Origin of the sequence: Streptomyces sp. NBC_01445, assembly GCF_035918235.1 — a bacterium.
Taxonomy (GTDB): Bacteria; Actinomycetota; Actinomycetes; order Streptomycetales; family Streptomycetaceae; genus Streptomyces.
Window position 1 is genome coordinate 5847331 of record NZ_CP109485.1, and the last position, 115343, is coordinate 5962673.

General features: G+C 70.7%; 101 protein-coding genes and 2 tRNA genes (2 of these 103 only partly in view). 54 read left to right on the forward strand and 49 right to left on the reverse strand.

Annotation, left to right across the window (positions count from 1 at the left end):
- Positions 1-459, forward strand: the end of a protein-coding gene (locus OG574_RS26750; RefSeq protein ID WP_326775268.1) for a FadD3 family acyl-CoA ligase. 1125 nt of this gene lie to the left of the window's left edge; 459 of the gene's 1584 nt are visible here — the last part of the coding sequence; its start codon lies beyond the left edge, outside the window; it ends in the stop codon at positions 457-459.
- A 149-nt stretch (positions 460-608) separates the two neighbouring features.
- On the opposite strand, the gene OG574_RS26755 is transcribed toward OG574_RS26750, so the two are convergent.
- The 3 genes from OG574_RS26755 to OG574_RS26765 all read right to left on the reverse strand — a co-directional run bounded on the left by OG574_RS26755 (position 609) and on the right by OG574_RS26765 (position 2273).
- Positions 609-1082, reverse strand: coding sequence for a GNAT family N-acetyltransferase (locus OG574_RS26755; RefSeq protein WP_326775269.1), 474 nt, complete (start codon positions 1080-1082; stop codon positions 609-611).
- 152 nt (positions 1083-1234) lie between these two features.
- Positions 1235-1441 (reverse strand): DUF397 domain-containing protein, encoded by a 207-nt coding sequence (locus tag OG574_RS26760; RefSeq protein WP_326775270.1) that lies wholly within the window; start codon positions 1439-1441, stop codon positions 1235-1237.
- Entirely contained in the window at positions 1428-2273 is an 846-nt protein-coding gene (locus OG574_RS26765) for a helix-turn-helix domain-containing protein (RefSeq protein ID WP_326775271.1), read from the reverse strand. Before OG574_RS26765 ends, OG574_RS26760 begins: the two co-directional genes overlap by 14 nt.
- Before the next feature lie 119 nt (positions 2274-2392).
- On the opposite strand from OG574_RS26765, the gene OG574_RS26770 reads away from it, so the two are divergent.
- From OG574_RS26770 to OG574_RS26780, 3 genes are all read left to right on the forward strand, one after another.
- The gene (locus tag OG574_RS26770; protein ID WP_326775272.1) at positions 2393-2812 is read left to right on the forward strand and encodes an ATP-binding protein; all 420 of its coding nucleotides are present in this window, start codon (positions 2393-2395) and stop codon (positions 2810-2812) included.
- A gap of 86 nt (positions 2813-2898) precedes the next feature.
- Positions 2899-3051 (forward strand): hypothetical protein, encoded by a 153-nt coding sequence (locus OG574_RS26775; protein WP_326775273.1) that lies wholly within the window; start codon positions 2899-2901, stop codon positions 3049-3051.
- Between the two features lie 23 nt (positions 3052-3074).
- Positions 3075-3965: a DUF3626 domain-containing protein gene (locus tag OG574_RS26780; protein ID WP_326775274.1), complete on the forward strand. Its 891-nt coding sequence runs from the start codon at positions 3075-3077 to the stop codon at positions 3963-3965.
- A gap of 80 nt (positions 3966-4045) precedes the next feature.
- On the opposite strand, the gene OG574_RS26785 is transcribed toward OG574_RS26780, so the two are convergent.
- Positions 4046-4219, reverse strand: coding sequence for a sigma-like protein (locus tag OG574_RS26785; RefSeq protein ID WP_227295343.1), 174 nt, complete (start codon positions 4217-4219; stop codon positions 4046-4048).
- 204 nt (positions 4220-4423) lie between these two features.
- The gene (locus tag OG574_RS26790) at positions 4424-7423 is read right to left on the reverse strand and encodes an AfsR/SARP family transcriptional regulator (protein ID WP_326775275.1); all 3000 of its coding nucleotides are present in this window, start codon (positions 7421-7423) and stop codon (positions 4424-4426) included.
- A 165-nt stretch (positions 7424-7588) separates the two neighbouring features.
- On the opposite strand from OG574_RS26790, the gene OG574_RS26795 reads away from it, so the two are divergent.
- From OG574_RS26795 to OG574_RS26825, 7 genes are all read left to right on the forward strand, one after another.
- The gene (locus OG574_RS26795) at positions 7589-8857 is read left to right on the forward strand and encodes an amidohydrolase family protein (protein WP_326775276.1); all 1269 of its coding nucleotides are present in this window, start codon (positions 7589-7591) and stop codon (positions 8855-8857) included.
- Between the two features lie 4 nt (positions 8858-8861).
- The gene (locus OG574_RS26800; RefSeq protein WP_326775277.1) at positions 8862-9803 is read left to right on the forward strand and encodes an LLM class F420-dependent oxidoreductase; all 942 of its coding nucleotides are present in this window, start codon (positions 8862-8864) and stop codon (positions 9801-9803) included.
- Positions 9804-9856: 53 nt separating this feature from the next.
- Complete coding sequence (locus tag OG574_RS26805; RefSeq protein WP_100596062.1) at positions 9857-10636, forward strand: SDR family NAD(P)-dependent oxidoreductase; 780 nt, start codon at positions 9857-9859, stop codon at positions 10634-10636.
- Positions 10637-10782: 146 nt separating this feature from the next.
- The gene (locus OG574_RS26810) at positions 10783-11901 is read left to right on the forward strand and encodes an LLM class flavin-dependent oxidoreductase (protein ID WP_100596063.1); all 1119 of its coding nucleotides are present in this window, start codon (positions 10783-10785) and stop codon (positions 11899-11901) included.
- Between the two features lie 244 nt (positions 11902-12145).
- Positions 12146-13885 (forward strand): N-acyl-D-amino-acid deacylase family protein, encoded by a 1740-nt coding sequence (locus tag OG574_RS26815; RefSeq protein ID WP_326775278.1) that lies wholly within the window; start codon positions 12146-12148, stop codon positions 13883-13885.
- Positions 13882-15360, forward strand: a complete 1479-nt coding sequence (locus OG574_RS26820; RefSeq protein WP_326775279.1) for an aldehyde dehydrogenase family protein — start codon at positions 13882-13884, stop codon at positions 15358-15360. The genes OG574_RS26815 and OG574_RS26820 overlap by 4 nt, the downstream gene beginning before the upstream one ends.
- Before the next feature lie 222 nt (positions 15361-15582).
- Positions 15583-17148: an APC family permease gene (locus tag OG574_RS26825; RefSeq protein ID WP_326775280.1), complete on the forward strand. Its 1566-nt coding sequence runs from the start codon at positions 15583-15585 to the stop codon at positions 17146-17148.
- Between the two features lie 18 nt (positions 17149-17166).
- Here OG574_RS26825 and OG574_RS26830 read toward each other — a convergent pair whose 3' ends face one another.
- Entirely contained in the window at positions 17167-18696 is a 1530-nt protein-coding gene (locus OG574_RS26830; protein ID WP_326775281.1) for a CehA/McbA family metallohydrolase, read from the reverse strand.
- Between the two features lie 169 nt (positions 18697-18865).
- Between OG574_RS26830 and OG574_RS26835 the strand changes: the two genes are divergently transcribed.
- Positions 18866-19696, forward strand: coding sequence for an LLM class F420-dependent oxidoreductase (locus tag OG574_RS26835; protein ID WP_326775282.1), 831 nt, complete (start codon positions 18866-18868; stop codon positions 19694-19696).
- Between the two features lie 148 nt (positions 19697-19844).
- Positions 19845-22427, forward strand: a complete 2583-nt coding sequence (locus OG574_RS26840) for a bifunctional FO biosynthesis protein CofGH (protein WP_326775283.1) — start codon at positions 19845-19847, stop codon at positions 22425-22427.
- A gap of 82 nt (positions 22428-22509) precedes the next feature.
- Here OG574_RS26840 and OG574_RS26845 read toward each other — a convergent pair whose 3' ends face one another.
- Together OG574_RS26845 and OG574_RS26850 are read right to left on the reverse strand one after the other, a co-directional pair.
- The gene (locus tag OG574_RS26845) at positions 22510-23949 is read right to left on the reverse strand and encodes an FG-GAP-like repeat-containing protein (RefSeq protein WP_326775284.1); all 1440 of its coding nucleotides are present in this window, start codon (positions 23947-23949) and stop codon (positions 22510-22512) included.
- 175 nt (positions 23950-24124) lie between these two features.
- A complete protein-coding gene (locus OG574_RS26850; RefSeq protein WP_326775285.1) occupies positions 24125-25207 on the reverse strand; it encodes a tyrosine-protein phosphatase in 1083 nt (360 codons plus the stop codon).
- A gap of 263 nt (positions 25208-25470) precedes the next feature.
- Here OG574_RS26850 and OG574_RS26855 point away from each other — a divergent pair, with 263 nt between their 5' ends.
- Positions 25471-26610 carry an ADP-ribosylglycohydrolase family protein gene (locus OG574_RS26855; RefSeq protein ID WP_326775286.1) on the forward strand — a complete coding sequence of 380 codons (1140 nt, stop codon included), beginning with the start codon at positions 25471-25473 and terminating at the stop codon, positions 26608-26610.
- 59 nt (positions 26611-26669) lie between these two features.
- Here OG574_RS26855 and OG574_RS26860 read toward each other — a convergent pair whose 3' ends face one another.
- Together OG574_RS26860 and OG574_RS26865 are read right to left on the reverse strand one after the other, a co-directional pair.
- Positions 26670-28256 carry a sodium:solute symporter family protein gene (locus tag OG574_RS26860; RefSeq protein ID WP_326775287.1) on the reverse strand — a complete coding sequence of 529 codons (1587 nt, stop codon included), beginning with the start codon at positions 28254-28256 and terminating at the stop codon, positions 26670-26672.
- A gap of 233 nt (positions 28257-28489) precedes the next feature.
- Positions 28490-29272 (reverse strand): SDR family oxidoreductase, encoded by a 783-nt coding sequence (locus tag OG574_RS26865; protein ID WP_326775288.1) that lies wholly within the window; start codon positions 29270-29272, stop codon positions 28490-28492.
- Positions 29273-29353: 81 nt separating this feature from the next.
- Between OG574_RS26865 and OG574_RS26870 the strand changes: the two genes are divergently transcribed.
- Positions 29354-30196 carry a hypothetical protein gene (locus OG574_RS26870; RefSeq protein WP_326775289.1) on the forward strand — a complete coding sequence of 281 codons (843 nt, stop codon included), beginning with the start codon at positions 29354-29356 and terminating at the stop codon, positions 30194-30196.
- A gap of 166 nt (positions 30197-30362) precedes the next feature.
- On the opposite strand, the gene OG574_RS26875 is transcribed toward OG574_RS26870, so the two are convergent.
- The 3 genes from OG574_RS26875 to OG574_RS26885 form a co-directional block, all read right to left on the reverse strand.
- Positions 30363-30572 (reverse strand): DUF397 domain-containing protein, encoded by a 210-nt coding sequence (locus OG574_RS26875; RefSeq protein ID WP_100596076.1) that lies wholly within the window; start codon positions 30570-30572, stop codon positions 30363-30365.
- Between the two features lie 245 nt (positions 30573-30817).
- Positions 30818-31687, reverse strand: coding sequence for a helix-turn-helix domain-containing protein (locus tag OG574_RS26880; RefSeq protein WP_326775290.1), 870 nt, complete (start codon positions 31685-31687; stop codon positions 30818-30820).
- A gap of 325 nt (positions 31688-32012) precedes the next feature.
- Entirely contained in the window at positions 32013-32744 is a 732-nt protein-coding gene (locus OG574_RS26885; protein ID WP_326775291.1) for a GOLPH3/VPS74 family protein, read from the reverse strand.
- Between the two features lie 195 nt (positions 32745-32939).
- Between OG574_RS26885 and OG574_RS26890 the strand changes: the two genes are divergently transcribed.
- Entirely contained in the window at positions 32940-35426 is a 2487-nt protein-coding gene (locus OG574_RS26890) for a D-alanyl-D-alanine carboxypeptidase (RefSeq protein ID WP_326775292.1), read from the forward strand.
- An 87-nt stretch (positions 35427-35513) separates the two neighbouring features.
- Here the strand turns inward: OG574_RS26890 and OG574_RS26895 are convergent, their stop codons facing one another.
- The 4 genes from OG574_RS26895 to OG574_RS26910 all read right to left on the reverse strand — a co-directional run bounded on the left by OG574_RS26895 (position 35514) and on the right by OG574_RS26910 (position 42181).
- The gene (locus OG574_RS26895; protein WP_398376689.1) at positions 35514-37220 is read right to left on the reverse strand and encodes a hypothetical protein; all 1707 of its coding nucleotides are present in this window, start codon (positions 37218-37220) and stop codon (positions 35514-35516) included.
- A 127-nt stretch (positions 37221-37347) separates the two neighbouring features.
- Positions 37348-38652 (reverse strand): alpha-glucoside ABC transporter substrate-binding protein, encoded by a 1305-nt coding sequence (locus OG574_RS26900; protein ID WP_326775293.1) that lies wholly within the window; start codon positions 38650-38652, stop codon positions 37348-37350.
- The gene (locus tag OG574_RS26905; protein ID WP_326775294.1) at positions 38649-39908 is read right to left on the reverse strand and encodes a hypothetical protein; all 1260 of its coding nucleotides are present in this window, start codon (positions 39906-39908) and stop codon (positions 38649-38651) included. Before OG574_RS26905 ends, OG574_RS26900 begins: the two co-directional genes overlap by 4 nt.
- The gene (locus OG574_RS26910; protein WP_326775295.1) at positions 39905-42181 is read right to left on the reverse strand and encodes a serine/threonine protein kinase; all 2277 of its coding nucleotides are present in this window, start codon (positions 42179-42181) and stop codon (positions 39905-39907) included. Before OG574_RS26910 ends, OG574_RS26905 begins: the two co-directional genes overlap by 4 nt.
- A gap of 127 nt (positions 42182-42308) precedes the next feature.
- On the opposite strand from OG574_RS26910, the gene OG574_RS26915 reads away from it, so the two are divergent.
- Positions 42309-43556 (forward strand): globin domain-containing protein, encoded by a 1248-nt coding sequence (locus tag OG574_RS26915; protein WP_326775296.1) that lies wholly within the window; start codon positions 42309-42311, stop codon positions 43554-43556.
- A gap of 57 nt (positions 43557-43613) precedes the next feature.
- Here OG574_RS26915 and OG574_RS26920 read toward each other — a convergent pair whose 3' ends face one another.
- On the reverse strand, positions 43614-44747 hold the full coding sequence (locus OG574_RS26920; protein ID WP_326775297.1) for a sulfite oxidase: 1134 nt from the start codon (positions 44745-44747) through the stop codon (positions 43614-43616).
- Positions 44748-45050: 303 nt separating this feature from the next.
- On the opposite strand from OG574_RS26920, the gene OG574_RS26925 reads away from it, so the two are divergent.
- Positions 45051-46418, forward strand: a complete 1368-nt coding sequence (locus OG574_RS26925) for an FAD-binding oxidoreductase (RefSeq protein ID WP_326778630.1) — start codon at positions 45051-45053, stop codon at positions 46416-46418.
- On the opposite strand, the gene OG574_RS26930 is transcribed toward OG574_RS26925, so the two are convergent.
- Positions 46322-46975 (reverse strand): AfsR/SARP family transcriptional regulator, encoded by a 654-nt coding sequence (locus tag OG574_RS26930; protein WP_326775298.1) that lies wholly within the window; start codon positions 46973-46975, stop codon positions 46322-46324. The genes OG574_RS26925 and OG574_RS26930 overlap by 97 nt on opposite strands.
- Before the next feature lie 241 nt (positions 46976-47216).
- Here OG574_RS26930 and OG574_RS26935 point away from each other — a divergent pair, with 241 nt between their 5' ends.
- Entirely contained in the window at positions 47217-47522 is a 306-nt protein-coding gene (locus tag OG574_RS26935; RefSeq protein ID WP_326775299.1) for a hypothetical protein, read from the forward strand.
- Here the strand turns inward: OG574_RS26935 and OG574_RS26940 are convergent.
- The gene (locus OG574_RS26940) at positions 47512-47724 is read right to left on the reverse strand and encodes a GNAT family N-acetyltransferase (protein WP_326775300.1); all 213 of its coding nucleotides are present in this window, start codon (positions 47722-47724) and stop codon (positions 47512-47514) included. The two genes, OG574_RS26935 and OG574_RS26940, sit on opposite strands and share 11 nt — an antisense overlap.
- A 290-nt stretch (positions 47725-48014) precedes the next feature.
- Positions 48015-48140, reverse strand: coding sequence for a hypothetical protein (locus tag OG574_RS26945; protein WP_326775301.1), 126 nt, complete (start codon positions 48138-48140; stop codon positions 48015-48017).
- A 3-nt stretch (positions 48141-48143) separates the two neighbouring features.
- Between OG574_RS26945 and OG574_RS26950 the strand changes: the two genes are divergently transcribed.
- Together OG574_RS26950 and OG574_RS26955 are read left to right on the forward strand one after the other, a co-directional pair.
- The gene (locus tag OG574_RS26950) at positions 48144-48302 is read left to right on the forward strand and encodes a hypothetical protein (RefSeq protein WP_326775302.1); all 159 of its coding nucleotides are present in this window, start codon (positions 48144-48146) and stop codon (positions 48300-48302) included.
- 162 nt (positions 48303-48464) lie between these two features.
- Complete coding sequence (locus OG574_RS26955) at positions 48465-49484, forward strand: DUF1259 domain-containing protein (RefSeq protein WP_326775303.1); 1020 nt, start codon at positions 48465-48467, stop codon at positions 49482-49484.
- 136 nt (positions 49485-49620) lie between these two features.
- On the opposite strand, the gene OG574_RS26960 is transcribed toward OG574_RS26955, so the two are convergent.
- The gene (locus OG574_RS26960) at positions 49621-50193 is read right to left on the reverse strand and encodes a TetR/AcrR family transcriptional regulator (protein ID WP_326775304.1); all 573 of its coding nucleotides are present in this window, start codon (positions 50191-50193) and stop codon (positions 49621-49623) included.
- Positions 50194-50319: 126 nt separating this feature from the next.
- On the opposite strand from OG574_RS26960, the gene OG574_RS26965 reads away from it, so the two are divergent.
- Positions 50320-51339, forward strand: coding sequence for a hypothetical protein (locus OG574_RS26965; protein ID WP_326775305.1), 1020 nt, complete (start codon positions 50320-50322; stop codon positions 51337-51339).
- A gap of 510 nt (positions 51340-51849) precedes the next feature.
- Here the strand turns inward: OG574_RS26965 and OG574_RS26970 are convergent.
- The 4 genes from OG574_RS26970 to OG574_RS26985 form a co-directional block, all read right to left on the reverse strand.
- Positions 51850-51922, reverse strand: a tRNA-Arg gene (locus tag OG574_RS26970).
- 364 nt (positions 51923-52286) lie between these two features.
- Positions 52287-54515, reverse strand: a complete 2229-nt coding sequence (locus OG574_RS26975; RefSeq protein ID WP_326775306.1) for a xanthine dehydrogenase family protein molybdopterin-binding subunit — start codon at positions 54513-54515, stop codon at positions 52287-52289.
- Positions 54516-54524: 9 nt separating this feature from the next.
- Complete coding sequence (locus tag OG574_RS26980; RefSeq protein WP_326775307.1) at positions 54525-55508, reverse strand: FAD binding domain-containing protein; 984 nt, start codon at positions 55506-55508, stop codon at positions 54525-54527.
- Positions 55505-56074 carry a 2Fe-2S iron-sulfur cluster-binding protein gene (locus tag OG574_RS26985; protein WP_326775308.1) on the reverse strand — a complete coding sequence of 190 codons (570 nt, stop codon included), beginning with the start codon at positions 56072-56074 and terminating at the stop codon, positions 55505-55507. The genes OG574_RS26980 and OG574_RS26985 overlap by 4 nt, the downstream gene beginning before the upstream one ends.
- Positions 56075-56438: 364 nt before the next feature.
- Between OG574_RS26985 and OG574_RS26990 the strand changes: the two genes are divergently transcribed.
- Positions 56439-58157: a class I adenylate-forming enzyme family protein gene (locus OG574_RS26990; RefSeq protein ID WP_326775309.1), complete on the forward strand. Its 1719-nt coding sequence runs from the start codon at positions 56439-56441 to the stop codon at positions 58155-58157.
- A 6-nt stretch (positions 58158-58163) separates the two neighbouring features.
- Here OG574_RS26990 and OG574_RS26995 read toward each other — a convergent pair whose 3' ends face one another.
- Positions 58164-59441 (reverse strand): M6 family metalloprotease domain-containing protein, encoded by a 1278-nt coding sequence (locus tag OG574_RS26995; RefSeq protein ID WP_326775310.1) that lies wholly within the window; start codon positions 59439-59441, stop codon positions 58164-58166.
- Positions 59442-59705: 264 nt separating this feature from the next.
- Between OG574_RS26995 and OG574_RS27000 the strand changes: the two genes are divergently transcribed.
- The gene (locus OG574_RS27000) at positions 59706-60377 is read left to right on the forward strand and encodes a TetR/AcrR family transcriptional regulator (protein WP_326775311.1); all 672 of its coding nucleotides are present in this window, start codon (positions 59706-59708) and stop codon (positions 60375-60377) included.
- Between the two features lie 153 nt (positions 60378-60530).
- The gene (locus OG574_RS27005) at positions 60531-62015 is read left to right on the forward strand and encodes an MFS transporter (protein WP_326778631.1); all 1485 of its coding nucleotides are present in this window, start codon (positions 60531-60533) and stop codon (positions 62013-62015) included.
- A 31-nt stretch (positions 62016-62046) separates the two neighbouring features.
- Here OG574_RS27005 and OG574_RS27010 read toward each other — a convergent pair whose 3' ends face one another.
- A complete protein-coding gene (locus OG574_RS27010) occupies positions 62047-62559 on the reverse strand; it encodes a MarR family winged helix-turn-helix transcriptional regulator (protein WP_326775312.1) in 513 nt (170 codons plus the stop codon).
- 113 nt (positions 62560-62672) lie between these two features.
- Between OG574_RS27010 and OG574_RS27015 the strand changes: the two genes are divergently transcribed.
- On the forward strand, positions 62673-63434 hold the full coding sequence (locus OG574_RS27015; protein ID WP_326778632.1) for a dioxygenase family protein: 762 nt from the start codon (positions 62673-62675) through the stop codon (positions 63432-63434).
- Between the two features lie 11 nt (positions 63435-63445).
- On the opposite strand, the gene OG574_RS27020 is transcribed toward OG574_RS27015, so the two are convergent.
- Positions 63446-64021 carry a GNAT family N-acetyltransferase gene (locus tag OG574_RS27020; RefSeq protein ID WP_398376682.1) on the reverse strand — a complete coding sequence of 192 codons (576 nt, stop codon included), beginning with the start codon at positions 64019-64021 and terminating at the stop codon, positions 63446-63448.
- Between the two features lie 154 nt (positions 64022-64175).
- Here OG574_RS27020 and OG574_RS27025 point away from each other — a divergent pair, with 154 nt between their 5' ends.
- Entirely contained in the window at positions 64176-65180 is a 1005-nt protein-coding gene (locus tag OG574_RS27025; RefSeq protein ID WP_100596094.1) for a sigma-70 family RNA polymerase sigma factor, read from the forward strand.
- A 41-nt stretch (positions 65181-65221) separates the two neighbouring features.
- Here OG574_RS27025 and OG574_RS27030 read toward each other — a convergent pair whose 3' ends face one another.
- On the reverse strand, positions 65222-66217 hold the full coding sequence (locus OG574_RS27030; protein ID WP_326775313.1) for a helix-turn-helix transcriptional regulator: 996 nt from the start codon (positions 66215-66217) through the stop codon (positions 65222-65224).
- Positions 66218-66370: 153 nt separating this feature from the next.
- Between OG574_RS27030 and OG574_RS27035 the strand changes: the two genes are divergently transcribed.
- The gene (locus OG574_RS27035; RefSeq protein ID WP_326775314.1) at positions 66371-67873 is read left to right on the forward strand and encodes an MFS transporter; all 1503 of its coding nucleotides are present in this window, start codon (positions 66371-66373) and stop codon (positions 67871-67873) included.
- 64 nt (positions 67874-67937) lie between these two features.
- Here OG574_RS27035 and OG574_RS27040 read toward each other — a convergent pair whose 3' ends face one another.
- Complete coding sequence (locus OG574_RS27040) at positions 67938-69197, reverse strand: ABC transporter substrate-binding protein (RefSeq protein WP_326775315.1); 1260 nt, start codon at positions 69195-69197, stop codon at positions 67938-67940.
- A gap of 72 nt (positions 69198-69269) precedes the next feature.
- Between OG574_RS27040 and OG574_RS27045 the strand changes: the two genes are divergently transcribed.
- The 3 genes from OG574_RS27045 (at position 69270) to OG574_RS27055 (ending at position 72007) form a co-directional block, all read left to right on the forward strand.
- Positions 69270-70013 carry a TetR family transcriptional regulator gene (locus OG574_RS27045; RefSeq protein ID WP_326775316.1) on the forward strand — a complete coding sequence of 248 codons (744 nt, stop codon included), beginning with the start codon at positions 69270-69272 and terminating at the stop codon, positions 70011-70013.
- A gap of 65 nt (positions 70014-70078) precedes the next feature.
- Entirely contained in the window at positions 70079-70843 is a 765-nt protein-coding gene (locus OG574_RS27050) for a glucose 1-dehydrogenase (protein ID WP_326775317.1), read from the forward strand.
- A gap of 930 nt (positions 70844-71773) precedes the next feature.
- Complete coding sequence (locus OG574_RS27055) at positions 71774-72007, forward strand: hypothetical protein (RefSeq protein WP_326775318.1); 234 nt, start codon at positions 71774-71776, stop codon at positions 72005-72007.
- A gap of 24 nt (positions 72008-72031) precedes the next feature.
- Here OG574_RS27055 and OG574_RS27060 read toward each other — a convergent pair whose 3' ends face one another.
- From OG574_RS27060 to OG574_RS27070, 3 genes are all read right to left on the reverse strand, one after another.
- Positions 72032-72802 carry a DUF6227 family protein gene (locus OG574_RS27060; RefSeq protein ID WP_326775319.1) on the reverse strand — a complete coding sequence of 257 codons (771 nt, stop codon included), beginning with the start codon at positions 72800-72802 and terminating at the stop codon, positions 72032-72034.
- A gap of 199 nt (positions 72803-73001) precedes the next feature.
- Positions 73002-74285, reverse strand: coding sequence for a L,D-transpeptidase (locus OG574_RS27065; protein WP_326775320.1), 1284 nt, complete (start codon positions 74283-74285; stop codon positions 73002-73004).
- A 174-nt stretch (positions 74286-74459) separates the two neighbouring features.
- Positions 74460-75563 carry a P1 family peptidase gene (locus tag OG574_RS27070; RefSeq protein WP_326775321.1) on the reverse strand — a complete coding sequence of 368 codons (1104 nt, stop codon included), beginning with the start codon at positions 75561-75563 and terminating at the stop codon, positions 74460-74462.
- 181 nt (positions 75564-75744) lie between these two features.
- On the opposite strand from OG574_RS27070, the gene OG574_RS27075 reads away from it, so the two are divergent.
- Positions 75745-76140 carry a radical SAM protein gene (locus OG574_RS27075; protein ID WP_398376677.1) on the forward strand — a complete coding sequence of 132 codons (396 nt, stop codon included), beginning with the start codon at positions 75745-75747 and terminating at the stop codon, positions 76138-76140.
- 50 nt (positions 76141-76190) lie between these two features.
- Positions 76191-76373, forward strand: coding sequence for a hypothetical protein (locus OG574_RS27080; protein WP_100596104.1), 183 nt, complete (start codon positions 76191-76193; stop codon positions 76371-76373).
- A gap of 7 nt (positions 76374-76380) precedes the next feature.
- Here the strand turns inward: OG574_RS27080 and mscL are convergent, their stop codons facing one another.
- The 6 genes from mscL to OG574_RS27110 all read right to left on the reverse strand — a co-directional run bounded on the left by mscL (position 76381) and on the right by OG574_RS27110 (position 82266).
- Positions 76381-76842 (reverse strand): large conductance mechanosensitive channel protein MscL, encoded by a 462-nt coding sequence (gene mscL, locus OG574_RS27085; protein ID WP_326778634.1) that lies wholly within the window; start codon positions 76840-76842, stop codon positions 76381-76383.
- A 147-nt stretch (positions 76843-76989) separates the two neighbouring features.
- Complete coding sequence (locus OG574_RS27090) at positions 76990-77568, reverse strand: RcpC/CpaB family pilus assembly protein (protein WP_326775322.1); 579 nt, start codon at positions 77566-77568, stop codon at positions 76990-76992.
- A 181-nt stretch (positions 77569-77749) separates the two neighbouring features.
- On the reverse strand, positions 77750-78625 hold the full coding sequence (locus tag OG574_RS27095; RefSeq protein WP_100596107.1) for an S-methyl-5'-thioadenosine phosphorylase: 876 nt from the start codon (positions 78623-78625) through the stop codon (positions 77750-77752).
- A 93-nt stretch (positions 78626-78718) separates the two neighbouring features.
- On the reverse strand, positions 78719-79054 hold the full coding sequence (locus tag OG574_RS27100; RefSeq protein ID WP_326775323.1) for an FmdB family zinc ribbon protein: 336 nt from the start codon (positions 79052-79054) through the stop codon (positions 78719-78721).
- 67 nt (positions 79055-79121) lie between these two features.
- Positions 79122-80408 carry an MFS transporter gene (locus OG574_RS27105; protein ID WP_326775324.1) on the reverse strand — a complete coding sequence of 429 codons (1287 nt, stop codon included), beginning with the start codon at positions 80406-80408 and terminating at the stop codon, positions 79122-79124.
- A 337-nt stretch (positions 80409-80745) separates the two neighbouring features.
- Entirely contained in the window at positions 80746-82266 is a 1521-nt protein-coding gene (locus tag OG574_RS27110) for a potassium/proton antiporter (protein WP_326778635.1), read from the reverse strand.
- Positions 82267-82534: 268 nt separating this feature from the next.
- Here OG574_RS27110 and OG574_RS27115 point away from each other — a divergent pair, with 268 nt between their 5' ends.
- Positions 82535-85357: a penicillin acylase family protein gene (locus OG574_RS27115; RefSeq protein WP_326775325.1), complete on the forward strand. Its 2823-nt coding sequence runs from the start codon at positions 82535-82537 to the stop codon at positions 85355-85357.
- Positions 85358-85455: 98 nt separating this feature from the next.
- Here the strand turns inward: OG574_RS27115 and OG574_RS27120 are convergent, their stop codons facing one another.
- Complete coding sequence (locus OG574_RS27120; protein WP_326775326.1) at positions 85456-86058, reverse strand: 5-formyltetrahydrofolate cyclo-ligase; 603 nt, start codon at positions 86056-86058, stop codon at positions 85456-85458.
- A gap of 84 nt (positions 86059-86142) precedes the next feature.
- On the opposite strand from OG574_RS27120, the gene galU reads away from it, so the two are divergent.
- The 7 genes from galU to OG574_RS27155 all read left to right on the forward strand — a co-directional run bounded on the left by galU (position 86143) and on the right by OG574_RS27155 (position 91889).
- A complete protein-coding gene (gene galU, locus OG574_RS27125; protein ID WP_326775327.1) occupies positions 86143-87045 on the forward strand; it encodes a UTP--glucose-1-phosphate uridylyltransferase GalU in 903 nt (300 codons plus the stop codon).
- Between the two features lie 4 nt (positions 87046-87049).
- Positions 87050-88399, forward strand: a complete 1350-nt coding sequence (gene glp, locus OG574_RS27130) for a molybdotransferase-like divisome protein Glp (protein ID WP_326775328.1) — start codon at positions 87050-87052, stop codon at positions 88397-88399.
- 83 nt (positions 88400-88482) lie between these two features.
- Positions 88483-88977, forward strand: coding sequence for a cyclic pyranopterin monophosphate synthase MoaC (gene moaC / locus OG574_RS27135; protein WP_326775329.1), 495 nt, complete (start codon positions 88483-88485; stop codon positions 88975-88977).
- Complete coding sequence (locus OG574_RS27140; protein WP_100596116.1) at positions 88974-89474, forward strand: MogA/MoaB family molybdenum cofactor biosynthesis protein; 501 nt, start codon at positions 88974-88976, stop codon at positions 89472-89474. The genes moaC and OG574_RS27140 overlap by 4 nt, the downstream gene beginning before the upstream one ends.
- Positions 89471-90142, forward strand: a complete 672-nt coding sequence (locus OG574_RS27145; RefSeq protein ID WP_326778636.1) for a GNAT family N-acetyltransferase — start codon at positions 89471-89473, stop codon at positions 90140-90142. The genes OG574_RS27140 and OG574_RS27145 overlap by 4 nt, the downstream gene beginning before the upstream one ends.
- 171 nt (positions 90143-90313) lie before the next feature.
- Positions 90314-91729: a divisome protein SepX/GlpR gene (sepX, locus tag OG574_RS27150; RefSeq protein WP_326775330.1), complete on the forward strand. Its 1416-nt coding sequence runs from the start codon at positions 90314-90316 to the stop codon at positions 91727-91729.
- Between the two features lie 86 nt (positions 91730-91815).
- Positions 91816-91889 (forward strand) — tRNA-Ala (locus OG574_RS27155).
- Positions 91890-91984: 95 nt separating this feature from the next.
- Here the strand turns inward: OG574_RS27155 and OG574_RS27160 are convergent.
- Positions 91985-92482: a GNAT family N-acetyltransferase gene (locus tag OG574_RS27160; protein WP_326775331.1), complete on the reverse strand. Its 498-nt coding sequence runs from the start codon at positions 92480-92482 to the stop codon at positions 91985-91987.
- Positions 92483-92529: 47 nt separating this feature from the next.
- Between OG574_RS27160 and OG574_RS27165 the strand changes: the two genes are divergently transcribed.
- Both OG574_RS27165 and OG574_RS27170 read left to right on the forward strand, forming a co-directional pair.
- Complete coding sequence (locus tag OG574_RS27165; RefSeq protein ID WP_326775332.1) at positions 92530-93351, forward strand: exodeoxyribonuclease III; 822 nt, start codon at positions 92530-92532, stop codon at positions 93349-93351.
- A 164-nt stretch (positions 93352-93515) separates the two neighbouring features.
- Positions 93516-94526 (forward strand): DUF6528 family protein, encoded by a 1011-nt coding sequence (locus OG574_RS27170; RefSeq protein WP_326775333.1) that lies wholly within the window; start codon positions 93516-93518, stop codon positions 94524-94526.
- A gap of 12 nt (positions 94527-94538) precedes the next feature.
- On the opposite strand, the gene OG574_RS27175 is transcribed toward OG574_RS27170, so the two are convergent.
- Entirely contained in the window at positions 94539-95165 is a 627-nt protein-coding gene (locus OG574_RS27175) for a MerR family transcriptional regulator (RefSeq protein ID WP_326778637.1), read from the reverse strand.
- Positions 95166-95374: 209 nt separating this feature from the next.
- Here OG574_RS27175 and OG574_RS27180 point away from each other — a divergent pair, with 209 nt between their 5' ends.
- The 4 genes from OG574_RS27180 (at position 95375) to OG574_RS27195 (ending at position 99090) form a co-directional block, all read left to right on the forward strand.
- Positions 95375-96928: a flavin-containing monooxygenase gene (locus tag OG574_RS27180; RefSeq protein ID WP_326775334.1), complete on the forward strand. Its 1554-nt coding sequence runs from the start codon at positions 95375-95377 to the stop codon at positions 96926-96928.
- Positions 96925-97878, forward strand: a complete 954-nt coding sequence (locus OG574_RS27185; RefSeq protein WP_326775335.1) for an alpha/beta fold hydrolase — start codon at positions 96925-96927, stop codon at positions 97876-97878. The genes OG574_RS27180 and OG574_RS27185 overlap by 4 nt, the downstream gene beginning before the upstream one ends.
- Positions 97875-98750 carry an SDR family oxidoreductase gene (locus OG574_RS27190; protein ID WP_100596124.1) on the forward strand — a complete coding sequence of 292 codons (876 nt, stop codon included), beginning with the start codon at positions 97875-97877 and terminating at the stop codon, positions 98748-98750. Before OG574_RS27185 ends, OG574_RS27190 begins: the two co-directional genes overlap by 4 nt.
- Before the next feature lie 133 nt (positions 98751-98883).
- Positions 98884-99090 carry a hypothetical protein gene (locus OG574_RS27195; RefSeq protein ID WP_326775336.1) on the forward strand — a complete coding sequence of 69 codons (207 nt, stop codon included), beginning with the start codon at positions 98884-98886 and terminating at the stop codon, positions 99088-99090.
- 137 nt (positions 99091-99227) lie between these two features.
- Here OG574_RS27195 and OG574_RS27200 read toward each other — a convergent pair whose 3' ends face one another.
- On the reverse strand, positions 99228-102497 hold the full coding sequence (locus OG574_RS27200; RefSeq protein WP_326775337.1) for a S41 family peptidase: 3270 nt from the start codon (positions 102495-102497) through the stop codon (positions 99228-99230).
- Positions 102498-102672: 175 nt separating this feature from the next.
- On the opposite strand from OG574_RS27200, the gene OG574_RS27205 reads away from it, so the two are divergent.
- On the forward strand, positions 102673-103257 hold the full coding sequence (locus OG574_RS27205; RefSeq protein ID WP_326775338.1) for a TetR/AcrR family transcriptional regulator: 585 nt from the start codon (positions 102673-102675) through the stop codon (positions 103255-103257).
- 105 nt (positions 103258-103362) lie between these two features.
- The gene (locus OG574_RS27210) at positions 103363-105570 is read left to right on the forward strand and encodes an MMPL family transporter (protein WP_326775339.1); all 2208 of its coding nucleotides are present in this window, start codon (positions 103363-103365) and stop codon (positions 105568-105570) included.
- 36 nt (positions 105571-105606) lie between these two features.
- Here OG574_RS27210 and OG574_RS27215 read toward each other — a convergent pair whose 3' ends face one another.
- Positions 105607-105936 (reverse strand): SsgA family sporulation/cell division regulator, encoded by a 330-nt coding sequence (locus tag OG574_RS27215; RefSeq protein WP_326775340.1) that lies wholly within the window; start codon positions 105934-105936, stop codon positions 105607-105609.
- Between the two features lie 193 nt (positions 105937-106129).
- Between OG574_RS27215 and OG574_RS27220 the strand changes: the two genes are divergently transcribed.
- From OG574_RS27220 to OG574_RS27240, 5 genes are read left to right on the forward strand one after another with little or no spacing between them, the layout of a single operon-like run.
- Positions 106130-107179: an energy-coupling factor ABC transporter permease gene (locus tag OG574_RS27220; RefSeq protein ID WP_326775341.1), complete on the forward strand. Its 1050-nt coding sequence runs from the start codon at positions 106130-106132 to the stop codon at positions 107177-107179.
- A 1-nt stretch (position 107180) separates the two neighbouring features.
- A complete protein-coding gene (gene cbiQ, locus OG574_RS27225; protein WP_100596131.1) occupies positions 107181-107942 on the forward strand; it encodes a cobalt ECF transporter T component CbiQ in 762 nt (253 codons plus the stop codon).
- Positions 107930-108721, forward strand: coding sequence for an energy-coupling factor ABC transporter ATP-binding protein (locus tag OG574_RS27230; RefSeq protein WP_326775342.1), 792 nt, complete (start codon positions 107930-107932; stop codon positions 108719-108721). The genes cbiQ and OG574_RS27230 overlap by 13 nt, the downstream gene beginning before the upstream one ends.
- Before the next feature lie 51 nt (positions 108722-108772).
- Positions 108773-109933 carry a serine hydrolase domain-containing protein gene (locus tag OG574_RS27235; RefSeq protein WP_326775343.1) on the forward strand — a complete coding sequence of 387 codons (1161 nt, stop codon included), beginning with the start codon at positions 108773-108775 and terminating at the stop codon, positions 109931-109933.
- A gap of 40 nt (positions 109934-109973) precedes the next feature.
- Positions 109974-110747 carry an SDR family NAD(P)-dependent oxidoreductase gene (locus OG574_RS27240; protein WP_326775344.1) on the forward strand — a complete coding sequence of 258 codons (774 nt, stop codon included), beginning with the start codon at positions 109974-109976 and terminating at the stop codon, positions 110745-110747.
- Positions 110748-110755: 8 nt separating this feature from the next.
- Here the strand turns inward: OG574_RS27240 and OG574_RS27245 are convergent, their stop codons facing one another.
- The 4 genes from OG574_RS27245 to OG574_RS27260 form a co-directional block, all read right to left on the reverse strand.
- Positions 110756-111610, reverse strand: coding sequence for a DMT family transporter (locus tag OG574_RS27245; protein ID WP_326775345.1), 855 nt, complete (start codon positions 111608-111610; stop codon positions 110756-110758).
- Positions 111607-112113 carry a YbaK/EbsC family protein gene (locus OG574_RS27250; RefSeq protein WP_326775346.1) on the reverse strand — a complete coding sequence of 169 codons (507 nt, stop codon included), beginning with the start codon at positions 112111-112113 and terminating at the stop codon, positions 111607-111609. The genes OG574_RS27245 and OG574_RS27250 overlap by 4 nt, the downstream gene beginning before the upstream one ends.
- 69 nt (positions 112114-112182) lie before the next feature.
- Positions 112183-113847, reverse strand: a complete 1665-nt coding sequence (locus OG574_RS27255; RefSeq protein ID WP_326775347.1) for a penicillin-binding transpeptidase domain-containing protein — start codon at positions 113845-113847, stop codon at positions 112183-112185.
- A 92-nt stretch (positions 113848-113939) separates the two neighbouring features.
- Positions 113940-115343: the 3' portion of a penicillin-binding transpeptidase domain-containing protein gene (locus tag OG574_RS27260; RefSeq protein ID WP_326775348.1), read on the reverse strand. Its footprint extends 234 nt past the window's final position; the window shows 1404 of its 1638 coding nt (coding positions 235-1638); its start codon lies beyond the right edge, outside the window — the gene reads right to left on this strand; its stop codon occupies positions 113940-113942.

The following is a 115343-nucleotide window of genomic DNA, read 5'->3' on the forward strand; positions in this document are numbered from 1 at the left end:
GAACCCGGCGAGGTCCTGGTCCGCGGCTTCAACGTCATGAGCGGCTACTTCGAGGACGAGGACTCGACGCGCGAGGCGTTCACGGAGGACGGCTGGCTCCGGACGGGCGACGTGGGCGTGCTGTCCGACTCGGGAAACCTCCGTATCACCGACCGCATCAAGGACATGTTCATCGTCGGCGGCTTCAACGCCTACCCGGCCGAGATAGAGCAGCTCCTCGGTCTCCACCCGCACGTGGCCGACGTCGCCGTGATCGGCGTCCCGGACGGACGGCTCGGCGAGGTCGGCAAGGCGTACGTCGTACGGCGCCCGGGCTCCGTCCTCACGGCCGACGACCTGATCGCCTGGTCCCGCCGCGAGATGGCGAACTACAAGGTGCCGCGAGAAGTGGACTTCGTGCCCGAACTCCCGCGCAACGCGAGCGGGAAGGTGGTGAAGGGGGAGTTGCGGGGCCGGTGAGGCCGTGTGCTGCCGCAGCCGCTCGATCCGGCGGGCAGCGGCAGGGTCCCGGTGATGGAGAACTGGCGCATCCTGCACTGGGCAGCGAACAACAAGGCGGACCCGGGTAACGCCGCCTGAGCCTTCGGCCCCCTGAGCGGCACGGCCGGCTACCGCGCGCTGTCCGGTGTCCAGCGAAGCGTCATGTCGGGCAGGTTCTCCATATTGCGATCACCATCGCTGGTGTCGAGGACGGTGAAACCGTGGCGCTTGTAGAAGGCCCGGGCATCGGTGTTCTGCTGAAAGACGTGCAGGGACACCCCCTCAGGACTGTGCCGCCTCACCTCATCGAGCAGTAGCGTGCCGATTCCCTGCCGACGGACGTCCGGACGCAGATAGAGGTGTTCGAGCACGTCGCCGTCGAGAGCCGCATAGCCGGCGATCTCCGCATCACGCTCCGCGACCCAGGTACGACATTGCTTGAGCAGGGTGTCCCGGATCCATCGGGTCACCTGCTCGTGATCCCGCTTCTGCGGGGGCAGATAGGGCATGGTCGCCGACCGAGAGGCCAAGTGGATGCGGGCGATCACGCCTGCATCCGCCTCCGCCGCGCATCGGATACGAGTCTTGCCGTCATCGCTCACGTCGGGAACCTACAAGGCCGGCCAGGACTCGATCCAGCGGTTAACCCGCTGAAGCGGGACGGGCGGGGATCGGCGGATATGGGTCAGGGAGGGGGCGCTGTGGCAAGGGCTGGGTGGCCGGGATCTGCCGATCACTGCTCTCTCGCTGAGCGTCAGCGCTTCAGATCGGCTACGAAGGCTGCCCAGGCGGGGGTACGGAAGAGGAGGACGGGGCCTCCGGAGGGGGCGGTTTTGGAGTCCCGGACGGGCACGAGGGCGGGGTGGCCTTGGGCTACCTCGACGCATTCGCCCCCCGTTCCGTTGCTGTAGCTGCTCTTACGCCAGTGGGCGGCGCTCAAGTCGATCTCAGTGCTTGCCATTTCGATAGTCCTCTGCCGCTGCCTGGATCAGGGCCAGGGTCGCCTCTGGCGGCAGTGCGGCGGCCCTGAGCAGATCGTACGACTCCCGGTACTGCTTCACGAGGGCCGGATAATCGATGAGTTGGCCACTGTGCAGGCTCTCCGCGTACACCACTGGTGGCGCATCCGAGAAGGTCATGATCCGGGTCATGCCCATCATGAACGGATGGGCTGCGGCGGTTTCCGGAACGATCTGCAAAATGGAGCGGCTTGCGTGGACCACTTCCGCGATGTGATCCAGTAGTTCGGCCATCTCCTCGCGCGGGAGGACGCGGCGACGGATCAGCGATTCGTCGAGGATTGCCCAGAACGAAGGGGGGTTCTCGGAGTCGAAGAGCCCTGCCCGCGCCATGCGGGCCGCCACCTTCTCCTCGACCTCTTCGCCCCTGGCCCGGGGCATGGCCGCCTGCACGATTGCGCGCGCGTACGCCGCCGTCTGAAGCAACCCAGGCACGATCATCGGCGCCCAGTCCTCGATGGTCTCCGCGTGCTGTTCCATCTCGGCGACGTCCGCGAAGTACTCCGCGTGCCCCGACTGCCGCGCCTTGCGCGCATCTTCACAACGCCGTTGGAAAAAGCCGTCGGTACCGAGCTTCTCGTCCACGTGCCTGGCCAGGTCCAGGGGCATACGGCGCTCGCCGCGCTCGATCTGGCTGAGGAACGGAACCCCACGGAAGCTTCCTTCTGCCAGTTGTTCGAGGGTGAGCTCCGCCAGTTCCCTCTTGAAGCGCAACTCGGCGCCGTAGAAAGAGGGGACGTTCGCCGACGCGTCGGGATCCTTGCGGGAGGACACAACTCACCACCACCGTTTGCCAGTTGCTCTGCGTAACCCAAACCCCTTTCACGCTACGCCGTCCACCGCCACTGTGTGACTGATTCGTCACGGAGTGCACTCGACGGGAAGGCGTACGCATGCACCACCAAACCCCCACCGCTGCCGGCGCGGAGGTAGTGAGCCCGCCTGAACTGGCCGTCGAGCTGCTCGCCGTTCCGAAGGCCGTGCCTGAGCTGCGCAGAGCGGTGCGCGGGCACTTGGGTGCGGCCTGCTCCGAAGTGCAGCTCTGCGTGAGCGAGTTGCTGGGCAATGTGATCCGGCATGTGGGAGAGGGGACGCCGGTTCGGGTGCGGGTGGCCCGCGTGGAGGGTGCCGGGGTCCGGGTCGAGGTCACGGATCCCGACCCGCGCGTCCTCCCCGTGCTCCTGTGCGCGACGGGGGAGGGCGAGTCGGGGCGGGGCCTCGTACTGCTGGACGCGGTGGCGCTGAGGTGGGGCGTGGAACAGGGCGCGGCGTCGAAGACGGTGTGGTGTGAGGTCGAAGCGGGGGAGGAGTAGTGCTGCTCGCGCTGCTGGGGCGGGTGCTTGCGTGGCTGTTGCCGGGCGGGGGCACCAGGCGCCGGGCCGTCTCGGCGGCGAGGCCGGTGCCGGTAGCGCCGCCGCCCCCACGTGCGCGGCCCCGCAGCCCCTACGCCCGCGAGGCGGCGGCGGACCACCGAGTCGACGTGTCCGACGAGCCGCTGACCCGCCCCTACTACCGCTACTACCGCCCGACGGAATCCATGTGCGCCGGTTGACCGGCTTGGGGAACACTGCCCGGATGAGCACCGAAGCCTCCCGGACACCGCAGGAACGGGCCCTTCGTCATGTCGCCTCCGTGGCGTCGGGCCCGCCGGTGGACCCGTCGCTGCGGGTGACGCTCAACTTCCACCCGGACCGCCTGCTGCACGGCAAGCCGATCCTGGACGCTCTGGCCGACGACGGCCTCTACCGCTCGCAGTTCGTCACGGGGACGAGTAATGGTGGGCTGACCGCGTATCCCGGCGGGGACCGGTGGCGCTGGGAGAGCCGGATCTTCGACGCTTCGTACGACGAGGCGCCTGCTCAAGAGCGGCCGGTCTACGGGGCGTTGAACTTCCGTCGTAAGCCGGTCGGCGGGGCGCCGAGGTTCGGTTCGGCGCACTTCAGGCTGACTGCCGAGGCGGTGTCGCGGACGACGTTCTGCTACCCGGACAGTTTCCTTGAGCCCTCGGACTTCGGTGTCGCCGATCGCATGGGGCTCATCGACCTCGCCCTGGCCGACAATAAGGACGACCTCGACGACTACATCGAGGCACAGGTGCACGGGGCGGTGCGGCCGGACTGCCATGTGGAGGCGCTGGTTCTGGACCCGTGCTACCGGGGAACGCCCGTCGAGGCGGCGGTGTTGCGCCTCGACTGCCCGGTGGAGTGGCACGGCGGCTTCCGCCTCGGGGTCGAGGAACTCCGCCGTCACCCGGACTACCGAGGCCAGGAATACGTCGACCTGGGCACGCGGATTGCCGTCGACGGCGTACTCGATCCCGGCATCATCGGAGACGCGGCGCGCGCCGACCGCTATGACCCGCAGTCGGTCAAGAAGGTGTGGCACTACTTGGCCCGATTCGGGGCGGGCACGACGACCGGGCCGAGCCGGGCGGGCTCACGGGCCGCCAGAATGCGGCCTGAGTGATCCACCGCGGCCGGACATGACTCGGCCGCGACGGCTCCCCCTCCGCGCCGCCGCGGCCGATCCCCGTCGGGAAGAAAGTCTTAGGCGTCCTTGGGCGGAGCCGGCATGTGGCTGTCCAGGGTGACTATCGCGTCGTCGCTCGGCGGCGCGGGCATGTGGCTGTCCTGAGTGGTCACCTTGCCGTCGCTCGGCGGCGCGGGCATGTGGCTGTCCTGAGTAGTGATCTCTTCGCTCTTCTTCTTGGCGTCGCTCATACTCGCGAACTCCCATGGATTGACGGTGTGCTGGGTGGGAAACGCCCGTTCGGCAACTCCCCCGTGGGTCGCCGAACGGGCGTTCCGGGGCCGCTCACCCTATCTGTGAGGCCCGTGACAATCCGTCTGCCCCCCGACGCGACGGATCGATGAATCGAGAGTCGCAGCTGCCCATAAACGTTCGATGAACGCCAGCCCAGTGCGTCAGGCGGCGGCGACCGGAGTGAGAAGCTGACGCAGCTCTACGACCTCGGGAGCGTCCGACAGTTCATGGATGGCCAAAGCCTCTCGCCAGCAGGCTCGCGCTCGGTCGACCTGGGCAAGGGCGTCGAGAGAACGTCCAAGAAGCGTCAGCACGTTGGCGCGCATCCACTCGCCGCCTATGCAGCCGGTAGAGAGGGCCTGTTCCGCGTGCTGTGCGGCTTGCGCGGGTCGATGGGCCGAGAGATGTACCTGGGCGAGGCGGTAATGCGTCGTGCCTTCCCACAGCCGCTGTCGGTTCTCCACGAAGACCTTCAGTGCCTCGGTGAGTTCTTCCAGCGCCTCGGCTTGCTCCCCCTTGTTGCTCAGCGCGATTCCCAGGGCGTACCGGGCGTTGGCGAGGCGAAAAGTCAGGCCCAGCTCGTCGTAGATCGTCACACCTTGGCGGGCCAGTTCGATGGCCGCTGTTGTGCGGCCCATGGAGACAAGGACCCGAGAGAGGTTGCAGACGGCGCTGGCCTCACCGGGACGATTCCCATCTGCCCGGAACGACTCGATTGCCGTGAGCAAATGGGATTCGCTCAGTGCCGGCTCGTTTCGGAGAGCAGCGATGATCCCCTGTTCGTTGGGGGCGTTGCCGCTGGTCCATGGGTCGCCGGACCTGTGCCCAAGAGCTATGGCCTGGTCGGCCTCCGCGCCGGCTTCGTCGAACCTTCCGGCCCTGCTGAGAACTTGTGCAAGAGTCGTACGAGCTCGGCCCTCGGCGTGCGCTTCGCTGACGCCGGCCGCCGCGTCTCGCGCAGCCATGGCAACGACTTCGTAGCGCAATGCGCTGACTCCGGATTCGGCCAGGTCTTTCGAAGCCAGCAGGAGATCGACTGCCCGCCGCAGTGTGCCGGCCCCCAGCGACTGCTGAACGCAAGCCAGAATGCAAGCCGCCTCGGCGTGAAGCCAGTCCAGCGCCTTGCCGTCGTCCGTGAATTCCTGGCCCGGGTGGCGGGTCGCTTCCAAGTGATCCACCGTCCGATCCCCCGGCCGCTCTATCGCATAAACCCTGGCCGCCGTAGCCAAGTAGAAGTCCAGCAGCCGAGACATGGCCGCCTCCCGCTCCTCCGGCGGCAGTTCATCCCGTTCCGCGCACGCACGCGCGTAGAGCCGGACCAAGTCGTGGTAGCGGTAGCGGCCGGGTGCGGCGGATTCCAGCAATGACGTGTCGACCAGTGACTCCAGGAGGTCCTCGGTCGACTCGACCGGCAGGTCCAGCACCGCCGCTGCCGCCGCCAGGGAGATGTCCGGGCCGTCCGCGAGCCCCAGCAACCGGAACGCTCGGGCCTGGGCCGGCTCCAACTGGCCGTAGCCCAGTTCGAACGTCGCCTTGACCGCCAGGTCGCCCGCCTGGAGTTCGTCCAGGCGGCGGCGCTCGTCCGCGAGTTTCGCCGCCAGGACCGAGACCGTCCATGTGCGGCGGGCCGCCAGGCGCGACGCCGCGATGCGGATCGCCAAGGGGAGGAAGCCGCAGGCGGCGACCACGTCCAGGGCCGCTTCCCGTTCCGAGGCCACCCTCTCCGCGCCCACGATCTTCGTGAAGAGCTGGAGCGCCTCCTCCGGCGACATCACGTCCAGGTCCACGAGATGCGCGCCGACCAGGTCGACCATCCGCACCCGGCCCGTGATGAGCGCGGCGCAGCCCTCCGTGCCGGGGAGCAGGGGGCGGACCTGGGCGGCGTCGCGGGCGTTGTCCAGGAGGACCAGGACGCGGCGGCCGTCGAGCGTGGAGCGGTAGAGCGCGGAGCGCTCCTCCAGGGAGTCCGGGATCGCCGAGTCCGCCGTGCCGAGCGCGCGCAGGAACGAGCCGAGGACCGTCTCCGGCTCCGCCGCGCGCGAGCCCGCGCCCTGGAGGTCGACGTACAGCTGGCCGTCGGGGAACGAGGGGCGGGCGGCGTGGGCCACGTGGACGGCGAGCGTGGTCTTTCCCACGCCGCCGATGCCGGCCACCGCCGACACCGCCATGACCTGGCCCTCCCCGTCGGGGGAGGAGGCCGAGGACAGGATGTCGCGCAGCTCGGTCACGAATGAGGCGCGGCCCGTGAAGTCCGGGACCGTTGCCGGGAGCTGGGCGGGCCGGAGGGGGGCCGCCGAAGGTTCCGTCGTCGGGGTGGAGGGTTCCGCGAGCGCCGGGTCGGCCTGGAGGATGCGCTGCTGGAGTTCGGCGAGGCCGGGGCGCGGGTCGACGCCGAGTTCGTCGGCGAGGAGGCGGCGCGTGTCGGCGTAGACGGCGAGGGCCTCGGCCTGGCGGCCGGAGCGGTAGAGGGCCAGCATGAGCAGTTCGCGCAGGCGCTCGCGCAGGGGGTGCGCCGCGGTGAGGGCGGTGAGTTCGGAGACCGCGTCCGCGTGGCAGCCCTGCTCCAGGTCCATGTCGAGGCGGGATTCGAGCAGGCCGAGGCGCCATTCCTCGAGGCGGGCGCGCTGGGTCTCGGCGTACGGGCCGGGGATGTTGGCGAGAGGCTCGCCGTCCCACAGGGCCAGCGCCCGGTTGACCAGCTCGCGCGCCTTGCACAGGTCCCCGGCGCCCCGGGCCTTCTCGGCGTCGGAGCGCAGCGCCTCCGCCGCGGCCAGGTCGAGCGCGTCGCCGCTGACGGAGCGGATCGCGTAGCCGCCGGACTCGCTGACGAGGACGCCGGGGTCGAGGATCTTGCGCAGGCGGGAGGCGTACGTACGGACCGCGGCGAGGGCCTGCGAGGGGGGCTCGTCGCCCCACAGGGCGTCGATCAGCTCGGCGGCCGTCGCCGTGCGGCCCTCGCGCAGCAGGAGCGCCGCGAGCAGGGCGCGCTGCTGTGGGGAGCCCGTGGTCAGGGGCTCATCGCCGCGCCAGGCGCGCACCGGGCCGAGCACACTGAAGCGCAGGCCCGCCGGGACCTCCGTGGCCTCGGGCAGCTCGGCGCTCCCGGTGCCCTCGGAGGTCCCGGCGCACCGCTGCTCCGGTACCCGCGGTACACCGTCCATCGCTGCCCCCTGCCGCATGCGTCAGATCCAAAGACGACGAGGCCAGTTTGCCTTGTTCATGGCGGATACGTCAGCCGCGCGAGACAGCCATCACAGACACCTCACCTCATGTCCCCGCCGTCCAGAGAGCTGACGGGTCGTCAGATCGGCGCTACCGTGGTCGACATGGAGACCACGGAGACCAAGAAGGAGACCGGGGAGAGCCCGCGTGCCTTTCCCCGGATCATTTCGGTGGATGACCACACTGTGGAACCGCCCGGCGTCTGGCAGGACCGCCTCCCGGCCAAGTACCGGGACGAAGGCCCGCGCATCGTGCGCGCCCCCCTGAAGGAAATGACGTTCCTGGGCGGCAAGTTCGCGCCCGTCATGGGCGCGCCCGGGGAGGAGGGGCCGATAGGTGACTGGTGGGTCTACGAAGACCTGCACCGGCCCCTCACCCGACTCGACACCGCCGTCGGATACGACCGCGACGAGATCAAGCTCGAGGTCATCACGTACGAGCAGATGCGCAAGGGCTCGTACGACGTGCCCGCCCGGCTCGCCGACATGGACGTCAACCACGTCCAGTCCGCGCTCTGTTTCCCCACCTTCCCGCGTTTTTGCGGGCAGACGTTCACCGAGGCCAAGAACCGCGAGCTCGGGCTGCTCGGTGTGCGCGCGTACAACGACTGGATGGTGGAGGAGTGGTGCGGGCCGCAGGCCCAGGGGCGGCTGATACCGCTCACCCTCGTCCCGCTGTGGGATGCCGAGCTCGCCGCGGCGGAGGTGCGACGCAACGCCGCCCGGGGCGTGCGTGCCGTCGCCTTCTCCGAGATACCGCCCCACCTGGGCCTGCCCTCCGTCCACACGGACGAGTGGGACCCCTTCCTGCGGGCCTGTGACGAGACCGGCACCGTCATCGCCATGCACATCGGGTCGTCCAGCAAGATGCCGTCGACCTCGCCCGACGCGCCGCCCGCCGTCGGCTCGACCATCACCTTCGCCAACTGCTGCTTCTCGATGGTCGACTGGCTGATGAGCGGCAAGTTCGAGCGCTTCCCGAACCTCAGGATCATGTATGCCGAGGGCCAGATCGGCTGGATCCCGTACATCCTGGAGCGCGCGGATGTGGTCTGGGAGGAGAACCGCGGCTGGGGCGGCGTCGCCGACAAGGTCCGCAAGCGGCCCTCCGAGTACTTCGCCGACCACGTATACGGCTGCTTCTTCGACGACGCGTTCGGGCTCAGGAACCTCGACGCGATCGGCGTGGCGAACGTGCTCTACGAGACCGACTACCCGCACTCCGACTCCACCTGGCCGAAGTCCAAGGAGGTCGGCGAGGCGCAGATGGGGCACCTGGACGCGGACGTCGTCGAGCGCATCGTGCGCGGCAACGCCATCGACCTGCTGGGGCTGACCGACGACGGGCTCTGGGCGGGGCAGGGTGGTGAGTGACCCCATGACGTCCGGGACGTCGCACCTCGCCTACGGCATCCAGCTCCCCGTCCAGTCCCAGTCCACGATGTACGCCGAGGGCTGGGAGGCCGGGGCCGGCGCCGCCGACCTCGCCGAGATCGCCCGCACCGCCGACCGCACAGGCTTCGACTACATCGCCTGCTGCGACCACGTCGCCATCCCGCGCCGCCTCGCCGACGCGATGAGCACCGTCTGGTACGACCCGGTGGCCACGCTCGCCTACCTCGCGGGCATCACCGAGAACGTGCGCCTCATGAGCCACGTCGCGATCGTCGGCCTGCGCCATCCGCTGGCCACCGCCAAGCAGTACGCCACCCTCGACCATCTCTCCGGGGGCCGCCTGATCCTCGGGGTCGGGGCAGGGCACGTACAGGAGGAGTTCGAGGCGCTCGGGGTCGACTTCACGCGGCGCGGGGCCGTGCTCGACGAGGCCCTGGACGCGCTGAAGGCGGCGCTCGGGCCCGAGGAGTATCCGTCGTTCAAGGGGGAGCGGTACGCGTTCGAGGGGCTCGGGCAGCGGCCGCGTCCCGCGCAGAGCCGCGTCCCCGTGTGGGTGGGCGGCTCCTCGGCTCCCGCTGTGCGCCGCGCCGCCGTGAAGGGGGACGGGTGGCTGCCGCAGGGGGACACGCGCGAGCAACTGCCTGGACAGATCGCGAAGTTGAAGCGGCTGCGGGAGGAGGCGGGCATCGAGCCTCCCGTCACCGTGGGAGCGATCGCCGAGCCCCTGTACGTGGGCGAGCCCGCGTGGCATGTCGGCCGACGCACCCTGTCCGGCGCCCCGCAGGCCCTCGCCGAGTCGCTGCGCGCGTACGGCGCGATGGGCGTGAACCAGATCCAGGTCCGGTTCCGCTCCCGGAGCCTGGGTGAACTCACCGACCAGATGGCGGCGTTCGGCGCCGACGTCGCTCCGCACCTGAACGACTGAGCACCTGAACGACCAGGCAACGACCAGGCACCTCACCGATTGGGAGTACCGGCATGGGCAAGCTGGACGGGCGCGTCGTCGTCATCACGGGCGCGGCGCGCGGGCAGGGCGAGCAGGAGGCGCGGCTGTTCGCCGCGGAGGGCGCCAAGGTGGTGCTCGGGGATGTCCTCGACGACCAGGGCGAGGCGCTCGCCAAGGAGATCGGCGGGCTCTACGTCCATCTGGACGTGAGCCGCGAGGACGACTGGGCGGCCGCCGTCGTCGCCGCGAAGAAGGCGTACGGGAAGATCGACGGGCTCGTGAACAACGCGGGGATCCTGCGGTTCAACGAGCTGGTGAGCACGCCCCTGGACGAGTTCCAGCAGATCATCCAGGTCAACCAGGTGGGTGCCTTCCTCGGGATCAAGACCGTCGCGCCCGAGATCGAGGCCGCCGGCGGCGGTTCGATAGTGAACACGGCCTCCTACACAGGGGTGACGGGCATGGCGTACGTCGGCGCGTACACCGCGACCAAGCACGCCATCGTGGGGCTGACGAAGGTGGCGGCCCTCGAGCTGGCCGCGAAGAAGATCCGCGTGAATGCCGTCTGTCCCGGCGCCATCGACACCGCCATGAGCAATCCCTCGCAGCTGGACCCGGGCGCGGACACCGAGGAGGCCTCGCAGGCCCTCGACGAGCTGTACCGCAAGCTCGTGCCGCTGGGGCGGGTCGGGCAGCCCGAGGAGGTGGCGCGGCTCGCGCTGTTCCTCACCGCACAGGAGGACTCCGCGTACATCACGGGCCAGCCGTTCGTCATCGACGGCGGGTGGCTGGCGGGCGTCAGCGTGCTGTGATCCTTTCCGGATGTGACGCTGCATCAGGTATTGACGCTGTACGGGCACGGTGGAACAGTCGGCACATCGAATCTGACGGTACGTCAGAAAGAGCGCAGAAGCTTCTGACGCAGCCGCCGGTCACAGACAGGGGACGGTGAACCTCCTTGGAATTCGGGCTCTTTGTACAGGGATATGTGGGCAAGCGGGCCGAGACCGACCCGCTCGCCGAGCACAAGGCGCTGATGGAGGAGACCGAGTACGTCATCCAGGCGGACAAGTCGGGCTTCAAGTACGCCTGGGCGTCCGAGCACCACTTCCTGGAGGAGTACTCGCACCTCTCCGCCAACGACGTCTTCCTCGGCTACCTCGCCCACGCCACCGAACGCATCCACCTCGGCTCCGGCATCTTCAACCCGCTCGCCCAGGTCAACCACCCGGTGAAGGTGGCCGAGAAGGTCGCCATGCTCGACCATCTCAGCGAAGGCCGGCACGAGTTCGGCAGCGGGCGCGGCGCGGGCAGCCACGAGATCCTCGGCTTCATCCCCGGCGTCACCGACATGAACTACACGAAGGAGATCTGGGAAGAGACCATCGCCGAGTTCCCGAAGATGTGGCTCCAGGAGGAGTACGTCGGGTTCAAGGGCAAGCACTGGCAGCTGCCGCCGCGCAAGATCTTCCCCAAGCCGTACGGGAAGGCGCACCCCGCCATGTGGTACGCGGCCGGCTCCCCGCCCTCGTACGCGATGGCCGCCAGGAAGGGCCTCGGCGTCCTGGGTTTCAGCGTCCAGAAGGTCTCCGACATGGAGTGGGTGCTCGACCAGTACAAGTCGAACATCGGCAAGGCGGAGCCCGTCGGGGCGTTCGTCAACGACAACGTCATGGTGACCTCGACCGCGATCTGCGCGCCGACGCACGCGGAGGCCGTACGGATCGCCGCGAACGGCGGGCTGCACTACCTCCAGTCGCTCGTCTTCCGCTACCACGACACGTTCCCGCGGCCCGAGGGCTTCCCCGTGTGGCCCGAGACGCTGCCCGAGTTCAACGAGGAGATCATCGAACTCCTCATCGCCGAGGAGCTGCTGATCTGCGGCGACCCGGACGAGGTGCTCACGCAGTGCAAGCGGTGGGAGCAGGCGGGCGCCGACCAGCTCTCGTTCGGCATGCCGATCGGCATCTCCAAGGAGGACACGCTCCAGTCGATCAAGCTCATCGGCGAGCACGTCATTCCGAAGATCGATACGGATCCGGTGCACCGGACCACGCGCTTCCGTGAGGCCGTCTGATCCGGCCGGTCACCCATGGACCGCCCCGGCCCCTCCCTTCCCGGACGGGGGCCGGGGCCCCCTGGGGTCACGGGTTGCATGGGTGACCGACGCAGGGCTGTGCCCCGGACCCCCTGTCGCCCTTCGGGCTCGTCATCGAACGCCGGACGGGCTGGATCGGCGCCCTAATCCTCAGACGTGCGGACGGGCTGGAGCGGCGCCCGCGAACCCGCCACCACTCACCCTTCAGGAGGGGGACGACCTCGTGCTCGATCATCTGATCAAGGGAGCGACCGTAGTCGACGGGACGGGAGCCCCCGCCTACGTCGCCGACGTGGGGATACGCGACGGGCGTATCGCCGTCATCGCCGAGCCGGGGGCCGTGACCGAGCCCGCGGGCAGCAGTGAGGACGCGCGGGGACGGATTCTCGCGCCCGGCTTCGTCGACCCGCACACCCACTACGACGCCCAGCTGTTCTGGGACCCGTACGCGACACCCTCCCTGAACCACGGCGTGACGACCGTCGCGGGCGGCAACTGCGGCTTCACGCTCGCGCCACTGCACCCGGAGCGGCCCGAGGACGCCGACTACACGCGGCGGATGATGTCCAAGGTCGAGGGCATGTCGCTGGTCGCGCTGGAGGAGGGCGCGCCCTGGAGCTGGAACTCGTTCGGTGAGTATCTCGACGCCCTCGACGGCCGGATCGCCGTCAACGCCGGTTTCATGGTGGGGCACTGCGCGTTGCGCCGGTACGTGATGGGCGCGGACGCGGTCGGCGGGCAGCCGACGCCCGAGCAGCTGGAGCAGATGCTCGCCCTGTTCCACGAGGCGATGGACGCGGGCGCGTGGGGTTTCTCGACCACCCAGTCCTCGACGCACTCGGACGGTGACGGGCAGCCGGTCGCTTCGCGGCACGCGCGGCCCGAGGAGCTGCTCGCGCTGAGCCGGGCCGTCGCCGAGCACGAGGGCACGCAGATCGAGGCGATCGTGGCCGGGTGCCTCGACCAGTTCAGCGACGACGAGATCGACCTGTTCGTGGAGATGAGTGCCGCCGCCGGGCGGCCCCTGAACTGGAACGTCCTCACCATCGACGCGGCCGTCCCCGAGCGGGTGCCGCGCCAGCTGATCCCCAGCGAGCGGGCCCGCAAGGCCGGCGGCCGGATCGTCGCGCTGACCATGCCGATCCTGACGCCCATGAACATGTCGCTCGGCACGTTCTGCGCCCTGAATCTCATCCCCGGCTGGGGCGAGGTCCTCGCCCTGCCCGTCGACGAGCGGATCGCGAAGCTGCGTGACCCGGACGTGCGGTCCGAGATGCTGCGGCGCGCGGACAGCAAGGAGGCCGGTGTCTTCCGGCGGCTCGCCCACTTCGGGCGGTACGTCATCGGGGACACGTACTCGGAGGCGAACGAGGGCCTGACCGGGCGCGTGGTGAACGACATCGCGGCCGAGCGCGGCCAGGAACCCTTCGAGTGCCTCGTCGAGATCTGCGCCAACGACCGTCTGCGAACGGTCCTCTGGCCCATGCCCAGCGACAACGACCCGGACTCGTGGGCGCTGCGCGCCGAGACCTGGAGCCACGAGGACGTGCTGCTCGGCGGGTCCGACGCGGGGGCGCACCTGGACCGCATGTGCGGGGCGCCGTACACGACGCGCTTCCTCGGGGACTGTCTGCGCGGGCGGAAGCTGGCCGGGATCGAGGAGGCGGTGAAGATGCTCACCGACGATCCGGCGCGGCTCTTCGGGCTGCGTGAACGCGGCCGGATCGAGGAGGGCTGGCACGCGGACCTCGTCCTGTTCGACCCGGAGCGGATCGACGCGGGCAAGGCCACCCTCGTCCACGACCTGCCCGGCGACAGCCCGCGCCTCGACTCGAAGGCGATCGGCATCAACGCCGTGTGGGTCAACGGCGTCGAGGTCATCCGCGAGGACGTCGTGACCGGGGCCGTGCCCGGGACGGTGCTGCGGTCGGGCCGCGACACGAGGACGGTGTCCACCAAGTGACGCGTCAAGTGGACGATTCCCAGCGGCTGTTCATCGGCGGCGAGTGGACCGAGCCGGACGGCGGGCACTACGAGGTCGTCGACCCGGCGTCGGAGGAGGTCGTGGGGCTCGCCCCCGAGGCGTCCCGCGCGCAGGTCCACGACGCGGCGTCGGCGGCCCGCGAGGCCTTCGGCCCGTGGTCGCGTACGAAGCCGGAGGAGCGCGCCGCGATCCTGGACCGGGCCGCCGACGTGATGCAGCGCGACTTCGCGGCGAACGCGGAGCTCGCGCAGGCGGAGAGCGGCGCGACGAGCGGGACCGCGCGCGGCATGCAGGTCGCGGTGGGCGTGGCGCGGTTCCGCCGCTATGCGAAGGGCGCGCTCGAACCGGTCGAGCAGGCGCTGCCTCCGCAGATCAGCGAGGCCGGACCCATGGGGAAGGCGGGCCTCCTCGGGGCGCTCGCCGTACGGCAGCCCGTCGGTGTCGTCACCTGCATCACCTCGTACAACAACCCGTGGGCGAATCCGGCGGGCAAGGTCGCCCCGGCACTCGCCATGGGAAACACGGTCGTCGTGAAGCCGGCCCCGCAGGACCCGCTGTCGGTGTACCGGATGGCGGCCGCTCTGGAGGAGGCGGGGGTGCCGCCCGGTGTGGTGAACGTGGTCAGCGGGACGGCTGTGGACGTGGGTGAGGCGGCCGTCGACTCGCCGGACGTCGACATGGTCAGCTTCACCGGCTCCACCGCGGTCGGCCGGCGCATCGGCGAGGTGTGCGGGCGCGGCATGAAGCGGCAGTTGATGGAGCTGGGCGGGAAGGGCGCGGCGCTCGTCTTCGACGACCTGGACGAGGCGGGCCTCGCCTCGGCGGTCGCGGGGATCGGCACGACGTACGCCTTCTACAGCGGGCAGATCTGCACGGCGCCGACGCGGGTGATCGCGCAGCGCGGGGTGTACGACGCGCTCGTCTCGAAGCTCACCGAGTACATCGGCTTCATGAAGGTCGGGGATCCGAGGGCGCGGGGGACGGTCGTCGGGCCGGTGATCTCTGCGGCGCACCGCGACCGCGTCGAGTCGTACGTCGAGCTGGGCCGCAAGGAGGGTGCGCGGGTCGTCGCGGGCGGCGAGCGGCCCGCCCTCGACAAGGGCTTCTACGTCGCTCCGGCGCTCCTCGCGGACTGCACGAACGACATGCGGGTCGTGCGGGAGGAGATCTTCGGCCCGGTCGTGGTGGTGGTGCCCTTCGACGAGGAGGAGGAGGGGGTGGCCCTCGCCAACGACAGCGAGTACGGGCTCATCGACTACGTGTGGTCGGGGGACGTGGCGCGGGCGTTCCGAGTGGCGCGGCGGCTGCGGGCCGGCGGGGTCGGCGTGAACACGGTCGGCCGGAACATGGAGGCGCCTTTCGGTGGCTTCAAGCAGAGCGGGGTGGGCCGGGACGTGGGCTCGTACGCGCTGCACGCCTACAGCGAGCTCCAGTCGATCGTCTGGCAGGGGTAACCGGCAGAAACATCACACGGAAAATTTTGAACCCGGCAAAACGGGCACAGCTGCGATTACCGAATATCGGACGCCGACGGTAATTCCTTCCGATGAATGGGGTTAACCTGAAGATGCCTTGAGGGCATGGGATGGTTACGTGAATCGGCCATCGATTCAAAGGTGGCCGATTTCAGGCCTTGTCCCCCTTATGCGGAAACCGCAGCATTTAACGTCCTGTTCATGACTGAGCTGGACGCGCGGCCGACACGGGCTGCCCACGACACGGCAGGCGGCGCCCCCGACGGGGGCGTCCGCAGCAAGGGCCTCGGCGGGAACTCCGTCGGGCTGGTCGGCAGCGCGGTCATCGGCATCTCGACCGTGGCGCCCGTCTACTGCCTGACCTCCACGCTCGGCTCCACGGCCGGTGAGGTCGGCCTCCAGATGCCCGCCGTCTTCCTGGCCGGGTTCCTGCCGATGCTGCTCGTCGCCTTCGCGTACCGCGAGCTGAACAAGGCCATGCCCGACTGCGGCACGTCCTTCACCTGGACCGTGAAGGCCTTCGGCCCGCGCGTGGGGTGGATGTGCGGCTGGGGCCTGGTCATCGCGACGATCATCGTCCTGTCCAACCTGGCGGGCGTCGCCACGTCGTACTTCTGGCTCCTCGCGGGCGAGATCACCGGCAATGCGTCCATCGGCTCCCTGGACGACAACAAGGCCGTCCACATCGTCACCTGCCTCGCCCTCATCGCCGCCGCGACGGCGATCAGCTACCGCGGCATGACCGCGACGAAGGGCGTCCAGTTCACGCTGGTCGGCCTGCAGCTCGTCGTGCTCGCCGTGTTCGTCGTGATGGCCGTCGTGAAGGCGGGATCGGCGGACTTCCCCACGTCCGTGCCGTTCTCCTGGACGTGGCTCGACCCGTTCTCGGTGAAGTCGTTCGGCGCGTTCACCGCGGGCCTGTCCCTGTCGATCTTCATGTACTGGGGCTGGGACACCTGCCTCACCGCGAACGAGGAGACCATCGGCAGCGAGAAGACGCCCGGCCGCGCCGCCCTCATCGCGATGGTCGTCCTCGTCGGCTCCTACCTCGCCACCGGCGTCGCCGCCCAGATGGTCGTCGGCTCCGGCGGCAAGGGCCTCGGCCTCGCCAACCCCGCGACGTCCGACAACGTCTTCGCCGCCCTCGCGGGCCCCGTCATGGGCCCCACTCTCGGCATCCTGCTCTTCGTCGCCGTCCTCGCCTCGGCCGCGGCCAGCCTGCAGACCACGTTCATCCCGGTCGCCCGCACTGTCCTCGCCATGGCGACGTACGAGGCGCTGCCCGCCTCCTACGCCCGCGTCCACCCGCGCTTCAAGACCCCGGGCCGCGCCACGGTCACCGCGGGCGTCGCCACCGGCGTGTTCTACACCGTCATGACGCTGGTCTCCGAGCACGTACTCGTCGACACGATCTACGCGCTCGGCCTCATGATCTGCTTCTACTACGCGCTCACGGCGTTCGCCTGCGCCTGGTACTTCCGCTCCGAGCTGCTGCGCTCGCCGAGGGACTTCTTCTTCAAGGCGTTCTTCCCGGTCCTCGGCGGCGTCCTGCTGTCCGCCGTGTTCGTGAAGACCCTCGTCGACATGTGGAACCCGGCCTACGGCAGTGGCTCCTCCGTCCTCGGCGTCGGCTCCGTCTTCGTGATCGGCGTGGGCCTGCTGCTCGTCGGCTTCGTGATCATGCTGGTGATGGGACGGCGCAGCCCGGCGTTCTTCCGCGGCGAGGTATTGACGCGGGAGACGCCGGTGCTGGTCGTCGAGGACTAGGCGTTGTCGGCCCAGGGCCTACTTGCCGAGGAACACCGGGTTCGTGAACGCGGTGAGCGCCCCCGGCAGGCCCGGGACCGTCGCCGGGTGCCGGACCTCGGCCCGTACGTAGGCCGCGTACGACGCCGTCGTGCGCCACTCGGCCGTGCCCGACCCGGACTCGGGGAGCGCCGGTGCGGTGAACAGGGTGCCCTGGTCCGTGACCAGGTGGAGCGTGCAGCCCGGGGCGCCCTTGACCTCCAGGCGGACGGTGACCGGCGCGTCGGGGTCCACGTGGAGGCGCTCGCCGATGCCGGCGTGCTCGCCGCGCGAGCCGGACGCCGTGAACGTCAGCTCCACGGACTTCGACTCGGCGACGTAACTGCGGCCCGCCTTGATGCCCGCCTGGATGGCCTCGCGGGTCAGGTCGTCGGCGAGAACCACCGTCTGCGGGCCGCCGATGCGGTCCGGGTCGCGGTGGGCATCGCTGTTTCCCATCGCCGGGATCCACTGACGCGAACCCCGAACGGACGCCACCAGCGTGTTGTCCCAGTCGGCGAGGGAGATCTCGTCGTCCGCGGTGTACGCGCCGTTCCACACCTCGACGGCGTCCGCCTCGCCGAAGCCGAACTTCCAGTTGCAGCCGATGCAGGTGGCGTGCGGATGCGCCGGCACGACCAGGCCGCCGGCCCGGCGGACCTCGCGCGCGTACTTGCCGAAGCGGTTGTCGCGGGCACGGTAGCGCCAGTCGACGAAGGTGCCCGGCTCGGTGCCGAGCGCCACCACGTGCCCGTTACGGGTCGTGATCTCCTCGCCGACCATGATGAGCAGGTCGTCGCCCGCCTGGTCGGCCCAGTGGGCGTGCGACGAGTGCGTGTTGTGGTCGGACGAGTTGATGAAGTCCAGGCCCGCCTCGCGCGCGAGCGCCGCGATCTCGGCGGGGGTGCGCCTGCCGTCCGAGTACCACGTGTGCAGATGACAGTCCCCGCGGTACCAGGCGCGGCCCCGGCCCTTGGCGCGCGTGGGCGGGTACACCGGTCGCGGGGTCTCGCCCTGCTCGCCGTACGTGAGCGTGACGGTCAGCTCGTACGGGAGGCCCTCGGGCGCCACCGTGTACGGGCCGAGCGCGATGTGCCAGGTGCCCGCGCGGACCGGCCCCGGGATGTAGCCCGGCGTCGCGTCGTCGGCCCGTACGAAGAACTCGGTGCGCGCGCCGCCCGACCAGCCGCGGAAGCCCTCCCCGCCGAGCGCGGTGCCCCGCTCGTCGAACACCCCGATGTCCAGGGCGTTGTTCTGCGTGCCGGCCGGGACGGTCGCCTTCGTGTAGGTGTACGCGACGTGGATCTCGCGGACCCCGCGCGGCACCTCGACCGGTACGTACACGAAGTCGGGCGCGCCGGGCGGCAGCGTCCCCTTCACCGTCCTCGTAGTTTTTGTACCGTCCGCCGGTGTGCGGCCGTCGGCCGCGCTCGCGAAGTTCACACTGCTCAACGTAAGAGCGGTGGCCGCTCCCGTCACGAACAGCGCTCGTCTTCCCATGCCGGTCGTGGTGTGGTCGTCCTCGCACATGCTGCGGCTCCCAGGTGTCTCGTGACCCTCTGTCTGTGACGTGGGTGGTGCAGGCAACTCTGGTATTGAGCCGTGAACTCTCCCGTAAGGGAAGGGGATCGGAGTCTTACGACTGTCCCTGCCGGGGAGTCCATGGACTCCTGGGGGAGGGCCGGGTAGTAATGCCCCCATGCGGATCTCGACCACGATTTTCCTGACCGACGAGACCATCACGCCTGTGCGGCTCGCACGTGAGCTGGAGCAACGCGGGTTCGCCGGGCTGTATCTGCCCGAGCACACCCATATCCCGGTGGAGCGGGCGACGCAGTGGCCGGCCGGGGGCGAACTGCCCGCCGAGTACGGCCGCACCCTCGACCCGTTCGTCGCGCTCGGGCAGGCCGCCGCCGTCACCGAGCGGCTCGGGCTCGGCACCGGCATCACGCTGATCGCCCAGCACGACCCCATCGACCTGGCGAAGCAGATCGCCACCCTCGACCATCTCTCCGGCGGCCGTTTCACGCTGGGCCTCGGCTTCGGCTGGAACGTCGAGGAGGCGGCCGACCACGGCGTCGAATGGCGCACGCGGCGCGAGCTCGGCCGGGAGCGCATGGCCCTCATGCGGGCCCTGTGGGCGCAGGAACCGACCGCGTACGACGGTGAGTTCGGGGTGTCGGTGCGGGCCAGCCACGCCTACCCGAAGCCGGTGGGCGGCGCGCCCCGCACGCTGATCGGGGGAGCGGCGGGCCCGAAGCTGTTCGCTCACATCATCGAGTACGCGGACGGCTGGCTGCCGATCGGCGGGCGCGGCCTGACCGAGTCGATGCCCGTGCTGCGGGCCGGCTGGGAGGAGGCGGGCCGCGATCCGGCGGACCTGCACGTCGTCCCGTACGCGGTGCTGCCGAGCCCGGGCAAGCTCGCGCACTACGCGGAGCTCGGCATCGACGAGGTCGTCCTCCAACTGCCCCCGGCGGACGAGACTTCGGTCCTCAAGATCCTCGACGAGTACGAGCAGTACTTGTAGGCAGTGCCTGTGGGCAGTGTCTGTGGGCAGTGCCTACAGGATCTGTCCAGGACGGGCGGCGGGCGCGGGTGAAACGTGTACGTCGCGTGATCCCGCGCACGTCAGCGCGGCGCAGACGTTGTCGGCGGGCGCTCGTATCCTCGGGAGCATGAGTGATCCGGAGGCTGTACGACCCACTGCCAACGCGATGCGCCGCGCGTTGAAGCGGTCCCGCGACGGCGTTGCCCTCGACATGGCCGAGGCGGCGGTCCTGCTCCAGGCCCGCGGCGACGACCTGCGGGACCTGACGGCGTCCGCCGCGCGCGTGCGCGACGCGGGCCTGAAGGCCGCGGGCCGTCCGGGCGTCATCACGTATTCGAAGAAGGTCTTCATCCCGCTGACCCGGCTGTGCCGGGACAAGTGCCACTACTGCACGTTCGTGACCGTCCCCGGGAAGCTGCGCCGGGACGGTCACGGGATGTACCTGTCGCCGGACGAGGTCCTCGACATCGCCCGCCGCGGCGCCGAGATGGGCTGCAAGGAAGCCCTGTTCACGCTCGGCGACCGGCCCGAGGACCGCTGGCCCGAGGCCCGCGAGTGGCTGGACGCGCACGGGTACGACGACACGCTCGCCTATGTGCGCGCCATGGCGATCCGCGTCCTTGAGGAGACGGGCCTGCTCCCGCACCTCAACCCCGGCGTCATGACGTGGACCGACCTCCAGCGCCTCAAGCCGGTCGCGCCGTCCATGGGGATGATGCTGGAGACGACGGCGACGCGCCTGTGGTCCGAGCCGGGCGGCCCGCACCACGGCTCGCCCGACAAGGAACCCGCCGTCCGGCTGCGGGTCCTGGAGGACGCGGGCCGGTCGAACGTCCCGTTCACCACCGGCGTCCTCATCGGCATCGGCGAGTCGTACGAGGAGCGGGCCGACTCGCTCTTCCAGCTGCGCCGTATCCAGCGCAGCTACCACGGCATCCAGGAAGTCATCGTCCAGAACTTCCGCGCCAAGCCGGACACGGCGATGCGCGGCATGCCGGACGCCGAGCTGGAGGAGCTGGCCGCGTGCATCGCGGTCGCCCGCCACATCCTCGGCCCCTCCGCCCGCATCCAGGCCCCGCCGAACCTGGTCGACGAGGAGTACGCGCTCCTGATCGGCGCCGGAATCGACGACTGGGGCGGGGTGTCCCCGCTGACCCCGGACCATGTGAACCCCGAGCGCCCCTGGCCGCACATCGACGAACTCGCCGCGAAGACCGGCGAGGCGGGCTTCGAGCTGCGCGAACGCCTCACGATCTACCCGGAGTTCATCGAGCGCGGCGAACCGTGGCTCGACCCGCGCCTCCTTCCGCACGTACGGGCCCTCGCCTGTGCCGACACGGGCCTCGCCGACGAGGGCGCGCGCCCCGAGGGCCTGCCCTGGCAGGAGCCCGACGAGGGCTTCACCGCCACCGGCCGCACGGACCTGCACCGCACCATCGACACGACGGGCCGCACGTCCGACCGGCGCGACGATTTCGACGACGTGTACGGCGACTGGGAGGCGCTGCGCGAGCAGGCCGCGCCCGGCATGGTCCCGCAGCGCATCGACAGCGATGTGCGCGCCGCGCTCGCGACGGCGGCCGACGATCCGACGAAGCTCACTGACGGCGAGGCACTCGCCCTGCTGCACGCGGACGGCCCGGCGCTCGACGCCCTCTGCGGCATCGCGGACGACATCCGCAAGACGGTGAACGGCGACGACGTCACGTACATCGTCACCAGGAACATCAACTTCACGAACGTCTGCTACACCGGCTGCCGCTTCTGCGCCTTCGCGCAGCGCCGCACCGACGCGGACGCGTACACGCTCTCGCTCTCCCAGGTCGCCGACCGTGCCGAGCAGGCGTGGGACGTGGGCGCGGTCGAGGTGTGCATGCAGGGCGGCATCCACCCCGACCTGCCGGGCACGGCCTACTTCGACATCGCGAAGGCGGTGAAGGAGCGTGTCCCCGGCATGCATGTGCACGCGTTCTCCCCGATGGAGGTGGTGAACGGCGCGACGCGCACGGGCATGTCGATCCGGGACTGGCTGACCGCGGCGAAGGAGGCCGGCCTCGACTCGATCCCCGGCACGGCCGCCGAGATCCTCGACGACGAGGTCCGCTGGGTCCTCACCAAGGGCAAGCTCCCCACGGCGACCTGGGTCGAGGTCATCAAGACGGCCCACGAGCTGGGCATCCGCTCGTCGTCGACGATGATGTACGGGCATGTGGACCAGCCCCGCCACTGGCTCGGCCACTTCCGTACGCTCGCCGGTATCCAGCAGGAGACGGGCGGCTTCACGGAGTTCGTGACCCTCCCGTTCATCCACACCAACGCGCCGGTCTATCTGGCGGGCATCGCGCGCCCGGGCCCGACGACCCGGGACAACAGGGCCGTCACCGCCATGGCCCGCGTCCTCCTGCACCCCCACATCCCGAACATCCAGACGAGCTGGGTGAAGCTGGGCACGGAGGGCGCCGCGGAGATGCTGCGCTCGGGGGCGAACGACCTGGGCGGCACGCTGATGGAGGAGACCATCTCCCGTATGGCGGGCTCCAGTTACGGCTCGTACCGCTCCATCAAGGACCTCATCACGATCGCGGAGGAAGCGGGCCGCCCGGCGAAGCCGCGCACGACGCTGTACGGGGAGGTCCCGGAGGAGCGGCAGCGCGCGGCGACGGCCTCGGACGGCCACCTGCCGGAACTGCTGCCGGTGCTGGGGGACTGAGCGGGGCTTCTTATGCGGGAGGGGGTGCGGAACCCGCGGACTCTTGGGTTCCGCACCGGTTCCGCACCCCGCCTGCTGTCGTCTACCGTGCGCCGAGGTCCTGCCCCAGCTGGGCGTTCTTCTCGGGGACATGGACGGCGGCGGCGCCGAACGACGTGATGGCGCTCGTGGTGAGCCCGCCGGTGGCCCCGCGCAGCACCCACGCGGCGCCGGAGTCCGTGTACGTGCCGTCCTCCAGGGGAGCGGCGGCGGTCAGGTCGGCCTTGCCGTCGCCGTTCAGGTCGGACAGGACGACCTGCTGGCCGAAGCCGTCGCCGGTCTCCGAGGCGCCGGGCACGGCGGTCGTGGACTGGTTGAAGGCCTGCGAGCCCGTGCCGGACAGGCCACCGCGGCCGCCCTTGAGCAGGACGACGCTGCCGGCGTCCTTGATGGTGCCGATGGCCTCGCCGGGCACGCCGACGGCGATGTCCGCGAAGCCGTCGCCGTTCACGTCACCGGCGGAGATGTCGGTGCCGAACATGTCGCCGCTCTCGCCGACCCCGGGCACGCCGGACGTGTCCTGCGTGATGGTCTTCGTGCGGGTCGTGGAGGGTCCGTTCGCGGTCCCGTACATGACGAGGACGGTGCCCTTCTCGTACGGGATGTCCTCGTAGTTGTCGCCGATGTCGTGGACGACGAGGTCGCCGTACCCGTCACCGTCGACGTCACCGACGGCACCGCGGAACGACGAGGTCAGCGACTTCGCGGTGTGCGAGACCCCGTCCTTCCCGCCCTTCCAGAACTTGCTGGCGTACGCCATCTCCTCGAAGCCGTGGCTCGTCACGATGTCGTCGGCGCCGTCCCCGGTCATGTCGCCGACGACGATGTCGGCGGGGCCGAAGGTCTGGCTGGTGACGATGGAGTCCTGGCTCGCCGGCTTGCCGCTCGCGCGGTCGAAGGGGCCGTAGGAGATGGTCATCCCGGCGTCGTCGTCGTCCGGGTCGTCGCTGCGAGGGTAGTCGTCGGTGACGAGGTCACGGTGCCCGTCGCCGTTGAAGTCGCCGACGGCGAACATCCCGGTCGACGTGGGCAGCGCGACACTGCCCTGCCCGCTCAGTCCGGCGGCCGAACCCCACAGCACGACGCTCGGCGAGCCGCCGAGCCCGGCGACGACGAGGTCGGTGTACGAGTCCCCGTCGAGGTCCCCGCTGGTGACGCGCTCCCCGAAGTAGCCGCCCTCCTCGGCAGCCCCGGGTATCCCGGTGGTGGAGCGGGTGAAGACCTTGGAGTTTGCGATGTCCGGCCCGTTCTTCCCGCCGTAGACCACGGAGACGGCCCCGGCGGTCTCCTTCCCGGACACGGTCGCGCCCGGCGCCCCGAGCACGAGGTCCCCGTACCCGTCGTGGTTGAAGTCCGTGGCGGGGACGCGAGGCGGAACGGGTGTGGCAGCGGCGGCCGTACCGGCGGCGGACGCGAGTCCGAGCGGCACGGCGAGCGCGGTGACGGCAAGGGCTGTGACGAGAGTGCGGCGCACTGTTCCCATCCTTCTTGGTGTCCTGTGGGGGTGTTCCTGGTTACGTGAAGAAAGACAGGCCACCCAAGGAAAACGTTGTACGCGCCCCGGAGTACGTACGTCCCAAGCCTGTAACAGCGCATGCGGAGGCCCTCGTTCGGGGCGTGGATCCCGAACGAGGGCCTGATCGCTGAAGAGAAGGGGGTCAGCCGACCAGCAGGTCCTCGCGCAGGTCGCGTACGTCGTGGTGGCTGAGGCCGAGGGCCTTGTCCAGGTAGTGGTCGAACGTGCCGTAGCGGCTCGTCACTTCCTGGAAGCCCGAGTTCAGGTACTCGGGGCGGACGTCCAGCATCGGCTTGTACACGGCGGCCTGGGCGGGCGGCATCGCGGCGAGCGTCGCCGCGTTCTCCTTCGCGCGGTACGTGTTGCTGGCCAGGTAGTCGTTCATCACCGTCTCGCGCGGCACGCCGAGCGCGGTCAGGAGCGTGGCGTTCGCCCAGCCCGTGCGGTCCTTGCCGGCCGTGCAGTGGAACAGCGCGTTCGCGCCGTCGGCGTCCGCGATGCCCTGGAAGACCGTGGTGTAGGCCTTCTGCGCGGTGGGGGCGGAGACCATGGTCTTCTCCGCGTCCACCATCAGCTGGGCGGCGGCATCCGGCGTCGCGGGCAGGCCGGACAGGCCACCGAGGTCGCCGAGCACGTCCGCGACGACGTAGCGGGAGCCGGCGGGGACGCGGTCGGGCGCGGAGGTGCGCTCCTGCTGCGTACGCAGGTCGTAGTCCACGGAGACGCCCAGGCGCTTCAGCTTCGCCAGGTCCCTGTCCGTCAGCTTGTCCAGGGACGCGGTGCGGTAGATCTCGCCCATCCGCACCCAGTGCCCGTCGGTGGTGCGGTAGCCGCCCGCGTCACGGAAGTTGACCGCGCCGTCGAGGCGTATCTCGCGGTCGGCGAGGTGCAGGCCCTGGCCACGGTCGGGGACCAGGTCGAACCACTGGCGGTCGGCGGCGGGCAGGCCGCGCACGGTGACCTTGCCGGTCGAGCCGCCGGAGGCGACGGTGCGGCCGCCCGCGCGGACCGCCACGTGCGGGACACCGGGCGCCTTCCACTCGACGGTGAAGGAGGAGCCGTCCTCGGACGCCGTCACGGTCGCCGCTGTGAACGGGATGCGGTGGTGCGAGGTCTGCCCGTCGTGGGAGGCGGGGTGCGCGACGGCGACAGGTGCGGAGAGGCCCACGAGGAGGGCGGCGGCCAGGGCGTACGAGGAGGCCCTGACACGAGTCATCTGCGTCATGGTGCGGATGTTCCGGGTGTCCGGCGATGCGTGAGTCAACGCACGGTGAACGGCGCACGTCGGACGGCCGTCGAGCGGCGCCGCGCCGCAGGTCCCCGGGCCGCGCCCAGGGACATCGTCCGGTTTGCGGAAGAAAAGCGGGTGAATTGGTCTCAAGGGCGACTTCGCCTGTGCCGCTTCGGCTCTCAACCGCGTGCGCCCCGTCGATTACAGTGCTGCGCAGTCGTCGCACGCGTAACGAGACCCGGAGGGGAGAGCTCCCCGTGGCAGCCCCACTGACCCCCAAGCAGGGGGGACCCTCATCGGCCGTATGGGGCCGCGCCGAGCAGCAGGATTTCCGCAGCCGGGTCCGCGGCACGCTCATCGGGGCCGCGCTCGGCGATGCCCTCGGGGCGCCGCTGGCCGGACTCTCCCTGGAGGAGGTCAGGGCCGCGCACGGCCCGCAGGGACTGACCGACCTCGCTCCCGCCTACGGGCGTCGCGGCGCCGTCACCGCCGCCACCCAGCAGGCGCTCTTCACCGTGGACGGTCTGATAAGGGCGCAGGTGCGGCGCGACACGGGCGCCTGGCATCCGCCGACCGACGTGCACCGCGCCTACCTCCGCTGGGCCGCGACCCAGCGCGACTGGGGCCCGGACGAGCGCCGCAAGGAGGACGGCTGGCTGGCCCGCGAGGAGTGGCTGTACTCGCGCCGCGACCCCTCCCGCGACTGCCTCCTCGGACTCGGCAACGACGTCATGGGGACCCTGGAGAAGCCGAAGAACGTGGCCGCCGCCGGATCCGCGCCGGCCGCCCGCTCGGCCCCGTTCGGGCTGCTCGTCGGCTGGGAGCCGCAGCTCGTCTTCCAGCTCGCCGCCGAGTGCGCGGTCCAGACGCACGGCGCGCCCGCCGCCTACCTCTCCGCGGGCGCGTACGCCGTCGTGGTGCACGGACTCGCGCGCGGCGAGAGCCTGGACGGCGCCGTCCAGCGCGCCCTCGTCCTGCTGGCCGCGCGGCCGGGGCACCAGCCGGTCACGGACGCGCTCAAGCACGCGCTCGGCGCGGTCCGCCAGGGCATGCCGTCGGCCGCCCGTGTCGACGAACTCGTGGGTGACGGGCTCGCGGAGGGCGTGCTCGCCGTGGCGGTGTACTGCGCACTCGTCGGCGAGGACATACGGCACGGACTGTGTCTCGCGGTGAACCACGGCGGCCCGTCCGAGGCGGCCGGCGCGCTGTGCGGGGGCCTGCTCGGTGCCCTGCACGGGGAGACCGCGCTGCCGCCGGGCTGGGTGACCGAGCTGGAGGGCCGTCCCACGGTCCTGGAGCTCGCCGACGACTTCGCGATGGAGATGACGCAGGGGCCCGCCCTGCACAGCCCCGCGGCGTCCTCGCCGGGGTGGCTGGCCCGCTACCCGAGGGCGTGAACGCCGAAGCGCCGGACCGGCTGTGATCAGCCCGCCCGGCGCCCGGTGAGGAACGAGTCCTACGAGAGTCGGCCCGGCGGCTGCGTGCCGACCGTCCCGTCCTGCGGCTCCGCCGGCGCGGGAACCGCCGCCGCTCCGGTGGACCCGTCGTCGTCCGTGTTGATGCGCTCGATGAGCGCGTCCCGCTCCGGGGTGTCCTCCGGCTTGATGTAGCCGATGACGATGTAGAGCACGAGCGAGACGGCGAGCGGGATCGACACCTGGTACTGGAGCGGGACGCCGCCCTCGACGTTCCAGCTGATCGGGTAGTTGACCAGCCAGAACGCGAGCAGGCCCATGGCCCAGCTGGTGAGCGCCGCGGTCGGTCCGGACTTGCGGAAGGTACGCAGCAGACCCAGCATCATCGGGATCGCGATCGGCCCCATCAGACCGGCGACCCACTTGATGACGACGGTGATGATGTCCTTGAACGTGGGCGAGTTGACCTGCGTGGCGACCGCCATGGACAGACCGAGGAAGACCACCGTGGTGAGGCGGGCGGCGAGCAGCCCCTTGTTCCCGATCCACTGCTCCTTCGCCCTCTTCGAGACCGCGGGCGCCACGTCCCGGGTGAAGACGGCGGCGATCGCGTTGGCGTCGGAGGAGCACATGGCCATCGTGTGCGAGAAGAAGCCGACGATGACCAGGCCCAACAGGCCGTGCGGCAGCAGCTGTTCGGTCATCAGGCCGTACGAGTCCGAACCGTCCGGCTTCTGCGCGTGCACCAGGAGCGGCGACACCCACATGGGGAAGAAGAGGACAACGGGCCAGACCAGCCACAGGATCGCCGAGAGGCGTGCCGAGCGCGTGGCCTCGCGGGCGGAGCCGGTGGCCATGTAGCGCTGGGCCTGGTTGAGCATGCCGCCGTTGTACTCGAAGAGCTTGATGAAGAGGAATGCCAGCAGGAACACCGTGCCGTACGGGCCGACGAGCGGCTTGCCGTGTCCGGCGAGCTCGGGCTCGTCCCAGACCCCGAAGATGCCGCCGAACGGGCCGAGCTTGGAGACGACGGCGACGAACATCGCGACACCGGCGATGAGCTGGATGATGAACTGGCCCAGCTCGGTCAGCGCGTCGGCCCACAGGCCGCCGATGGTGCAGTAGATCGCCGTGATGGCACCGGTGATCAGGATGCCCTGGTTGATCGAGATGCCCGTGAAGACGGACAACAGGGTGGCGATGGCGGCCCACTTGGCGGCCACGTCCACGATCTTCAGGAGCATGCCGGACCAGGCGAGCGCCTGCTGGGTGCCCAGGTTGTAGCGGTTCTTGAGGTATTCGAGCGGGGACGCCACGTGGAGCCGTGAGCGCAGCCGGTTGATGCGCGGCGCGAACAGCTTCGAGCCGATGGCGATGCCGAGCGCGATCGGGAACGACCACGTGACGAACGACGTGACGCCGTACGTGTACGCGATGCCCGCGTATCCGGTGAACATCACCGCGCTGTAGCCGGACATGTGGTGCGAGATGCCGGACAGCCACCAGGGCATCTTGCCGCCGGCCGTGAAGAAGTCGGAGACGTTGTCCACACGCTTGTGGGACCAGACGCCGATCGCGACCATGATGCCGAAGTAGCCGATGAGCACGGCCCAGTCGAGACTGTTCATTGAGCCCCCTCCAGGGGTCTGGTCCTACTTGTGAACGCCGTTCATGGTGTGGGGAGCCGAAGGGCCAGGACAACGCACCGGAGGGTCAAGGGACAGTAAAATCGTTCTACTTATTGACCTGTGTTCATGTCCGTGAACTGAGATGGGGGCAAAAGGGACCGCACGGCGGTGGGTGCCGTGCGGTCGGGTCCCGGTTGCCCGTGCGGGCCGCCTGTCGGGGGTGTCTCGCGGAACTACCGCATCAGCTCACCGGCGTTGACCAGAAGGGACTGCCCGGTGATGGCCCGCGCCCGGTCGGACGCGAGGAACACGGCGGCGTCCGCCACGTCCCCGTCCGTGGCCAGCTCGGGCAGCGCCATCCGCTCGGTGAGCCGCCCCAGGACCTCGTCCTGCGACACGCCCTCGGTGTGCGCGGTGAACTGGACGTACGCCTCGACCGGCGGCCCCCACATCCATCCGGGCAGCACGGTGTTGACGCGGATGCGGTGCGGGCCGAGCTCGCGGGCCATGGAGTACATGGCCGAGGTCAGCGCGCCCTTCGACGCCGCGTACGCGGCCTGCCACACCTGGGAGGGCGCGGCCACGGCCGACTGCGTGCCGATGACGACGACGGAGCCGCCCCGCTCTTTGAGTGCGGGCAGACAGGCCCGCGTCATGCGCAGCGTGCCCAGCAGGTTCACGTCGATGACCTGCTGCCACGTCGCGAAGTCCGCATCCTCGAGGCCGCCGAAGTAGCTGTCCCAGGCGGCGACATGGACCACGGCGTCGACCCCGCCGAACCGCTCGCGCGCGAGACCCGCCAGCGTCTCGCACTGGCTCTCGTCGGTGATGTCCGTCGCCGCGTACGCGGTGTGCGTACCGCCCGGGTCGATCTCCGCGGCCGACTTGGCGAGGTTCGCCTCCGTGCGCGCGCCGAGCACGGCGTTGCCGCCGTCGCGCACCACGGCCGCGGCGACCTGGTGACCGAGCCCGGCCCCGACCCCCGACACGACCACTGTCTTTCCGTTCAGGAGCATCCGGTCGCCTCCCGGCTATGGCAGTTCTTCTGACGGGGCGTCAGAGTAGGCCCGTCCGGTGGAGGAAGGAAGGGGAGCGTCGTGAGCGAGGACACGAGGAGCGAGGTGTACGCGGAGCTGGCATCGGTCGGCCCGTACGGGGTGCGCCCCGGGCACGCCCTGATCACCATGGTCGAGCCGCACCCGGGCCATGAGTACGCGTACAACCGCTGGTACGAGGACGACCACTACTACGCCGGCGCGATGGCCATGCCCTGGATGTACTCGGGGCGCCGCTGGGTGGCCACGCGCGAACTCCAGCTGCTGCGCTACCCGGAGAAGTCGGCGGTCGCGCAGCCGGTCACCGCGGGCTGCTACATCTCCACGTACTGGATCACCGACGGCCGCTACGACGACCACATGAAGTGGACCGTCGGCATCAACAAGCGGCTCAACCGGGACGGGCGCGTCTATCAGGACCGCACGCACGTCTTCACCGCGTTCCAGGACCACGCGGCGACCGTGTACCGCGACGGGGCGGCCGGACCGCGCGACCACCACGCACTCGACCATCCCTACCGGGGTCTGGTGGTGGAGGTCATCGACGCCGAAGGGCCCCAGCAGCGCGACGAGTTGCTGGAGTGGCTGCGCTCGCGCCACCTGCCGAAGCGGATCGCGGGCTCACCGGCGGCGATGGTCACGGTCTTCCGCCCGACGCCGCTGCCGGGCGACCGGATGTCGTACGTGAAGCAGGTCGAGGGCGTCGACACCCGTCTGACGCTCCTGTGGTTCCTGGAGGCGGACCCGGCGGACTGCTGGGAGGACCACTTCACGGGGCTGGACACGGCGGTTCACGAGTCGGGCCTCGGCCGCGTCGAGCTGGTGGCGCCGTTCATCCCGACGATCCCCGGCACCGACACGTACGTGGACCGGCTGCGCGGGTGACCCGCTGAAAAAAGCCGAGCCCCCTCGGCCAGGACGGCGGGCCAGTCGAGAGGGCTCTTTCAGTACCGCAGTGGTGATCCGGTGGTGCCGAAATGGTGCTGTGGTGCTGAGTTGATGCGGTGGTGCCGAGTTCGTGCTGTGCTGCGATGGGGTGTTCTCCGATGCCTCAGGCGGCGTCGAAGGCGCCCCGGCCGACCTCGGTCACGAAGGAGTTCCATGAATCGGGGGCGAAGCCGATCGAGGGCCCCTCGGGGGCCTTCGAGTCCCGCACCGCGATCGCGTGCAGGAGGGGGGACTTGACCTCGACGCATGCGCCGTTCCCCGTCGAATAGGAGGACTTGGTCCAGGAATTCGTGCCGCCCTGGTGAATTGCCATTTTTTGCTCCGGTTTAGCCAGTGGTCGAATCGCTGTCACCGCTCCTGTGAAGCGGTTTGCGCCAACGTGGTGCTTGATGGCGTGATCGACGCTACTAGCCAACATCGGTGCGCGAAGAGGCCATTCACTCGACCGGATGGCATATTCCAGTGGGGTCTTCCGCCCCGCCGCGGCGAAGGTGTACCGTGCGGCACTTTTCTCGCGGGGGGCGGATTCTGTCCCTCTGGACCGCCTTTGGATCTCCCCTAGGCCGCTTCCTGGAGTGCGTATTCCTGGGCGATCTTCGCGATGAACTGTCTGGATTGTTCCACATTCAACGCCTGTGCCCGCAGATGCTCGTACATCACGCTGTACTTCTGCACATCGTTGGCCTTCTCCAGATAGAGATCACTGGTGACGCCCTCGATGTAGACGACGCTCGAATCCGCGGCGTCCGGGAACTCCAGAATCGCGTACTGGCCGTTCAGGCCCGGATGCGCGCCCATGTCGAACGGAATGACCTGCACGGTCACATGCGGCAGCTGAGACTGCTCGACCAGGTGCTCCAGTTGCTCGCGCATGACGGTCCGGCTGCCGACGACGCGGCGCAGCGCCGACTCGTCGAGCACGGTCCACAGCCGCAGCGGGTTGTCCGGGGCCACGATGCGCTCCTGGCGGCGGACGCGGACCTGGACGCGCTTGTCGATGTCGGTCGGCGTGGTCTCCGGGAGCGCGCCCGTGATCAGCGTCTCCGCGTACGCCCGGGTCTGCAGCAGGCCGGGCACGACCTGCGGATCGTAGACGCGCAGGCTGGCCGCGTCCGTCTCCAGACCGATGTAGACGCTGTACGGGATGTCGCCGAAGGAGTGCCACCAGCCCTGCTGGCGGGAGTCCTTGGCCATTTGCATGAGTGAGTCGACGATGCGGTGGTCCTCGACCTCGTAGACCCCGCACAGGTCGCGGACGTCGCGCTGGCTGATGCTGCGCCGCCCGTTCTCGAGCCTGCTGATCTTCGACTGTGAGACCAGGAGCCGCTCGGCCACCTCTTCGGCGGTCATGCCTTTGAGCTCGCGGAGCCGGCGCAGCTCCTGGCCCAATCGGCGTCGCCTCACGGTGGGATTGACATTGGACGCCACGGGACGTGCACCTCCGGCTGCGTGCCTCTGTGATTCTTTGCGTATCTTGCGAATCTGCTGCTCAGCAGATTGCCACCCTGGGCTTCATACCGCTGGGAAACGGCGGATATGCGCAGCGGACACGACAGTTGGGCACGTGGCCGGACATGGTGCCGTGGCGGGACGTGTGGCAGTGGCCGGACACGCGGCCGCGCGGGGTGCCGGTCCGTGTCGTCGTCCCGACGTCCGGATCCGGCACCCCGCGCGGCTCAGCGGCTCCCGGACCGGTCTTTGGGGACTGCGGTGCGGCGCTGTTGCGGTGCGGGCTGTTCAGTTGGTGCGGTGCTCAGTGCGCCACGGCACGGGCCATCGACCCGTGATGCGGCTGCATCGGAACCCTGCCGGGCTCCGGCGCTCCCCTGCCCGGCGGGGCCGGGCTGCGGCGTGGCTGAGCGGCCACACCGTTCTGGACGTCCATCACGGCGTGCGCCACGAGGCCGCCCATGGGGTCGTGCCTGATCAGGTCCCGCAGCCGGGAGCGGGACGATCGTCCCTCGTTCCCCGGATACAGGTGCTTGCCGAGTCCGACCGCGTGGGCCAGTGCGGCGAGCGCCGCGGTCCGTGGGTCCGGCGGTACGCCGGTACGGATCGCGCTGTCCAGCCGGGACCTGATCTCCCGGCTGATGGCCGTCTCCGTCGCCTGGTAGCGAGTCGTCGGCAGCACTCCGCACATCTGGCCGGCCACGGCATGGACCATGCCGCACCTTTCCAGATGCGAGAGATACGTCTGGCGGAGCCCCAGTCGGGGCCCGCCGATCCAGTGCACCGCGCGTACCGGGGTGCCGCGCCTTCGCAGCAACTCCAGTGCGCAGTCCAAAGTCGGATCTCCGGTCGGCCGTGGTGCCACCACGGCGATACGATCCCCGTCTGGGGCTATCCGTCCGGCCAGCGCCAGCTCTACTAGCTGTGCTCCGGCCAGACCTAGGTCGAGCGACTGCGGCTGCGCTGTGGTACCCGTGGCCGGGTCCAGAGCGAGCAGCAGAAGCTCCTCCGGAATTGTTCTGCGGCTCCTGCCCATCCATGCCTCCCCGCGTGGATGAATGACAGGGTGACCCCTCTCACATTGGTCTGTCGAGGGTGCGTGGGTGCTTTGTACGGGAACCAGTAGGTATGTCGTTCTCGTCTACCACGTGGGTGAAGCCCCCACACAGGACACTGGTACATGGTTCGGACAGCAGCGGCGTAGCGCGTGGCGCGTAGCGAGGAGGCATCGGTGGCGGGGACCCCCGACAGGTCGAAGCAGCAGGAGTCGTCGGGAGGACCGACCCCGGAGGAACGGGACCCGAGGCTCGCGATGGCGAGGCAGTCGCCGGAGCGGGTCGATCAGGCGACGGCGGTGTTCTCCGTCCGGGACGTTCCGGCGGCGGGGACGGAATCTGGTTCGGCGGAGGATTCTGCGCCGGATCCGGACTCGGACTCCGACTCGGGCTCGGACGCCTCCGGCGCGGAGGGCTCGGGCGCCTCGGATTCCGGCGCGGACCCGGAGCCCGAGGCGGGTTCCGGGGACGGTACGGAGCCGGGTTCCGGCGACGAGCCGGGCGACGCACGCCTGCGTGCCGCGGTGGCGGCCTGGGTGGCGGGTCCGCGGGACGGCTCCGCCGATGAGCCCGAGGCGGCCGGTGCGGGTGCCCCTGACGCGGCGGAGGGTGTCCGGGACGCGGACGCCCCCGAGGCGGACCGGGCGGACGAGCCGGAGGCGGCAGACGACGCCGCTGAGGCCGACGGTGCCGACTCCGGTGACGACGAGGCGGACGCCGCTGAGGACTCGGCCGACGCCGAGGCCACGGACGCGCCCGAGGCGTCCGACGAGGACGCGGACGCCGAGTCGGCCGACGCTCCCGAGGCAACCGTCGACGACGCCGAGCCGGCCGATGCCCCTGAGGCACCGGAAGCCGAGGCGTCCGACTCCGACGCGGAGCCGTCCGACGTCGAGCCGGTCGATGAGGCGAAGGCTGACGCCGGGCCGTCCGACGGCGCCGAGCCGGCCGATGAGGCGAAGGCTGATGCCGGGCCGTCCGACGACGTCGAGCCGGCCGACAAGGCGAAGCCGTCCGAAGAGGCCGAGGCACCCGCCGACGCCAAGCCGGCCGACAAGGCGAGGCCGTCCGACGACGCCAAGCCCACCGACGCGCAAGGCAAGCCCCCAGCCGTCGACCAGGCCACCGCCGTCTTCAAGGCCGTCAAGCCGCCCGTCGATCAGCCGACCCAGATGCTCAAGTCGCTCGGGTCCAAACCCGCCGGTGCGGGCAAGGCCGAGTCCGATGCCGAGCGCACCAGCAAATTCGTACCGCTCAAGGGGTTCGACTCCGGGGCTCCGGCCAGGCCCAAGGCACAGCCCAAGGCGGAGCCCACCGCGCCGCCGGCGAAGCCCTACGTCGGACCCGAGCGCACCACCCAGCAGCCGCTCCCGCCGCTGCCCCCGCTCGACCTCCTGGCCGAGCTCACGAACACGCCGCCGCCCGCGGAGACCCGGGTCCGCACGGCCGTGCGCAGGGTCAAGATCTGGACGCCGATCGTCCTGCTGCTCGCCGTTCTGTTTGCGGTCGTACAGACCGTAAGGGCGCTGCCCGCGCCCACGCTGGCGCTGACCGCCAAGTCGACGTTCACGTTCGACGGGGACAAGGTGTCGCTGCCGTGGCCCGCCGAGGGACAGGGCTCGATGGACGTGAGCGGCATCGGCTCGATGGATCAGTTCGGTGAGCAGAAGCCCGTACCGATCGGGTCCGTGGCCAAGGCCATGACGGCGTACGTCGTGCTCAAGGACCACCCGCTGCAGCCGGGCAAGGACGGACCGTCCATCGACGTGGACGCGAAGGCGGAGACGGAGGGCGGCTACGACTCCGAGGGCGAGTCGACGCTGAACACCGTCAAGGAGGGCGACAAGCTCAGCCAGAAGGACGCCCTGTCGGCCATCATGATTCCGTCCGCGAACAACATCGCGCGGCTCCTGGCCCGTTGGGACGCCGGTTCCGAGGAGGCGTTCGTCAAGAAGATGAACGCCGCCGCGAAGGACCTCGGCATGACCGGCACGACGTACACGGACCCGTCCGGGCTGAAGGAGACGACCGTCTCCACCGCTCGGGACCAGGTCAGGCTCGGCAACGAGCTGGTGAAGATCCAGGCCCTGATGGACATCACCAAGCTGCCGACATGGAAGGACCCGTCGGGCAAGACGTGGCAGAACTACAACCGCCTCGTCCCGTACAACAACGCGGTCGGCGTGAAGACCGGTTCGACGACCAAGGCCGGCGGCAACCTGCTCTTCGCCGCGACGAAGGACGCCGGCGGCGAGACCGTGACGGTCGTCGGCGCGATCCTCGGCCAGCACCGGGCGCCGATCATCGACACCGTCAACGCGGTCAGCAAGACGGCGATGCTCGCGGCGCAGGACGCGGTGAAGGCGTCGACGATCCTGAAGAAGGGCGACGTCGTCGGGTACGTGGACGACGGGCTCGGCGGGCAGACCCCGGTCGTGGTGACGAAGAACGTCTCGGCGGTCGGCTGGGCGGGCCTGACCGTGAAGCTGGAGCTGGCGGACGGCGCCAAGGGCACCGTCATCCCGCACAGCGCGAAGGCCGGTACGCAGGTCGGCGAGCTGAAGGTCGGCGACGGTTCGGGTGGCGCGGTCACCGTCCCGGTCGCCCTCCAGAAGGCCCTGACCGAACCCGGCTTCGGCGAGAAGCTCACCCGCGTCGGCTGACGTCCCAGTAGGCCTCACGCAGAAGCGCCCCCACGGCACACAGCCGTGGGGGCGCTTCTCATTGCAGGCCCCCGCAAAGGGACCCGCTCACTTCTCCTTCGGCGGCACGCACTTGGGTGCCGTCTTGCCGGACGGTCCCCCGTACTGGGAGCTGATCCGGACGTCGCCCGGCTCCTTCACCGTCAGGCGCGTGAACTCGCCCTCCTCGCGCAGGCACCCGTCGTCCGCCCACAGCCACGGCGAGTACGCGATCCGCACGATGATCGAGCCGGCCTTCGGCATCCGTACGACGAGGTTGGCGCCGTCGGAACGGACCACCGAGCCGGGGGAGTCCACCAGCGGAACCGCGTTCTTCACGCGGTAGATGTGCCAGTTGGCGTCCTGCCACACCGATTCGAGGTAGCCCGGCTCGCTGGACACCAGCTTGTGCTCCAGCTCCGCGGGGCCGTCCGGCTCGCCGTTGTAGACGACGACGAAGCCGACCGCCCACTCGGAGAGCCAGGCGTGGTACGACGCGGAGGAGAACGCGCCCTCGGGTACGTCGGTGCCGCCGTGCCCCTCGTAGAAGAGCCGTCCGCGCTCGACGTCGGCCTGCCGGTTCCAGCCGCGCGCCATGTTGATGTAGGGCGCGAGGACGGCCGCCTCGCGGTGGTCGCGGGCGGGGACGACCTCGACGCGGGTGCGTTCGGCGCCGAGTTTCTTCAGCGTGGAGACGACGCCGTCCGTCTTGACGGCCCACTCGGGGACCTCGGTGTTGGCGACGACGTCGGCGATGGTCTTGCCGGACAGCCAGCCCAGGGAGAGGACGATCGCGGCGACGCACATGACGCGCTGGCGGTGGAGCGGGAAGTACCGGCCGCGCCGGCCGTCGTAGCGGGGCCCGCGGTCGCGGTTCATCACGGCGGCGAGGATCAGCGCGGGCGCCACGATCTCAGTGAGCCGCTCCACGTTCGTGCCGATCGGGGTGGAGATCAGATAGGTGAGCACCACGCCGAGCGCGTACACGGCGGTGCCGAGGCGCACCACGCGCCAGGCGCGCGGCGCGCACACCAGGACGACCGCGCACAGGATGACGGGCGGGAAGATCCGCTCGAACGGCATGGGCTGCTCCCCCTTGAACGGGAACAGCCAGGTCGTCACGCCCACGATCAGGACCGGCGGCAGGACCAGCGACAGGGCCTTGCCCCACTGCCGGTTCAGGAGCCACGCGGCGCCGGCCACGACGAGGAAGAGCCCGGCGACGGGGCTCGCCATCGTGGACAGCGCGGCGCACACCGTCGCGATGACGATGCGCCGGCCGTTCATGTGCGCGAGGACGGCGGCGAGCCCGAAGGCCACGCCCAGCATGAACGTCGAGCGCCCCGACACGACCTGACACCACAGCGAGAACCCCACCACGATGGCCGGCCACAGTGGTCTTCGGATGCCGGTGCGCTCGACGATCGACGCGGCCAGCCAGGTCGACGAGACGCCGGACAGGAGCGTGACGGGGATGACGCCGAACAACGCCATCAGATAGGGCGAGATGAGGCTGTAGTTGGCGATGTGGAGGCCGCCGTACCAGAACAGGTTGTACGCGGAGCCGGGGTACATCTTGGCGAACTCGGCCCAGGCCACCTGCGCCGCGAGGTCGCCGCCGCCGGTGGCCAGGAACGCCAGCCACAGGACGTGCAGCGGCAGTATGCAGGCGGTGACGAGCAGGGCCGTCCGGTGCCGGCCGTGCCAGGGCTCGGGGATGTCCGGGGACCGGCGCGCGCGTGCGGCAGAGGGTGGAGACAGTTCGGCAGAGGCCACTGCGGCGTTCCGTTCCGGTCGGACGGGCAATTGTGTTCGGATAGACGCTAGCCGTGGCCCGAGAGTTGGTTGACGCGCCCCTGATATTCACGGCAAATCTACGCAGGGCCGTCGGCCTGCGACGCGGCTACGCGCAGATGTCGTCCGGCGCGTGCGCCTGCTCCGAAGGGCCCGACAGCGGTCCGGCGATCCGACTGCGGACGGTCTCCAGCTGCTTGAGGAGCGTGTCGAGCGTCGTCGTACGCGGGTCCTGGAAGTACGTCAGGACGGCCCGGTAGAACGCGTCGCGCAGCACGGGCGGCATCACGTCCGACGCGTCGAAGCACAGGGTGTCCGCGTCATCGGTCAGACGCGAGGCGACGGTCGCGCCGGTCGGGTCGTCCGGCTGGGGGTCGCTCGCGTCGGGGAAGAAGGGCCGCAGGTGCGGCTGCGTGGCCCGCGACCAGGTCTTGCGGCCGTCCTCGCTGGTCAGGAGCGTGACGAGGTCCTGCGCCGCCTGGTTGTCGGTGAGTACGGCGGCCATGTCGCCCGACACCTCGTACGCGTCGTTGTACGCGGGCTTCCCGTGCAGGAACCGGGCGGCCGGCTCCACGCGCAGGGTGTGGTCGCCCATGGCGCCCGGGTAGAGGGAGCGGATGAAGGAGCCCTGGTGTTCGTGGGTGCAGCCCGGGAGCGAGCCGCCGAGGAGTCCGCGCTTGGTGGCCTTCGGGTCCTTCGGGTCGGGTGTGCCCTCGAACGACATGGTGAGGGAGTCCTCGACGGACTCCGGCGTCCGTGGGCCGAGGATCTCGGACCAGGTCGTGAAGGCCCGGCGCACGGCCGCGTCCTTGTCCCAGTGGAGGCGGCCGGTGGCCCACCGCGTGTATGTGTCGGGGCCCGCCTGATGGAGGAGGATGTCCTCGATCCAGTCGGTGCCGGGCCAGCCGGAGGTTGCGTCCGCGGCCATGCCCACGCACCAGTCGGGCGCCTTGGCCCCGGTGCTGCGCTTGCTCCACACGATGCTCTTGAGGTTGACGCGCAGCGGCACCCAGTACGTGCGGCGCCTGCCGTCGAGCGTGAGGGTGGGGAACCAGGGCGGGTAGCCGCGTTCGGCGGCCTCCGGGGACAGCGGCTTGAGTTTGCGGTCGGCCGCGTACTCGGTGAGCTCGCCGATGCTGTTGAGGATCGCGACGTCGGGCGGGGCGCCGGCCTCCAACTGGGCTACGAGGGTCTCGCGCAGGGAGCGGGTGCCCTTGTAGACGTAGTGGTCACCGCTGCGGTGCGACAGGCGGGCGAGGGCGGCCTCGAACGCCGCGCCCTCGTCGCCCGTCCACGGCCCGAGCACGACTACGGTCCGGTGCGCGTCGCCGCCCGCGCAGCCGCCGGTGAGCGCGGTGAGGGCGAGCAGGCAGGCGGCGAGCGCGAGCCGCAGCACCCTGTTCCGGCGCCTCATACGGCGGTCCCCGGGCGCCCCACGAGCAGATACTCGCGCCGGTAGGCGTGGAGGGTGGCGCCGATGACGCCGGCGACGAGGAGGCCGACGGGCGCAGCCCAGGGGGCCACTGCGTCGAGGCCGGCGAGCCGGCGGTTGTCCAGGACGTCGTCCATCGAGTCGGCGAGCGTGACGATGGCGCGGTGGTGGTGCGGGTCGAGCGGGTCGGTGCGGCGCTCCTCGAAGATGACCTCCGTGGCCGGCGAGGTCACCGCGTACAGGCGGCGGGCGATGGGCACGGTGTCCTCCTGGGCGGCGTGCGCGTACAGCCCGCTGAGGGCGATCGCGGGCACGGCGAGCAGCGGCAGCGCGGCGGCTAGCAGCGGCGGGCTGGCCAGGATGCGGAAGCGGATCCGCAGGAAGCGCAGGGTGCGCCACAGGCCGGCGGTCAGCAGCACGAACGCGACGGCCGACACGGCGGCGGCGGTGACGGCGGCGGGGCCGAGCGTGGCGCGCGCCTCCAGGCGGTGGCGCAGGGCGCGTTCGAGATCCGAGATGCGGTCGACGACGGTCGTCGCCTCGCTGCCGGTGACGGGTGCGCAGCGGGGGTAGGGGGCGTAGCGGCCGGTGGTGGGTTCGTAGGGATCGTGGGGATCGGGCGAGCAGAGCATGCTCTGGGCGTAGGAGAGTCCGGCCCTGTACAGGGACCCGTCGGAGACGTTCGTCTGGGCCCAGGCGATCCAGCGCTCGTAGCCGTCGACGAGGCCGGAGACGACGTCGAGCTCCTGGCGTTCGGCCGCGGTCAGGGCGCCGCTGCGCGAGACCTGGCTGAGGTCCTGGGCGGCACCGGTGATGCGGGAGCCGTAGCGGGGGCTGAGCCCGCTCAGTTCGACGGCGTCCCCGGCGCCGAGGCTCACCTCGGCCTCCCGCTGGGCGATCCGCAGCGAGATCCGCGCGTCGGCCAGGTCTCTGAGCGCGGGCGCGATGTGCGTGCGGATCGCGGCGGAGTCGTCGCGCAGGGACGTGGCGGTGAAGCCGAGTCCGGAGAAGGCGATGGCGGCGAGGAGGGGGAGGGCGACGAGGCGGTCGTGGAGGTAGGCGCGGTTACGGGGCGGGGCCGCCGCGGGCTTCGTGGCCCGTGCCGGCGGGGCCCACACGTACCGCCACAGCACGCGTACGCCCTTGAGCGCGGCGCTCGCTAGGACGCGTACGCCCTTGAGTGCGGCGCTCGCGAGGCGCCTGGCCCCCTCACCCGCCCGCCCCGGCGTGGGGGTCACCGGTCCGCCGCCGGTCGCCGCCCGGCGAGCCGCAGGCGGGTCGGCCAGGATCCGTCGCGGCGGTGCGACAGCGCGAGCGGTCTGACCAAGTAGGCGCGGTCCAGGAGGCGTTCGGCGACGGCCTCGCCGTGCGGGCTGTCGGAGCGGGCGGCCTGCCGGGCGAGCGCCCGGTAGAACTGTGAGAGCTGGCGTCTCAACGTGTCTTCCGTAGCCGGGAATTCGAGCCGTCCGCCCGAGTCCCGCGCGTCTCCGTCACGCCGGTCCGCCGCTTCCGAGAGCCGCGCGAGCGCCTCCTTCCCCACCTTCCCGTCCGCCACGAGGCGCTGCGCGGCCTCCCACACCTCGGCCTTCATCCGTACGCGGGCCTGCTCGTCGGTGAGCCCGTGCTCGTTGAAGAGCCGGGCGAGCCGGGTGAGAGCGGTGCGCAGGCCGTCGGCCGTCGTCGCGTACTCGACGGCGATGCGCACGGTCGCGGTCCGCGCCCCCGTGCGGTGCCGCGAGTGCTGCGGCACCGCGTCGAGCGCCTCGATGGCGTACGTGTCGGGGGTTGCGCCCCCGAGCGCGAGGCCGGCCCGCGCCGCGCCGAACGCCGCGCTGCCGAGCGAGGGGTTGCGCAGCCGTACGGCCTCGTAGAAGGTCAGCGCCTCGTGCCAGTGGCCGAGCCGCTCGGCGCAGTGGCCGAGGGCGAGCTTGGGCGCGTACTCCCCGGGGATCGCGCCGTAGACCTGGTCGAAGTAGTCGCGTGCGGACGCCACGTCGTCGTTGGCGAGGTCGAGGAGGCCGCGGTGCCAGTCGATGCGCCAGTCGTGCCTCGACAGTTCGCGCCCGATGCCGTCGACGGCGCCGCGCAGCTCCTCGGCGGCGGCCTCCAGGTCCGGCCGTTCGCCCTCCGCCCGTTCGGCGCGTACGGCGACGCGCAGCCGGAGCCTGCACCGCAGGAGCCGTACCTCGGGGGAATCCCGCCAGTCCCCGGTGTGCTGGAGGAGCGCGGCGGGGTCGGCGTCGGCCAGGCGGCTGAGGCCGTCGTGGTGGGCGTCGTGCGGGTCGGGGCGCGGCACGGGCAGCCGGCCCGCGACATCGGCGGCGGACGGCGGCTCGTGCAGCGGGGTGGGCGGGGTGCCTCCGGCGGGGGTGGCCCAGCGTGGCAGGACCGGCGCGACGCCGAGCGCTCCGTCCAGGGCATACGGGGACTGCATGAACAGCGGCGACGGCTCGAACGTCTCCTGCCCGGTCCGCAACGACCTCAACTCACGGAACACGCCACGCAGTTGATCCGCCATCTCGTCCGCGTCCGCGTACCGGTCGGCGGGTTCGGGGCGGGTGGCGCGGCGCAGGGCGCGGGCCAGCGAGACGAGGCCGAGGCCCTCCGGCGCCGGGGTGGTGGTCAGTGCGACGGCCTGCGCCGTCACCGGGTCGCCGTCGTGCATCCGGTCCAGGGCGCCGAGTTCGGCCAGCGAGTGGGGTCCGATGCCGAGTCCGCTCAGCGTGCGCAGCGTCTCGCCCAGGCTGAACAGGTCGTCGCGCGGCGTGGACGCGCCGTTCAGCGCGGGCGGGGCGAGGGGCACGTTCGGCGCGCGGTACCCGTCGGTGGTCAGGCCGGACTCGCCCTCCTCGCGGATGGACCCCACGTCGATGACCTTGGTGGTGGCGCCGTCGTGCATCACGTTCTGCGGCTTCAGATCGCCGTACACCTTGCGGGGTGCGGGCCGCGCGTGCAGATGGTCGAGCGCGGACAGGACGCGCAGTCCGTACGCGAGCACGAACTCGTGGAAGCGGGCGCCGCCGAACCGGTCCGGGTCGTGCCGGGCGAGCGCCCGGATCTCGTCGAGGTTGAGCCCGTCGACGTACGGCAGGACGAGGAACGGGCCGACGCGGGCGTGGCGGCCGTAGTTGAAGACGGGAATGATCCCGTCGTGGTGGAGGTCGGCGAACGCCTGCCGTTCGTCCTCCAACGAGCCGAGCCGTGGGGCGAGTTGTTCCGGCCGCAGGGTCTTCACGGCGACCTCGCGGTCGTCGACCTTCTTGTCGAGCGCGAGATATACGTCGCCCATGCCGCCGCGCCCGAGACGCCGTACGACCTGATACTGGCCGTCCAGTAACTCGCCCTGCTCCAGGGCGGATTCACCGGGACCCTCGGCCCGGCCCCGGTCGTCGCGCGGTCTGACCTCGGGCAGCGCCGTCGGATCGGGCCCCTCGTCGGGCAGCGTGACCCATGCGTCCCGCGGCCCGTCCGGAGGCGGCATGACGAACAGCGGACCCGAGGACGCCGTCATCGGCCGCCCCTGAATTCTCCGGTTGCTCCCGCGTCCCCCTGCATGCTGCCTCAGGATAGGGGCGCGGCGTCCGGATGGCGCCCGTGTGTATGCCTCCGGCCTGATCGTGGAATGGAGGCCCCGGCCAGTGACGACGAGAACCGGCGCGAGACCGTACGCCGCCCTCAACCCTGCCCTGATCCGCTCCAGCCTCGCCGTCGCGGAACGCCGCGCGGAGGCGCTGACCAAGTACTTCTACGCCCATCTGTTCAAGCACAACCCCGGTGTGCGGGCCATGTTCCCCGAGCGGATGGAGGAACAGCGCGACCGCCTCTTCGCCGCCCTGACCACGGCGATCCTGAACCTGGAGGACACCGACGCCCTGGTCGGCCACCTGCACACCCTCGGCTTCGACCACCGCAAGTTCGGCACCCGCACCGAGCACTACCCGGCCGTCGGGCGCAGCCTGATAGCGGCCCTGAAGGTCTTCTCGGGCAGCGCCTGGACGCCCAAGACGGAGGCGGCCTGGCGCGCTGCCTACGAACTCATCTCCAAAATCATGATCGCCGGAGCGCAGTCCGTGCCGGAGTCGGAACCGGCCTGGTGGGACGCGGAGGTGCTCCGCCACGAGCGCCGCGCCGAGGACATAGCCGTCCTCACCGTCAGCCCCGACCGGCCGTACCCCTTCATACCCGGCCAGTACGCGACGCTGACGGCCCCCGAGGCACCGCAGGTCTGGCGCCCGTACTCGATCGCGAACGCCCCGCGCGCCGACGGCACCCTCGACTTCCACATACGCCGCGTCGAGGGCGGCCTCCTGAGCAGCGCCCTGGTCGACGAGGCCGCCCCGGGAGGCTCCGTCCGCCTCGGCCCGCCCCTGGGCACGACGACGCTCCCCAAAGCCCCGGAGGGGGAGCTGCTCTTCGTCGCCGGGGGGACGGGCTGGGCGCAGATCAAGGCGCTGATCGAGGAGTTCGCCGTCTGCCGCGGCTCGGCGACCGCCACGTTACTCATCGGCGCCCGCACGGAAGACGACGTGTACGACCTCGGCGTACTGGAACTCCTCGGCGGCGCGCACCCGTGGCTGCGGCTGGTCGGCGCGCTGCCTCGGCGCGACCGGCCCGACGCGGACGCGACGCTCCTGCGGGAGCTGACGCGATACGCCGGCGCCCAGAGCCTGCGGCACGCGCCCGCCGAGTGGCCGCACGTCTACGTCAGCGGCCCCTCGGCCATGGTCGACACGGTGGAGACCCAACTGGCCATGCTGCACCGCGTACCGCCCGACCGCGTCCACCACGACCCGCTGGTCCGCCATGACACGGGGGAGCGCCCGGAGACGGCGGCCGAGTGGTTCCTGATGAAGCGTGAGATTCCCTGGATCAGGCCTCGTCCGTGACGACCTCGTAGGTGACGGGACCGGCGGTGACGGAGTCTGCCGTGACCGCACCGGCGGTCAGAGGCAGTGGACGGGGATGCGCTGGACGAGGTTGTTGGCGAAGCCGCCGCGGTTCCACGGCTGCGTGAGCGGCTGGGCGCGGCCGGTGGCGTCGGTGGCGCGGGCGCCGAGGACATGGGTGCCGGGCACGGCGGTCCACGGGGCCTGCCAGCGCAGCCAGGCCGCCGCCTGCCTGTCCGACGGGTCCCCGTCCAGCGCGGCCTCGCTCCACGTGGCGCCGTCGTCCGTGGTCACGTCGACCCTGGTCACGGGGCCGTGCCCGGACCAGGCACGGCCTTCGAGGAGTACGGGCCCGGGGCGGACGACGCGGGCCCGCGACATGAAGTCGGGGAACCCGGGCGGGATCATCAGGGCGCGCGGCAGGATCTTGGTGACGGGCTCGCCGGGATCGTCGGCGTCCCACCGGACGCGGTACGCGACCGCCTGCTGGAACCCGTCGAACGGGGTGTCGACCAGCGTGATCCCGCGCAGCCACTTCACGTGCGCCATGCCGTACCAGCCGGGGACGACGAGCCGCAGCGGGTAGCCGTGCTGCGGCGGCAGGGGCGCGCCGTTCATGTCGTACGCGACGAGCACGTCACCGGAGGCCACCGCGACGGGCAGGCTCCGCCGGTAGTCCTGCTCGACACCGCGCTCGACACCGTGGTCGGCGCCGGTGAAGACGGCCTCGACGGCGCCTGTGTCCACCCCGGCCTCGTCGAGGAGGAGGCGCAGCGGCACGCCGGTCCAGTCCGCCGTGCCGACCGCCTCGACCAGCCAGGGCTGGCTTATCGGCCGGGGCGTGAGCAGGGCGCGGCCGTTGCCCGCGCACTCCAGCGTGACGCGGCGCGTGACGGCGGGCAGGGACCGCAGGGCCGCCAGGTCGAGGGTCAGCGGCGTCCTGACCAGGCCGTCGACCGTGAGCTGCCAGTCGTCGGCCCTTGCGGCCGGGATGTCGTAATGGACGAGGACATAGTGCAGGCCGGGCGGGGTGACGTCGTAGCGGAGGGCTTCCAGAGGGAGGCCGTGATTACGCGCGGCGAGCGCGAGTTCATCGGGGGTGATGCCTTCGCCCAGGGCGGCGAGCCGGCCGGGACGGCTGACGCCGCCGAGATCGTCCGGTCCGTCCATGACGTGGTCCGATCCGTCCATGACTCAGTCCGATCCATCCATGTCTTCATGGTGCTCCGCGATTGCGGGGCCTGCCGGGCGGGCGGATCCTGGAAGTGTCAGCCGGCGCTCGATGAGGTGTGTCGGTGGCTGACGGGGGCCCGCACGCCGGCGCACAAACCGCTCACCGACGCCGCCGGGAGGCGGAAGGACGGGACGGGGGGACAGCGGTCCGCGTAGCGATGCGTCCCGTCGAGGAGCGCCATGAACGACACCGACACGGATACCGATACCGGCACTGGCACCACCGCCCCGGACCTCACCGCCACGGACGTCGTCGGACTGATGCGAACTGAGCTGCGTGGCCCGGTGATTGCGCCGGGCGACCCCGAGTACGACGAAGCGCGCAAGATCTACAACGGGATGATCGACCGGCGGCCGGCCGCGATGGTGCGCTGCTCGGACGCGGCGGACGTCATGGCGGCGGTCGACTTCGTCCGCGACCACGGACTGGAACTCGCCGTACGCGGCGGTGGCCACAGCGGCGGCGGCCTGTGCCTCGTCGACGACGCGATCACGATCGACCTGTCACCGATGCGCTGGGTGCGCGTCGACCCCGCGCAGAAGACGGCGTGGGTGGGCGGCGGCAGCCAGCTCGGCGACCTGGACCACGCGGCGCACGCGTTCGGCCTGGCGATACCCGCCGGAATCCAGTCGACGACCGGCATCGCGGGCCTGACCCTCGGCGGCGGTCACGGCCACCTGACGCGCAAGTACGGCCTGACGATCGACAGCCTCCTCAGCGTGGACATGGTCCTCGCGGACGGCAGCTTCGTCACGGCGAGCGCGACCGAACACTCCGATCTGTTCTGGGCGTTGAGGGGCGGCGGCGGAAACTTCGGCATCGCCACCGCGTTCAAGTTCGAGCTGCATCCGGTGCACACGGTGGGCGTCGCGCTGACGCTGTGGCCCGTCGAGAAGACCCGTGACGTCCTGGAGTGGTACCGGGAGTTCCTGCCGGAGGCGCCCGACGACCTGAACGGCTTCTTCGTCGCGATGACCGTGCCGCCGGGACCGCCGTTCCCCGAGGAGATCCACGGCCGGAAGATGTGCGGGGTGGTGTGGTGCTGGACGGGAGACCTGGCCCGTACGGACGAGGCGATCGCGGCGGCGGCGGAAGCGGGCCCGCCCGCCTTCCAGTTCACGGCACCGATGCCGTACCCGGCGCTCCAGGCGATGTTCGACGAGCTGCTCCCCAAGGGACTGCAGTGGTACTGGCGCGGCGACTTCTTCGACCGCATCACGGACGAGGCGATCGACGTACACACCAAGTTCGCAGAGAACCTCCCCACACCGCTGTCGACGATGCACCTCTACCCGGTGAACGCGGCCGCGTCCCGGGTCTCCGAGGACGCGACGGCCTGGGGCTACCGGGAAGCGGTCTGGTCGGGCGTCATCGCGGGCATCGACCCGGACCCGGCGAACGCGGAGGCGGTCAAGCAGTGGGCGAGGGCGTACTGGCACGACCTGCACCCGTTTTCGATGGGCGGTTCGTACGTGAACTTCATCGGCGAGGACGAGCATCAGGACCGCGTCCGGGCGACGTACCGCCACAACTACGACCGCCTGGCGGAGGTCAAGCGCAAGTACGACCCGAGGAACCTGTTCCACGCCAACCAGAACATCGAACCGGCGGCGGGGGAGGCGGCGTAGGCACTCGGGACCGCTCCCTCGGTGACGGCCCGCGTCACCGCCGTCAGGGGCCACCGTCGCGCCGCGCACGGCCACCGCTCCACGTCGTCGAACGGCCCGGGCAGCCCGGCCGGCGGCCCGCCGTCGAACAGGGCAAGCGCGGCCGGGAGCCGTTCCACGGCGGTGGCCGGATCGCCGGACGCCTTCGCGCGCCGGGCGGCGTCCACGTGTTCGGCGAGGTCCGTCGCGTCGAGCTGCACCTCGCCCATGGCGAGGCGGTAACCGCCCGGCTCCCCGCGGATCAGGGACCGCGCGGGACCGGGGCCCTCGGCGTCGAGGGCCTGCCGTAGCGCGTAGACGTAGGTGGGCGGTACCTTGCGACCGGAGTTCGGAGAGCCGGCGCCCCAGATCCCCTCTGGCAACTGCTCCCGGCTGACGAGGAATCCGGGCCGCAGGGCCGGCGCCGCGGGGACGGCCTGCCGGCGGACGGGGCCGAGCGGCAGCGGCGTGCTGCCGCGCCAGCCACGCACCGGCCCGAGCACGGCGAGCCGAACCGCCCGACGAGACCCCTGACCCACCCGCAGCCTCCGCTCCACGCTCACCGAGCGCCCACTGTCCGCGTCGCGGTACGCGTCATCGTCCGCATCGCGGCGCGCACCATCGTCCGCATCATCAGAATTTCATTGGCATTGCAGCGTGTGCCGCGATGGTTCGGAAGTGCCCGTCGAGCACCGGGATTTCACCGGCTGGCGGGGCGCGCTGGACCGGCGGCGGCCGTAGCCGGGGGAGCGGCCGCCGCCCATGCGGAAGGAGTGGAACATGCAAGCAGCGAGCAGCCCTCTGGGCCCTCTGGAGCGGATGCTGAAGGGACGCGGGCTCTTCCTGAGTGTGGAGCGGAGCGACGCCGTCGAGGTGGTGTACGTCTGCGTGGACGACGGCATCCCCGGCGGCTATCCGGTCGGCTACGTCATCTCGTCCCGTACGGGAACCTGGACCGCGTACGCGCGGGTCCGCCCCGGCCGGATCTTCACCACGGACGAGATCTCCTCGGGCCTGGCGAGCGTCGAGGAAGCGATCCGCGCGGTGGTGGCCCACGCCCGCTACGAGGACGTCCTCACGGCGTGAAGCACTGGGACTCGCCCGGTCCCGGGTGACTCTGGGCGAACTCCCGCCCCAGTATTCCCAGCACAACGAGATCGTGATGGCGGCCGCCGTGGAACACGTGATCGCGCAGCCGCCCCTCCTCGACGAACCCGGGCCGGCGATGAAAGGTGAGCGAGGACTCGTTGTGCGCGAAGACGCGTGCCTCGCAGGCTGTCTGGCTCACGGCCTGGCGAGGGTGGGGAGGCCCGGCGGAAGCCGGCGCGGCCGATGGCCAACTTCCGCCGATCGCCTCGCAGATGGGCGACCGCTCGCTCGCCCAGGAGCCGATTCACGGGCCGACAGCACGCAGCGCCTCGCCTCAGTGGCTGCGTGCGGATCGGCGGAAGCCCGCCACATCCAAGTATGGCGAGGTGGCGCACGAGTTCAGGTCGCGGCAGGGCCAACCCGCTGCACGAGCACCGGCGCCGGCAACCGACGCTGTCGGCGGCGACCGGGCCCTCGGTCTCCTCGCGCCTAGAGCTGACCGCGCCACCACGGGACGTCGGGTGAGTGGGCGCGGATGACCTCGGCTCGTCCGAGGATCTTGGAGCCGAGCTCCCGAACCAGCCTGCGCAGCTCTCGGGCCGACTTCTTGGGCAACCCGTGAATGATCTCTTCGAGGTGATCGCGGGAGTGGCCCGGATCGCATCCGCACTCGGGATATCTGGACTCCTGGGCATCGTCGCCTGCTTCGGCTTCAACCACTGGGTCTCCACACTGCTTTCGCTGCGCGGCTCCGACCTGGAGCAGACCCGCCCGTAGACAGCGGTCATCGTGACCGTGGGTGCGCTGGGGCCGCGCCGGCCATGCAGTTCACGCTGGTGAGCTTGAGCTCCCGGAGCGAGGTCGGGTGTCCGCTAGGCAGCCCAACTGATGGGACGCAGCTGTGTCGATCAGCGGTCGACGCGGTCTTCCTTGCTTCCCTTGCGTCAGGAGGCCCATCAAATGAATGACGAGCGACAGCAGGACACCCGCTCCCGACTGACCGCGTCCCGGCGCGGTGTGCTGGCCGCGGTAGCCCTTGCGCCGGCATGTGCCGCTGTGCCGGCTCGGGCCCAGTCCCGGCCTTTCGGACCTGAGGGACGCGTTCTGGTCGAGCCGGTGATGACCAAGCTGGCGGACTGGGCGGACGTGGGCAAGGCTCTTGGCCGCACCGGTGACATGAGGCGGTTCATGTACCACACGGCCTTTCCGCGCCGCGACCTCACGGTCTTTTCCCGCGGCATTCTGATCAAGCCTGCACTCGCTCTGGGCGCGCACGTGTCCTTCGTCCGGTACGCAGACCACGGCACGCTCATGATGGGGGACACCGTCGTCACCGAGCGTGAACTGCAGCGCTTCTGTGACGTCCTGCAACAGCGGGGAATCATGCTGACCGCCATCCACAAGCATCTGCTGGCACATGATCCGGATGTCTGGTGGGTTCATCTGCATGCTCACGGCCACGATCCGGTCGCCGTTGCCCGCGGAGTACGCGCGGCATTGAACTGCACCAGTACCCCGCCTGCCGAACCCGTGACCCTCTCGCCGCCCGTCGACCTGGACACTGCCTCGATCGATGCCGCCATGGGCGTCAAGGGGGCGGTCAGCGGCGAGATCTACACGTGCACCTATATCCGCCGCGAGATCATCGCCGACGGCAATCTGGCCCTGCCTCCAGGACTGGGCGCCACCACCTCCGTCAACTTTCAGCCGCTCGGCGGCGGAAAGGCCGCGGTCAGCGGGGATCTGGTCATGATCGCCAACGAGGTCCAGCCCGTCCTCGTGGCCCTGCGGCGCGGCGGGGTCGAACTCGTCGAGGTGCATCACCACCACCTCAACGACGACCCTCACCTGTTCTTTGTCCACTACTGGGCTGTCGGCGATGCCGTCAGGCTCACCGAGGCCATTCGCCGGGCCGTGGACGTCACCAACGCCGTACCGATGGCTGGAGTCGCCGGCTAGGAGCGCGTCCCAGTAACAGGACTGTCCAGCCAACCTTGCGCAGTCCCCCACGGCGGCCCTTCGCCGACTGATGCGATGCCCGGACGCAGACGCTGGTGTACGCCCCCGTCCGGCGTCGTGATGTCAGCAGCGGATGTCAGACACGTGGTTGCGGGGCGGGTGACAGTGCGGTGCGGGCGGCGGAGAGGACCTGCTCGGACAGCGGGGAGTCCTTGGTGGCGCGGGCCAGGAGAAGGGCGCCGAGCATGGTGCACAGCCGGGCGATGCCGTCCTCGTCGTCGGTGGCGAGCCACTGGGTGAAGTCCTGTACCCCTTCGGTGTAGGCGCGGTGCGCCCCGCGGTCGCCACTGGTCCGGGCCATGTCGGTGGCGAGCGCGGCGACGGGGCAGCCCGAGGCGGGGTTGTCCCGGTGCCGGACGGACAGGTACCCGTCGATCAGGGCCTGCTGGGCCTCGGCGCGGTGTCCCTCGTGCTCCTCGAGCGTGGTGGCGTGGCGCTCGGCCAGTTCGCCGACCGCGTGGACGACCGCCTCGTCGATCAGAGCCTCCTTGGAGGCGAACTGCTTGTAAAAGCCGCCGTGCGTCAGGCCGGCCGCCTTCATCAGATCCGCGACGCTCACGCCCGTGCCCTGCTCGCGGAACAGCTGCGAGGCCTGCTCCACGACCCGCTGGCGGTTCGCCTGCGCCTGTGCATGTGAGACGCGACCCATCGGGCACCTCCATTTTGGATGTCGGAAGACATCTATCGTACGCTGCTATTTAGATCATCCACATAATCTATTTCGGGCGCTCCCCTCCCCTCATCCAAGGGCGCGCCCCTTCACGGGAGACATTTCATGGCCACTCGCCTCGGCCCGGCGGCCGAAGCCGACCTGACCACCACCGCCTCCTCCTCGACCGCGCCACCGGTCCGGCTCTGGCTCCAGCCGGCCCTGATCGCCCTGGTCGTCGTGGCGGCCTTCGTCGGCTGCTACGTCGGTCTGCAGCGCAACCCGCAGCCGCACCGGGTGCCGGTGGCTGTTGCCGGGCAGGAGCTTTCGGGCGAGATACGCCAGGTCCTCGGTGACAGCGTCGATGTCCATCCTGTCGCCGACGCGGCCACGGGACGCGCTGAGCTGGAGCGTCGCGATGTCGTGGCCGCGGTCAGCGGCCGCGCGGACTCCGACCGGCTGCGCCTGGAGGTCGGCGGGGCCAACGGGCAGTCGACGACGACGGCCGTCAAGAGCCTGATCGGCGCCTATGCCCACGGGTCGGGCCAGCGCCTGACCACGGTGGACGTCGTCCCGTTCGCCCGTTTCGACTCCCGTGGACTGGCCGGGTTCTACATGGCGTTCGGCGTCACGCTGGCCGGCTTCGTCCTCGCCCAGAACGCCCTCGGGCTCGCGAACCGTCTGCACCTGCGCCACCGGTTCTGGCTGCTGTCCGGCGTCTCTGTGGCCATCGGCATCGTCGCCACCGTCATCGCCGGACCCATCCTCGGGGCGGTGCCCGCGCCGGTGGTGCCGCTGGCCTTCGGCTTGACGCTGCTGGCCGCGGCAGCCGCGTTCACCACCAAGCTGCTGGGCACCTACCTCGGTCCGGTCGGCGTGCCGGTCGCCACCCTTTTGCTGCTCACGGTCGGCAACTCCACCAGCGGAGCCACCATCGGCCCGGACCTCCTGCCCTCCGCCGCTCGCGCCGTCTCCGCCCTGCTGCCGCCGGGCGCGGCCGTCCGCGCCGTGACCGACCTGAGCTACTTCCACGGCGCGCAGGCGGTGCAGCCATTGGCCACCCTCGCGCTGTGGGCGGTGATCGCCGCGGTCCTGGTGAGCCTGCGCCCCCACCTGAGGCGACGGCCCACTCGGGTGACCACCTGACCCGCGGTCAGGGTGAAGTCCGTGACGCAGACGTGCCTCTGCGGGCCCGCAGAGTCCTTCTCGAACACCGAAGGGCCGGCCCGGGAGAAACCCCTCCTGAGCTGGCCATCGTCAATGTGCCCCCGGCAGGATTCGAACCTGCGACGCCCGCTTCGAGGAGTTCGCCCATCTGGACGGCTCAGGCAGCGACGTATCCGGCCATCTCGGCCGACCAGTGCACGGCCCAGGGCGGAACGGTCAACCAGGGCGAGAGACTGCCGTCACCGCAGCTTGTGGAGGGCCTGCGGGCAGTGCTTCGGGATGACCGGGCTCATGTCAGGGACGCCCTATTACTCAGAATGGGTGACTGAGAGCAGACTTGCGAGTCGTGGCAGGGCGCCGTGGAGCTGGAGGCCCTGGTAGTCGGCCGCCCCAGCGCGGACGTGAAGGTGAGAAATATGAGACTGCCCCCCGGGATGATCCCGGGGGGCAGTCTCGCAATATGACCCGTGACCTGCACGAACCTGTCTGTGCCCCCGGCAGGATTCGAACCTGCGACACCCGCTTTAGGAGAGCGGTGCTCTATCCCCTGAGCTACGAAGGCGGGGATCTGTCGGAAAACGACCCTGAAAGTCTGCCGAGGTGGGCGGACTGCTCAGGCGTGCTTGGCGACAGGTCGTGGTGGCAGCCCGTGAGGGCGCAGCCACCGCGGTCAGTGTAGCGGGTGGTGTCTGATCCGAGGGCGGAGAGATGTGCGTACCGGCTCAGGCTGCGAGCGCGTGGGTGATCTTGGCTCGGGTGACGGAGTTGCTCAGCCAGGCGCCGCCGATGTGGATCAGCAGGGGACTCTCTTGTGGGGCGGCGGCCGACGTGGGTGTCCGGCGGGATCTGCCTCAGGTGCTCGGTGCGGTCCCGGTTTCGCCGGCTCACGTCCACCGGCCGGCGAAACCGGCACCGTTGTCACGGATTCAGGCATCCATCAGTGGCAGACCGGGCAGCACCTTCTCGATGGTGATGGGGAAGTCGCGCACACGCACGCCGGTGGCGTTGAACACCGCGTTCGCGATCGACGCACCGGCCCCGCAGATGCCCAGCTCGCCGACGCCCTTCGCGCCCAGGGCATTGGCCTTGTCGTCGTACCCGTCAAGGACGACCGCGTCGACGTCGGGGATGTCGGCGTGGACCGGCACCAGGTATTGCGCGAAGTCCCGGTTGACGAAGGCGCCGGATCGCAGGTCGACCACGGCCTCCTCTTCGAGGGCCGCGCCGGCTCCCCAGATCATGCCGCCGATCAGCTGCGAGCGAGCCGTCTTCGCGTTGAGCACGCGGCCCACCGAGAACACGCCGAGCATCCGCCGCAGACGGATCTCGGCGGTGTCCGCGTCGACCCCCACTTCAGCGAAATGGGCCCCGTAGGTGTTGATCGAGTAGTCCGTGTAGTTCGGATCATCGCCCATGAAGCGGGTACCGCCCTCCGCCTCGAACCCTTCCGGACGGTTGCGTGCGACGATCTCGCTCAGCGCCTCGGACGCGCCGCCGACAGCCACGTTGCGGTCGGAGAACACGGCGTCCTTCGGGTCCAGGCCGTGCAGCGGCGAGCGCGTGTCGCCGCGCGCCGCGGTCAGGAGCTGCTCGCGCAGGGCCATACACGCACCATGTACCGCATTGCTCGAGCTTGCGGCGCCCCACGAGCCGCCGGACCCCCAGCTGGTGGGAAGCTCGGAGCGCCCGAGCTCGATCCGCACCCGATCGGGCGGCAGTCCGAGTCCGTCGGCCGCGACCTGGGTCAGGACGGTGTACGTGCCCGTGCCGAGATCGGTCATGTCTGTCTGGACGACGGCGGTGCCGTCGGCCTCCAACCGCACTCGCGCTGCTGTCGGCCCTTGGAAGTGCCCGCGGATGGCGGCCGACATGCCGTAGCCGACCAGCCACCGCCCGTCGCGCACGCTCGCCGGGGTGGCGGGGCGGTGCTCCCAGCCGAACCGGCGCGCGCCTTCACGCAGGCAGTCGACCAGGTGCCGGTCGCTGTACGGCACGTCTCGTTCTGGATCGACGGTGGGCTCGTTGAGGATCCGCAGCTCGACCGGGTTCATCCCGAGCGCATGGGCCAGCTCGTCCATCGCCGACTCGACCGCCAGCATGCCCGGCGCTTCGCCCGGCGCGCGTACGTCCGTCCCGGGCGGCAGATCGAGCGGCGCAAGCCGGTGGCTGGTCAACCGGTGGGGCGCGGCGTAGAGGCTGCGGGTCGTGGCGGCGGTCTGCTCGGCGTACTCCACGTCGGGGTTGGTGTGCATGGTGACGTCATGGGCGATCGCGGTCAGCTGTCCGTCCTGCGCCGCGCCCAGTCGGACCCGCTGGCTGGTTGTTGGGCGGTTGCCGACGAGCTGGAAGATCTGCTGCCTGGTCATCGCGACCTTGACCGGTTGGCGCAATTCGCGAGCGGCGAGCGCCGCCAGGATCGTCTCGGAATGGATGCCCAGCTTGGAGCCGAATCCCCCGCCGACGAAGGGGGTGACGATGTGGACCCGCTCCGGGGCGAGCCGAAGCGTGGCGGCGACGGAGGACCGCGCCGCGTCGACGATCTGGCAGCTGACGTAGACGACCAGGTCCTCGTCGCGCGGTTCCGCCAGACACGCGTGCGGTTCCATCGGCATCGAGAGCTCGTACGGCGTCGTGTACTCCTGGTCGAGCTTGACCGCCGCGCTGTCGAAACCGGCATCGAAATCGCCGACCGCGGTGTCGGTAGGGAGACCGGCGTTGACCACTTTCGGGATGTACACCTCGTCTTCCTGCTCGGCAAAGTTGAAACGTCCGTGTTCGCCGGCGTATTCGACGTCGACCAGACCGGCGGCCGCTCGGGCCTGTTCGAGGGCCGTGGCGACGACGAATGCCACCGGCTCGCCGTAATAGTGGATGTCGGGGCCGGTCAGTACCGGCTGGGCGCGCCAGTATTCGAACGGAACGGACTCGTCACGGACACCCTGCGCGGGGGCATTGTGATAGGTCATCACCATCTTTACGCCGGGTGCGCGTTCGGCGCTCTCGGTGTCGATCCGGGTGATGCGGCCTTTGCCGATCGTCGCGCCGACGATGAACCCGTAGAGAGGTTGGCCGGCCCCCCACTGCTCGTAGGCGTAGGTGGCCCGGCCTGCGACCTTCAACGGGCCGTCGACGCGGTTCAGAGCTTGCCCGATCATCTCGTCTCCTCAGCTCGCCCGGGCCGCTTGCGCCAGCGTGCGGCACAGCGTGCGCCTGGCCAGCTCGATCTTGAAGTCGTTGTGCCCCTGCCCCACGGCGTCGCGCATCGCGGCCTCGGCGGCGGCGCGATAGGTGGCCATCGTGGCGGGACGGCCGGTCAACGCGGCCTCCGCCTCGATGGACCGCCAGGGCTTGTGCGCCACACCGCCGAAAGCCACCCGCGCCTCACCGATCGCTCCCTGGTCGGTCGAGACGACAGCCGCCACGGAGACCAGCGCGAACTCGTACGACGCCCGGTCCCGCACCTTGCGGTAGATCTGCCGGCCCGCCGGGGGCGGGGGAAGGAGCGCGCTCGTGATCATCTCGCCAGGACGCAGCACGGTCTCGATGTGCGGCGTATGGCCCGGCAGCCGGTAGAAGTCCGCGATGCCGACGCGGCGTACCGACCCGTCGGCGTCGAGCAGCTCGATCTCCGCCTCCAGCACGGTCATCGCGACGGCCATGTCCGAGGGGTGGGTGGCGATGCAGGAGTCGCTGGCGCCGAGGACGGCGTGAATCCGGTTGAACCCGCCGATCGCCGAGCATCCGGAACCGGGATCGCGTTTGTTGCAGCCCGCAGCCGTGTCGTAGAAGTAGGGGCAGCGAGTGCGCTGCAGCAGATTTCCCCCGGTGGACGCCTTGTTGCGCAGCTGGCCCGAGGCGCCGGCCACCAGTGCCTCCGACAGCACCGGGTAGCGGGTACGCACTCGGGAGTCGGCGGCCACATCGGAATTCGCCGCCTGGGCCCCGATACGCAGTCCGCCGTCCGGGAGCTCCTCGATGTCCCGCAACGGAAGCCGGCTGATGTCGACCAGATGGCTGGGCTTCTCGATGTCGAGCTTCATCAGGTCGAGCAGATTGGTGCCGCCGCTGATGAACTTCGCGCCGGTCCTGGACACCGCCGCGACGGCGGCCTGTGCGTCCGTCGCTCGCTCGTACGTGAAGGATCTCATTCCGGGTCTCCCACAGCGATGCCACGGATGGCCGCGACGATGTTCGGATAGGCGGCGCACCGACAGATGTTGCCGCTCATCCGCTCGCGGATCTCCTCATCGGTCAACGCGATCCGCGTCGAGGTCACGTCAGCGGTGGCGTGGCTGGGCCAGCCCGCCTCCACCTCGGCGATCATGCCGACGGCCGAACAGATCTGGCCGGGAGTGCAGTAGCCGCATTGGAAGCCGTCACGCTCGACGAAGGCGCGTTGCATGGGGTGCAGGCCATCGGGATGGCCCAGGCCTTCGATCGTCACGATCTCGTCGTCCTCATGCATCACGGCGAGCGTCAAACAGGAGTTGACGCGCCGGCCGTTGATCAGCACCGTGCAGGCGCCGCACTGCCCGTGATCACACCCCTTCTTGGTCCCGCTCAGGCGCAGGTGCTCGCGCAGCGCGTCGAGCAGCGAGGTCCGTGGATCGACCTCGAGCCGCCGCACCTGATCGTTGACGTTCAACTCGATCGCCGAGAGCTGGGCCGTCTCGCCCTGGCTCCGCCCTGCGGCGCCCGTATCCGAATCACTCACCACAGCCCGCCTTCCTCGCTGAGTGCGGGTGTCACCCTGGACATGCGTCGCCACTGTGGGGCGCACTCCTCCTCAAGATCTCGCAGAAACCGATGCACCGCTCGCCGGAGGGCGCTCGACCGCGCCCGCCTCACTCGACCGGGCGCTTCTGCGCGGCAGCCCGGCGCGCATCCCGCGCGGCCAGCCTGCGAACCGGCGCCGGGTGGCGGACGCGGGCCCGCGTCGTGTCTGTGCAGGAGGTCTCGGGGAAATCTTGAGGAAGCCCCTGTGACACGCGTCATCGGCGACGTAGCGTCCGTAAGGCCTGTAGATCGTGAACGAAGGCCTGTAGATCGTGTTCGGCCAGTGGGAAGGGGCCTTGTCCATGGAGCCGCAATCAGCCGACCCCGTCGTCGACCTGCTCACCTCGCCCGGCGCCCCCTTCGCCGTCGTGCGGAGCGAGAGCGGTGGGCTCGAGTACGCCGACGGGCCGCGGACCCTGCGTGAGTTCGTCGAGACGACCTGGGCCTTCGGGGACACGCCCTTTCTGATCGCCGGGAGTGGGCGGCTCAGCTACGGGGAGTTCTTCGCCGAGGCCTGCGCGCTCGCCCGTCGGTTCGTCGACGTGTACGGGCTGCGGCCCGGTGACCGTGCCGTGGTCGCCATGCGCAACCACCCCGAGTGGCAGATCGCCTTCTGGGCCGCCCAGTTGGCGGGCCTCGTCGCCGTTCCGCTCAATGCCTGGTGGACCGCCGACGAGTTCGCCTACGCCCTCGACGACTGTGAGCCGGGCGTGCTCCTCGTCGACGGCGAGCGGCTGGAGCGCGTCGAGCCGTGGTTGGCCCGGAAGGGCGGGCCGCGGCCGTGGACCCTTGTCTTTCACCATGACGGCGACCTCCCCGGCGACCGCTTCGAGCGGTACGAGGACCTGCCCGCCGCCGATCCCTCGCTCGGGCCGCCCGATGCCGACGTTCAGCCCGACGACGACGCCACCATCATTTACACCTCCGGGACCACCGGGCGGCCCAAGGGCGCCGTCGCCACGCACCGGGCGCATGTCGGGGCGATCGCCAACCCCCGCTATTTCGCGGCCGTTTCGGCCTTGCGGCGCGGGCAGATTCCCGGGCAGGGGCCCACGCCCGTCGCGCTGCTCACCTTCCCCTTCTTCCATGTCGCCGCGTTCACCGGCTTCTACGCGGCGATGGCGGCCGGCGGCACCCTCGTCCTGCTGCGCAAGTGGGACGCGGCCAAGGCGCTCCAGGCGATCGGGGAGCACGGGATCACCAACTACGGCGGTGTGCCGGCGACCGCGCTGCAACTGCTGGACGCCGCCGAGGCCGCGGGTGACGACATGCCGACGCTCGCCATGTTCAACACCGGAGGCGCCGCCGCGCCGCCCGACCTCGTGGCCCGGCTCACCGCCCGGTTCGGGGAGCGCGTGGAGCCCCGTAACGGATACGGGCTGACCGAGACGCTCGGCGGCGTCACCGCCAACTTCGGCGCGGAGTACCGGGCCCACCCGGAGAGCGTGGGCAGGCCCGCGCCCGCCGTGGAGGTGCGGATCGCCGGGCCCGGCGGCGAGGCTGTCGCCGACGGTGAGGTGGGGGAGCTGTGGCTGCGCGGGCAGTCGGTGATCCGCGGTTACTGGCGTGACGAGGCGGCGACGGCCGCGGCGTTCGCGCCGGGCGGCTGGTTCAGGACCGGGGATCTGGCGACGCTGCGGGACGGGCGGGTCAGCGTGGTCGACCGGATCAAGGACATGGTGATCCGGGGCGGCGAGAACGTGTACTGCGTGGAGGTGGAGGCCGTCCTGCACGACCATCCGGACGTGCTCGACGCGGCGGTGCTCGGCGTGCCGCACCCGGTGCTCGGCGAGGAGGTCGCCGCGGTCGTTCAGGTGCGGCCCGGGTCGGAGCTGGACGCCGACGCGGTCAGGGCACACGTCGCCAAGTCGCTCGCCGCGTTCAAGGTGCCGGCGCACGTGCTCCTGCGGGATGCCCCGCTCCCGCGCAACGCGACCGGCAAGCTCCTGAAGCGGGAGCTGCGCGGACCGGTGGGGGAGGCCGTCCACCCGGCGGGTACTACCCCGGCCGGCTCTGCCTAGGCAACGTCACTTCCGCGTGACCAGCACCCGATAGTCCCCCTTCTGGTCCGCCGCCGCGACCTTGATCTTCACCCCTGTCTTGGGGTCCTTGAAGGTCTCGCCCGGGGTGAACGCGGCGTCGGAGAGTTCCGCGTGGACGTTCGGGCTGCGGGTGCAGCCGCCGCTGTCCTTGGTGGCGTCCTCGACGGTGATCGGGCCGAGGCCGGTGTCGACGTCGGCGTTGACCCGGTAGATGAGGACGCCGGGCCGGCACACCGCCTCGTCGTTGCCCTCGCGCGTGCGGACCTCGATCGCGAACCCCGTCTTCGCGGTGAGCGGTACGAAGATGAGCTTCGGGCCGCCCTTGACGCCGAGCGGGGACAGGGTGTGCTCGCTCGTGCCGTGCGCCGACGCGCAGCTGACCTGGTCGTCGCCGAGCCAGCCCAGCTTCCACTTGTGCCAGCCGAGGAGGTCGTTGCCGGCGCCCCAGTCCTCGCTCATGATGTCCCAGTGGCCGACGGCGCCGCCGCCGTCCTGGGTGTAGAGGTCGGGCAGGCCGAAGGTGTGGCCGTTCTCGTGGGGCAGTACGCGGTAGCCGGTCTCGGCGTACGAGCCCGAGCCGTCGTCCTGGCGGCTGTACACGAACGACGCGTTGGCGACGTGGACGCCGTCGGCGACCGGCGCCTCGTGGTTGCCGGCGAACGTCACGGACAGCACGGTGTCCAGGGCGGAGGGGCCCGCGTTCGGGGTGACCAGGATGTTGATCAGGTCGTAGTCGCGGAAGTCCACGTCCGGGTCGGCCTTGGCCACGATGTCGTCGACCAGGTCGCGGTAGCCGGGGTCGAAAGGGGCGCCCCGTGCTATCCCGTACTCGGCGAACGTCTTCGGCATGCGCAGCCAGTGCCTGATCGGCGACTCCGGGCGGTAGTCGAGCTTCCCGTACGAGCCGGTGCGGAACCAGTCCTTGGTCTGCGGGAAGAACTCGCCGAGGCGGTCGAGCGCGGTGCCCTGGCCGGGGGCGTCGGAGAAGTCGACCATGAGGTTCAGGGCGTGGACGGTGCCCGTGGAGCGGGCGTAACCCGGCTGTGTGGGCATGCCTTCCGACATCTGTACGCCCAGTGCGCCCTGGATCATGCAGGGGCTCAGCGCGGCCGGCCGGGACAGGGACGCGGAGCCCGAACCGGACGGGGACGGGGACTGTTCTATGAGGCGGCCCGTACTCGCAGACGTGGTGACGGCGAGGGCCACTGCGGTGAGCCCCGCGAGCCCCGCGCTGCGCCGGGCCCTGCGTATGCGCTGCCGCAATGAGATCGCCTCACCCTCGGTCCCCGGCAGTCCCGGGAGCGGGCTGCGTCCTTCGATCACCCTGTGACGGGGTGTGCCGGGCCGCTCGTTGAGTGCGCCGATCGTGGGTTTTTCGGCAGTGTGGCTCAGGTCACACGAATGGCGGGAAATAACCGGGGAGGCCTTCCCCGTTTAGGCCTGTGTCCGCAAGAAACGGGGACTCACTCCCCGGAACGAGCAGACCACGGAGAATGACCGCAACGTCCGCCGGAAGGAGCCAGAACCGTGAGTGCCGCAGCCACCACCACCGCACCCGCGACGGGGAAGCGCGTGCCCAAGCCGCGCGCCGACGCCCTGCGCAACCGGGAGCGGATCGTCGCTGCCGCTCGCGAGATGGTCGTCGAGTTCGGCGCCGAGGTGCCGATCGACGAGATCGCCCGCCGCGCGGGCGTCGGAAACGCCACGGTCTACCGGCACTTCGCGGACCGCGCCGACCTGCTCCGGCACGTCGTCCTCTCCGTCATGGACAGCGTCACCGAACACGCCGAACGGGCGCTCGCCGTCGCGGACGCCGACCCGGACGCCTCCTTCGGAGCGCTGCGCACGTTCGTGCACGCGGCCGCGGACGAGCGGATCGGCGCCCTGTGCCCGATGCTCACGGCCGGCTTCGACAAGGACCATCCCGATCTGCTGGCCGCCCGCGACCGGCTCGAGGCCGGCACCGAGGGCCTCATGGAGCGGGCCCGCGCGGCCGGGCAGCTGCGCACCGACATCGCCGTCGGAGATCTGATGGTCGCCCTCTCCCAGCTCACCAGGCCCCTGCCCGGCATCGCCTGCCTGGACATCGACCGCTTCGTCCACCGCCATCTGCAGCTGTTCCTCGACGGCCTGATGGCACCGGCCCGCTCGGAGCTTCCGGGTGCGCCCGCGACTCTGGAGGACCTCCGGCAGGCCTGATCCACCCACGCCCCGCCGCCGCCGGCTCGCCGGCGGAGCCCACAGACATCTTCAGCAGCTTCCGTAACACCCGATATTTCACGCTTATTCGACACTTGGAGTGCCGTCGTGGCTACCCCCTTGCCAAAAATAGATCTGCCCAAGGCAGACCCCATGCGCTGGAAGGCACTCGTCTTCATCGCACTCGCCCAGCTGATGGTCGTGCTCGACGCGACCATCGTGAACATCGCCCTGCCGTGGGCCCAGCAGGACCTCGGCATCTCCGACGGAAACAAGCAGTGGGTCATCACGGCCTACGCGCTCGCCTTCGGCGGACTGCTCCTGTTCGGCGGCCGCATCGCCGACATGTGGGGCCGTAAGCGGACCTTCGTCACCGGCCTGCTCGGCTTCGCCTTCGCGTCCGCGCTCGGCGGTGCGGCCCAGGGCGAGGCCATGATGCTCGGCGCCCGCGCCCTCCAGGGCGTGTTCGGCGCGCTGCTCGCGCCCGCCGCGCTCTCCCTGCTCGCGGTGATGTTCACCGACGCCAAGGAGCGCGCCAAGGCGTTCGGCATCTACGGTGCGATCGCCGGTGGCGGTGGCGCCGTCGGCCTGATCCTCGGCGGCTTCCTCACCGAGTACCTGGACTGGCGCTGGACGTTCTTCGTCAACATCCCGTTCGCGATCATCGCGGCCGCGGGTGCCTACTTCGTCATCCGTGAGCCGGCCGGTTCCCGTAACCGCTCGTCGCTCGACATCCCGGGCGTCGTCCTGTCGACCCTCGGCCTGGTCTCCCTGGTCTACGGCTTCACGCGCGCCGAGTCCAACGGCTGGTCCGACGCCATGACGGTCGGCCTGTTCGTGGCCTCCGCCGTGCTGCTGCTCGGGTTCGTCTTCACCGAGTCCAAGGTCCGCTCGCCGCTGCTGCCGCTGCGCGTCCTGCTCGACCGCAACCGCGGCGGCGTCTACATGTCGCTCGGTCTCGCCGTCATCTCGATGTTCGGCCTGTTCCTCTTCCTGACGTACTACCTCCAGGTCGTCCGCGGCTACTCGCCGGTGACCACCGGCTTCGCGTTCCTGCCGATGATCGTCGGCATGATCACGGGCTCCACGCAGATCGGCGCCCGGCTGATGACGCGGGTCCCCCCGCGGCTGCTCATGGGCCCCGGCTTCCTGGTCGCGGCGCTCGGCATGCTGCTCCTGACGCAGCTGGAGATCGACTCCTCGTACCCGTTCCTGATCCTGCCGGCGCAGCTGCTGCTGGGCCTCGGCATGGGTACGGCGTTCATGCCCGCCATGTCCCTGGCCACGCACGGTGTCGAGCCGCGTGACGCCGGTGTCGCCTCCGCGATGGTCAACACCTCGCAGCAGGTCGGCGGCGCGATCGGCACGGCCCTGCTGAACACGATCGCCGCGTCGGCGACCACCGCCTACGTCGCCTCGCACGCGGCCGGAGCCACCAACGCCAAGCTCCTCCAGGCGCAGGCCATGGTGAACGGTTACACCCACGCCATCTGGTGGGCCGTCGGCATCCTGGCCGCGGCGGCCACGATCGCCCTCACCCTCATCAACACGGGTGTCCCGGGCAGCGCCGCCCCGAAGGCCTCCGGTTCCACGGAGGACGCGCAGGACGAGGTGCAGATCCCGGTGATCGCGCACTGACCCGTATCAGCCCCGAAGCAGATTCAGGGCACTACCGGAGCCAGGGGAGATCCGCCCCCGCCTCCTTCGGCTGAAGTCCCTCGGCGACGATCCTCATGATCTCGCCGAGGGACTTCTGCTGTTCCGGGGAGAGCCGGTCGAAGAGCGCCTGCCGCACGGCGGTGACATGACCGGGCGCCGTCCGCGACAGGACCTCGTACCCCGCGTCCGTGAGGCACGCCAGCTGGCCGCGCTTGTCGGACGGGCAGTCCTCGCGCCGCACCCACCCGTTCTTCTCCAGGCGCGCGATGGCGTGCGAGAGACGGGAACGGGTGATCTTCGCGTTCATGGCCAGCTCGGTCATGCGCAGGCGGCGGCGCGGCGCCTCGGAGAGCTGGACGAGCAGCCCGTAGTAGATGTGCGGCATGCCCGCGTCCCGCTGGAGCTGGCGGTCGAGGTGGTCCTCCAGCAGCGTGGTCGCATGGAGATACGCCTGCCAGGTGCGCTGCTCCTCGTCCGTGAGCCAGCGAGGGGCTTGGGTGGGTGCCGTCGTCATGGGGTCCACTGTACGTACCTCCTTCTTGAATATTAAACAATCGAGTACTACTCTGTTGGTACAGCTTGAGACTTCAAGTAAATCGTTCCGGGGTCCCGTCGTCCAGGAGTGCCGCCATGTGTATGCCCGCTCTCTACCTCAGCCACGGCGCGCCGCCGCTCGCCGACGACGACCTGTGGACCGGTCAGCTCGCCGCGTGGTCGGCCGAACTGCCGCGCCCCAGGGCCGTCCTGATGGTCTCCGCGCACTGGGAGGAGGCCCCGCTCGCCCTCGGCGCCACCGAGACGGTGCCGCTCGTCTACGACTTCTGGGGCTTCCCCGAGCACTACTACCAGGTGCGGTACGAGGCCCCTGGGGCCCCCGAACTGGCCGATTCCGTACGGAAATTGCTGCACGGCCCCGGCGCCCCGGTCCAGGACATCCCGGACCGTGGCCTCGACCACGGGGCGTACGTCCCGCTCGTCGAGATGTACCCCGGAGCCGACATCCCGGTCCTGCAGATCTCCATGCCGACGCTCGACCCGCAGAAGCTGATGGACATCGGGCGCAAGCTCGCGCCGCTGCGGGACGAGGGGGTCCTGATCGTCGGCTCGGGTTTCTTCACGCACAACCTCGCCGCGCTGCGGCAGGGCGGGATCCCGGCCTGGTCCGCCGAGTTCGACGACTGGGGGCACCGCGCCCTGGAGAGCGGCGACGTGGACGCCCTGCTCGACTTCACCCACAAGTCCCCGGCCGGGCATCTCGCCCACCCGCGCACGGAGCACTTCGCCCCTCTGTTCGTGACGATGGGGGCGGCCGACGCCTTCGGCGGGCTGGATGGGCAGCGGAGCGTCATTGACGGGTTCTGGATGGGGCTGGCCAAGCGGTCGGTGCAGTTCGGCTAGGTGCCGCTCGGTCAGGTGCCGCTGTTGACCGGGCGCTCGTACCAGGCCACGTCCCAGTAGCGGCCGAACTTGCGGCCGACCTCGCGGTACGTGCCCACGTAGGTGAAGCCGAAGCGGGTGTGCAGGCGGTCCGAGGCCTCGTTCGGCTGGGTGATGCCCGCGTACGCGCGGTGGACGTCCTCGCCCGCGAGCGCCTCGAAGAGCGCCTTGTAGAGCAGGGTGCCGATGCCGCGGCCGCCCGCGTCGGGCGTGCAGTAGACGCTGACCTCCACCGAGGTGTCGTACGCCGCCTTCGCGCGGAAGGGGCCCGAGGTCGCGTAGCCGAGGATGCGGCCGGAATCGCGCTCCTGGGCAACCAGCAGCAGGTGCCGGCCGTCTTCAAGGTGGGAGAGCAGCCAAGGACGGCGCTCCTGCGGGGTGAAGACAGCCGTGTCAAAGGTGATCGGCGTCTCACGCACATAGTGGTTGTAGAGGGCGGTGAGGGCGTCGAGATCGGTTTCGGCGCCGGGCCTGACCAGCACTTCTGTGGACTCCGTCACGCTGAGGACCTCCCCGTATCCGGCCGATCGCGGCACAGGGTACTGCATGATCACGAAAATCGATGGGCACCTTGGGAATTCTGTCCGGATTCCAGTCGTTGTTTCCATCGGATGCAGGGCACCCGGGAGGGTGTGCCTGGCACCACAGGACCACAGGACCTGTCCACCGCAGGCCCCCGCCCACCATCGCAAGGGAGCACGCATGGCAACCCGTGCCGTCGCCCGTCGTAAGTCCGCCGCCTCCGGCGAGACCGACGGCGCACGCAGTGTTCGCGCCGTAGGCGGCGAGATCGCCGACCGCGACCTGGTCGGCATGTACCTCGACGAGATCGCGCGTACGCCGCTGCTGGACGCCGCCAAGGAAGTCGAACTTTCCCAGACCATCGAGGCGGGCGTGTACGCCCGGCAGATCCTCGACGGCGAGGCGGAGAGCGAAGCCGCGGGCAAGGCGTCCCGCGAGGAGCTCGAAGCGCTCGTCGCCGCGGGTGAGCGGGCCAAGGACGTCTTCATCAAGTCCAATCTGCGCCTGGTCGTGGCCGTCGCGCGCCGCTACCCGAGGAGCGGTCTCCCGCTCCTCGACCTCATCCAGGAGGGGAACGCGGGCCTGGTGCGCGCGGTCGAGAAGTTCGACTACCGCAAGGGCTTCAAGTTCTCCACGTACGCGACGTGGTGGATCCGGCAGGCCATCACGCGCTCGATAGCCGACCAGTCGCGCACGATCCGGCTCCCCGTCCACCTGGTGGAGGAGCTGGGCCGCATCCGGCGCGTGCAGCGCGAGTTCAACCGGAAGAACGGGCGGGACCCCGAGCCCGAGGAGATCGCCGCCGAGCTCGACTCCAAGCCCGCTCGCGTCGTCGACGTCCTGGACTGGGCCCGCGACCCGGTCTCGCTGAACATGCCGGTGGACGACGAGGGCGATACCCAGTTCGGTGACCTTCTGGAGGACACGTCCGCGGTGTCGCCCGAGCAGTCCGTCCTCACGCTGCTGCGCAGCGAGGAGCTGGACGACCTCATCGGCCGCCTCGACCAGCGCACGGCGTCCATCATCAAGATGCGGTACGGGATCGACGACGGCCGTGAGCGCACGCTCACGGAGGTCGGCAAGGAGCACGGGCTGACGCGCGAGCGGATCCGGCAGATCGAGAAGCACGCGCTTCTTGAGCTGAAGAAGCTGGCTCGGGACACCGGGTTCGATGCCGCCGCGTGAGGTTCCGGGGGCGCTGCCCCCGGCCCCCGCGCTCCCTGTCCTCAAGCGCCGGACGGGCTGGATTTCACCGGCCCGTCCGTAGCGCGGGCGAGACGACTGCTCAACTCCCTGAGATAGTCCGCCAGTTGGTCAGGCCCGTGCACCGTGAACTCGCAGTCCACCAGCGCGAGCCGCAGCGCCAGCCACTCCACCGAGTCGGTCGCCGTCGCGCGCAGCCGGCACGTTCCGTCGGGCTGCGCCTCGGGTGCGCCGAGCGCCGAGGGCAGCCGCGCCACCACGAAGTCCGCCGGCGCTTCGAACGTCACATCGATGTCGTACGAGGGCCGGCCGCGCCCCGACATGGAGCGCCGCAGATACTCCGCCGCGTCCCCCGTCGGCAGCTCCCGCGGAGCGAACCGCGCACCCGTGGCGAACGGCTCCGCGACCCGGTCCACGCGGAAGGTGCGCCAGTCGTCCCGGTCTATGTCGTACGCCACCAGATACCAGCGCCGCCCCGTCGACACCATCCGGTACGGCTCCGTCAGACGGCGTGACTCGGTGCCGTCGCCCGAGCGGTAGCGGAACCGCAGCCGCTCCTGCCCCGCCGTCGCCGACGCGAGGACCGTGAGCGTCTCCGTCGCGATGGACGCCCCGTCCCCGCCGGTCAGCGGCATCGTGGCGGCCTGGAGCGTGGAGACCCGGTGCCGCAGGCGCGAGGGCAGCACCTGCTCCAGCTTGGCGAGGGCCCGTACGGACGCCTCCTCCACGCCCTCGACGGCGTGCCCCGCCCCGGCCCGCAGACCGACCGCGATCGCCACCGCCTCCTCGTCGTCCAGGACCAGCGGCGGCAGCGCCTTGCCCGCGACCAGGCGGTAACCGCCCTCCGCGCCCATCGACGCCTGCACGGGATAGCCGAGATCACGCAGCCGGTCCACGTCCCGGCGCACCGTGCGCCGCGAGACGCTCAGGCGCGCGGCGAGCTCGCCGCCGGGCCACTCGCGCGGGGTCTGGAGCAGGGAGAGCAGTTGAAGCAGCCGGGCCGGGGTGTCGGTGGTCATGGTGCGTCCCCTCTCGTTCGCGTCCCGTTGTCGTGTCCGTCCCGCTCGCGGCGCCCTCGCTTGTGGCTTTCGCGGCGCATTCGTTATCGGGAGATTCCAGGGTGCGCGCCATCTAGGACACGGTGTGACCTACATGGCTCCTAGTCTCCCCGTATGACTTCACCCGTGACCACCCCCGACAGGCGACGCTGGTTCGCCCTGGCCATCGTGATGACCGCAGCCTTCATGGACCTGGTCGACGTCACGATCGTCAACATCGCGATCCCGTCCATCCAGCGCGACGCGGGCGCCACCGTGAGCCAGATCCAGTGGATCACCGCCGGATACGCGCTGGCGTTCGCCGCGGGCCTGATCACCGGCGGGCGGCTCGGCGACATCTACGGCCGCAAGCGGCTCTTCCTGATAGGGATCGCCGGCTTCACGCTCGCCTCGGCGCTCTGCGGCTTCGCCGCGAACCCCGAGATGCTGGTCGCCTCGCGCATCCTCCAGGGCGGCATGGCCGCGATGATGGTGCCGCAGGTCCTGTCGATCGTGCACGCCACGTTCCCTGCGGAGGAGCGCGGCAAGGTCTTCGGCCTCTTCGGCATGATCGTCGGCCTGGGCGCGGTCTCGGGCCCACTGCTCGGCGCGCTGCTCACCGAGTGGAACCTGTTCGGTCTCGAATGGCGCCCGATCTTCCTGATCAACCTGCCGGTCGGCATCGCCGGACTGCTCCTCGGCCGCAAGTTCATCAGCGAGTCCAAGGCGCCCCGCGCGCTCAAGCTCGACCTCGTCGGCGTCGTGCTGGTCACGCTCGGCCTGCTCATGCTGATCTACCCGCTGACGCGTGGCCGCGAGCTTGGCTGGCCCGTGTGGGGCCACGTCGTGATGGGCTCCAGCGTCCTCGTCTTCGGCGCGCTCGTCGCGTACGAGAAGTACAAGACGCGGCGCGACGGTTCGCCGCTGATCGAGCTGTCGCTGTTCAAGGTGAAGAGCTTCGCGGCCGGTATCGCCGTGCAGGTCGTCTTCGGTGTCGCGCTCGGCGTGTTCTTCCTGGTGTGGACGATGTACATGCAGGTCGGCCTCGGGTGGACGGCGCTGCACGCGGGCCTGACCGGCGTGCCGTTCTCCATCGCCGTGTCGGCGGCGGCCGGAATCTCCGTACAGAAGCTCGTGCCGAAGTTCGGGCGCAAGGTGCTCCAGACCGGCGCGCTGGCGATGATGACCGGGGTGCTGATCTACATCTGGGAGGCCGGGCGTTACGGCGCCGGGATCACGTCCTGGCAGATGGCGCTGCCGCTCGTCGTGATGGGCGTCGGCATGGGCCTCATCGTCGCCCCGCTGACCGACGCGGTGCTCTCCGACGTGCCGCGCGAGCACGCCGGTTCGGCGTCCGGGCTGATCAACACCACGCAGCAGATGGGTACGGCACTCGGGCTCGGCCTCGTCTCCGTGGTGTTCTTCGGGACGATCGGCGACCACCTCGCGCCGACCGAGGTCGGGCAGGCGTTCACCGACGCGTTCAGCAACTCGCTGTGGTACGTCGTCGGCGTGCTCGCCGTGATCTTCCTGCTGATGTTCGCGCTGCCGGGGCGGCCCGCGCAGCACGTCGAGGGGGGCGCGCAGGACGCGGACCCGACAGCCGGACCGGTGGAGAAGGCGCCGGAACTGGTCTAGTTCCCGCGGGACTTCGAGTGGGCGGGCCCTCGCGCTGCGGCGCGGGGGCCCGCCCGTCTGCCGTTCAGTTCGCCGAGCGGATCTCCGCGCGGCTCGCCGTCGTGTCCAGGGTCTGGAGCACCTCGCGCGGATCGCCGCCCCGGACGACCGCCGAGCCGATGTCCTCGCGGATCGCGGCCCGCACGTCGGGCCAGGACGCCTGGTTCACCGGCTGGAACTCCGCCCGCGGCATCTGGTCGATGAACTTCCACAGCGGGCGCTGCGCGGAGTCGGAGCGCAGGGAGTCCGACGCGGAGGCCGTCACGGGCAGCGCCGCCTGGCCGCCCCCGTACGTCCTGGCCGACTTACGGCTGTAGAGGTACGTCAGGAACTCGCCGCACTCGGCCTTGTGGCCGTTCTGGTTGAACGCGAGCAGCCAGTCGCTCAGCCCGACCGGCGCCGCCGCGCCCCCGTCCCGCTGCGGGAACGCCGCGTGCGCGTAGGGGACCTTCGCCCGGTCGGCGGCGCCCAACAGGACCGGGTGGGCGATCATCATGCCGATCTGCCCGCGCAGGAACTGCTCGTAGGCGGCCGTCCGGTCGAGGAGCTGCGGCGCGGCGCCCGCCAGGCCCTCGCCGACGAGGCGGTCGCGCAGCCAGGTCAGCGTCTCGATGTTGCTGGTGGTCGCGAAGTCGTAGCCGGTGACGCCCGCGTAGGTGCCGCCGCCGGCCAGCAGCCAGGCGAGAGCCTCGTCCTCGGCGGCCTCAGGGCCGAGCTGGAGCCCGTACGGAGTCCTCACGCCGATCGTCCTCAACGCCTTTGCCACGGCATGCAGTTCGTCCCACGAGGTGGGCGCCGAGACGCCCACCCGCTCGAACAGCTTCGTGTTGTAGAAGAGGCGCGGCGTGCTCGCCATGAACGGGATGCCGTACTGGACGTAGTGGGCCGTGCCCGCCTGCGCGAACGACTGCGTGAAGTCGGCCTGCGTGGGGATGTCGAAGAGCTCGGACACCGGGTAGAGCTTGCGCTGGTCGGCGAACGTCGCGAAGACGTTGGACTGCGCGATGTCCGGCGCCTCGCCGTCCTTCACCCGCTGGGCGAGGGTCCGGTCCAGCTTGGCGAACGGGATCCGCTCCACATGGACCGTGACGTCCGGCTTCACCTTCTTGTACGCCTTGACGACCTGGTCCCACTGGTCGCCGATCGAGGACCCGACGCTCTGGTCGTAGCTCGCCACCATCAGCTTGAGGGTGGCCTTCGACGAGCCGGAACCGCAGCCGCTGAGCCCGTAGGCCGCGGCGCCGGTGAGCCCGGCCGCCTGAAGAAGGAAACGTCGCCGCCGCACTGCTCTTCGCCCACCCCTTGGTTGCACGCCAGGTCGGTGGCAGATTCTGCCACATAGGCATACCATGACTTCATGCCCGGTAGCTCTACGACTGAGACGCTGACGGAACGACGCAAGGCCGCCACGCGCCTCGACATCGCCCGCACGGCGGCGGCGCTCTTCGTGGGGGACGGCCTGCGCGCCACCCGCGCCGAGGACATCGCCCGCGCGGCGGGGGTCGCCCCGCGCACCTTCTACCGCTACTTCGCGACCAAGGAGGAAGCGGTCGCCCCGCTCTTCGCCGCGGGAGCCCAGCAGTGGGCGGAGGCCGTTCGCGACGCCCCGGCCGCACTGTCCGTGCCCGAGGCGCTGCGGCACGCGGTCGCTCAATCGCTCACCGCGGACGACGCGGCGAACGTGGAATCCCTGGAGTGGGTCAGGTCCCTGCTGCGCATGGCGGCGGAGAGCCCGGCACTGCAAGCGGTGTGGGGCACCGCCTGCCACGCGTCGGAGGCGACGCTGCTCGCGGTGCTTGTGGAGCGGGTGGGGGCGGTCGCTTCGGGTGACTCTGGTGGCGCTGGTGGCGCTGGTGGCGCTGGTGATTCCGGTGATGCCGGTGGTTCCGGTGGTGTCGGTGCTCCCGATGGCTCTGGCGCTTCTCAGGCCCCCGCCTCGCTCGCCCTGCGCATGGCCGCCGGGGTCGCCTGCACGGCCATTCGCGTAGGCGTGGAGACCTGGGCCGCGAGCGACGCCCCGGCGGACGGCGAGCTCGGGCCCGCGGCGCTCGCCGCGCGCTGCCTCGCGTCGCTGGGCGACTTCCCGTGGGCCCCCGCCTGACCCTCCGTGCACGTCCGCACCCCTCGAACTCCCTTGTTCCACCCTCGACTTCCTCTGGAGCAACGATGAACAACCTCACCGGCAAGACCGTCCTCGTCACCGGGGGAGCCCGCGGCATCGGCGCCGAGATCGCGCGCCGCGCCGTCGAGGCCGGTGCCAACGTCGTCGTCACCGATGTCCTGGAGGACGAGGGCAAGGCCCTCGTCGCCGAGCTCGGCGACCGCGCCCGCTTCATGCGGCACGACGTGACGTCGGAGGAGGACTGGACGGCCGCCGCCGCGTTCGCCGCCGCCGAGTTCGGCGGGATCGACGGCCTGGTCAACAACGCGGGCATCTCCACCGGCCAGCCCCTGGAGACGGAGACCGTCGAGCACTTCCGCAAGGTCCTCGACATCAACCTCACCGGCGTCTTCATCGGCATGAAGACGGCCATCAACGCGATGAAGGACAACGGCGGCGGCTCCATCGTCAACATCTCCTCCGCCGCCGGCCTCATGGGCCTCGCCCTCACCGGCTCCTACGGCGCCTCCAAGTGGGGCGTGCGCGGCCTGACCAAGCTCGCCGCGGTGGAGCAGGGCACGGCGAAGATCCGCGTGAACTCCGTCCACCCCGGCATGATCTACACCCCGATGACGGCCCAGCTCGGCATCCAGCAGGGCGACGGGGGCTACCCGAACACCCCGATGGGCCGCGTCGGCGAGGCGGACGAGATCGCCAAGGCGGCCGTGTTCCTGCTCTCGGACGACTCCTCGTACGTCACCGGCGCCGAGCTCGCCGTGGACGGCGGCTGGACCACGGGACCGACGGTCAAGTACGTGATGGGTCAGTAGGCGCCCCAGGCACCCCGAAGGGCCCGGTTCTCCGCGGGGAGGCCGGGTCCTTTTGTCTACTCGCCGAATACGGGCAGGGTCACTTCGCCCGAACCATATTACCCGGGCCGAATGTCGTTCAGACTGTCGACGATAATTACGGACGGCGGCTGCGCGGGCGCAGGCACCTGAACAAGAATGGGGACATAGGCTATATCGCCGTGCCTGAACTCGGCCTTCGCTGAAAATCGGTAGCATACGACCGCGTTCGGACTGCTGCGTGTCGCATAGCACTGAAGCGTCGACTTCGTCGGCGCAGCCTGCGATTTCTGTGGCAGGGAGCCTGATTCACTCGCTGCTGCACCCCATTCACCGAGCGCCAAACAGCAGGTGGCTGCAGCGACAATGCTGACACTCCGCAATGCTGCCTTCTTCATCCTCATCACCCCGAAAGCTGCGAGTGAACTGAGTCGTTCTATCGTCGCATGCCGGCAAGAGGCGCGCGAGGCGCTTCGGGTCCGTAGCGCGTGAAAGTGCGCGTGAAAGGCAGTCAAGGATTTTGACTTGATTTTGGTCCCGCTGCACGGCGCTCCCGGAAACCGCCGACGTCGGATGCCGACAGTCACGGAATCCGTCACAGACTGCACGACCTTCAGTAAGGATCTTCAGCATGCGCACCGGTCGGGTGACGGCCGTGGGCAGGTTGCAGGCGAGGCCTTCGGGCAGCGTTTCAAGATGCCTGAGATCTCAACTGCTGCAGCTGGAGGCCTCGTTGGCTGTCTGTCCTGCCGCATCGCCGAGTGCGCGGCGGGCGGGGCGGGTGACGCGGCCGCGGTGAAGGAAGACGAGCCGAAGACACCGGTAGCCGCCTGACAGTTCGGAACTGTCCGCTCATGCGAGATACGTCACGGTCCGGGACCAAAGTTCCGGACCGTGGTGTTGACTGGGCCCATGCCTGAGCACGTGTCGTTCTTCCAGCAGATAGGCGTGGCGTTCCTCGCGGCCGCCACCGTGGTGTGGGTGGTCGGTCTCGTCCGGCTGGTCCGCCATGTGGGCTGGGGCACCGAGCGGCCCCTCGCCTCGCTGCCGGGGCAGGGCGGGCCGCCCGCTCTGGAGTCCGTGCCGCTGACGCCGGACGAGCGCGACGCGTTCGCGGGACTGGTACGGCAGTTCAGCCGTCGTTAGCTGCCGGCCGGGGGCTGTGCGCGGCTAGCCGCAGCTGGGGCGGGAGCGGTCGGTGGCACGGCGCTTCATCGCCGCGCGGGCCTCGTCCTGCGTGGCGTACACCTCGCACATGTGACGGCCGTCCGGCGTCGCCGTGTGCTCGATCTCCCAGAGGCTGATCTCGCTGCCGTCGTGCAGCAGGAACGCGTGCTCGTACAGCGTGAATCCGAGGCGCGGGCGGCCGAACGCCTGCGTGATCTGGTGCGCGCACGCGGTGTGCAGGAGCCCCGCAGTGCCAGGTCCCGGGCGGTCCTCGTTCTCCGCACGGCGCAGCAGGCGGCGGGCGTGGTCCGCCGAGTCGTCGGCCGCGTAACTGCGGCGCGGCTCGGGGATCGACGGGAGCTGGAGCGGGAGCGGCAGCTCGAAGTCGGGGGCGGCTTCGCGGGGCAGCGGGAGGCGGTCCGTCGCCAGGTGCAGATCGTCCTCCGAGGTGTACACCTCGTGCTGGGTCCCCCGGCCAGGCGCCGTGTTGTGGACGAGCTCCCACAGGGTGAGCGCGCTGCCGTCCGCGAGCAGCCACGTGTGCCGGTACGTCTCGCGGTGCAGGCCCGCGCTGTGGTGCGCGGAGTGCAGCGAACTGTCGTACGCGAGCGCGCAGTCGAGGCGGGCGAGCGCCTCGTCGGGCAGCTCGAAGGAGTTCAGGGCCCGGCCCAGCAGGCGTCCGAGGTGCTCATCCGGCTGGTGCGTGCCGTCCGGCTGATGCGACTCGTGCGACTCGGGTGGCTCGTACGCTGCGGTGTCGTACGGAACGCTCAAGGCATCTCCCGGCGTTGCTACATGTCACCTTGTGGGTGCATACCGTAGCCCCTAGGTCGGACATCATGTCCTCGAAATCGGAAACGAGCGGGCCGCGCGGGGAAGTTCCCGCGCGGCCCGCTCTTGTGTCTGCTTTTTTCGGCGGCCCGCTGTTCGGGTTCCTGCCTTTCGGCGGGCGCCCGTGGGGCTCAGGGTGGGCTCAGGCCGCGCTGCCCGCCGTCCACTGGCTCCACGACATGTTCCAGCCGTTGAGGCCGTTGTCGGGCGCGATGGTGGTGTCGGGGGAGTGCTTGACGGTCACCACGTCACCGACGAGCGAGTTGTCGTAGAACCACTTGGCGATCGTCGCGCCGCCCGCGCCCTGGACGTCCGCGAGGCCGATGCAGCCGTGGCTGGTGCCGGAGCGGCCGAAGGGCGGATTGCCCTTCGGGTACCAGTAGTTGCCGTGGATGAACGTCCCGGACGAGGACAGGCGCATCGCGTGCGGGACATCGGGGATGTCGTACTCGCCGCCGAAGCCGACCGTCGAGCCGTTCATCCGGGTCTGCACGAACTTCTCGGAGATCACCATCTGCCCGTTGTACGTGGTGTGCTGGGCGCTGCCGGCCGAGATCGGGATCGACTTGATGGTCTTGCCGTCCCGCACGACCGTCATCGTCTGGGTGTTCACGTCGACTGTGGAGACCTGGGAACGGCCCACGGTGAAGCTGACCGTCTTGTTCTGGACGCCCGTCACGCCGTTCGCGCCCTCCACGCCGTCCAGGTCGATCTTCATCGTGACCTTGGAGCCGGCTTTCCAGTACTCCTGTGGGCGGAAGTCGAGCCGCTGCGCGCCGAACCAGTGGCCCACGATCTGCTGGCCGCTGCTGGAGGAGACCGTGATGTGCGACTGCACGGCCTTCTTGTCCGTGATCGCCTTGTCGAACGTGAATGAGACCGGCATGCCGACGCCGACCGTGGTGCCGCCGTCCGGTGTGTACGTGCCGATGAAGCTGCCCGACGTGGTGACCGTCGTGAAGATCGAGTTGGCGGCGGCGGGGCGGCCCTCGGAGTCCTTTGCGGTGGCCGAGATGCGGTACTTCGTCCCTCGCTCCAGCTGTTCCTTGGGCTTCCATACCGAGCCGTTGGCGGTGAGCGAGCCGGGCACGGTCTTGCCGCTGTCGGGCTCCGTCATCGTCACGTCGGTGAGCTTGCCGGACTTGACCTTCACGCCCGTCGCGTTGATGGACGCGCCCGTCGAACCGTCCTTGGCCGAGATCGTGATCTGAGCGGCGGACGAGCCCTTGCCCTTGCTGTCGCCGTTCTTGCCGTCTGCGTTCTCCCCGTCGGCGTTGCCGCCGCAGGCGGTGAGGGCGAGCGCGCCGACGGCGAGCGCGGCCGTAGCCACCAGGAAACGCCGCGCGGTGCGCCTGCGGCCCCGCTCGGGCTGCCGGGGATGCTGCTGGTGCGCGACTGTGTCCGGGGTTGTCACGAGATGCTCCATGATTCGTCAGTTACTCCAGTGTGGGTAGAGAGGGCGAACTGACCGGAAAGGTTCCTTCGGGGCGATGTGAACGGAGACACAGGTCACGTCAGGAACCGGGCGGGCCGCCCGCTACGTGAGCCCTGGGCTCCGTAAGTCATGGGGCGCCCTGGGCGTCTTGGTGCGCCCCGTGCCTCAACTCCCGTACAGATCCCGGTACGAGAGGAACGTCCCGCCCGGCCCCCGCACCGAATCCGCCGTGAGCACCGCCCGCACGATCGCCCGCGTCACCATGTCCGCGCCCGCCGCGAGGATGTCGTTCAGCGCGAGGGGGTTGGCCTCGTCGAGCGGGCGGGTGCCGGTCGCGACGGCGAAGACGGTGTCCCCGTCGTTGAGGAGATGCACCGGACGGACGGCGCGCGCGATGCCGTCGTGCGAGGTGCCCGCGAGCTTGTGCGCCTCGGAACGGGTGAGCACCGCGTCCGTGGCGACGACGGCGAGCGTGGTGTTCATCGGCGGCGGCGCCTGTCCGGCGGCCTCCTCCTTGGCCCGTGCGATCCGCTCCTGCGCCGCCGCGTGCGCCTCGGGCGAGGGGTACGGATATGGGTGCGGGTGCGGTTCGCCGTTCCGCGCGGAGGCGAAGGCGGAGCTGGAGACGGAGGCCGGGTCGAAGAGCCGCCCGTAGAGCGCGCCCGTCGCCGGATCGACCGCGGAGCCCACCGCGTTGGCCACGACCAGCGCCGCGACCGTGATGCCCGAGTCGAGCACTGTGCTTGCCGTGCCCACGCCGCCCTTGAGCCCGCCGATCACCGCGCCCGTGCCCGCGCCCACCGAACCCTCCGCAACGGGCGAGCCCGGCGCGGACGCAGCCGCCGCCTCCACCGCCGCGCGGCCCGTCGCCGCGTGAGGCCTGGCCCCGAACTCCCCGCCGCGCCCCAGGTCGAAGACGCACGCGGCGGGGACGACCGGCACCACCTCGCACGGCCCCGCCCCCACCCGTACGCCCCGGCCCTGCTCCTCCAGCCATGCCATGACACCTGAAGCGGCGTCCAGGCCGTAAGCACTGCCGCCCGTCAGGGTTACGGCGTCGATGCGCCGGACCACGTTGCGCGGGTCGAGCGCGTCCGTCTCCTTCGTGCCCGGGCCGCCGCCGCGCACGTCCACGGCAGCGGTCATCCCGCCCTCGGGCGCGAGCACCACCGTCGTCCCGGTCAGCCAGCCGCCCTCGCCGGTGCGGGTGGCGTGACCGACCCGCAGGCCGGTGACATCGGTCAGGGCATTGCGCGTGGGCGTCGTCATACGGCATGCGTATCACGTGAGTTGGGCCCCGGGGCCGCCTCCGCGCGGGCCCCGGCGCCGGGTGCGGGGCCGCGTGCGCGGCCGTGATCCCCGCCGCCGTCAGCGTGATCCCCGCCGCCGTCGGCTCGCGCAAAGCACGAGCTCGGCCTGCACACCGCCGTCGACACCTCGGGCTTCCTCGGTGGGCGCCACCGACGCGCTGCTGCGGGACGTCGGCCTCGTCCTGCTCGACATCAAGTCCTGGGACCCCGAGACCTACCGCAGGGTCACCGGACGCCCCCTGCGCCCGACCCTCGACGTCGCGCACCGCCTCGCCGACCTCGGCAAGAACGTCTGGGTGCGCTTCGTCCCCGTGCCCGGCCTGACCGACGAACCGGAGAACATCGAGGGCGTCGCTTTCGCGGGCTCCCTCGGCAACGTCTCCGGCGTCGACGTCCTGCCCTTCCACAAGCCGGGCGAGCCCAAGTGGCAGGGCCTCGGCAAGCCCTTCCCGCTGCACGACACCCCGACGCCCACCCTCGAGCAGCTGGCCACGCCCAGGAACATCTTCACGGCGCACGGCCTCACCACGGTCTGAACGGCCCGCACCCCGGCAGCCGGCCCCCCGACGGACGTACGCTGGGAGGCATGAGCACCGCCCCCGCCCCCGAACCGCGCGATCCGAAGAACGCGCTGGTCTTCGACGATCCGCTGAGCACGCAGTCCTCGGACGACACGGACCGAGGGTGGGGCGAGCGGCCCACCACCGGCGGCGACAGCGCCGCCGACCTGGCACGCTTCCTCGACGAGAAGCCGCCCCACCACCTCTGAGCCGCGGCTACTGCTCGCGGTGCCCGGAGCCGCGCTGCGCCACCAGAGCGTCGCGGATCTCCTTCAGGACCTCCAGCTCGGACAGCTCGACGACCTCCGCGGCACCTTCCTTCGCGGCATCCCGGGCCGCCTTCTTGGCCAGGTACTTGGCCATCGGCAGCACCATCAGGAAGTACACGACCGCGGCGGTGATCAGGAACGTGAGAGTGGCGCTGAGCACCGTGCCCCACAGGATCTCGATGCCGTCGTCGCCCGGGCACGTGCCCTTCAGGCACGACTTGTAGCCGTCCAGGTCCTTCGTGCCGAACGCGCCGACCAGCGGGTTGATGACGCCCTTCACGACGGCGTTCACGATGTTGGTGAACGCGGCTCCGATGACCACCGCGACCGCAAGGTCGATCACGTTCCCGCGCATCAAGAAGGCCTTGAAGCCCTCCCACACGCTCGGCTTCTTCTTCTCGCTCACCAGAAGGCCTCTCTTCACTTGTGCAGGACGTGGAGCAAACAGCTCCGCAACCTACGACAGCGCCTGGCGGGCCTGTCCAATTCGCCAACTCGAACGAGGGATTTGACTTCGAACCCGTGCGGACCGGCTCGTCCGGGGACCCGAAAATGATCACCACAGCGTCACCGCCAGCCGCGAGGTGGCACCGGCCCCGGCGAGCCGCGCCGCCGTCGCCCGAGGCACGGACAGTACGACCAGCGCACCACCCTCCGCGACAGCATCGCCGGCCGACTCGGGCGACTCCGGTACGGAGCTGACCCGCGCCCCCGCCGCCACGACCCTGCCGCCTTGGCGACCGGAGCCCTGCCCATCACCGGCGCCGGCTCCCGCGCCCGCCGCCACGACGTCGACCCGGTCGCCCGGCCGCAGCAGCCGCACCGCCGCCGCGTCCGCGATCCGCACCGGCGCGGACACCATCACGACCGACCGCCGCACCCGCTCCCGCCCGGACGCGGACTCCGAGGAGCCCGACCCGGCACCGGACGACCCGGCACCGGACGACCCCGCCCCAGACGACCCAGCCCCTGAAGGCCCCGCCGCCACGAGCACCGCCGCCGTCACGGCGAGCCCCGCGGCGACCGCCCGCCGCCGGTACCGGCCCGCACGGCGCGCCCGCCACCGCCCGCCGCGCACCCGCAGCGGCGCGAAATGCGGGACCTCGCACGTCGGGGGAGTGCTGAACGGGGACATGGGCGACCACCACCTGGATCGAGAGGCATCGAAAGTCTCGGAATGCGACGCAAGCTCGGAAGCTCGCCTCGCGCTCCACGATCCAGGCCCGCGTCGATTCCCGCTGAGCCCCGTGTACTACTCGCCAGTTGTGGACAACTCCCTCACCCGAAGGCGAAGTTCAGCCACCCTCCCTGTCGGGTTACGGCAGCACGATCCCCGGATCCATCCCCCCGAGCGCCCCCCTGCACAAGCAGTCCCGCTCGCCCTCCGCCGGCAGCTCCGCCACCGCGTCGAAGAGCACCGCCCGCAGCCGGTCCACATTGGCGGCGAAGACCTGGAGGACCTCGTCGTGCGAGACGCCCTCGCCCGAATCGGCGCCCGCGTCGAGGTCGGTGACCAGGGTCAACGACGTGTAGCAGAGCTCGAGTTCACGCGCGAGCATCGCCTCGGGGTGGCCGGTCATGCCGACCACCGACCAGCCCTGGGAGGCGTGCCAGCGGGACTCGGCGCGGGTCGAGAACCGCGGCCCCTCGACCACGACGAGCGTCCCGCCGTCCACCGGCTCCCAGTCGCGTCCGCGCGCCGCCTTCACGGCGACCCGGCGCCCGGCCGGGCAGTACGGGTCGGCGGGCGACACGTGCACGACGTTCGGCACACTCCCGTCCGCCAGCGGCTCCCCGTCGAAGTACGTCTGCGCGCGGGCCTTCGTCCTGTCCACGAACTGGTCGGGCACCAGGAGCGTCCCCGGTCCGAACTCGGGTCGGAGCCCGCCCACGGCGCACGGGCCGAGAACCTGCCGGACGCCCACCGAGCGCAGGGCCCAGAGGTTGGCGCGGTAGTTGATGCGGTGCGGCGGCAGATGGTGGCCGCGGCCGTGGCGGGGCAGAAAGGCGACCTTCCGGCCCGCGATCTCGCCGAGGAAGAGCGAGTCGCTCGGCGCTCCGTAAGGGGTGTCGACCTGGACCTCGGTCACGTCGTCCAGGAACGAGTAGAAGCCGGAGCCGCCGATGACTCCGATCTCGGCCGTGACCTGTGTGTTCGCCTTGTTCGCCGTGCCGGGAACTGTATTCGCCATGTCCGGCACAGTATCCGCCCGGGAACGCCGAAAACCCTGTCGTCGCAGGACGACAGGGTTCCGTAAGAACTTGGCCGAAGCGGCCGAGCGGTCTTAGGCGGCGGAAGAGCTCGAGGACGAGCCCGAAGAAGAAGACGAAGCGGAGGCCGAGGACGTCGACGCGGAGGACGACTTGGCGTCCGAGGACGAAGACTTCGTGTCCGAGGTGGTCGACTTCGCGGACGACGACGCCGGCGAGCTGCTCGACGAGGAGCCGCGGCTGTCGTTGCGGTAGAAGCCTGATCCCTTGAAGACGATGCCGACCGCCGAGAACACCTTCTTGAGGCGTCCGTCGCAGCTGGGGCACACGGTCAGGGCGTCATCGGTGAACTTCTGCACCGCCTCGAGGCCCTCGCCACACTCGGTGCACTGGTACTGGTACGTCGGCACTTGCTTCCTCCTGGCACTCTCACTCGATGAGTGCTAACGACAATCCATAGTGACGTATTCCGCGAGATCAGTCCACTGACACGGGCACTCGGTGACCGATACCACGCGCCACGGTCCGGCCGGTCGACGGCGGGACGAGGCGGGACCGCAGGGTCGCGAGGAGCAGTACGGCGAGCACCGTGCCGCCCATCGGGACGAGGAATCCGGCGCCGTCCCAGAGGCGGTCCTCCAGCTGGCCGGCGACCGTGACGGCCGCTGCCTGGCCGAGCGCGACCGCGCCCGTGAGCCACGTGAAGGCCTCGGTGCGGGCGGTCGGCGGGACCAGCTTCTCGACGAGCGTGTAGCCCGTGATCAGGGCCGGGGCGATGCACGTGCCCACCAGCAGGCCGATACCGGCGAGCAGCAGCACCGACTGCGCGGCCCAGAGGCCGGAGGCGGTCACGGCGAGCGCGGTGTAGGCGAGCAGGAGGCGGCGCTGCGGCGCGATCTTCCAGGCGACGGCTCCGCAGACGATGCCGGAGAGCATGTTGCCCGCGGCGAACGTCCCGTAGAGGACACCGTTCAGGCCGGGCTCGCCGATCGACTCGGTGAAGGCGGCCAGGGCGACCTGCATGCCGCCGAAGACGGAGCCGATGCCGAGGAACGCCACGATCAGGACGCGCACTCCCGGGATCCGCAGCGCGGAAACGTGCTCCACGCGTGCGTGGACCTCGCCGGCGGTGCGGGAGGGCTGGGGCTGCGTGCCGCGCTGCGCGGCGAACAGGAGGCCGCCCACGAGCGTCAGGGCCGCCTCGGTGACGAGACCGGCGGCGGGGTGCACGCCGGTGCACAGGGCGGTCGCGAACAGCGGGCCGAGGACGAACGTGAACTCGTCCGTGACCGACTCGAAGGCGGCGGCCGTGGTCATGAGGGGCGAGCCCTGGAGCTTGACGCCCCAGCGGGCCCGCACCATGGGACCGATCTGTGGGGTGGAGGCGCCGGTCGGGACCGCCGCGACGAACAGGGCCCACAGGGGGGCGTCGGTGAGCGCGAGCACCGTCAGCAGGAGCACGGACGCCGTGTGCAGCAGGACGCCGGGCACGAGGACGGCGCGCTGCCCGAAGCGGTCGGCGAGCTTGCCCGTGAAGGGGGCGAACAGCGCCATGGAGACGCCGGTCGTGGCGGAGACGGCGCCGGCGGTGCCGTACGAGCCGGTGGTGTGCTGCACGAGCAGGACCGTCGAGATGGTGAGCATCGCGAACGGCTGCCGGGCGGCGAAGCCGGGGAGCAGGAACGTCCAGGCGCCGCGGGTGCGCAGCAGCCGGCCGTATCCGGGGCGCTTGTCGGTGACCGTGGCCGTGTAATTCTCTGGCACGGCCCTTGCCTTTCTGCCGCCTGGTAGCGCTGCCCCGGTAGGGGTGTGCGCCGAGAGCCGTCCTCATGCGCCGGGAACCGAGTGATACCGGGGTCCGCGCCAGGAGGGCCTGGGCCATGCAGGGTATGCAAGGGAACCGCGGCCGCTTTGCGGTCGCGCCGGCTCTACATCAGGCAGAGTCGGTGGAACTTCAAGTGTGTACCACCCATGCTAACGGCCGGACGGGCCGCTTTCTTCCGCGTAGCGGAACTTCATCCACCGGTCATCGACACGCCATCCACTCGCCGGCTCCCTCTCTGAGCCCCGGCGCCCCGCTCTCCGCGTACGAGCTACGGCGCTACTGTGCCCGCCCTGCGCGTCCCGGGCCGCCGTTTCCCGCCAGCCATCCGGCGAGCTTGCCGCCCTGTGCCACGGCCCGCAGCCGGGCCTCGGCCGCGTCCCGCACCTGGTCCGTCGCGACCACGAGCAGTTCGTCGCCGTGCCGCAGGACAGTCGTCGGCAGCGGCACGAAGGACTGCTTCTCGCGCACGACGAGCGTGACGGCGGCGCCCGGGGGCATCCGCAGCTCGCTGACCTCGACGCCGTGCATCCGGGACTCCTTGGGGATCGTCACGGACAGCAGATGTCCGCGCAGCCGCTCCAGAGGCGCCGATTCGATACCGAGGTCGGCGGCGGAAGCGGAGTCGCTGCCGAGCCGCAGTTTCCGGGCGAGCCAGGGCAGCGTGGGCCCCTGGACGAGCGTGTAGACGACGACGAGGACGAAGACGATGTTGAAGATCCGGGTGCTGTCCTCGACGCCGTTCACCATGGGGATGGTCGCCAGGATGATGGGCACCGCGCCGCGCAGCCCGGCCCAGGACATGAGTGCCTTCTCCTGCCAGGGCATCCGGAACGGCAGAAGACTCAGGACGACACTGAGGGGGCGCGCCACCATCGTCAGGACGAGGCCGATGACGATCGCGGGCCAGAAGTCGTCCACGAGGTCGTGCGGGGTGACGAGCAGGCCGAGCAGGACGAACATGCCGATCTGCGCGATCCAGCCGAGCCCTTCGGCGAAGCCGCGCGTGGCGGGCCAGTGCGGCAGCTTCGCGTTGCCGAGGACCATCGAGGCGAGGTAGACGGCGAGGAATCCGCTGCCGTGGGCCATGGCTCCGGCGGCGTACGCGGTGACGGCGATGGCCATGACGGCGATCGGGTAGAGGCCGGAGGCGGGCAGCGCGACGTGCCGCAGGCCGAAGGAGCCGAGCCAGCCCACCGCGATCCCGATCGCGGCGCCGATCGCGAGTTCGAGCGTGATCTCGCCGATGAGGGCGTACCAGTGCTCGATGGGTCCCGCCGTGGAGAAGGCCACCACCAGGATCACCACAGGGGCGTCGTTGAAGCCGGACTCGGCCTCCAGGACGCCCGTCACGCGGGACGGCAGCGGCACCTTGCGCAGCACGGAGAAGACGGCCGCGGCGTCCGTCGAGGACACCACCGCGCCGATGATGAGCGCATGCCGCCACTCGAGCCCCACGACGTAGTGCGCTCCGGCGGCCGTCACACCCACGCTGATGGCGACGCCGGCCGTTGACAGCATGACGGCGGCCGGCAGCGCCGGTCTGATGTCTTTCCACTTCGTGCCGAGGCCGCCCTCGGCCAGGATCACGACGAGGGCCGCGTAGCCGATGACCTGCGTCAGCTCGGCGTTGCTGAACGACACGTTGCCGATGCCGTCCTGACCCATCGCCACCCCGATACCGAGGTAGAGGAGCAGGCTTGGCAGACCGCTGCGCGAGGAGATGCGCACGGCTGCGACGGCGATCAGCAGGACCAGCGAACAGACGAGCAGGAGCTGATTGAGGTGGTGGACAGTCAGGGGCTGTTTCCTTCCTCCGAAGGTCGTACGGGGTGGCCCGTACGGGTGTACGGGACGCTGCGGAACGACCAGGTACTTCGTTACCTTACCTAATCGTTAACGCTTTCTTGACGCTCCCCAGGGTGAGCTCGGGCGGGTTGGGGCCCCGGGTTCTTGACACCGCGTCCGAGGCCGCCGTGCCCTGCGCCTATGGTTGCTCCAGCGCTCCGTGACCCCACAGCCCGCCAGCAGCCCGCTCTGCCGCTCGCGAAGGACAGCAAGGACAGCGATGCCCTCGAACACCAACGCCTCTTCCGGCCATTCGTCCGGCAAGAAGAAGGGGCGCAGAGCCCGACTGATCGTGATCGTGCTGGTCCTGGCCATTGTCGCGGGCATCGGCTACGGCACGTACTGGAGCATCAGTACCGTGCGTGCCTCCTTCCCGCAGACAAAGGGCTCGATCAAGCTCGACGGGCTCTCCGGTCCCGTGGACGTCAAGCGGGACTCCTACGGGATCCCTCAGGTCTATGCCTCGTCCGACGAGGACCTGTTCATGGCCCAGGGCTATGTGCAGGCACAGGACCGCTTCTGGGAGATGGACGTCCGCCGCCATATGACCTCCGGCCGGCTCTCCGAGATGTTCGGCAAGAGCCAGGTCAAGACCGATGAGTTCCTGCGGACGCTCGGCTGGCACCGGGTGGCGCAGAAGGAGTACGACTCCAAGCTCTCGCCCGAGACGAAGAAGTACCTCCAGGCGTACGCCAAGGGAGTCAACGCCTACCTCGCCGGCAAGGACGGCGGGGACATCTCCGTCGAGTACGCGGCGCTCGGGTTCACCAACGACTACGCGCCCCAGAAGTGGACGCCGGCCGACTCCGTGGCCTGGCTCAAGGCGATGGCGTGGGACCTGCGCGGCAACATGCAGGAAGAGATCGACCGCTCCCTGATGACGAGCCGCCTCGGCCCGCAGCAGATCGCGGACCTGTACCCGGACTACCCGTACGACCGGAACAAGGCGATCGTCCAGTCCGGCTCCTACGACAGCGCGACCGGCTCCTACGGGGAGGGCTCCGGCGGGTCCGGAAATCAAACCGGCACGGGTACGGGCACCGGAACGGGTAACTCCACAGGAACCGGCACCGGCACCGGCACGGGCACTGGCACGCAAGGCGCCACCGGCACCGGTCTCGCGGGCAACACTGAGGCTCCCAACGGCCTCCAGAGCCAGCTGACCGGGCTCTCCGACGCCCTGGACCAGGTCCCCGCGGCCGTCGGCCCGAACGGCAACGGCATCGGCTCCAACTCGTGGGTGGTCTCCGGGGCGCACACGATCACCGGGAAGCCGCTGCTCGCCAACGACCCGCACCTGTCGCCGCAGCTCCCGTCGGTCTGGTACCAGATGGGCCTGCACTGCCGGAGCCTGTCGGCCTCGTGCCAGTACGACGTCACGGGCTACACGTTCTCCGGGATGCCCGGCGTGATCATCGGCCACAACCAGGACGTCTCCTGGGGCATGACGAACCTGGGCGCCGACGTCACCGACCTGTACCTGGAGAAGCTGAACAGCGGCGGCGGGTACCAGTACGACGGCAAGACGGTCCCGTTCAAGACCCGCAAGGAGACCATCAAGGTCGCCGGCGGCGACGACAAGACCATCACCGTCCGCGAGACCAACAACGGTCCGCTGATCTCGGACCGGGACGACGAGCTGGTCAACGTCGGCAAGAAGGCGAAGGTCGACGCCGCTGCCCCCGACCGGGGCGACGGCTACGGGGTCTCGCTGCGCTGGACCGCGCTGACCCCCGGCAAGTCCATGGACGCCGTCTTCGAGCTGAACAAGGCGAAGGACTGGACCCAGTTCCGCAAGGCCGCCGCCGACTTCGAGGTGCCCTCGCAGAACCTGATCTACGCCGACACCAAGGGCAACATCGGCTACCAGGCACCCGGCAAGATCCCGGTCCGGGGCAAGGGCGACGGTTCGCTGCCCGCGCCCGGCTGGGACTCCGAGTACCGCTGGAAGAGCTACATCCCGCAGTCGGCGCTGCCGTACGAGTACAACCCCAAGCGCGGCTACATCGTGACCGCCAACCAGGCCGTCATCGACAAGGACAAGTACCCGTACCACCTCACCTCCGACTGGGGTTACGGCACGCGCAGCCAGCGCATCACCGATCTGATCGAGTCGAAGATCGCCGGCGGCGGCAAGATCTCCACCGACGACATGCGCACCATGCAGATGGACAACAGCAGCGAGATCGCCAAGCTGCTCGTGCCCAAGCTGCTCAAGATCGACGTCTCGGACAAGTACGTCCGCGAGGCGCAGAAGCTCCTGGAGAACTGGGACTACACCCAGAACCCGGACTCGGCCGCGGCCGCGTACTTCAACTCGGTCTGGCGCAACATCCTCAAGCTGTCCTTCGGCAACAAGCTCCCCAAGGAGCTGCGGGTCAAGGGCCAGTGCCTGAGCGTGGAGCCTGCCGGTGACACCGGCCCGGCGGACGAGGACCGGCGGGTGCGCGAGTGCGGAGAGCGCGACGCGGACTCGGCGCAGCCGGACGGCGGCGACCGCTGGTTCGAGGTCGTCCGCAAGATCATCAACGATGAGAACAACGACTGGTGGAAGGCCCCGGCCACCCGCACCGACGCCGAGACCAAGACCCGTGACCAGCTGTTCGCGCGGGCCATGGAGGACGCGCGCTGGGACGTCACGGCCAAGCTCGGCAAGGACGTCGACACCTGGAGCTGGGGCCGGCTGCACCAGCTGAGCCTGAAGAACCAGACCCTCGGCACGGACGGGCCCGGCTGGCTCCAGTACGTGCTCAACCGCGGCCCGTGGAAGCTCGGCGGCGGCGAGGCGGCCGTGGACGCGACCGGCTGGAACGCGGCCGGCGGCTACGGCGTCATCTGGGTCCCGTCGATGCGCATGGTGGTCAACCTCGCGGACCTCGACAAGTCCAAGTGGATCAACCTCACCGGCGCCTCGGGGCACGCGTTCAGCGCGCACTACACCGACCAGACGGAGAAGTGGTCCAAGGGCGAACTCGTCCCGTGGGTCTCTTCGGAGAAGGCGGTCGGCAAGAACACGAAGGACACCCTGGTGCTGCGGCCCTGACAACGGGCGACACCTTCTGAAAGGGCCCTCCACGCACGCGTGGAGGGCCCTTTCATGTTCCTGAGGAGAGGTCGCTCACCGGTCGCTCACCGAGCCCCTCACCGGAAGCGGCGCACTCCCGAAGGCGTCACCACGGCGTGCACGGGACGGTCGTGCGGCTCCTCGGGGACGCGCTCGACGACCTCACCGTCGTACAGGAGCACCACGAGCGCCGGATCCGCGTCCGCGCGCTCGAGCCGCGCGAGGACCCGGTCGTACGAGCCGCCGCCGCGGCCGAGCCGCATGCCGCGCCCATCGACGGCGAGGCCCGGCAGCAGCACCGCGTCGGCCTCCACGACGGCCTCCGCGCCGAGCGGCTCCCCGGACGGCTCCAACAGGGCCATCTTTCCCGCATGTTGAACGCGCGCGAGGGACCCCGGTCCGTCGTAGGCGCCCCAGTCGAGGTCGTTGTCGTCGAGGAGTACGGGAAGCAGGACGCGCACCCCGCGCGCGTGGAGCGCGTCGAGCAGCGCGCGGGTGCCCGGTTCACGGCCTACGGAGACGTACGCGGCGACGGTCCGTGCCCCGGCCAGCTCCGGAAGTTCAAGGGCCCGACGGGCGAGCGCCCCGGCCGCCGTCTCGACGTCATCGGCGGGCAACCCGGATCTCACCTGGAGGAGTTCTGCCCGCAACGCGTTCTTGTCAGCCTTTGACAAACACATAGCCAGCTCACAAACCCCTCATATAGGCACCAAGTTAACTGGAAGCAAATCTTCCGCCCAGACGCTACGGATATGGTTCACCGCATGACTGAGTCGCACCCCAGGATCAGCAAGGCTGTCATCCCCGCCGCGGGCCTCGGCACCCGGTTCCTGCCGGCCACCAAGGCAACGCCCAAGGAGATGCTGCCGGTCGTCGACAAGCCGGCGATCCAGTACGTCGTCGAGGAGGCCGCGGCTGCCGGTCTCGACGACGTACTCATGATCACGGGCCGCAACAAGCGGCCCCTGGAGGACCATTTCGACCGCAACTACGAGCTCGAGTCGGCTCTCCAGAAGAAGGGTGACGCCGGCCGCCTCGCCAAGGTCCAGGAGTCCAGCGACCTCGCGACCATGCACTACGTCCGCCAGGGCGACCCCAAGGGCCTCGGCCACGCCGTCCTGTGCGCGGCCCCGCACGTCGGCCAGGAGCCCTTCGCGGTCCTCCTCGGCGACGACCTGATCGACCCGCGCGACCCCCTGCTCGCCCGCATGGTCGAGGTCCAGGAGCAGCGCGGCGGCAGCGTCATCGCACTCATGGAGGTCGAGCCCTCGCAGATCCACCTCTACGGCTGTGCCGCCGTCGAGGCGACCGTGGACAGCGACGTCGTCAAGATCACCGGCCTGGTCGAGAAGCCCGACCCCGCGGACGCCCCGTCGAACTACGCGATCATCGGCCGCTACGTCCTCGACCCCGCGATCTTCGACATACTCCGCCGGACCGAGCCGGGCCGCGGCGGCGAGATCCAGCTCACCGACGCCCTCCAGCAGCTCGCCGACGACGAGAAGGCCGGCGGCCCCGTCCACGGCGTCGTCTTCAAGGGCCGCCGGTATGACACCGGGGACCGCGGCGACTATCTGCGTGCCATTGTCAGACTCGCGTGCGAACGTGAGGACCTGGGCCCGGACTTCCGGGCCTGGCTTCGCAGTTACGTCACCGAGGAGATGTAGCACCTTGAGCAGCACGACCACGCACGTCACCGGTCAGGAGCACGTCTGGTCGGTGGCGGAGCACCTGGAGGACATCCTCGCCACGGTCCGCCCGCTGGAGCCCATCGAGCTCCAGCTCCTCGACGCACAGGGCTGCGTCCTCGTCGAGGACATCTCGGTGCCCGTCTCGCTGCCCCCCTTCGACAACAGCTCGATGGACGGGTACGCGGTCAGGGCCGCCGACGTGGCGGGCGCGAGCGAGGACTTCCCCGCGGTGCTCACGGTCGTCGGCGACGTCGCCGCGGGCCAGGCCCGGCTGCTCCACGTGGGGCCCGGCCAGGCCGCCCGCATCATGACCGGCGCCCCGCTCCCGCCCGGAGCCGAGGCCGTCGTCCCCGTCGAGTGGACCGACGGCGGCCTGGGGGAGGGCCCGGTCTCCGGGATGCGCGCCCACAGCGCCGCCCCCGAGGGCGCCTCCGGCGAGGTCCGCGTGCACCGCCCCGCCGAGGCACGCGCGCACGTGCGCGCCAAGGGCAGCGACGTGAAGGCGGGTGACCGCGCCCTGGAGTCCGGCACCGTCCTCGGCCCGCCCCAGATCGCCCTCCTCGCCGCGATCGGCCGCGGCACCGTACGCGTGCGCCCGCGCCCGCGCGTGGTCGTCATGTCCACCGGCAGCGAACTGATCCAGCCGGGCGAGGAGTTGGCCGAGGGCCAGATCTACGACTCCAACAGCTTCGCCCTCACCGCCGCCGCCCGCGACGCCGGAGCGATCTCCTACCGCGTCGGCGCGGTCGCCGACGACGCGGAGACACTGCGCTCCACCATCGAGGACCAGCTGATCCGCGCCGACCTCATCGTCACCACGGGCGGCGTCAGTGTCGGCGCGTACGACGTCGTGAAGGAGGCGCTGACCTCCGTCGGCGACTCCGAGGACGAGACCGGCATCGGCGCCGGCAGCGGCGTCGAGTTCCGCAAGCTCGCCATGCAGCCGGGCAAGCCCCAGGGCTTCGGCACCATCGGCCCCGAGCACACGCCGCTCCTCGCCCTGCCGGGCAACCCCGTCTCCTCGTACGTCTCCTTCGAGCTGTTCGTACGCCCCGCGGTGCGCACCCTCATGGGCCTGCCCGCCGCCGACGTCCACCGGCCGTCGGCCCGCGCGGTCCTGAAGTCGGCCAAGGCCCTCAGCTCGCCCGCCGGACGACGCCAGTTCCTGCGCGGGACGTACGACGCCGAGGCCGGGACCGTCACCCCTGTGGGGGGCGCCGGATCCCACCTCGTCGCGGCGCTCGCCCACGCGGACGCGCTGATCGTCCTGCCCGAGAAGACCACGTCGGCCGAGCCCGGTGCGGAAGTGGACGTGGTCCTCCTCGGCTGAGCGCGCCGTCCGCGCGATACCGTGTCGCGCACAACAGGCCGCGCGCCGCACCGCGGCCCACGGACCGGGAGCGCCAGAGCACCATGAGCAGTTCGCAGGACCGACTGACGCACATCGACGAGGCGGGCGCGGCCCGCATGGTCGACGTGTCCGCCAAGGACGTGACCGCGCGCACCGCCCGTGCCAGCGGCCGCGTCCTCGTATCGCCCCGCGTGGTGGAGCTGCTGCGTGGCGGGGGAGTGCCCAAGGGTGACGCCCTCGCCACGGCGCGCATCGCCGGGATCATGGGTGCCAAGCGCACCCCCGACCTCATCCCGCTCTGCCACCCGCTGGCGGTGTCCGGGGTGAAACTGGACCTGTCCGTCGCCGACGACGCGGTCGAGATCCTCGCCACGGTGAAGACCACGGACCGCACGGGCGTCGAGATGGAGGCCCTGACGGCCGTCTCGGTGGCCGCGCTCACGGTGATCGACATGGTGAAGGCCGTCGACAAGGGCGCCGTCATCACGGACGTACGCGTGGAGGAGAAGACGGGCGGCAAGTCGGGCCACTGGACCCGTCCGGAGGCCGGGGAATGAGCCCCTACCGCGCCCTCGTCGTCACCGCCTCCAACCGCGCCGCCGCCGGGGTCTACGCCGACACCGGCGGCCCCCGGATCGCGAAGGGCCTCGAAGCCCTGGGGTTCCAGGTCGACGGGCCGCAGGTCGTGCCCGACGGGGACCCGGTGGCCGAGGCGCTGCGGGCCGGCGTCGACGCCGGGTACGACGTCATCCTCACCACCGGCGGCACCGGCATCTCGCCCACCGACCGGACCCCCGAGGCCACCCGCAGCGTGCTCGACCACGAGGTGCCGGGCATCCCCGAGGCCATTCGCGCGTTCGGACGGGAGAAGGTGCCCACGGCCGCGCTCTCCCGAGGCCTCGCCGGCGTCGCGGGACGCACGCTGATCGTGAACCTGCCCGGGTCGTCCGGCGGCGTCAAGGACGGCCTCGCCGTACTGGGTCCCCTGCTGACCCACGCCGTCGACCAGCTGCGCGGCGGCGACCACCCCAGACCCGACGGGGGTGCGAGCTGAACACCCCATCCTGGCCGGTCGAGCTGACGGACGGTGACGTCTGCCTGCGCCCGATAAAGCTGCGCGACCAGCGGGCCTGGCGCGAGGTCAACCGCCGCAACCGCGACTGGCTGCGCCCCTGGGAAGCGACCATCCCGCCGCCCACGCCCAGCGGCCCGATCGCCCACCGTCCGACGTACCGTCAGATGGTCCGCCATCTGCGCGCCGAGGCGAGCGCGGGGCGCATGCTGCCCTTCGTCATCGAGTACCAGGGGCGCCTGGTCGGGCAGTTGACGGTGGCCGGGATCACCTGGGGATCGATGTGCTCGGGCCATGTCGGCTACTGGGTCGACGAGTCGGTGGCCGGGCGCGGAGTGATGCCGACTGCGGTGGCGCTCGCGGTCGACCACTGCTTCCGCACCGTGGGCCTGCACCGCATCGAGGTCTGTATTCGCCCGGAGAACGTGCCGAGCCGCCGGGTCGTCGAAAAACTCGGATTCCGCGAGGAAGGGCTGCGGCCCCGCTATCTCCACATCGACGGCGGCTGGCGCGACCATCTCGTCTTCGCGCTCACCGCTGAGGAGGTCCCAGAAGGCCTCCTGAGCCGCTGGCGTCACAAGCGTGGCGGCAACACCGCTGGTCCGGGTGGTCCGAGCACCGCGAAGCGGCCGGGCACTTCGCCAAAATAAAATAAGTGTTCGAAATTGATCGGAGATCGTCCGCCGCAGGCATTAAATTCGCTCGACGGGCGGCGCGTTGATGCCTCAGTCGGAAAAAAAGTTCGAAATATCAGCCAGATCGTGCGACACACCGGCGCAATTGGCGGATGGCCTCACGCAAACCCCTCTACCGTGTGAGGCGTGAGCAGCAGCGGCCTCATCTACGCAGTCATCGTCGGGGCCTGGGCCGCCTACTTGGTGCCGATGTGGCTCCGTAGGCAGGACGAGCTGAACGAGGCCCGTCCGACGGAACGCTTCAGCACCGCCATCCGGCTGCTGTCCGGACGGGCGGGCATGGAGCGCCGATACGCCAAGGACCTGCAGGCGCGCTCGCCCGAAGGGGAGGAGCAGCGCAGCGACCCGTCCGTCCCGGACGCGGCCACCGACTCGGTGGACGTCCGGGCGTTCGCCGCGCCTCCGGTCCGCGGCGAGCGCAGGAGCGAGAACCGGGAGCCCCGCCACGAGCGGCACCCCGGATCCGAACCCCGCCCCGAGCCCCGGCCCCAGCCCAGGACCTCGCCCGCCCGGCAGACCCCCGACCGCCAGGTCTCCGCCCGGACCGCCCACGGTGAGCCGACGCACGACCGGCCGAACCGTGACCGGCCCGCCGGTGACCCGCACACGAACGGCAGGTCGGCAACCGGACGCGGCCCCGACCGCCAGCAGTCCGAGCGCCAGCCGTCCGACCGCCAGCAGTCCGAGCGCCAGTCGTCCGACCGCCAGTCGTCCGGCCGTCCGCAGTCCGAGCGCTCCGCGTCCGAGCGGCAGGCCGCCTCGGCCGACGCCGCCGCCCGTGCCCGCCGCTCCAAGGTGCTCGCCCGCAGGCGCCGTACGACCGTCATGCTCTTCCTCGCCTTCACGGCCGGCGCGGTCGTCGCCGCCGTCGGCGGGCTCGCGTTCCTGTGGGCGCCCGCGGTGCCCGCCGTGCTGCTCAGCTCGTACATCTTCTATCTGCGGGCCCAGGAGCGGCATCGCTTCGCGTACACGATGGACCGGCGCCAGGCCGAGGTCGCGGCGCAGCGGCTGCGCGAGCGGCAGCCCCGCAGGCGGCAGCCCGCCGCGGGCCGGGCCGCCGCGGAGGAGGCCGAAGAGGGGCCTGCGCCAGAGGTGGCGACCGACCCCGGTCTCGAGGCGCTCGCGGCCGACCGGCGTGCGCTCGTCGAACAGACCGACCACGCCGAGTGGGTCGACCAGCAGCGCGAGCGCCAGCGCGGCCCCGGCCACGGCGACAGCTGGGATCCGGTCCCGGTGCCCCTGCCGACGTATGTGACCGCCCCGGTCGCCCCGCGCGCCACGGGCAGCGTCGACCTCGGTGCCCCCGACGCGTGGAGCTCGGCCCGCTCCAGCACGGCGGGTGCGGCGCAGCAGGAGCCGGACGGGCACACCGGCGAGGAGCCGGGAGCGGCGTCCGGGGACTGCGACGGCGCGGACGAGACGGGGGACGAGCGCTGTGACGCCCGCCGGGCCGCCTCCGCGCGCCGGTCGCGCGAGCGCGGCCGCACCCCGCTCTTCGACCAGTACGACGACGGCGGCCGTCCCCGCGCGGCCAACGAGTGAGACCCGTTCGGGACCACCCTGGCTGACCAGCCAGGACCGGATTTCCGAGCACCCGGATCGGGATGCTAGAGTTTCACTCGTTGCAAGGGCCTGTGGCGCAGTCTGGTAGCGCACCTCGTTCGCATCGAGGGGGTCTGGGGTTCAAATCCCCACAGGTCCACCGCAATTAAGAGCCCCACCGGATTCGTCCGGTGGGGCTCTTGCCTTGCCTGCTCGCTCCCTCCTCTTGGCACCCTTTCCGCGATGTCGCGCGCGTCACAGTGCCTTGGCGAAGCAGCGGCTCAGTTCCTCGAAGCGGTAGTGGCCGAACTTGGTGCAGGGCGTGTAGCCGCTCGACGCGTAGAGGGCGATGGCCTCCGGCTGCTTGAGGCCCGTCTCCAGGACCATGCGGGAACGGCCGGCTGTGCGGGCGTCGTCCTCCAGGGCCGCGAGTATGCGCCGGGCCAGACCCAGCCCTCGCGCCTCCGGTGTGACGTACATCCTCTTCAGCTCGGCGTCGCCGTCCGAATATCCCTCGTCGTTCTGGTCCTGTGTGCGCCAGCCGCCGGTGGCGAGCGGGGCGCCCCCGTCGTCGTACGCGATCAGGTAGAGGCCGCGCGGGGCGTCGAACATCGTCGGGTCGAGTGGGGTGACATCGCCTTCGTCGCCGTAGCGCTCGGCGTATTCGAGCTGGACGCGGTCGTTCAGCTTGATCGCATCGGGGTGTCCGAAGGAGACGCGCTGGAGGGTGGGAGCCATGGGCTGAATACTCATGCTGAGTATCGTATCTCTATGCTGACGGATGCGGCTGTTCGTTTTCAGTGTGCCGGTATCGTGCCCTGGTGCTGACTGTGACGAGTGTCAACGTGAACGGGCTGCGGGCCGCCGCCAAGAAGGGCTTCGTGGAGTGGCTGGCCGGGACCTCCGCGGATGTCCTGTGCCTCCAGGAGGTGCGGGCCGAGCCGGAGCAGCTGCCCGAAGAGGTGCGCGAGCCCGAGGGGTGGCACGTCGTGCATGCCCCCGCCGGCGCGAAGGGGAGGGCCGGTGTGTCCCTCTACACGCGCCGTCGGCCGGAGCGCGTGCAGATCGGCTTCGGGTCCGAGGAGTTCGACGGGAGCGGGCGGTACGTGGAGGTGGACCTCCCCGGTGTCGTCGTCGCCAGCCTCTATCTGCCCTCCGGTGAGGTCGGGACCGAGAGGCAGGACGAGAAGATCCGCTTCATGGGCGAGTTCCTGGCCTATCTGAAGGGGCTGCGGGAGCGGGCCGCCGCCGAGGGCCGCGAGGTGCTCGTGTGCGGCGACTGGAACATCGCCCACCGCGAGGCCGACCTCAAGAACTGGAAGTCCAACAAGAAGAACTCCGGCTTCCTCCCCGAGGAGCGCGACTGGCTCGGACAGGTCCTCGACGAGGCCGACGGCGGCTACGTCGACGTGGTGCGCTCCCTGCACCCCGACGAGGAGGGTCCGTACTCGTGGTGGTCGTACCGGGGGCGGGCCTTTGACAACGATTCGGGGTGGAGGATCGACTACCACCTTTCGACGCCCGGGCTCGCCGGACGGGCGGTCAAGGGGTTCGTCGAGCGGGCCGCCACGCATGACGAACGCTGGTCGGACCACGCGCCGGTGACCGTCGTCTACGAGTAGGCGCTTGAGGCGCGAGCAGGCTCTTGGTTCACGAGTGGGCCCGCGTCACAAAGTCCGGTAGAAGGCTGTCCCCGCGCCCGGGTGCCGTGGCAGATTTTGGGCGCGTGCATGGCAAGTCGGCAGGTCGTCCGAGTGATCAACTGTCAACCGTGCGGGGGGACTTCATGTCCGCGCTTCCTTCCAGACGTGGTGTGCTGCTCGGGGCCGCCGGGGCCGGGCTTGCGGCGGTGGTGTCGCCGGGGGTGGCCTACGCGGCGCCCGCGGGGACTCCCGCGGTCATGGTCACCGAGCAGGCGAGCAAGCGGATCCTTGTGCTCGATCCGCAGGCCGCCACCTGGGATCCGGCCGTCGATCCGTCCTGTGTGCGATGGCAGTTCTCGCCGGTCGGTGATCCGCACTACCGGGATCTCGTGCCGGACGAGAGCTGGGTGTACCCCGCCGAGGCCAAGGTGCGGGTGCATCGTGGGCGGACGTATCTGCTGACCACGGCGTCGTTCGGGTTCGCGGCCGTCGTCTCGTATCCGTCGGGCCGGCGGTACTGGGGTGCGACGCTCGGGCCCGGCGACGATCTCTTCAACCCGCACAGCATCGAGATCCTGCCGGACGGGAACGTGGCCGTCGCGTGCAGTACGGGGGCGCTCGTAAGGCTCTACGCCGCGTCGCTCGGCCCGCACTCGGAGCGGTTTGCCGAGGTGACGCTGAAGGGCGCGCACGGGCTGCACTGGGACGCCCGGCGTGAGGTGCTGTGGGCGCTCGGGGACGACGAGCTGGTCGCGTATCGGGTGGGTGGTAGTCGGGTGCGGCCCGCGCTGACGCGGCTGTCGTCGGTGGGGCTGCCGGTCGCCAAACCGGGGAAGTCGCCCGGCGGGCACGACCTGTTCCCGGTGGCGGGGCGCCCGGGGCGGCTGTGGGTGACGACGAGCGCTTCCGTGTTCCAGTACGACATCGCGGGCGGAGCCTTCGTGCAGGACTTCGCCGGTGCGGCCGAGATCGCGCGGCCCGGGGTGAAGGCGATCGGGAACGATCCGCGGACCGGGCAGGCGCTCAGCACCGTGCCGGAGAGCGGCCTGGGTGAGACGTGGTGGACGACGAAGGTGAGCGTGCACCGGCCGCCGGCCTCGCGCACCCTCGTCAACGGCGGTATCTACAAGGCGCGTTGGTGGTTGCCGAGGTAGGAGGGCGGCCGCCTACTCTTCCGGTTTTTTGGCCAGGGTGCGGTCCAGGGCCAGGGACAGCTCCGCCTCGACCACGCTCTTGGCGAGCGGTCGCAGGCGCTGGAAGTCCTGTTCCGATGCGTGGGAGAGGACCAGGTCCGTGAAGAGTTCGGCCAGGTCCTCCGCGTGGGCGCGGACGCGTTTGGCGGCCGCGAGGACGTCGGCGAGCGGGACGCCCTCGCGGACCAGGGCGGCAGATACGTCGAGCAGGCGCCGGCTGACGTGCACGATCTCCTCGCCGTCGACGCCGACATAGCCGAGGTCCATCGCGGCTTCGAGGTTGTCCGGGGTGACCTGGCCCGCGAAGTAGTCGGCCAGTTCCTCGGGGGTGAGACGGACCGGGGTCTCCTCGGACGGTTCGCCGAGGCCGAGCAGTTCGCCGACGTCACGGCCGCGGTCGAAGGCCTCGGAGAGTTCGGCGATGCCGCTGAGGGTGTGGCCGCGTTCCAGGAGGGCGGCGATGGTGCGCAGCCGGGCCAGGTGGCTCTCGTCGTACCAGGCGATGCGGCCCTCGCGGCGTGGGGGCGGGATCAGCTTGCGTTCGCGGTAGAAGCGCAGGGTGCGCACGGTGATGCCGGCCTCCCGCGCGAGCTCCTCCATGCGGAACTCCCGGGTGCCGGGGTCTTTCGCCGTCGCCTTCGCCGCTTCCTTCGCCACGTGAGAACCCTATGTTGTGCCGCCGGTACCCGCGGCGGAGCCGCTGATGTCACATTCGTGGTCCCGACCCCTACCCATCAGTACGCACCTGCTCTACGCTCCCCATTGCGCCAGTGTTCACTGGCAGGGTCGCGCGGCAGGGAGGCGCCGGGATGACTGAGCACGAGCATGAGCACGTACGGGTGGTGGTGATCGGGTCCGGGTTCGGCGGCCTCGGGGCCGCGGTCCGGCTGCGGCGCGAAGGCGTCACCGACTTCGTGGTCCTGGAGCGGGCGGGCGCCGTCGGCGGCACCTGGCGCGACAACAGCTACCCGGGGTGCGCGTGCGACGTGCCCTCCCATCTGTACTCCTTCTCCTTCGCGCCCAACCCGGACTGGCCGCGCACCTTCTCCGGCCAGGAGCGCATCCGGGAGTACCTGGAGGGCGTCGCCGACACCTTCCGGCTGCGCCCGCACATCCGCTTCGACCACGAGGTGAAGCAGGCGCGCTGGGACACCGAGAAGCTGTGGTGGGTGGTCGAGACCTCGCAGGGGACGCTCACCGCCGACGTCGTCGTCTCGGCGACCGGCCCGCTGTCCGACCCGAAGATGCCGGACATCAAGGGCCTCGACGCCTTCCCCGGCAAGGTCTTCCACTCGGCGCGCTGGGACCACGACTACGACCTGCGCGGCAAGCGCGTCGCCGTGATCGGCACCGGCGCCTCCGCCATCCAGATCGTGCCGGCCGTCCAGCGGGACGTGGCGAAGCTGACGCTGTTCCAGCGCACCCCGCCGTGGGTCATGCCGCGCGCCGACCGCGCCATCACCGGTGCCGAGCGCTGGCTGCACCGCCGGCTGCCGTTCACCACGCAGGCCCGCCGCGGACTGCTGTGGGGCATCCGTGAGCTCCAGGTGCAGGCGTTCACGAAGCGGCCCAACGAGCTGGGCCTGGTCGAGCAGCTGGCCAAGCGCAACATCCACCGGTCCATCAAGGACCCGGCCCTGCGCGCCAAGCTCACGCCGAACTACCGCATCGGCTGCAAGCGCATCCTGCTGTCCAACGCCTACTACCCGGCCCTCGCGCAGCCGAATGTCGACGTCGTGGCCTCCGGGCTCAGCGAGATCCGCGGCTCCACGCTGGTCGCCACCGACGGCAGCGAGGTCGAGGTCGACGCGATCGTCTTCAGCACCGGCTTCCACGTCACGGACATGCCGATCGCCGACCGGGTCGTGGGCGCCGAGGGGCACACGCTCATGGAGTCCTGGAAGGACGGCATGAAGGCGCTGCGCGGCGCGACGGCGGCCGGGTTCCCGAACTTCATGACCGTCATCGGGCCCAACACCGGCCTCGGGAACTCCTCGATGATCCTGATGATCGAGTCCCAGCTGAACTATCTGGCCGACTACGTACGCCAGTTGGACGTGCTCGGCGGCCGCGTCGCGCTCGACCCGCGTGCGTCAGCCGTGAACGCGTGGAACCGCCGCGTGCAGGACCGGATGGAGCGCACGGTGTGGAGCTCCGGCGGCTGCAGCAGCTGGTACCTCGACGAGAGCGGCGTGAACACCACGCTGTGGCCGGGCACGACGACCGAGTTCCGGTCCGCCACGCGCCGGGTCGACCTCGGCGAGTACGAGGTGGTCAGGGCGCCGGCGGCCGAACCGGCGGCGGTACCCGCAGCACGTACGAAGAAGGGCCGGGGCGGCAAGGTGGAGGCGGGAGCGGCATGAGCAGGCTGATGCATGTGGTGAGCGGACCCTACGCGCCGCCGGCGGCCGCGCGTGAGCTGACGGCGGTCTCCGCCGACGGCGCCCGGCTGCACGTCGAGGTGCACGGAACCGTCGACAATGCCGCGGCGCCCACGGTGGTGCTCGCCCACGGGTGGACGTGCTCGACCGCGTTCTGGGCCGCGCAGATACGTTCCCTTGCCGCCGACCACCGGGTCGTCGCCTACGACCAGCGCGGCCATGGGCGCAGTCCGGCGGCGCAGGCCCCGTACTCGACACAGATGCTCGCCGACGACCTGGAGGCCGTGCTCGGCGCGACGCTCGCGCCGGGTGAGAAGGCCGTGCTCGTCGGGCACTCCATGGGCGGCATGACGATGATGGCCGCGTCGCAGCGGGCGAAGTTCCGCGAGCACGCGGCCGCGGTCCTGCTGTGCAGCACGGGCAGTTCGCGCCTGGTGGCCGAGTCGACCGTGCTGCCGCTGCGGCCCGGGCGGCTGCGGACCCGGATCACGACGGCCGTGCTCGGTGCGCGGGCGCCGCTCGGGCCCGTCACGCCGCTCGGCAAGAAGGTCCTGCGCTACGCGACCATGGGCCCGGGATCGTCGCCGGACAAGGTCGAGGCCTGCGCCCGCATCGTGCACGCCTGCCCCACCAAGGTGCGCTACCACTGGTCGCACGTCCTCGCCGAGCTCGAACTCGACGAGGGAGTAGCCGAGTTGCGGGTGCCGACGGCGGTCATCGCGGGTACGGCCGACCGCCTCACACCCGTCGTGCACGCACGTCGCCTGGCGGCGACGCTGCCGGAGTGCGTGGGGCTCACCGAACTCACCGGTCTCGGGCACATGACGCCCGTCGAAGCACCCGACCTGGTCACCGAGCGCATCCGCGAACTGGCCGAGTACGTCACGAACGGCGAGACGAACGACGAGTTGAAGGGAGCGGCATCCGCATGAGCAGGGTCAGTCTCGAAGGACAGGTAGCGGTCGTCACGGGTGCCGCGCGCGGCGTGGGCGAGCTGCTCGCGCGCAAGCTGGCGGCGCGCGGCGCCAAAATCGCGCTGGTCGGCCTGGAGCCGGACGAGCTGAAGGCGGTGTCCGAACGCCTCGACACCGACAGTGACTTCTGGCACGCCGACGTCACCGACCATGTGGCGATGGCGCAGGTCGCCGAGGAGGTCAAGCAGCGCTTCGGCAAGGTCGACATCGTCGTCGCGAACGCGGGCGTGGCCAACGGCGGCCCGTTCCTCGACTCCGACCCGGTCGCCTGGCGCCGCGTCATCGAGGTCAACCTGATCGGGTCCGCGGTCACGGCGCGGGCGTTCCTGCCGGTGCTCATGGAGAGCCGCGGGTATCTGCTCCAGATAGCGTCGCTCGCCGCGATCACGCCGGCGCCCATGATGACCGCGTACTGCGCGTCGAAGTCGGGCGTCGAGGCGTACGCGCACAGTCTGCGCGCCGAGGTCGGCTACAAGGGTGTACGGGTCGGGGTCGGGTACCTGTCGTGGACCGACACCGACATGGTGCGCGGCGCCGACCAGGACGACGTGATGCGCGAGTTGCGGCAGCGGCTGCCGTGGCCGTCGAACAAGACGTATCCGCTGGGCCCGGCCGTGGACCGGATCGTCGCGGGCATCGAGCGGCGGTCCTCGCACGTGTACGCGCAGTGGTGGCTGCGGGGCATGCAGGGCATCCGCGGCTATCTGCCCGGGGTCATCGGGGCGGTCGGGCAGCGCGAGATGCGGCGGTTCGAGCCGCGCCTGAAGAGCGTCTCGACGGGGCTCGTCGGGGCGGGGGGCGCCGCCGACGAGTCCGTACGGGGGAGTTGACGCTTCCCGATGCGCTGACCTGCGGCTTTTGGGGTCGGACACGGTCCGTTATTGATCGAAATGCGTGCTCTGTCCGGGCGTGTAACTCTGGTCGAGGCCCGACCCCCTCACCCAAAAACGGGAGTGAAATCGCATGGGCATGAAGGACCAGTTCCAGGACAAGGCCGAGCAGCTCGCCAACCAGGCCAAGAAGCGGTCCGGTCACGGCAAGGACGAGGCGAGCGAGCGCTCAACGCGGACTCAGGACGACCTGCGACGTGAGCGTGGCTCGCAGTCCCAGGACTCCGAGCGGCGGCGCCAGGAAGCGCAGGGCAGGATCGATCAGGGCTATGACGCCTGACGCTCCGCTTCGCTGAGCCAGTGGGACGAGGGCCACCCGGGACGCCGGGTGGCCCTCGTCCTTTGACGTGTGGGCCGACGCCCGAACGACGTTGCCCGGCGCACGGGCCGTGTCCACCCTCTCCCAAGGGGTCGGGGTCAGCGCGGCGGGAGTTCGGGGCGCGCGTGGTTCGGCGTGTTCGTGTAGTCCGGGGGAGTCTTCGCCGGACTGGCGACCAGGAGGTCCAGGGCCAGGTAGACCGCGTCGTCGAGTTGGGCGTGGCGGCCCTCCGCCCAGTCCAGGGGGGTGCGCAGGACCTCGAAGTCCGGTTCCACGCCCTTGTTCTCGATCGACCAGCCGTACTCGGGGAACCAGGCCGCGTTCATCGGGACCGTGATGACCGTGCCGTCGCCGAGTGTGTGGCGGCCCGTCATGCCGACGACGCCGCCCCAGGTGCGCTGGCCCACGACGGGGCCGAGCCCGAGGAGTTTGAACGCCGCGGTGATCATGTCGCCGTCGGACGAGGTCGCCTCGTCGGCCAGGGCGACGACCGGACCGCGCGGGGCGTTCGACGCGTACGAGACGGGCTGGGCGTTGCGGGTCAGGTCCCAGCCGAGGATCTTGCGGGTGAGCTTCTCGATGACGAGCTCGCTGATGTGGCCGCCCGCGTTGCCGCGCACGTCGACGATGAGGGCGGGCCGGGAGACCTCCATGCGCACGTCACGGTTGAACTGCGCCCAGCCGGAGCCGCCCATGTCGGGGATGTGCAGATAGCCGCAATGGCCGCCGCTCAGCTCCCGTACCACCGCGCGGCGCTTGGCCACCCAGTCCTGGTAGCGCAGCGGGCGCTCGTCGATGAGGGGGACGACCGCGACGCGGCGGGGGCGGCCATCTCCCTCCGCGGGCCGGAACGTCAGCTCGACCGTCGTGCCGCCCGAGCCCGCGAGCAGGGGGAACGGGCCGGTGACCGGGTCGACCGGACGCCCGTCGACATGCGTGAGGACGGCGCCCTCGCGGATGCCGCTGCCGGCCAGCGGGGAGCGCGCCTTGGAGTCCGACGAGTCGCCGGGCAGGATGCGGACGAGCTGCCAGCCCTCGTCGCGGTGCACGAAGTTGGCGCCGAGGAGGCCCTGGGCGCGCTGGTAGTGGGGCGGGCCCTCGTTGCGGCGGGCGGCGGCGACGTAGGCGTGCGAGGTGCAGAGTTCGCCGAGCACCTCGCGCAGCAGGTCGGCGAACTCGTCGGGGGACGCGACCCGTTCGACGAGGGGCCGGTACTGGTCGAGCACCGCGTCCCAGTCGACGTGGCACATCTTCGGTTCCCAGTAGTAGGCGCGGATGATCCGGCCTGCCTCGTCGTACGCCTGGCGCCACTCGGCGGCCGGGTCGACCTCGTGCAGGATGCGGCGCAGGTCGATCCAGACGGTGCTGTCGCTGTCGCCGGCCTCGGTGGAGGGGACGGCCCGCAGGTCGCCCTCGTCGACGACGACGAGGCGGGTGCCGTCGCCGCTGACCGCGAACCAGTCGAGGTGGGTGACGAGTTCGGTCTTCTTGCCCTTGCTGAGGTTGAAGTACTCCAGGGTGGGGCGGCCCGAGGTGTCGGCCGGGTTCACGAACGTCTCGCCGAGCGCGCCGGAGATCGGCCAGCGCAGCCAGACGAGGCCGCCGCCCGAGACCGGGTGCAGCGCCGAGTACTTGGAGGCCGAGACGGGGAACGGCACGACGCGGTTCGCGAGGCCCTCGATCTCCACGCTCGGCGTCCCGTCGGCCCCCGAGTCCTCGGTCGGGTCGAGCCCGCCGGCGGCCGTGCGCCCGTGGGGTGACAGGGCGAACGGGGAGGGTGTCGCGGACGACAGCGGCACGAGATACGGGCGGCAGCCGAGCGGGAAGGACAGGTCGCCCGTGTGCACGTCGTAGACAGGGTCGAAGCCGCGCCAGGAGAGGAAGGCGAGATAGCGGCCGTCGCGGGTGAAGACCGGATTCTCGTCCTCGAAACGGCCGTTGGTGACGTCGACGATCGTCCGGTCCTTGATCCGGGCCATCTTGATCTGCCGCAGGGAGCGCCCGATGCCCGGGTGGGACCAGGTGAGCCAGGCGCCGTCAGGCGAGAAGGCCAGGTCGCGCACGGGCCCGTTGATCGACCGGATCAGCTCGATGACCCCGTCCCCGGTCTGTTCCCCTCCCCCTTCTTCTTCCTCCTCGGCCGTGTCGATGAGCAGCAGGCGGCCGTCGTTCGACGCGATGGCGAGGCGCTCGCCGTCCGGGTCGCTGACCATTTCGAGGACCCGTCCGAGCTCCCCGGACGCGAGGCGGCGCGGCTCGCGCTCACCGCTCGCGCGCGGCAGGTACGAGATCTCGATCGCGTCCTCGCCCTCCGCGTCGGTGACGTACGCGACCTGCCCGTTGGAGCCGAGCATCTCGGGCAGCCTGACCCGCACGCCCGGGGTGTCCGCGATGGTCCGGGCGGGGCCGTCGCGGTGGGTGAGCCAGTACAGGCTGCCCCGGACGACGACGGCGCTGGCCCGGCCCGTCTCGTCGACGGAGAGCCCGTCGACGTGATGGGCGGCCGGCACCTGGTAAGGGCGGCGCCCGACGCGCGGGCCGCCGAGGCGCACGTCCAGCTTGCGCGGCACGGAGCCGGCGGAGAGGTCGTCGATGATCCAGAGGTCGCCGGCGCACTGGTAGACGATCCGGGTCCCGTCGCTGGAGGCGTTGCGGGCGTAGAACGCGTCGTGGTCGGAGTGGCGGCGCAGGTCGGAGCCGTCGGGCAGGCAGGAGTACACATTGCCGATGCCCTGGTGGTCGGAGAGGAACGCGATGCGTCCCGCCACGAACATCGGTGCCTCCAGATGCCCGTCCAGGTCGGCGACGAGCTGCTCGCCGTGCAGCCACAGGCGGCCCTGGGCGCCGCCCCGGTACCGCTTCCAGGCGGCCGGCTCGTGCGGGGGAGTGCCGGTCAGGAGCAGGGTCTTGCGCTCGCCGTCGATCTCGGCGACCGCGATGTCGGAGACGGGGCCCCAGGGCAGCCTGCCGCCGGGGGAGCCGTCGGTGGGGACGTCGTAGGCCCAGGTGAAGTACGAGAAGGGCTGGCCGTGCGAGGCCACCGCGAGGATGACGGTCCGCCCGTCCTTGTCGGGCGGTGTCCAGCCGCGGACCTGGGTGTCCGTACTGCCCCAGTAGGTGAGCCGCCGGGCGGGTCCGCCGTCCACCGGCGCAAGATGGATCTCGGGGTCCAGGCTGCGCCAGGTCGTGTACGCGATGTGGCGGCCGTCCGGCGAGAACCGTGGACTGCTCACCTTGGTCCGGTCGACCGTGACCCGCCAGGCCCGGCCCGGCCGGTCGAGCGGGGCGACCCAGAGGTCGTCCTCGGTCTCGAAGCAGAGCCGGTCCTCGTGCAGATGCGGAAACCGCAGGTACGCGTTGTCGCTCACCTACCCATGCTTTTCCGCTCAACGGCCCCCGGCAACTTGTGGTTCGCCCGCTTGCGGGTGCGGCCTGTGGCGCAGGACACGTACGAAACGGTTTCGTTTCGTTAAGCGCGGTCGTACAGTACTTCTGTACGAAACGGTTTCGTACACACTGTCTGGACCGGAACAGGAGTGACCCATGGCTGAAGCCACGCGCCGCAGCCGGATCACGCCCGAGCGCGAGGCCGAGCTGTACGGCGCCGTGCTCGAACTGCTCCGCGAGGTCGGTTACGACGCCCTGACCATGGACGCCGTGGCCGCCCGCACCCGGTCGAGCAAGGCCACGCTCTACCGCCAGTGGGGCAGCAAGGCCGAGCTGGTCGTGAAGGCGCTGCGGCACCAGAAGCCGTCCCGCCTGAGCGAGATCGACACCGGGTCGCTGCGGGGCGACTTCCACGCACTGGTCCTCCGTGAGGACGACTGCGAGATGGCCCAGGGGTCCGCGCTGATGCGGGGCCTGGCCATGGCGGTCCACGAGAACCCGGATCTCCTGCGCGCCTTCCGCGAGCTGCTGATCGAACCCGAGATGGAGGAGCTCCGGCATGTGCTGGCGCGCGCCGTCGACCGGGGCGAGATCCGTGCGGACAACCCGGCGCTCGACTACGTCCTCCACATGATCGTCGGCGCCTTCACGGCCCGGACCCTCATCGACGAACAGCCGCCCACCCAGGCCTTCGTCGCCTCCTACATCGACGCCGTGGTCCTCCCCGCTCTCGGCGCCTGACCCCTCTCCACCCAAGACCCGTCACACCCAAGCTCCTGACGCGACCGCTCACGTCGTCGGGCTGATCCCTCCTGCCCCCATACGACTGACCGGGAGTACGCCCTCGTGGCCACGTTCCTCTACAAACTCGGCAAGCTCGCCTTCCGCCGAAGGCACTTCGTCGCCCTGATCTGGGTGGCGCTGCTCACCCTCGCGGGGGTGGGCGCCGCCTCCGCGCCCACGGCGGCGTCCAGTTCCTTCTCCATCCCGGGGACGGAGGCCCAGAAGGCCTTCGACCTGCTCGACCAGCGCTTCCCGGGCTCCAGCGCCGACGGCGCCACCGCGCGCGTCGTCTTCCAGGCGCCCGACGGCGAGAAGATCACGTCCGCGGCCAACAAGGCCGAGGTCAGCAAGACCGTCGCGGACCTCGGGTCCGGTTCGAAGGAGGTCGCCGCGGCGGCCGACCCGTTCGTCGCGAAGACCGTCAGCAAGGACGGCACGATCGCGTACTCCTCGGTCTCCTACAAGGTCTCCTCGATGGAGCTGACGGACGCCGACCGCGACGCGCTCCAGAAGACCGTCGACGAGGCGCGCGACTCAGGGCTGACCGTCGAGGTCGGCGGTGACGCGCTCCAGGCCATGCCGGAGACCGGCGCCACCGAGATCATCGGTGTGGCGATCGCCGCCGTCGTCCTCGTGATCACCTTCGGCTCGCTCGTCGCGGCAGGGCTTCCGCTGCTCACCGCGCTCATCGGCGTCGGCATCGGCGTCTCGTCGATCACCGCGCTGGCCAACGCGCTCGACCTCGGCACCACCACCTCGACGCTGGCCATGATGATCGGCCTCGCCGTCGGCATCGACTACGCGCTGTTCATCGTCTCCCGCTTCCGCGCCGAGCTGGCCGAGGGACGCGACCGCGAGGAGGCGGCCGGACGGGCCGTCGGCACCGCCGGATCCGCCGTGGTCTTCGCCGGTCTGACCGTCGTCATCGCCCTCGTCGGGCTCGCCGTCGTCAACATCCCGATGCTGACGAAGATGGGCATCGCCGCCGCCGGCACGGTCGCCATCGCCGTCCTCATCGCGCTCACCCTGATCCCGGCGCTGCTCGGCTACGCCGGCAAGCGGGTCCACGGCCGCAAGGCCCGTAAGGCCCAGGCCGCCGAGAAGAAGCCCGAGCCGAAGACGAACATGGGCACCCGCTGGGCGCGCTTCGTGCTGCGCCGGCCGGTGGCCGTGCTGCTCACCGCGGTGGTCGGGCTCGGCGTGATGGCCGTGCCGGTGTCCTCGCTGGAGCTGGGCCTGCCCGACGACGGGGTCCAGCCCACCGACACCACGCAGCGCAAGGCGTACGACCTGCTCTCCGAGGGCTTCGGGCCCGGCTTCAACGGTCCGCTGGTGGCGGTCGTCGACGTGAAGCACTCGCAGGACCCGAAGGACGCGGTCGCCCGCGTCTCCAAGGACATCGCGGCGACCGACGGCGTCAAGACGGTCACCCCGCCCGCGTTCAACAAGGCCGGTGACACGGCGACGATCACCGTCGTGCCGTCGTTCAAGCCCAGCTCCACGCAGACCGAGGACGTCGTCCACACGATCCGCGACAAGGGTGCGGACATCAAGGCGGACACCCGCGCAGAGGTCCTGGTCACCGGCACCACGGCCATGAACATCGACGTGTCGCAGAAGCTGAACGACGCGCTCGTGCCGTACCTGGCGCTCGTCGTGGGCCTGGCGTTCCTGCTCCTGATGGTGGTCTTCCGGTCGGTCCTGGTCCCGCTGAAGGCGGCGCTCGGCTTCCTGCTCTCGGTGGTCGCCGCGCTCGGCGCCGTCGTCGCGGTCTACCAGTGGGGCTGGCTCGGCTCGCTGTTCGGCGTGGAGCAGACCGGGCCGATCATGTCGATGATGCCGATCTTCATGGTGGGTGTGGTCTTCGGCCTCGCCATGGACTACGAGGTCTTCCTCGTGACGCGCATGCGGGAGGCGTACGTCCATGGGGAGCGACCCGCACAGGCCATCGTCACCGGCTTCCGGCACGGGGCCCGGGTGGTCACGGCGGCGGCCGTCATCATGATCGCCGTCTTCGCGGGCTTCATCGGCTCCAGCGAGCAGATGGTCAAGATGATCGGCTTCGGGCTCGCGATCGCGGTCTTCTTCGACGCGTTCCTGGTGCGCATGACGATCGTGCCGGCCGTCCTCGCGCTGCTCGGCAAGCGGGCGTGGTGGCTGCCGAAGTGGCTCGACCGGATCCTGCCGAACGTGGACGTCGAGGGCGAGGGCCTGAAGACGGTCTCCGGCGACGACTCCGCGGAGGAGGACCGGGAGCTGGTCCGCGTGTGACCGGGTCCCCGCCTTGACCGGCAGTTCGACCGGCTCTCAGTGAGCCACCGGGGTGGCGGTCGTGTACGTCCGGCGAAGGAAGCGCACCAGCGCCTTCTTCTCGAACTGCACGACCGCCACCCCTTTCGGCGAGTGGAACTCCATGACGGCCTGGACGCGGCCGCACGGCCAGATGTGGACGTCGCCCACGGTGGTCGGGGCGCGCAGCCCCTGTTCCAGGAGCTCGCGGGTGAAGTACCAGTCACCCTCTTCGGGGACGGTGAGGTGGACGCGTCCGTCGTAGCTCAGGACTGCGGGGACAGCCGGCGTCTCGTCGGGGGAGTCCGTGACGATGTGGGCGGGTGCGTACTGCTCGACGTCAGACATCGGGGACTCCTCATCGTCTTTTTGTCCGTACTGTCATCCAATGTCCCATATAAGTCATATGTTCGGCTATGCGTCCAGGGTTTGATTCGGTCTTAATCGTGCCCCGGGCGCTCTTGCAACTGGTTCGCAACAAGGCACTATCATCAAACGGTCCACTAAGCCTGTCGTGTGCCCCGAAGCGGAGCTTTCACCCATGCATGTCCCCGACGGATTCATCAACGCCCCCGTGTCGGCGGCCGCAGGTGTCGTCGCCGCGGGCGCCGTGGCCGTCAGCCTCCGAGGCGCGCGGCGCGAACTCGACGAGCGGACGGCCCCCCTCGCGGGCCTCGTCGCCGCGTTCATCTTCGCCGTGCAGATGCTGAACTTCCCCGTCGCGGCGGGCACCAGCGGCCACCTCCTGGGCGGCGCGCTGGCCGCGATACTCGTCGGCCCCTATACCGGCGTCCTCTGTGTGTCCGTGGTGCTCCTGATGCAGGGCGTCCTCTTCGCCGACGGCGGCCTGACCGCGCTCGGCGTGAACATCACCGACATGGCGATCACCACGACGGTCGTCGCCTACCTCGTCTTCCGCGGCCTGGTGAAGGTGCTGCCCCGGGGGCGCCGCTCCATCACCGTCGCCTCCTTCGTCGCGGCGCTCCTGTCCGTACCGGCCGCGGCCGTCGTCTTCACCCTGATCTACGCGATCGGCGGCACCACCGACGTCTCGATCGGCAAGGTCGCCACCGCCATGGTCGGCGTGCACGTCCTCATCGGCATCGGCGAGGCCGTCATCACCGCGCTGACCGTCGGCGCGGTCGTCGCCGTCCGCCCCGACCTCGTGTACGGCGCCCGCGGCCTGCATCGGCCGCTCAAGCTCCGCGTCGGCGGCGAACTCGTCGACGCCCCGGGCGCCGCGCCCGCCCCCGTCGCCTCCCGCTCCCACCGCAAGGTCTGGATCACCGGCCTCGTCACCTCCCTCGTCCTCGCCGGCTTCGTCTCCTTCTACGCCTCCGCGAACCCGGACGGCCTGGAGAAGGTCGCCCACGACAAGGGCATCGACACGAAGACCGAGAAGCACGCCTCCGACGGCTCCCCGCTCGCCGGTTACGGCGTCAAGGACGTCGGCGACGCCCGGCTCTCCGGCGGCCTCGCGGGCGTGATCGGCGTCGGCGTCACCGTCGTCGCGGGCAGCGGCATCTTCTGGGTGCTGCGCAGGCGCCGCAGCGCGGGCACCTCCCCGAGCGAGATCACGGAGACCGTCTGACATGGGTGCGGGGCACGCGCACAAGCTCTACCGGCACGGGCACTCGCCCGTGCACGGCCTGCCGCCGCACACCAAGCTCGCCGCCGTCTTCTGCTTCGTGATCGTGGTCGTCTCCACGCCCCGCGAGGCGATGTGGGCGTTCGCGCTGTACGCGGTGCTGCTCGCGGCCGTCGCGTACGCGGCCCGGGTCCCGGCCGCCTTCCTCCTCAAGCGGCTCCTCATCGAGATCCCCTTCGTCGCCTTCGCCGTCCTCATGCCGTTCGTGGCGCAGGGCGAGCGCGTCGACGTCCTCGGGATGTCCCTCAGCGTCAACGGCCTGTGGGGCGCCTGGAACGTCCTCGCCAAGGGCACCCTCGGCGTCGCCGCGTCCGTCCTGCTCGCCTCCACGACGGAGCTGCGCGAACTGCTGCTCGGCCTGCAACGGCTCAAGCTGCCGCCGCTCCTCGTCCAGATCGCGTCGTTCATGATCCGCTACGGGGATGTGATCACCGACGAGATGCGCCGCATGAAGATCGCCCGGGAGTCGCGCGGCTTCGAGGCGAGCGGCGTGAAGCACTGGGGTGTCCTCGCCAAGTCCGCGGGCGCCCTCTTCATCCGCTCCTACGAGCGCGGCGAGCGCGTGCATCTGGCCATGGTCAGCCGCGGGTACGCCGGATCGATGCCGGTCATCGACGACGTGAGCGCGTCCCGCACGCAGTGGTCGTACGCCCTCACCCTCCCCTGTGCCGCTCTTGTCGTCTGTCTGCTGGGATGGCTGCTGTGACTGTTTCCCCCGCCTCGCTCTCCCGCTCGTCGGCTTCGCCCGCATCGCTTGAGGTCAGCGGCCTCGCCTACGCCTACCCCGACGGGCACCAGGCCCTCTTCGGCGTCGACCTGACCATCGGCCGCGGTGAGCGCGTCGCCCTGCTCGGGCCCAACGGCGCGGGCAAGACGACCCTCGTGCTGCATCTCAACGGCATCCTCACCGGTGGCGCCGGCACCGTGACCGTCGCCGGTCTGCCCGTCGGCAAGCAGCACATGGCCGAGATCCGGCGCAAGGTCGGCATCGTCTTCCAGGACCCCGACGACCAGCTCTTCATGCCGACCGTCCGAGAGGACGTGGCCTTCGGGCCCGCCGCGGCCGGGGTGAAGGGGCCCGAACTCGAGGCCCGCGTGCACAAGGCCCTGGCCCAGGTCGGTATGGCCGACTTCGCCGACCGGCCGCCGCACCACCTCTCCTTCGGGCAGCGCCGCCGCGTCGCGGTCGCCACCGTCCTCGTCATGGAGCCCGAGATCCTCGTCCTGGACGAGCCCTCGTCGAACCTCGACCCGGCCTCGCGCCGCGAACTCGCCGACATCCTGCGGTCGTTGGACGTCACCGTCCTGATGGTCACGCACGACCTGCCGTACGCGCTCGAACTCTGCCCGCGCTCGGTGATCCTCAGCGAGGGCGTGATCGCGGCCGACGGGACGACCGGCGACCTCCTCGCCGACGAGGACCTCATGCGCGCACACCGCCTGGAGCTCCCCTTCGGCTTCGACCCGAAGTCCGTGAAGGTCTGAGCGCCGAGGAATCCTCAGCGATCCATGGCTGTTGCACCCGATGTGAGTGACATGAACGGCACAGTGGCCACCGGGTTCGAACCGGTCAGGGACGCCTTCGCGCACAACTTCGACGCGCTCGGCGAGCGCGGCGCGGGAGTGGTCGTCTACCGCGACGGACACAAGGTCGTCGACCTGTGGGCCGGCACCCGCGACGTGAGCGGCGGCGCCCCCTGGGAGCGCGGCACAGCCCAGATCATGCGCTCCGCCACGAAGGGCGTGGCCGCCGCCGCGCTGCTCCTCCTGCACCAGCGGGGAGAGCTCGACCTGGACGCGCCGGTCAGCGCCTACTGGCCCGAGTTCAAGGAGCACGGCAAGGAGCACGTCCTCGTCCGTGACGTCCTCGCGCACCGCGCCGGGGTGCCCGCGCTCGACCGCCCGCTGACCCCCGCCGAGGCCGCCGACCCCGACACCGGCGCCGCGGCCGTCGCCGCCCAGGCCCCCGCCTGGGAACCCGGCACGGACCACGGCTACCACGCACAGACCTACAGCTGGCTCACCGGCGAGCTCGTGCGCCGCGTCACCGGCCGCACCGTCGGCGCCTGGATCGCCGAGCACATAGCCGCCCCCGTCGGCGCCGACCTCTGGGTCGGGCTGCCCGACGCCGAGGCGCACCGCGCCGGTCTCATCGGCCCCGTCGAACCCCCGGCAGTGCCCGGCGGCGGCCTGCGCATCCGCCCCAGGAAGAACGTCGCCGACGCGTACTCCGACCCAGGCTCCCTCACCCGCCGCGCCTTCGGCGCCATCGCCCCCGCGCCCGACGAGAACGACCCGGCCTACCGCGCGGCCGGGCTCCCCGCCTCGAACGGCGTCGGCACGGCGGAGGGACTCGCCCGTTTCTACGCGTCCCTGATCGGCGAAGTCGACGGCGGTACCCGCCTGTTCACACCGGACACGGCTCAGGCGGCCCGCACGGAGGCGTCCGAGGGCGCCGACCGGGTCCTCGTCGTCCCGACCCGCTTCGGACTCGGCTACATGCTCCACGGGGTCGCCTCCCCCCTCCTCGGCCCCGGCTCCTTCGGCCACCCCGGACGGGGCGGCCCGCTCGGCTTCGCGGACCCCGAGTCCGGGATCGCCTTCGGGTACGTCACGAACGGCATGCAGAAGGGCGTCACCGCCGACCCGCGCGCCCAGGCGCTGGTGCGGGCCGTGCGCGCCTCGCTCGCCGGATGACCGCCGTGTGCCCCGGACGCGCGCCGGGTAGCGTCGGCCCATGAGGCGCTTCGAGGGGTACGGGGTCATGATCACCGGCGCGGCGCGCGGCATCGGCGCCGCCACCGCGCACAGGTTCGCCGCCGAGGGTGCGCAGGTCGCCGTCACCGATGTGGATGCGCAGGCAGCGGAGAAGACGGCCGCCGGAATCCGCGAACAGGGCGGCGTGGCAAGGGCGTTCACCTGCGACGTCGGGTCACGTGAATCGGTGGAGGCGGCGGTCGCGGCCGCCGTGGAGGAGTTCGGCCGCCTCGACGTGCTCGTCAACAACGCCTACGCGTGCGCCCCGGACGCCGCCCGCTTCGAGGACGAGCCGGACGATGTGTGGGCCCGCGACCTCGACATCACGCTGACCGGCGCGTACCGCTGCTGCCGTGCCGCGCTGCCCCACCTGGTGGCGTCGGGCCGCGGCGCGATCGTGAGCGTCGGATCCGTCAACGGCCTCCAGGACTACGGCAATCACGCGTACAGCGCCGCGAAGGCGGGGCTCGGCTCCCTCACCCGCACTCTCGCCGGGCACGCGGGCCCGCGCGGCGTCCGCGTCAACCTCGTCGCGCCGGGCACGGTGCGCACCCCCGCCTGGTCGGGTCGGGGCCCCGCCCTGGACGCCGTCAGCGGCCTCTACCCGCTGGGGCGGGTCGGTGAGCCGGAGGACATCGCGGCGGCCGTCACGTTCCTCGCCTCGCCGGACGCGGCATGGATCACCGGGGTCACCCTCCCGGTCGACGGCGGCCTGACCTCGGCGAACCTGGGATTCCGCACCCAGCTCACGTAACGCCCCGCTCAGCCGGCGGTGTGCAGCATCAGCCCGATCCCCGCCACCATCAGCCCCGCCGCCACCATCCGCGGCGTACCGAACCGTTCCTTGAAGAACACCGTCCCGATCGCCGCGCCCACGATGATCGACGACTCGCGCAGCGCCGAGATCGGGGCGAGGTCCGCCCGCGTCTGCGCCCACAGGACGAGCCCGTACGCGGACACGGACAGCGCCGCGCCGAGCAGCCCGACCGCCGCGAACGGCCGCAGGCGCGCGGTCAGTTCGCCGCGCCACGTCCAGGCCGCGTAGACCGGGACGCCGAGGCAGCCGAGCATCATCAGCCACGCGATGTAGCCGAGCGAGTTCCCGGAGGCCCGCACACCGAGGCCGTCCACCACCGTGTACGCGGCGATGGACACGCCCGTCGCGACGGCCGCCCCCACGGCCGCCCAGTCGGGCCTGCGCCCCGAGCCCCGTATGCCCCACAGGGCGAGCCCGGTCAGGCCCGCGCACGAGACCGCGACGCCCGCCGCCTGCCAGCCGTCGGGGATCTCGCCCGCGAACAGCGCGGCGAGCACGGTCACCACGAGTGGCGCCGTGCCGCGCGCGATCGGGTACGCCTGGCCGAAGTCGCCGAGCCTGAACGACCGCATGAGCAGGGCGTAGTAGGCGACGTGGAGGAGCGCGGAGCCGATCAGATACGGCCAGGCCGCGGCGTGCGGGAACGGCACGAAGGGCGCGCACGCGAGCCCGATGAGCGCACCGCCGCCCGAGATCAGCGTGAAGCCGACCAGCTTGTCGGTGATGTGGTGGGCGATCGCGTTCCAGCTCGCGTGCGTGACGGCCGCGAGGAGCACGGCCGCCGCGACGAGTGGGGTCACTGAGCGCTCTCGCGGACGTCCACGAGGGTCGCGCCGGCGTGTGCGATCAGCGACTTGGGGTCCATGGGGAACACGGCGTACGGGGTGCCGGCGGCGGCCCACACGGTGTCGTGGTCCAGGAGCGAGCGGTCGGCGAGGACCCGGGTCCTGGTGAGGTGTCCGAAGGGCGGGATGCCGCCGATCGCGTATCCGGTCGTCGCGCGCACGACGTCCGCCTTGGCGCGGGTGACCTTCTCCGCGCCCAGCTCGCGCCGGACCAGCTCCACGTCCACCCGCGACGCACCGTCCATCAGGACAAGCACCGGCACCCCGTCCGCGGCGAAGATCAGCGACTTGCAGATCTGGCTGAGTTCGCAGTCGATCGCGGCCGCCGCCTCCTGCGCGGTCCTGGTCGCCTCCGGGAAGCGGCGGACGAGCGGGAGGACGTCGGCCAGGCCCAGCTCGGCGAGGGCCTCGGCGAAACGGGGGTGCGCGGCGGATGCGGCGGGTTCCGGGGTGCTCATAGCCGCACCGTAGCGCTCCGTGTACCCGCCACGCGACCAGGTATCGGCCCCGCCGTCAGCCCCCCGCCGTCAGTCCCCCGCGAGCAGCATCTGCCGCACCACGGGACCCGCCGAGTCACCGCCGTGGCCGCCCTGCTGGACGACCGCCGCCGAGGCCAGGTCGCCGCGCCAGGCCGTGAACCAGCCGTTCGGCTCCTTCTGCCCGTCGACCTCCGCCGAGCCGGTCTTCGCGCCCATGTCGGTGCCGAGCCCCGACATCGGCTCGACCGCCGTACCGGCGACCGCGGTGTAGTGCAGCAGGTCGCGCAGGGCGCTCACGGTCGACGGGGACAGCTTGCGGGACGCCGTGGCGAGCGTGCGGTGGTCGAATTCGGGCGAGACGAGGTAGGGCTGCTTGAACTCGCCCGTCTTGGCGGTGGCGACGACCGACGCCATGTTGAGCGGGTTCATCCGCACGCCGCCCTGCCCGATCAGCGAGGCCGCCATCTGCGCCTGCGACTGCACCGGGACCGCGCCGTCGAAGCTGGGCACGCCGATCGACCAGTTGTCGCGGCCGAGCCCGAAGACCTCCTGCGCCTGCTTCGTCAGGTCGCCGTCCTCCAGCTCCTTGGCCTGGCTGATGAAGGCGGTGTTGCACGAGCGCGCGAAGCTGGCCCGGAACGTGCCGTCCTTGATCTCGAACTTGTCGTCGTTCTGGAACTTCCAGCCGCCGTACGTCACGTACTTGGGGCACGGGTGCTTCTTGTCGACGCCCGCGAGGTTCTTCTCCAGGAGCATCGACGACGTCACGATCTTCATCGTGGAGCCGGGCGCGAGGGAGCCCTGGAGGGCCGTGTTGAAGCCTTCGGGGCGGGAGTTGGCGACCGCGAGGATCTCTCCGGTCGACGGCTTGATGACGACGACCGCGGCTTTCTCCCGCTTGGCGACCTGGCGTTCGGCGACGGCCTGCGACGTCGGGCTGATCGTCGTACGCAGCGTGCCGGGCGTGCCCTTGGAGAGCGTGACGAGCGTCTTGTCGGGCGTGTGCTCGCTCTCCTTGCCGCTGTCCTTGTGGACGACGCGCAGCTCGATGCCCGCCGTGCCGCCGGCCTTCTTGCCGTACTTCTCGCGCAGCCCGTCGATGACGGTGCCGAGCGAGGGGTACTCGGCCGCGGTCAGCTCGTTCCCGGAGCGGTCCGTCGCCTTGATCGGCGGGTCACCGGCCGCGCCCGTGACGAGCCGGTCACCGTCCTTGAGGTCCGGGTGCACGACGGACGCCTGCCACCCGACGAGCGGCTTGCCGTCCTTCACCCGCCGCACGACGGTCAGTTCGGAGCCGTACGCGAACGGCTTCGACTTTCCCCCGTACGCGACCGTCGCCGACACCGCGAACGGCATCTTCGCCCCGGCACGCTTCCCGGGCGTCAGCTTCACCCCGGACAGATGGGCGTCCTTGCCGTACGAGGTGAGGGCGGCCGTCGCCGCGGTGGCGTCGTCCGTGGCGGCCGCCGCCTTCGCGGTGTCGCCCGCGGCCCACGCGGTCAGGAACCGGTCGGCCGCGGTGCGGACCTCGGCCGCGGTGACGGGACCCGTCTTGATGCGGGGCTTGTCGTCGGCCGCGGTCGTCCGGTCCGAGTCGCCGCTGAAGAGGGCGTAGGCGCTGACTCCGGCGCCGAGCACCACGACGGCGACCACGCCGCCGATCACGGCCGCGTTCGCCTTCTTGCGCTCGGGTTGCCTGCCTCTGCTGCCCACCGGTCCTCCGTCGTTGCCTGTCTGCCCGGTCCACTGGGTTCCTCGCGGACGGCTCAGACTAAGGCGTCTTGATAAGTGCCCCCGACGTCGGCTCAGCTACCCGCCCGTAGCACCGCCGCCACGATCGGGCCCGCGGCGTCGCCGCCGTGGCCGCCCTCCTCGGTGACCGCCGCCGCCGCGACGTCCCCGCGGTAGGCGGTGAACCAGCTGTTCGACTTGGTCTGGCCGGTGACCTCCGCCGAGCCGGTCTTGGCGCCGATCTCCGGGCCGAGACCCGCCATGACCTGCGCGGCGGTGCCCACCGTCGCGGTGCGGTACATCATCTGCCGCAGCTGAGCGGCGGTGTTGGGGGCGAGGCCGCGGGCGGTGGCGAGCTGCCGGTCGTCGAGGGAGCGCGGCACGATCACCGGCTGCCGGAAGACACCCGTCTTCGCGGTCGCCGTGACGGACGCCATGTTCAGCGGGTTCATCTGGATCTGGCCCTGCCCGATGGCGTTGGCCGCGCGGTCGGGGCCGCCGGACGGCGGGATCTTGCCGTCCGCCGACGCGATGCCGGTCTTCCAGTTGTCCTGGCCGAGACCGAAGCGGTCCTGCGCCTCACGCGTCAAGGACTCGTCCGTCAGCGGCTTCTCGTCGATGAGCTTCACGAACGCGGTGTTGCAGGACCGCGCGAAGCTGTCCGCGAGGTTGGCGCCCTCGTTGGCCTTCATGCCCGGCAGGTTGTGGAAGGTCTGGCTCTGCCAGGTCGCGGTGTCCGTGCAGGGCGCCGGGCTGTTGACCGAGGCGACACCGTTGTCGATGAGCATCGCCGCGGTGATGACCTTCATCGTGGAGCCGGGGGCCTGCTCGCCCTGGAAGGCGGCGTTGAAGCCGTCCTGGCGGTGGTTGGCGACCGCCAGGACCTGGCCCGTGCTCGGCTGCACGGCCACCACGGACGACTCGTCGAAGCTCTTCACGGCCTTCTCCGCCGCCGCCTGCGCGGTCGCGCTGAGCGTCGTGTGCAGCTCGCCGGCCTTGCCCTTCACGAGCGTGAGCAGCGTCTTGGTCCCGGCGTCCTCGTTCTCGGGCTGGATGTACGTCTCCACACCCGCGCGGCCCCCGGCCGTGTCGCCGTACTTCTCGCGCAGCTGGTCCAGGATCGGCCCGAGCGAGGGGTACTTCTCCTTCGTCAGGACGGCGCCCGAGCGGTCCACGGCCTCGATGGGCGGCGCCGAGGCCTCGCCCGTGACGAGGGTGTCGCCCCTGCGCATGTCCGGGTGTACGACGGACGCCTGCCAGTCGACCAGCGCCTTGCCGGTGTTGAGGCCCCGCACGATCTTCAGCGAGGAGTCGTACGAGAGGGTCTTCTTCTTCCCCTCGAACGACACCGTGGCCTTCACCTTGAACGGCACCTGCGCCCCCGAGGGCGCCTCCGCCGTCAGCGTGGTCTGCGTGATGTGCGCGTCGTCGTGCCAGCCGGTCAGCGCCGAGAGCGCAGACTCCGCGTTGTTCGTGTA

What these genes read in the sequence shown, in the direction of transcription:
- OG574_RS26760 (WP_326775270.1), bottom strand. Translation starts at nt 1,441, where the DNA reads ATGGCAAGCACTGAGATCGACTTGAGCGCCGCCCACTGGCGTAAGAGC.
- OG574_RS26770 (WP_326775272.1), top strand. Translation starts at nt 2,393, where the DNA reads ATGCACCACCAAACCCCCACCGCTGCCGGCGCGGAGGTAGTGAGCCCG.
- OG574_RS26780 (WP_326775274.1), top strand. Translation starts at nt 3,075, where the DNA reads ATGAGCACCGAAGCCTCCCGGACACCGCAGGAACGGGCCCTTCGTCAT.
- OG574_RS26785 (WP_227295343.1), bottom strand. Translation starts at nt 4,219, where the DNA reads ATGAGCGACGCCAAGAAGAAGAGCGAAGAGATCACTACTCAGGACAGC.
- OG574_RS26790 (WP_326775275.1), bottom strand. Translation starts at nt 7,423, where the DNA reads ATGGACGGTGTACCGCGGGTACCGGAGCAGCGGTGCGCCGGGACCTCC.
- OG574_RS26795 (WP_326775276.1), top strand. Translation starts at nt 7,589, where the DNA reads ATGGAGACCACGGAGACCAAGAAGGAGACCGGGGAGAGCCCGCGTGCC.
- OG574_RS26800 (WP_326775277.1), top strand. Translation starts at nt 8,862, where the DNA reads ATGACGTCCGGGACGTCGCACCTCGCCTACGGCATCCAGCTCCCCGTC.
- OG574_RS26805 (WP_100596062.1), top strand. Translation starts at nt 9,857, where the DNA reads ATGGGCAAGCTGGACGGGCGCGTCGTCGTCATCACGGGCGCGGCGCGC.
- OG574_RS26825 (WP_326775280.1), top strand. Translation starts at nt 15,583, where the DNA reads ATGACTGAGCTGGACGCGCGGCCGACACGGGCTGCCCACGACACGGCA.
- OG574_RS26830 (WP_326775281.1), bottom strand. Translation starts at nt 18,696, where the DNA reads ATGTGCGAGGACGACCACACCACGACCGGCATGGGAAGACGAGCGCTG.
- OG574_RS26835 (WP_326775282.1), top strand. Translation starts at nt 18,866, where the DNA reads ATGCGGATCTCGACCACGATTTTCCTGACCGACGAGACCATCACGCCT.
- OG574_RS26840 (WP_326775283.1), top strand. Translation starts at nt 19,845, where the DNA reads ATGAGTGATCCGGAGGCTGTACGACCCACTGCCAACGCGATGCGCCGC.
- OG574_RS26845 (WP_326775284.1), bottom strand. Translation starts at nt 23,949, where the DNA reads ATGGGAACAGTGCGCCGCACTCTCGTCACAGCCCTTGCCGTCACCGCG.
- OG574_RS26850 (WP_326775285.1), bottom strand. Translation starts at nt 25,207, where the DNA reads ATGACGCAGATGACTCGTGTCAGGGCCTCCTCGTACGCCCTGGCCGCC.
- OG574_RS26860 (WP_326775287.1), bottom strand. Translation starts at nt 28,256, where the DNA reads ATGAACAGTCTCGACTGGGCCGTGCTCATCGGCTACTTCGGCATCATG.
- OG574_RS26865 (WP_326775288.1), bottom strand. Translation starts at nt 29,272, where the DNA reads ATGCTCCTGAACGGAAAGACAGTGGTCGTGTCGGGGGTCGGGGCCGGG.
- OG574_RS26875 (WP_100596076.1), bottom strand. Translation starts at nt 30,572, where the DNA reads ATGGCAATTCACCAGGGCGGCACGAATTCCTGGACCAAGTCCTCCTAT.
- OG574_RS26885 (WP_326775291.1), bottom strand. Translation starts at nt 32,744, where the DNA reads ATGGGCAGGAGCCGCAGAACAATTCCGGAGGAGCTTCTGCTGCTCGCT.
- OG574_RS26900 (WP_326775293.1), bottom strand. Translation starts at nt 38,652, where the DNA reads ATGAGGCGCCGGAACAGGGTGCTGCGGCTCGCGCTCGCCGCCTGCCTG.
- OG574_RS26910 (WP_326775295.1), bottom strand. Translation starts at nt 42,181, where the DNA reads ATGACGGCGTCCTCGGGTCCGCTGTTCGTCATGCCGCCTCCGGACGGG.
- OG574_RS26920 (WP_326775297.1), bottom strand. Translation starts at nt 44,747, where the DNA reads ATGGACGGATCGGACCACGTCATGGACGGACCGGACGATCTCGGCGGC.
- OG574_RS26925 (WP_326778630.1), top strand. Translation starts at nt 45,051, where the DNA reads ATGCGAACTGAGCTGCGTGGCCCGGTGATTGCGCCGGGCGACCCCGAG.
- OG574_RS26935 (WP_326775299.1), top strand. Translation starts at nt 47,217, where the DNA reads ATGCAAGCAGCGAGCAGCCCTCTGGGCCCTCTGGAGCGGATGCTGAAG.
- OG574_RS26960 (WP_326775304.1), bottom strand. Translation starts at nt 50,193, where the DNA reads ATGGGTCGCGTCTCACATGCACAGGCGCAGGCGAACCGCCAGCGGGTC.
- OG574_RS26965 (WP_326775305.1), top strand. Translation starts at nt 50,320, where the DNA reads ATGGCCACTCGCCTCGGCCCGGCGGCCGAAGCCGACCTGACCACCACC.
- OG574_RS26975 (WP_326775306.1), bottom strand. Translation starts at nt 54,515, where the DNA reads ATGATCGGGCAAGCTCTGAACCGCGTCGACGGCCCGTTGAAGGTCGCA.
- OG574_RS26980 (WP_326775307.1), bottom strand. Translation starts at nt 55,508, where the DNA reads ATGAGATCCTTCACGTACGAGCGAGCGACGGACGCACAGGCCGCCGTC.
- OG574_RS26990 (WP_326775309.1), top strand. Translation starts at nt 56,439, where the DNA reads ATGGAGCCGCAATCAGCCGACCCCGTCGTCGACCTGCTCACCTCGCCC.
- OG574_RS27005 (WP_326778631.1), top strand. Translation starts at nt 60,531, where the DNA reads ATGCGCTGGAAGGCACTCGTCTTCATCGCACTCGCCCAGCTGATGGTC.
- OG574_RS27015 (WP_326778632.1), top strand. Translation starts at nt 62,673, where the DNA reads ATGCCCGCTCTCTACCTCAGCCACGGCGCGCCGCCGCTCGCCGACGAC.
- OG574_RS27020 (WP_398376682.1), bottom strand. Translation starts at nt 64,021, where the DNA reads ATGCAGTACCCTGTGCCGCGATCGGCCGGATACGGGGAGGTCCTCAGC.
- OG574_RS27025 (WP_100596094.1), top strand. Translation starts at nt 64,176, where the DNA reads ATGGCAACCCGTGCCGTCGCCCGTCGTAAGTCCGCCGCCTCCGGCGAG.
- OG574_RS27030 (WP_326775313.1), bottom strand. Translation starts at nt 66,217, where the DNA reads ATGACCACCGACACCCCGGCCCGGCTGCTTCAACTGCTCTCCCTGCTC.
- OG574_RS27035 (WP_326775314.1), top strand. Translation starts at nt 66,371, where the DNA reads ATGACTTCACCCGTGACCACCCCCGACAGGCGACGCTGGTTCGCCCTG.
- OG574_RS27045 (WP_326775316.1), top strand. Translation starts at nt 69,270, where the DNA reads ATGCCCGGTAGCTCTACGACTGAGACGCTGACGGAACGACGCAAGGCC.
- OG574_RS27050 (WP_326775317.1), top strand. Translation starts at nt 70,079, where the DNA reads ATGAACAACCTCACCGGCAAGACCGTCCTCGTCACCGGGGGAGCCCGC.
- OG574_RS27055 (WP_326775318.1), top strand. Translation starts at nt 71,774, where the DNA reads ATGCCTGAGCACGTGTCGTTCTTCCAGCAGATAGGCGTGGCGTTCCTC.
- OG574_RS27065 (WP_326775320.1), bottom strand. Translation starts at nt 74,285, where the DNA reads ATGGAGCATCTCGTGACAACCCCGGACACAGTCGCGCACCAGCAGCAT.
- OG574_RS27070 (WP_326775321.1), bottom strand. Translation starts at nt 75,563, where the DNA reads ATGACGACGCCCACGCGCAATGCCCTGACCGATGTCACCGGCCTGCGG.
- OG574_RS27080 (WP_100596104.1), top strand. Translation starts at nt 76,191, where the DNA reads ATGAGCACCGCCCCCGCCCCCGAACCGCGCGATCCGAAGAACGCGCTG.
- OG574_RS27090 (WP_326775322.1), bottom strand. Translation starts at nt 77,568, where the DNA reads ATGTCCCCGTTCAGCACTCCCCCGACGTGCGAGGTCCCGCATTTCGCG.
- OG574_RS27095 (WP_100596107.1), bottom strand. Translation starts at nt 78,625, where the DNA reads ATGGCGAATACAGTTCCCGGCACGGCGAACAAGGCGAACACACAGGTC.
- OG574_RS27115 (WP_326775325.1), top strand. Translation starts at nt 82,535, where the DNA reads ATGCCCTCGAACACCAACGCCTCTTCCGGCCATTCGTCCGGCAAGAAG.
- OG574_RS27120 (WP_326775326.1), bottom strand. Translation starts at nt 86,058, where the DNA reads ATGTGTTTGTCAAAGGCTGACAAGAACGCGTTGCGGGCAGAACTCCTC.
- galU (WP_326775327.1), top strand. Translation starts at nt 86,143, where the DNA reads ATGACTGAGTCGCACCCCAGGATCAGCAAGGCTGTCATCCCCGCCGCG.
- moaC (WP_326775329.1), top strand. Translation starts at nt 88,483, where the DNA reads ATGAGCAGTTCGCAGGACCGACTGACGCACATCGACGAGGCGGGCGCG.
- OG574_RS27140 (WP_100596116.1), top strand. Translation starts at nt 88,974, where the DNA reads ATGAGCCCCTACCGCGCCCTCGTCGTCACCGCCTCCAACCGCGCCGCC.
- OG574_RS27160 (WP_326775331.1), bottom strand. Translation starts at nt 92,482, where the DNA reads ATGAGTATTCAGCCCATGGCTCCCACCCTCCAGCGCGTCTCCTTCGGA.
- OG574_RS27170 (WP_326775333.1), top strand. Translation starts at nt 93,516, where the DNA reads ATGTCCGCGCTTCCTTCCAGACGTGGTGTGCTGCTCGGGGCCGCCGGG.
- OG574_RS27175 (WP_326778637.1), bottom strand. Translation starts at nt 95,165, where the DNA reads ATGGAGGAGCTCGCGCGGGAGGCCGGCATCACCGTGCGCACCCTGCGC.
- OG574_RS27180 (WP_326775334.1), top strand. Translation starts at nt 95,375, where the DNA reads ATGACTGAGCACGAGCATGAGCACGTACGGGTGGTGGTGATCGGGTCC.
- OG574_RS27185 (WP_326775335.1), top strand. Translation starts at nt 96,925, where the DNA reads ATGAGCAGGCTGATGCATGTGGTGAGCGGACCCTACGCGCCGCCGGCG.
- OG574_RS27190 (WP_100596124.1), top strand. Translation starts at nt 97,875, where the DNA reads ATGAGCAGGGTCAGTCTCGAAGGACAGGTAGCGGTCGTCACGGGTGCC.
- OG574_RS27195 (WP_326775336.1), top strand. Translation starts at nt 98,884, where the DNA reads ATGGGCATGAAGGACCAGTTCCAGGACAAGGCCGAGCAGCTCGCCAAC.
- OG574_RS27205 (WP_326775338.1), top strand. Translation starts at nt 102,673, where the DNA reads ATGGCTGAAGCCACGCGCCGCAGCCGGATCACGCCCGAGCGCGAGGCC.
- OG574_RS27215 (WP_326775340.1), bottom strand. Translation starts at nt 105,936, where the DNA reads ATGTCTGACGTCGAGCAGTACGCACCCGCCCACATCGTCACGGACTCC.
- OG574_RS27220 (WP_326775341.1), top strand. Translation starts at nt 106,130, where the DNA reads ATGCATGTCCCCGACGGATTCATCAACGCCCCCGTGTCGGCGGCCGCA.
- cbiQ (WP_100596131.1), top strand. Translation starts at nt 107,181, where the DNA reads ATGGGTGCGGGGCACGCGCACAAGCTCTACCGGCACGGGCACTCGCCC.
- OG574_RS27230 (WP_326775342.1), top strand. Translation starts at nt 107,930, where the DNA reads ATGGCTGCTGTGACTGTTTCCCCCGCCTCGCTCTCCCGCTCGTCGGCT.
- OG574_RS27235 (WP_326775343.1), top strand. Translation starts at nt 108,773, where the DNA reads ATGAACGGCACAGTGGCCACCGGGTTCGAACCGGTCAGGGACGCCTTC.
- OG574_RS27240 (WP_326775344.1), top strand. Translation starts at nt 109,974, where the DNA reads ATGAGGCGCTTCGAGGGGTACGGGGTCATGATCACCGGCGCGGCGCGC.
- OG574_RS27250 (WP_326775346.1), bottom strand. Translation starts at nt 112,113, where the DNA reads ATGAGCACCCCGGAACCCGCCGCATCCGCCGCGCACCCCCGTTTCGCC.